Source organism: Luteirhabdus pelagi, assembly GCF_016827595.1.
In the GTDB taxonomy this organism is placed as follows: domain Bacteria; phylum Bacteroidota; class Bacteroidia; order Flavobacteriales; family Flavobacteriaceae; genus Luteirhabdus; species Luteirhabdus pelagi.
Genome location: NZ_JAECMS010000005.1, coordinates 184,291 through 299,633, shown reverse-complemented (window position 1 = coordinate 299,633; position 115,343 = coordinate 184,291). Strand labels below are relative to the sequence as shown.

The 115,343-nt window shown below is 40.5% G+C and carries 94 protein-coding genes and 3 tRNA genes (2 of these 97 only partly in view); 51 read left to right on the top strand and 46 right to left on the bottom strand.

Features of this window, described 5'->3' with window-relative positions; genetic code table 11:
• Positions 1 to 121, bottom strand: the start of a protein-coding gene (locus I4Q58_RS13755; RefSeq protein ID WP_203296471.1) for a C1q-like domain-containing protein. It extends 548 nt beyond the left edge of the window; the window shows 121 of its 669 coding nt (coding positions 1-121); the start codon lies at positions 119 to 121; its stop codon lies beyond the left edge, outside the window.
• Between the two features lie 166 nt (positions 122 to 287).
• Here I4Q58_RS13755 and I4Q58_RS13750 point away from each other — a divergent pair, with 166 nt between their 5' ends.
• Positions 288 to 848: a TlpA family protein disulfide reductase gene (locus I4Q58_RS13750; RefSeq protein WP_203296470.1), complete on the top strand. Its 561-nt coding sequence runs from the start codon at positions 288 to 290 to the stop codon at positions 846 to 848.
• A 1-nt stretch (position 849) separates the two neighbouring features.
• Here the strand turns inward: I4Q58_RS13750 and I4Q58_RS13745 are convergent, their stop codons facing one another.
• From I4Q58_RS13745 to I4Q58_RS13715, 7 genes are all read right to left on the bottom strand, one after another.
• Positions 850 to 1,542: a lycopene cyclase domain-containing protein gene (locus I4Q58_RS13745; RefSeq protein ID WP_203296469.1), complete on the bottom strand. Its 693-nt coding sequence runs from the start codon at positions 1,540 to 1,542 to the stop codon at positions 850 to 852.
• Complete coding sequence (locus tag I4Q58_RS13740) at positions 1,543 to 1,995, bottom strand: sterol desaturase family protein (protein ID WP_203296468.1); 453 nt, start codon at positions 1,993 to 1,995, stop codon at positions 1,543 to 1,545. It abuts the gene before it with no gap.
• Positions 1,996 to 1,999: 4 nt separating this feature from the next.
• Positions 2,000 to 2,842, bottom strand: a complete 843-nt coding sequence (locus I4Q58_RS13735; RefSeq protein ID WP_203296467.1) for a phytoene/squalene synthase family protein — start codon at positions 2,840 to 2,842, stop codon at positions 2,000 to 2,002.
• Positions 2,839 to 4,302: a phytoene desaturase family protein gene (locus tag I4Q58_RS13730; RefSeq protein WP_203296466.1), complete on the bottom strand. Its 1,464-nt coding sequence runs from the start codon at positions 4,300 to 4,302 to the stop codon at positions 2,839 to 2,841. The genes I4Q58_RS13735 and I4Q58_RS13730 overlap by 4 nt, the downstream gene beginning before the upstream one ends.
• A gap of 56 nt (positions 4,303 to 4,358) precedes the next feature.
• On the bottom strand, positions 4,359 to 5,267 hold the full coding sequence (locus I4Q58_RS13725) for a MerR family transcriptional regulator (protein ID WP_203296465.1): 909 nt from the start codon (positions 5,265 to 5,267) through the stop codon (positions 4,359 to 4,361).
• Positions 5,268 to 5,451: 184 nt separating this feature from the next.
• A tRNA-Leu gene (locus tag I4Q58_RS13720) sits at positions 5,452 to 5,535 on the bottom strand.
• A 148-nt stretch (positions 5,536 to 5,683) separates the two neighbouring features.
• Positions 5,684 to 5,756 (bottom strand) — tRNA-Lys (locus I4Q58_RS13715).
• Between the two features lie 154 nt (positions 5,757 to 5,910).
• Here I4Q58_RS13715 and I4Q58_RS13710 point away from each other — a divergent pair.
• Entirely contained in the window at positions 5,911 to 6,429 is a 519-nt protein-coding gene (locus tag I4Q58_RS13710) for a shikimate kinase (RefSeq protein ID WP_203296464.1), read from the top strand.
• Here the strand turns inward: I4Q58_RS13710 and I4Q58_RS13705 are convergent.
• The gene (locus I4Q58_RS13705; protein WP_203296463.1) at positions 6,421 to 6,918 is read right to left on the bottom strand and encodes a phosphoribosyltransferase family protein; all 498 of its coding nucleotides are present in this window, start codon (positions 6,916 to 6,918) and stop codon (positions 6,421 to 6,423) included. The two genes, I4Q58_RS13710 and I4Q58_RS13705, sit on opposite strands and share 9 nt — an antisense overlap.
• 2 nt (positions 6,919 to 6,920) lie before the next feature.
• On the bottom strand, positions 6,921 to 7,295 hold the full coding sequence (locus I4Q58_RS13700) for an RNA-binding S4 domain-containing protein (protein WP_203296462.1): 375 nt from the start codon (positions 7,293 to 7,295) through the stop codon (positions 6,921 to 6,923).
• A gap of 82 nt (positions 7,296 to 7,377) precedes the next feature.
• On the opposite strand from I4Q58_RS13700, the gene I4Q58_RS13695 reads away from it, so the two are divergent.
• The 12 genes from I4Q58_RS13695 (at position 7,378) to I4Q58_RS13640 (ending at position 21,952) form a co-directional block, all read left to right on the top strand.
• Positions 7,378 to 8,286, top strand: coding sequence for an FKBP-type peptidyl-prolyl cis-trans isomerase (locus I4Q58_RS13695; RefSeq protein WP_203296461.1), 909 nt, complete (start codon positions 7,378 to 7,380; stop codon positions 8,284 to 8,286).
• A 421-nt stretch (positions 8,287 to 8,707) separates the two neighbouring features.
• Complete coding sequence (locus I4Q58_RS13690) at positions 8,708 to 9,823, top strand: MraY family glycosyltransferase (RefSeq protein ID WP_203296460.1); 1,116 nt, start codon at positions 8,708 to 8,710, stop codon at positions 9,821 to 9,823.
• Between the two features lie 104 nt (positions 9,824 to 9,927).
• The gene (locus tag I4Q58_RS13685) at positions 9,928 to 11,214 is read left to right on the top strand and encodes a lipopolysaccharide biosynthesis protein (protein WP_236002934.1); all 1,287 of its coding nucleotides are present in this window, start codon (positions 9,928 to 9,930) and stop codon (positions 11,212 to 11,214) included.
• Entirely contained in the window at positions 11,207 to 12,448 is a 1,242-nt protein-coding gene (locus I4Q58_RS13680) for an O-antigen ligase family protein (protein ID WP_203296459.1), read from the top strand. Before I4Q58_RS13685 ends, I4Q58_RS13680 begins: the two co-directional genes overlap by 8 nt.
• Positions 12,445 to 13,338 carry a glycosyltransferase gene (locus I4Q58_RS13675; RefSeq protein WP_203296458.1) on the top strand — a complete coding sequence of 298 codons (894 nt, stop codon included), beginning with the start codon at positions 12,445 to 12,447 and terminating at the stop codon, positions 13,336 to 13,338. The genes I4Q58_RS13680 and I4Q58_RS13675 overlap by 4 nt, the downstream gene beginning before the upstream one ends.
• Before the next feature lie 255 nt (positions 13,339 to 13,593).
• On the top strand, positions 13,594 to 14,682 hold the full coding sequence (locus I4Q58_RS13670) for a glycosyltransferase family 4 protein (RefSeq protein ID WP_203296457.1): 1,089 nt from the start codon (positions 13,594 to 13,596) through the stop codon (positions 14,680 to 14,682).
• Between the two features lie 6 nt (positions 14,683 to 14,688).
• Complete coding sequence (locus I4Q58_RS13665; protein ID WP_203296456.1) at positions 14,689 to 15,456, top strand: WecB/TagA/CpsF family glycosyltransferase; 768 nt, start codon at positions 14,689 to 14,691, stop codon at positions 15,454 to 15,456.
• A gap of 8 nt (positions 15,457 to 15,464) precedes the next feature.
• Positions 15,465 to 16,484, top strand: coding sequence for a Gfo/Idh/MocA family protein (locus tag I4Q58_RS13660; RefSeq protein ID WP_203296455.1), 1,020 nt, complete (start codon positions 15,465 to 15,467; stop codon positions 16,482 to 16,484).
• The gene (locus I4Q58_RS13655; RefSeq protein ID WP_203296454.1) at positions 16,484 to 17,338 is read left to right on the top strand and encodes a hypothetical protein; all 855 of its coding nucleotides are present in this window, start codon (positions 16,484 to 16,486) and stop codon (positions 17,336 to 17,338) included. The genes I4Q58_RS13660 and I4Q58_RS13655 overlap by 1 nt, the downstream gene beginning before the upstream one ends.
• Positions 17,339 to 17,404: 66 nt before the next feature.
• The gene (locus I4Q58_RS13650; RefSeq protein ID WP_203296453.1) at positions 17,405 to 18,172 is read left to right on the top strand and encodes a polysaccharide biosynthesis/export family protein; all 768 of its coding nucleotides are present in this window, start codon (positions 17,405 to 17,407) and stop codon (positions 18,170 to 18,172) included.
• Position 18,173: 1 nt separating this feature from the next.
• Entirely contained in the window at positions 18,174 to 20,504 is a 2,331-nt protein-coding gene (locus I4Q58_RS13645) for a GumC family protein (RefSeq protein ID WP_203296452.1), read from the top strand.
• A gap of 77 nt (positions 20,505 to 20,581) precedes the next feature.
• A complete protein-coding gene (locus tag I4Q58_RS13640) occupies positions 20,582 to 21,952 on the top strand; it encodes a capsule assembly Wzi family protein (protein ID WP_203296451.1) in 1,371 nt (456 codons plus the stop codon).
• Here the strand turns inward: I4Q58_RS13640 and I4Q58_RS13635 are convergent.
• On the bottom strand, positions 21,946 to 22,725 hold the full coding sequence (locus I4Q58_RS13635) for a sulfotransferase family 2 domain-containing protein (protein WP_203296450.1): 780 nt from the start codon (positions 22,723 to 22,725) through the stop codon (positions 21,946 to 21,948). The genes I4Q58_RS13640 and I4Q58_RS13635 overlap by 7 nt on opposite strands.
• A gap of 191 nt (positions 22,726 to 22,916) precedes the next feature.
• Between I4Q58_RS13635 and I4Q58_RS13630 the strand changes: the two genes are divergently transcribed.
• Positions 22,917 to 23,915 carry a DUF4397 domain-containing protein gene (locus I4Q58_RS13630; protein ID WP_203296449.1) on the top strand — a complete coding sequence of 333 codons (999 nt, stop codon included), beginning with the start codon at positions 22,917 to 22,919 and terminating at the stop codon, positions 23,913 to 23,915.
• A gap of 264 nt (positions 23,916 to 24,179) precedes the next feature.
• The gene (locus I4Q58_RS13625) at positions 24,180 to 24,704 is read left to right on the top strand and encodes a DUF421 domain-containing protein (protein WP_203296448.1); all 525 of its coding nucleotides are present in this window, start codon (positions 24,180 to 24,182) and stop codon (positions 24,702 to 24,704) included.
• A gap of 12 nt (positions 24,705 to 24,716) precedes the next feature.
• On the opposite strand, the gene I4Q58_RS13620 is transcribed toward I4Q58_RS13625, so the two are convergent.
• A complete protein-coding gene (locus tag I4Q58_RS13620) occupies positions 24,717 to 25,160 on the bottom strand; it encodes a hypothetical protein (protein WP_203296447.1) in 444 nt (147 codons plus the stop codon).
• Positions 25,161 to 25,212: 52 nt separating this feature from the next.
• Between I4Q58_RS13620 and I4Q58_RS13615 the strand changes: the two genes are divergently transcribed.
• The 9 genes from I4Q58_RS13615 to I4Q58_RS13575 all read left to right on the top strand — a co-directional run bounded on the left by I4Q58_RS13615 (position 25,213) and on the right by I4Q58_RS13575 (position 33,399).
• Entirely contained in the window at positions 25,213 to 25,764 is a 552-nt protein-coding gene (locus tag I4Q58_RS13615; RefSeq protein WP_203296446.1) for a hypothetical protein, read from the top strand.
• Positions 25,765 to 25,860: 96 nt separating this feature from the next.
• Positions 25,861 to 26,877, top strand: a complete 1,017-nt coding sequence (locus I4Q58_RS13610) for a helix-turn-helix domain-containing protein (protein WP_203296445.1) — start codon at positions 25,861 to 25,863, stop codon at positions 26,875 to 26,877.
• A gap of 143 nt (positions 26,878 to 27,020) precedes the next feature.
• Positions 27,021 to 28,484: a glycosyltransferase family 2 protein gene (locus I4Q58_RS13605; RefSeq protein ID WP_203296444.1), complete on the top strand. Its 1,464-nt coding sequence runs from the start codon at positions 27,021 to 27,023 to the stop codon at positions 28,482 to 28,484.
• Positions 28,481 to 29,572, top strand: a complete 1,092-nt coding sequence (locus I4Q58_RS13600; protein ID WP_203296443.1) for a glycosyltransferase — start codon at positions 28,481 to 28,483, stop codon at positions 29,570 to 29,572. The genes I4Q58_RS13605 and I4Q58_RS13600 overlap by 4 nt, the downstream gene beginning before the upstream one ends.
• Positions 29,569 to 30,645 carry a hypothetical protein gene (locus I4Q58_RS13595; protein WP_203296442.1) on the top strand — a complete coding sequence of 359 codons (1,077 nt, stop codon included), beginning with the start codon at positions 29,569 to 29,571 and terminating at the stop codon, positions 30,643 to 30,645. The genes I4Q58_RS13600 and I4Q58_RS13595 overlap by 4 nt, the downstream gene beginning before the upstream one ends.
• Positions 30,636 to 31,496: a glycosyltransferase family 2 protein gene (locus I4Q58_RS13590; protein ID WP_203296441.1), complete on the top strand. Its 861-nt coding sequence runs from the start codon at positions 30,636 to 30,638 to the stop codon at positions 31,494 to 31,496. The genes I4Q58_RS13595 and I4Q58_RS13590 overlap by 10 nt, the downstream gene beginning before the upstream one ends.
• Positions 31,497 to 32,171: a guanitoxin biosynthesis heme-dependent pre-guanitoxin N-hydroxylase GntA gene (gene gntA / locus I4Q58_RS13585; RefSeq protein ID WP_203296440.1), complete on the top strand. Its 675-nt coding sequence runs from the start codon at positions 31,497 to 31,499 to the stop codon at positions 32,169 to 32,171. It begins immediately after the preceding gene.
• Positions 32,172 to 32,213: 42 nt separating this feature from the next.
• Complete coding sequence (locus tag I4Q58_RS13580) at positions 32,214 to 32,837, top strand: FMN-binding negative transcriptional regulator (protein WP_203296439.1); 624 nt, start codon at positions 32,214 to 32,216, stop codon at positions 32,835 to 32,837.
• A complete protein-coding gene (locus tag I4Q58_RS13575; RefSeq protein ID WP_203296438.1) occupies positions 32,818 to 33,399 on the top strand; it encodes a DUF1989 domain-containing protein in 582 nt (193 codons plus the stop codon). The genes I4Q58_RS13580 and I4Q58_RS13575 overlap by 20 nt, the downstream gene beginning before the upstream one ends.
• Positions 33,400 to 34,126: 727 nt before the next feature.
• Here the strand turns inward: I4Q58_RS13575 and I4Q58_RS13570 are convergent.
• The 10 genes from I4Q58_RS13570 to I4Q58_RS13525 all read right to left on the bottom strand — a co-directional run bounded on the left by I4Q58_RS13570 (position 34,127) and on the right by I4Q58_RS13525 (position 45,070).
• On the bottom strand, positions 34,127 to 34,453 hold the full coding sequence (locus I4Q58_RS13570) for a phosphotyrosine protein phosphatase (RefSeq protein ID WP_203296437.1): 327 nt from the start codon (positions 34,451 to 34,453) through the stop codon (positions 34,127 to 34,129).
• Positions 34,454 to 34,474: 21 nt separating this feature from the next.
• Positions 34,475 to 37,168: a restriction endonuclease gene (locus tag I4Q58_RS13565; protein WP_203296436.1), complete on the bottom strand. Its 2,694-nt coding sequence runs from the start codon at positions 37,166 to 37,168 to the stop codon at positions 34,475 to 34,477.
• Entirely contained in the window at positions 37,165 to 37,827 is a 663-nt protein-coding gene (locus tag I4Q58_RS13560; RefSeq protein ID WP_203296435.1) for a DUF4276 family protein, read from the bottom strand. Before I4Q58_RS13560 ends, I4Q58_RS13565 begins: the two co-directional genes overlap by 4 nt.
• Positions 37,824 to 38,891, bottom strand: a complete 1,068-nt coding sequence (locus I4Q58_RS13555) for an AAA family ATPase (protein WP_203296434.1) — start codon at positions 38,889 to 38,891, stop codon at positions 37,824 to 37,826. The genes I4Q58_RS13560 and I4Q58_RS13555 overlap by 4 nt, the downstream gene beginning before the upstream one ends.
• Before the next feature lie 22 nt (positions 38,892 to 38,913).
• Positions 38,914 to 40,875 (bottom strand): site-specific DNA-methyltransferase, encoded by a 1,962-nt coding sequence (locus I4Q58_RS13550; protein WP_203296433.1) that lies wholly within the window; start codon positions 40,873 to 40,875, stop codon positions 38,914 to 38,916.
• A 3-nt stretch (positions 40,876 to 40,878) separates the two neighbouring features.
• Positions 40,879 to 41,079, bottom strand: a complete 201-nt coding sequence (locus I4Q58_RS13545; RefSeq protein ID WP_203296432.1) for a helix-turn-helix domain-containing protein — start codon at positions 41,077 to 41,079, stop codon at positions 40,879 to 40,881.
• Between the two features lie 170 nt (positions 41,080 to 41,249).
• Positions 41,250 to 42,071 (bottom strand): hypothetical protein, encoded by an 822-nt coding sequence (locus I4Q58_RS13540; RefSeq protein WP_203296431.1) that lies wholly within the window; start codon positions 42,069 to 42,071, stop codon positions 41,250 to 41,252.
• Positions 42,072 to 42,074: 3 nt separating this feature from the next.
• Positions 42,075 to 42,926, bottom strand: coding sequence for a DUF488 domain-containing protein (locus I4Q58_RS13535; protein ID WP_236002933.1), 852 nt, complete (start codon positions 42,924 to 42,926; stop codon positions 42,075 to 42,077).
• 946 nt (positions 42,927 to 43,872) lie between these two features.
• A complete protein-coding gene (locus tag I4Q58_RS13530) occupies positions 43,873 to 44,235 on the bottom strand; it encodes a hypothetical protein (RefSeq protein ID WP_203296429.1) in 363 nt (120 codons plus the stop codon).
• A complete protein-coding gene (locus tag I4Q58_RS13525) occupies positions 44,222 to 45,070 on the bottom strand; it encodes a hypothetical protein (RefSeq protein ID WP_203296428.1) in 849 nt (282 codons plus the stop codon). The genes I4Q58_RS13530 and I4Q58_RS13525 overlap by 14 nt, the downstream gene beginning before the upstream one ends.
• Positions 45,071 to 45,216: 146 nt before the next feature.
• Here I4Q58_RS13525 and I4Q58_RS13520 point away from each other — a divergent pair, with 146 nt between their 5' ends.
• From I4Q58_RS13520 to I4Q58_RS13505, 4 genes are all read left to right on the top strand, one after another.
• Positions 45,217 to 45,603, top strand: a complete 387-nt coding sequence (locus I4Q58_RS13520; RefSeq protein WP_203296427.1) for a helix-turn-helix domain-containing protein — start codon at positions 45,217 to 45,219, stop codon at positions 45,601 to 45,603.
• 205 nt (positions 45,604 to 45,808) lie between these two features.
• Entirely contained in the window at positions 45,809 to 47,632 is a 1,824-nt protein-coding gene (locus tag I4Q58_RS13515) for an ATP-binding protein (RefSeq protein ID WP_203296426.1), read from the top strand.
• 15 nt (positions 47,633 to 47,647) lie between these two features.
• On the top strand, positions 47,648 to 50,065 hold the full coding sequence (locus tag I4Q58_RS13510; protein ID WP_203296425.1) for an HD domain-containing protein: 2,418 nt from the start codon (positions 47,648 to 47,650) through the stop codon (positions 50,063 to 50,065).
• An 80-nt stretch (positions 50,066 to 50,145) separates the two neighbouring features.
• Positions 50,146 to 50,748, top strand: coding sequence for a hypothetical protein (locus I4Q58_RS13505; protein WP_203296424.1), 603 nt, complete (start codon positions 50,146 to 50,148; stop codon positions 50,746 to 50,748).
• Between the two features lie 142 nt (positions 50,749 to 50,890).
• Here the strand turns inward: I4Q58_RS13505 and I4Q58_RS13500 are convergent, their stop codons facing one another.
• Complete coding sequence (locus tag I4Q58_RS13500; protein WP_203296423.1) at positions 50,891 to 52,102, bottom strand: site-specific integrase; 1,212 nt, start codon at positions 52,100 to 52,102, stop codon at positions 50,891 to 50,893.
• 240 nt (positions 52,103 to 52,342) lie between these two features.
• Positions 52,343 to 52,427: transfer RNA gene (locus I4Q58_RS13495), tRNA-Ser, on the bottom strand.
• Between the two features lie 225 nt (positions 52,428 to 52,652).
• Between I4Q58_RS13495 and I4Q58_RS13490 the strand changes: the two genes are divergently transcribed.
• The 3 genes from I4Q58_RS13490 (at position 52,653) to I4Q58_RS13480 (ending at position 58,331) form a co-directional block, all read left to right on the top strand.
• Positions 52,653 to 53,285 carry a nitroreductase family protein gene (locus I4Q58_RS13490; RefSeq protein ID WP_203296422.1) on the top strand — a complete coding sequence of 211 codons (633 nt, stop codon included), beginning with the start codon at positions 52,653 to 52,655 and terminating at the stop codon, positions 53,283 to 53,285.
• Positions 53,286 to 53,321: 36 nt separating this feature from the next.
• The gene (locus tag I4Q58_RS13485; RefSeq protein WP_203296421.1) at positions 53,322 to 54,506 is read left to right on the top strand and encodes a DegT/DnrJ/EryC1/StrS family aminotransferase; all 1,185 of its coding nucleotides are present in this window, start codon (positions 53,322 to 53,324) and stop codon (positions 54,504 to 54,506) included.
• A gap of 78 nt (positions 54,507 to 54,584) precedes the next feature.
• Entirely contained in the window at positions 54,585 to 58,331 is a 3,747-nt protein-coding gene (locus I4Q58_RS13480; RefSeq protein WP_203296420.1) for a transglutaminase domain-containing protein, read from the top strand.
• Between the two features lie 50 nt (positions 58,332 to 58,381).
• On the opposite strand, the gene ribB is transcribed toward I4Q58_RS13480, so the two are convergent.
• The 9 genes from ribB to tpx all read right to left on the bottom strand — a co-directional run bounded on the left by ribB (position 58,382) and on the right by tpx (position 68,751).
• Positions 58,382 to 59,530, bottom strand: a complete 1,149-nt coding sequence (gene ribB / locus I4Q58_RS13475) for a 3,4-dihydroxy-2-butanone-4-phosphate synthase (RefSeq protein ID WP_203296419.1) — start codon at positions 59,528 to 59,530, stop codon at positions 58,382 to 58,384.
• A 37-nt stretch (positions 59,531 to 59,567) separates the two neighbouring features.
• Complete coding sequence (locus I4Q58_RS13470) at positions 59,568 to 61,589, bottom strand: LptF/LptG family permease (RefSeq protein ID WP_203296418.1); 2,022 nt, start codon at positions 61,587 to 61,589, stop codon at positions 59,568 to 59,570.
• 18 nt (positions 61,590 to 61,607) lie between these two features.
• Positions 61,608 to 62,255, bottom strand: coding sequence for a LolA family protein (locus I4Q58_RS13465; protein ID WP_203296417.1), 648 nt, complete (start codon positions 62,253 to 62,255; stop codon positions 61,608 to 61,610).
• A gap of 4 nt (positions 62,256 to 62,259) precedes the next feature.
• Complete coding sequence (locus I4Q58_RS13460) at positions 62,260 to 64,647, bottom strand: FtsK/SpoIIIE family DNA translocase (protein WP_203296416.1); 2,388 nt, start codon at positions 64,645 to 64,647, stop codon at positions 62,260 to 62,262.
• A gap of 104 nt (positions 64,648 to 64,751) precedes the next feature.
• A complete protein-coding gene (locus I4Q58_RS13455) occupies positions 64,752 to 65,744 on the bottom strand; it encodes a hypothetical protein (protein ID WP_203296415.1) in 993 nt (330 codons plus the stop codon).
• Position 65,745: 1 nt separating this feature from the next.
• Complete coding sequence (locus tag I4Q58_RS13450) at positions 65,746 to 66,387, bottom strand: hypothetical protein (RefSeq protein ID WP_203296414.1); 642 nt, start codon at positions 66,385 to 66,387, stop codon at positions 65,746 to 65,748.
• A gap of 2 nt (positions 66,388 to 66,389) precedes the next feature.
• The gene (locus I4Q58_RS13445) at positions 66,390 to 67,781 is read right to left on the bottom strand and encodes a vWA domain-containing protein (RefSeq protein ID WP_203296413.1); all 1,392 of its coding nucleotides are present in this window, start codon (positions 67,779 to 67,781) and stop codon (positions 66,390 to 66,392) included.
• A gap of 110 nt (positions 67,782 to 67,891) precedes the next feature.
• Positions 67,892 to 68,251 carry a diacylglycerol kinase family protein gene (locus I4Q58_RS13440; protein ID WP_203296412.1) on the bottom strand — a complete coding sequence of 120 codons (360 nt, stop codon included), beginning with the start codon at positions 68,249 to 68,251 and terminating at the stop codon, positions 67,892 to 67,894.
• Positions 68,251 to 68,751: a thiol peroxidase gene (tpx, locus tag I4Q58_RS13435; protein WP_203296411.1), complete on the bottom strand. Its 501-nt coding sequence runs from the start codon at positions 68,749 to 68,751 to the stop codon at positions 68,251 to 68,253. Before tpx ends, I4Q58_RS13440 begins: the two co-directional genes overlap by 1 nt.
• Before the next feature lie 171 nt (positions 68,752 to 68,922).
• Here tpx and I4Q58_RS13430 point away from each other — a divergent pair, with 171 nt between their 5' ends.
• Positions 68,923 to 69,738, top strand: coding sequence for a hypothetical protein (locus I4Q58_RS13430; RefSeq protein ID WP_203296410.1), 816 nt, complete (start codon positions 68,923 to 68,925; stop codon positions 69,736 to 69,738).
• Between the two features lie 28 nt (positions 69,739 to 69,766).
• Here I4Q58_RS13430 and I4Q58_RS13425 read toward each other — a convergent pair whose 3' ends face one another.
• The 6 genes from I4Q58_RS13425 to nhaC form a co-directional block, all read right to left on the bottom strand.
• Complete coding sequence (locus I4Q58_RS13425; protein WP_203296409.1) at positions 69,767 to 70,399, bottom strand: response regulator transcription factor; 633 nt, start codon at positions 70,397 to 70,399, stop codon at positions 69,767 to 69,769.
• A gap of 32 nt (positions 70,400 to 70,431) precedes the next feature.
• Positions 70,432 to 73,578 (bottom strand): sensor histidine kinase, encoded by a 3,147-nt coding sequence (locus I4Q58_RS13420; RefSeq protein WP_203296408.1) that lies wholly within the window; start codon positions 73,576 to 73,578, stop codon positions 70,432 to 70,434.
• 188 nt (positions 73,579 to 73,766) lie between these two features.
• Entirely contained in the window at positions 73,767 to 74,015 is a 249-nt protein-coding gene (locus tag I4Q58_RS13415) for a DUF6952 family protein (RefSeq protein ID WP_203296407.1), read from the bottom strand.
• Positions 73,996 to 74,310, bottom strand: a complete 315-nt coding sequence (locus tag I4Q58_RS13410; protein WP_203296406.1) for a thioredoxin family protein — start codon at positions 74,308 to 74,310, stop codon at positions 73,996 to 73,998. The genes I4Q58_RS13415 and I4Q58_RS13410 overlap by 20 nt, the downstream gene beginning before the upstream one ends.
• 6 nt (positions 74,311 to 74,316) lie before the next feature.
• Positions 74,317 to 74,952 carry a peroxiredoxin gene (locus I4Q58_RS13405; protein ID WP_203296405.1) on the bottom strand — a complete coding sequence of 212 codons (636 nt, stop codon included), beginning with the start codon at positions 74,950 to 74,952 and terminating at the stop codon, positions 74,317 to 74,319.
• Positions 74,953 to 75,104: 152 nt separating this feature from the next.
• Entirely contained in the window at positions 75,105 to 76,592 is a 1,488-nt protein-coding gene (gene nhaC, locus I4Q58_RS13400) for a Na+/H+ antiporter NhaC (RefSeq protein WP_203296404.1), read from the bottom strand.
• Between the two features lie 288 nt (positions 76,593 to 76,880).
• Between nhaC and I4Q58_RS13395 the strand changes: the two genes are divergently transcribed.
• Positions 76,881 to 78,365, top strand: a complete 1,485-nt coding sequence (locus I4Q58_RS13395; protein WP_203296403.1) for a hypothetical protein — start codon at positions 76,881 to 76,883, stop codon at positions 78,363 to 78,365.
• Positions 78,366 to 78,486: 121 nt separating this feature from the next.
• On the top strand, positions 78,487 to 80,499 hold the full coding sequence (locus tag I4Q58_RS13390; protein ID WP_203296402.1) for a hypothetical protein: 2,013 nt from the start codon (positions 78,487 to 78,489) through the stop codon (positions 80,497 to 80,499).
• 2 nt (positions 80,500 to 80,501) lie between these two features.
• Here the strand turns inward: I4Q58_RS13390 and I4Q58_RS13385 are convergent, their stop codons facing one another.
• Complete coding sequence (locus I4Q58_RS13385; protein WP_203296401.1) at positions 80,502 to 81,701, bottom strand: aminotransferase class I/II-fold pyridoxal phosphate-dependent enzyme; 1,200 nt, start codon at positions 81,699 to 81,701, stop codon at positions 80,502 to 80,504.
• Positions 81,702 to 81,855: 154 nt separating this feature from the next.
• Here I4Q58_RS13385 and I4Q58_RS13380 point away from each other — a divergent pair, with 154 nt between their 5' ends.
• The gene (locus I4Q58_RS13380; RefSeq protein ID WP_203296400.1) at positions 81,856 to 82,326 is read left to right on the top strand and encodes an Lrp/AsnC family transcriptional regulator; all 471 of its coding nucleotides are present in this window, start codon (positions 81,856 to 81,858) and stop codon (positions 82,324 to 82,326) included.
• A 92-nt stretch (positions 82,327 to 82,418) separates the two neighbouring features.
• A complete protein-coding gene (gene lpdA, locus I4Q58_RS13375) occupies positions 82,419 to 83,825 on the top strand; it encodes a dihydrolipoyl dehydrogenase (protein ID WP_203296399.1) in 1,407 nt (468 codons plus the stop codon).
• Positions 83,826 to 83,897: 72 nt separating this feature from the next.
• Here the strand turns inward: lpdA and I4Q58_RS13370 are convergent, their stop codons facing one another.
• The gene (locus I4Q58_RS13370; RefSeq protein WP_203296398.1) at positions 83,898 to 85,073 is read right to left on the bottom strand and encodes a hypothetical protein; all 1,176 of its coding nucleotides are present in this window, start codon (positions 85,071 to 85,073) and stop codon (positions 83,898 to 83,900) included.
• A gap of 187 nt (positions 85,074 to 85,260) precedes the next feature.
• On the opposite strand from I4Q58_RS13370, the gene I4Q58_RS13365 reads away from it, so the two are divergent.
• From I4Q58_RS13365 to I4Q58_RS13335, 7 genes are all read left to right on the top strand, one after another.
• On the top strand, positions 85,261 to 85,797 hold the full coding sequence (locus I4Q58_RS13365) for an NADPH-dependent FMN reductase (RefSeq protein WP_203296397.1): 537 nt from the start codon (positions 85,261 to 85,263) through the stop codon (positions 85,795 to 85,797).
• Position 85,798: 1 nt separating this feature from the next.
• The gene (locus I4Q58_RS13360; RefSeq protein ID WP_203296396.1) at positions 85,799 to 87,109 is read left to right on the top strand and encodes an anthranilate synthase component I family protein; all 1,311 of its coding nucleotides are present in this window, start codon (positions 85,799 to 85,801) and stop codon (positions 87,107 to 87,109) included.
• A 109-nt stretch (positions 87,110 to 87,218) separates the two neighbouring features.
• Positions 87,219 to 87,902: a fumarate hydratase gene (locus I4Q58_RS13355; RefSeq protein ID WP_203296395.1), complete on the top strand. Its 684-nt coding sequence runs from the start codon at positions 87,219 to 87,221 to the stop codon at positions 87,900 to 87,902.
• A gap of 1 nt (position 87,903) precedes the next feature.
• Positions 87,904 to 88,599: a DUF3307 domain-containing protein gene (locus I4Q58_RS13350; protein ID WP_203296394.1), complete on the top strand. Its 696-nt coding sequence runs from the start codon at positions 87,904 to 87,906 to the stop codon at positions 88,597 to 88,599.
• Position 88,600: 1 nt separating this feature from the next.
• Positions 88,601 to 89,932, top strand: a complete 1,332-nt coding sequence (tilS, locus tag I4Q58_RS13345; RefSeq protein WP_203296393.1) for a tRNA lysidine(34) synthetase TilS — start codon at positions 88,601 to 88,603, stop codon at positions 89,930 to 89,932.
• Positions 89,929 to 91,944, top strand: coding sequence for a protein-disulfide reductase DsbD family protein (locus tag I4Q58_RS13340; RefSeq protein ID WP_203296392.1), 2,016 nt, complete (start codon positions 89,929 to 89,931; stop codon positions 91,942 to 91,944). Before tilS ends, I4Q58_RS13340 begins: the two co-directional genes overlap by 4 nt.
• 2 nt (positions 91,945 to 91,946) lie before the next feature.
• On the top strand, positions 91,947 to 93,794 hold the full coding sequence (locus I4Q58_RS13335) for a CocE/NonD family hydrolase (RefSeq protein WP_203296391.1): 1,848 nt from the start codon (positions 91,947 to 91,949) through the stop codon (positions 93,792 to 93,794).
• A gap of 183 nt (positions 93,795 to 93,977) precedes the next feature.
• Here the strand turns inward: I4Q58_RS13335 and I4Q58_RS13330 are convergent, their stop codons facing one another.
• The 4 genes from I4Q58_RS13330 to I4Q58_RS13315 all read right to left on the bottom strand — a co-directional run bounded on the left by I4Q58_RS13330 (position 93,978) and on the right by I4Q58_RS13315 (position 102,823).
• A complete protein-coding gene (locus I4Q58_RS13330) occupies positions 93,978 to 96,791 on the bottom strand; it encodes an alpha-amylase family glycosyl hydrolase (RefSeq protein ID WP_203296390.1) in 2,814 nt (937 codons plus the stop codon).
• Positions 96,792 to 96,892: 101 nt separating this feature from the next.
• Complete coding sequence (locus I4Q58_RS13325; protein WP_203296389.1) at positions 96,893 to 98,263, bottom strand: SusE domain-containing protein; 1,371 nt, start codon at positions 98,261 to 98,263, stop codon at positions 96,893 to 96,895.
• Positions 98,264 to 98,287: 24 nt separating this feature from the next.
• Complete coding sequence (locus tag I4Q58_RS13320) at positions 98,288 to 99,886, bottom strand: RagB/SusD family nutrient uptake outer membrane protein (RefSeq protein WP_203296388.1); 1,599 nt, start codon at positions 99,884 to 99,886, stop codon at positions 98,288 to 98,290.
• Positions 99,887 to 99,901: 15 nt separating this feature from the next.
• Complete coding sequence (locus tag I4Q58_RS13315; protein ID WP_203296387.1) at positions 99,902 to 102,823, bottom strand: SusC/RagA family TonB-linked outer membrane protein; 2,922 nt, start codon at positions 102,821 to 102,823, stop codon at positions 99,902 to 99,904.
• Positions 102,824 to 103,072: 249 nt separating this feature from the next.
• On the opposite strand from I4Q58_RS13315, the gene I4Q58_RS13310 reads away from it, so the two are divergent.
• The 7 genes from I4Q58_RS13310 (at position 103,073) to I4Q58_RS13280 (ending at position 114,363) form a co-directional block, all read left to right on the top strand.
• Positions 103,073 to 104,110, top strand: a complete 1,038-nt coding sequence (locus tag I4Q58_RS13310; protein ID WP_203296386.1) for a LacI family DNA-binding transcriptional regulator — start codon at positions 103,073 to 103,075, stop codon at positions 104,108 to 104,110.
• A gap of 149 nt (positions 104,111 to 104,259) precedes the next feature.
• A complete protein-coding gene (locus I4Q58_RS13305; protein ID WP_203296385.1) occupies positions 104,260 to 105,780 on the top strand; it encodes an MFS transporter in 1,521 nt (506 codons plus the stop codon).
• Complete coding sequence (pgmB, locus tag I4Q58_RS13300; protein ID WP_203296384.1) at positions 105,770 to 106,429, top strand: beta-phosphoglucomutase; 660 nt, start codon at positions 105,770 to 105,772, stop codon at positions 106,427 to 106,429. Before I4Q58_RS13305 ends, pgmB begins: the two co-directional genes overlap by 11 nt.
• Positions 106,430 to 106,463: 34 nt before the next feature.
• Positions 106,464 to 108,770 (top strand): glycoside hydrolase family 65 protein, encoded by a 2,307-nt coding sequence (locus I4Q58_RS13295; protein WP_203296383.1) that lies wholly within the window; start codon positions 106,464 to 106,466, stop codon positions 108,768 to 108,770.
• The gene (locus tag I4Q58_RS13290) at positions 108,767 to 110,611 is read left to right on the top strand and encodes a glycoside hydrolase family 13 protein (RefSeq protein ID WP_203296382.1); all 1,845 of its coding nucleotides are present in this window, start codon (positions 108,767 to 108,769) and stop codon (positions 110,609 to 110,611) included. The genes I4Q58_RS13295 and I4Q58_RS13290 overlap by 4 nt, the downstream gene beginning before the upstream one ends.
• 11 nt (positions 110,612 to 110,622) lie before the next feature.
• Positions 110,623 to 112,896 (top strand): alpha-amylase family glycosyl hydrolase, encoded by a 2,274-nt coding sequence (locus I4Q58_RS13285; protein WP_203296381.1) that lies wholly within the window; start codon positions 110,623 to 110,625, stop codon positions 112,894 to 112,896.
• 18 nt (positions 112,897 to 112,914) lie between these two features.
• Complete coding sequence (locus I4Q58_RS13280) at positions 112,915 to 114,363, top strand: alpha-amylase family glycosyl hydrolase (protein WP_203296380.1); 1,449 nt, start codon at positions 112,915 to 112,917, stop codon at positions 114,361 to 114,363.
• 76 nt (positions 114,364 to 114,439) lie between these two features.
• Here the strand turns inward: I4Q58_RS13280 and I4Q58_RS13275 are convergent, their stop codons facing one another.
• Positions 114,440 to 115,343, bottom strand: the 3' portion of a protein-coding gene (locus tag I4Q58_RS13275) for an AMP-dependent synthetase/ligase (RefSeq protein WP_203296379.1). It continues 881 nt past the right edge of the window; 904 of the gene's 1,785 nt are visible here — the last part of the coding sequence; its start codon lies off the right edge, out of view; its stop codon occupies positions 114,440 to 114,442.

The window sequence follows — 115,343 nt, the reverse complement described above, 5'->3', positions numbered from 1 at the left end:
CGGTTCGAATCCGAACGTTGCCGTTAACATCCAAACTAGCGGTCGGACTGTTAGTGTTGATCCCAACCTGCGCACAAGCGGGAATAAAAAATAATAGAAGAATGAGTTGTACCAATTTCATAATGTAGGTATTTTGGGTAGCGTAGAATTGGGGATACTACATCTGCGATTGGAATACGTAAAGTAGTTAACAGTTCTCAATATGTCAATTTATTAACATAAAATTAAGATTATTTGGTTGAAATATTTCACTTTCAATTTTGGTATCAACGCAATAATATTGTGATATGAAGTTTATACGTAAAAACTGGGGAAACATATTATTTGTCATAGTGCTAGCATTATTACTGATTCCTCAGACTAGAATGCTAATACAGGTTCCCATTCAGCGACTGCTGTCTTTTAGTCCCTCTGAACTCTCAGAGGAAGAGCGAACAACAGTTGAAGAATATCGCTGGCAGCTTGAGGATAGTAAAGGTTCCCATGTTCAGTTTGAAGAGGCAAAAGGTGAGGTGGTAGTGCTCAATTTTTGGGCTACTTGGTGTCCTCCCTGTGTGGCAGAGATGCCCTCCTTTCAATCGCTGTACGATACCTATGGAAGTAGGGTGAAATTTTATTTTGTGACCTCGGAGGAGCCTGAAGTGGTGGCAAAATTTATGGATAGCAATAAATACAATCTTCCAATATATTTTCAAAAGTATCAGGCGCCAAAGCCGTTACAGGTTACATCGCTTCCTACGACATTCATTATTTCAAAAGAAGGAACTATTGTGGTAAACAAAACTGGCGCAGCCGATTGGAATAGCGATCGTACCCATGAAATAGTAAAGCAATTGCTTAAAGATTAGTTCAACTATTCTGATGTCGCTTTTCCAGTTTTTCAGTAAAGAATAAAACTGTCAATAGCATCCCTAGATTATAGATTACGTCTTCAATTGGAATTGTAATCATTCGTATTCCTAAGTTTTCGGTATTGTTATACCATACAACAGGCTCGGGGAGCCCGGTACCGGTAAGGATGCCATTCACCAAAAAAAAGGGAATTTGAATAATCAAAAAGAAAGGTAGAAAGCGTTGCAGTAAGCGCCTATCATAATTGTACACCCAACCCAGCACAAGCATCCCATATATAAAATTCACAAGCGTGTACCAACGATCGTAGAAGTACCATAGGGTGACTATTAATACCGAAAATAAGCTAACACAAATAATTGACGTAATTCGTTCTGAAAACATCAACTGTGGTAGAAGCTCCTGTAGGGCGTAGTAGGTAAAAATACAGGCATACGGAATACAGATAAAGAAGAGCCATTCTTCAATTGGTAAGCCTACTACATGGAGGCCCGTAATATAGTCTTCATTAAAGCCCCAAAAGACTTCAGCAGTAAATATGATATCCCATGGTATAAAGACCAGCATCATAATGATTACCGCAGGGAAAAACGACCGCCACTTTTTATGGAATTGTAACCTAGGGTGAAAACTGAACAGAAAAGGAATCAGAAAAGAACCGAGGTTCAATCCGAGATAGAGATACTCCATTTATTTTTTGTTGAAGAATCGAAACGGAGGTACTAGCATTCCGAAGCATTCCCCATCTTCCTTTCCGATATGTTTATGATGGATTTTGTGTGCTCTTCGAATGCCTTTTGCATACCAATTGTTCGCATTGCGAAAAAGCTTGAAGCGTTGGTGGATAAAGATGTCATGTACCATAAAATAGGTAACACCATAAGCGAAAATACCAAGTCCAATCGGTAACCCTGCCCAAAAACCATAATATTGCCACCCAACAAAACAACCAATGCTAACGGCAGCGTAAAAAAGAAAGAAAAAATCGTTTCGTTCCCACCAACTGTTGTGATCCTTTATATGATGATCTTTATGTAGACTCCATAAAAACCCATGCATGATATATTTATGGGTAAACCACGCCATAAATTCCATGATACAGAAAGTGGTGAGAAAAATTAAAATCCACAAGACTACGTCCATATTCCTATCGCACTAATTTTAATTGATATTTTACGTAACAGCGTGTCAAAAGTCCGAATTTTTCATAATTCGGCACACGGATACGACTGTTTTTTATTTCCATGGCTGGTGTTCGGTGTAGTTTTTTCAGTAATCTTCGGTAATAGCGATATGCCATATACACCCCGAATTTGGCTTCAGCAGGAAGATGAAGAATTCCTTTATATCCTTCCTTAAAGTCGTTTTCAATCTCCGCAATTATCTCAGCCTTAGAAACTTCATCCAAGGCATCGAGATTGGTGTTTGGAAAGTAGGTGCGATCCAAACCATCGTGATCTGCCTTTAAATCGCGAAGGAAGTTTACCTTTTGAAAAGCGGAACCGAGATGCTTAGCCGATTCCTTCAACGCTTCATATTTTTCAGTATCACCCTTCACAAAAACCCGTAAGCACATCAAACCCACGACATCGGCAGAACCGTAGATATAGTCTTCAAACTCTTGCTGCGAAGTATACTCTTTCTTCGTAAGATCGAGCCGCATGCTATTCATAAAGGCGTCGATTAGGTGACGCTCGATATTGTACTCGTGAACCGTATGCTGAAAGGAGTTTAAAATTGGGTTCAGGCTTATTCTTTCAGAAAGGGCGTTGTCTAGATCCTGTTCAAATCGGTCGAAGAGAACTTCTTTATCGTACCCATGAAATGAGTCAACGATTTCATCGGCAAAGCGAACAAAGCCATAAATATTGTAGATGTGCTGCCGAATAGAGGGCGCAAGCATCTTGGTAGCCAAAGAGAACGAGGTACTATAAGTGTTCGTTACCTTGCGGCTGCAAATTTGGGATACGTTGTCGAATAATGCTTTCACGATGCAATTTCTTTTTGTACAAGACCTGCCGACAGTTTTCCGGAAATGAGGGAAGGTGGAACACCTGGCCCCGGTACTGTTAACTGACCAGTAAAAAATAAGTTCTTTACTTTCTTGCTTTTTAAACTCGGCCGCAAGAATGCAGTTTGCATTAATGTATTGGCCAGTCCGTAGGCATTGCCTTTGTACGAATTATAATCTTGAATGAAATCGTTCACACAATAGGACTTCTTAAATATAACATTATTTTTTACGTCTTGTTGGGTTATGGTTTCAAATCTAGCGATGATTTTGTTGAAATATTCTTCTCGTAATTCCTCTGTATCCTCCAATCCAGGCGCCAATGGAATAAGAAAAATTCCTGCCTCTTTCCCATCAGGAGCCGCACTGGCATCAGTCTTGGAAGGAAAACTGGCATAGAATAAGGGTTTATCTGGCCATTTTGGCGTATCGTAGATGGCCTTCGCATGCGCTTCAAAATCGACATCGAAGAATAGCGTATGGTGATCCACATTTTCAAGCTTCTTGTCGAAACCAACATAAAATAATAGGGAAGAGGGAGCGAAGGTTTTTTTCTCCCAATAGGATTCCGAATACTGTCGAAATTCGGTGGGGAGTAGGGTCTCGGTATGATGGTAATCGGCACCACTTAAAATTATATCGGCGTGTATCTCTGTTCCATTCACGGTAATTCCGGTAGCAGTTTTATCAGTAATTACGATGTTTTCAACCGTTTGGTTTGTTTTGATGGTAACCCCAAGTTCGTGAGCTAGTTGGGCCATTCCTTTAATAACGGAATACATCCCGTCCTTTGGATGAAAGGTTCCTAGTCCGAAATCGGCATAATTCATAAAGCTGTAAAAAGCGGGGGTATTGGACGGTTTAGCGCCTAAAAATAATACTGGAAACTCTAAGATTGAGATAAGTTTAGAATTTGAAAATTCTTTACGAACCGTTTTGCTGATGGTACTGAAAAACTGTCCTATTTTTTTCATGGTAACCGGAGTGACCAACTCGAACGGTGACAACCCTGGACGATAGACCAAATCCTTGATGGCCACATCGTAATTATTTTGGGCCTCGTCCATGAATTTTTTAAGAGGTTTAGAGCTTCCTGCTTGCTCGTCTTCAAATGCCTTATAAATTCCAGATAAGGAGCCTGGAATCGTGATGGCATCCTGAGCGCCGAAATAAACTGAATAGGCGGGATCTAACTTCGATAGCGTATAATACGCTTCTGGCGTTTTTCCGAAGTCTTCAAAAAACCGTTCGAATACATCGGGCATCCAATACCAGGTTGGACCCATATCGAAAGTAAATCCTTGGTGATTATACTGTCTGGCACGTCCGCCGATGGTTTCGTTTTTCTCATAAATGGATACTGAATGTCCTTCGGAAGCGAGGTAGCATGATGCGGCTAATGATGAGAAGCCTGAGCCTATGATTGCAATATCTTTCATATGTTGTTTAACAAATCTATTAAAAAATTAAACAACGTTGAGTAGTGGTTGAAAAATTATGATTTTTTTAATGTTTGAAGCAGTTTTTTCAGTGCTTGAAAGGATTCGATTTTCTTCACGGAAGCAGGTAGTTGTTTTTTGGAAAGTTTCACTGTCTTTGCACCCATGATATAAAGAGGATAGGAGCTTCCATTACAAACCTCTTTGCAATACGTTTGAAAATACTCCTCGATGTCCTTATCCTCGGGATGAACGGTAAGATACGATAAAAAGTGAAGATTGTCGTAGTGGTGAAATAAATGCTTTAGATTGTCCAACGGGATATTTTGCCCGAGATATATTGTTTTAAAGCCTGCTACCAGCAGTTGATATTTCACGTATAGCAATCCAATTTCATGAATTTCTCCATAGGGAAGAAATAAGCAAAATACCTTATCTGAAGTGGAAGGTCGCACAGTTAGCTTTTCAATATTCAGAATCATTTTTTGTTTAATCAATTCTGAAATAAAGCGTTCATGTGCTGGATCGATAGTGCCGGTTTGCCAAAGGGTTCCGATTTCTGTTAATACAGGAATAAAGATTTTCTCAAAGAGGTCTGTAAATGATTTTTCTTCCGATAAACGCGTGTAAGTGGTATTGAAACGGTCCATATCGAAGCTGAACATCGCTTTCTTGATCTCCATAATCGCTTGCGCATCCTCATTGCTCTCGCCCAATTGATTTATAAGAGCCTTCATTTCGGCCGGAGGCATATCGGCTATGTGTGAAATTTTATAACCACCGTTATATAGGTAGGTAACGTTTAAGAGCTTTTTCAGTTGGGTGAGGTCATATTCGCGAATATTGGTCTCAGTGCGTTGCGGTTCCAGTAAATTGTAACGCTTTTCCCATATACGAATGGTGTGCGCCTTTATACCGCTTAGATTCTCTAGATCTTTAATGCTGAATTGCGTCTTAACGTGCATATAGTAAGAAAATGGCAACTGCCAATACTGCTGAAATGTTTAAAAATAATAGACTAAAGATAAACAAAATTATAAGATTTGGTAGTGAAAGCAATATAATTTAAGGAAAGATTAAACTTACTACTTATATTGAAACGATACGAGATGGCGATAAAAAAAACGTCACAGTAGTTGTGACGTTTAGTACCGGGAATGGGAGTCGAACCCACACGCCCTAATGGACACATGGCCCTCAACCATGCCTGTCTACCAATTCCAGCATCCCGGTAGAAATGTAAATGTACTGTAAAAAAGAAAAGTACCGTAAGAACGATACTTTGTTTTGTGACCTGGCTGGGGCTCGCTTCGACTGCGCTCAGCGTAAACCCTGCCTGCGGCAGGCAAGTTCTCGCCGAATCGATTCTCAGCAAATCTTGTGACCTGGCTGGGGCTCGAACCCAGGACCCTCTCCTTAAAAGGGAGATGCTCTACCAACTGAGCTACCAGGTCGTCATTAAAATTAAAAGCCATCGGCTGCTTATGGGCTGCCGTGCTAGGCGGGTGCAAATATACTATCATTATTATTATTTCTCCAAGCGTTTTTCAATTAAATTTGTGAATAATTTTAAAGGCCGTGAGTATCAATGAAAATAGTAGAAAAAGCATGAAAATAATCCTTCTTGGATACATGGGAAGTGGGAAGTCGAGCGTGGGAAAACTCTTAGCAAATAAACTGAAATATTCCTTTATCGATTTAGACAGTCAGATTGAAAATAATATTGAGATGTCGATTGCCGAGATTTTTCAAGTTAAAGGTGAAATTTGGTTCCGTAACTATGAGAAACAGGTGTTGGATGAATTATTGGAAAGGGATGAAGCCATGGTGATATCGCTAGGAGGAGGAACTCCCTGTTATGGAACGGTCATGGAAGAACTACTTCAACATCCAAACAATATAACCGTATATTTAAAAACAGACTTGGATATTTTGACCGATCGTTTGTGGCCAGAGATGGCATCGCGCCCAATTATCAGTCACCTTCAAACCAAAGAAGGCTTGAAAGATTTCATCAGGAAGCATCTATTTGAGCGATTTCCGTATTATTCCCAGGCGAAGTTTACGGTTGAAAACAACGCTGATGTTGCTTCAACTGTGGAAAAAATAGTAAGTCGATTATTCTAATACCGCACGGTCCTTTCCTTCTTCAAACCGAACGGAAACATTTTCATTTAAAGAGGTAGATAGTGAAATACCTTTAAAATCTGCTTTTACCGGATATTTTTTGTGGTTTCTATCTACTAAAACGGCTGTTTTAAACTGTGATAGCGGAACATCTAAAAAATGTTTCACGCCATACACCAGTGTAGTTCCTGAGTGCAATACATCGTCGATCAACACCACCGATTTGTTTTGATATTCCGATGTATTTAGGGAGGTTGAAATAGCGCTCCGCGGATTCTTCTTATCGATGTGCACTTCGCACAAAACCACCTTCAGGGGAGAGATATCCTCTAATACCGATTTTATCTTTCGAGCCAGCGTGTACCCGTTATCCATTATACCTGCTAGCACCACTTCTTTTTCATCGATGTTTGTTTCAAATACTTGATACGCCATTCTTAGAATTTTATGTCGGATTTCCTTTTCGTTTAAAATGATGGTGTTTTCCATTGCTAAATGTCGTTATCGTTCGTAAAATCTTCAAGATCGCGTCGGTCCTTTTTGGTAGGGCGGCCCATGCCTTTTTTGCGATAGTATTTTTTTGAATACTGAAGCAGCTCCTGATGTTCAAATGCATCCTTCGGTGTAGTGTCCTTGCGATAAATATCTACCAATTTCGCACCGAGACGACTATTGGGTAGATCTAATACTTCTAGCTGGTAATTGATTTGATTTTTTCTGCATTCCACCGAATCGCCCGGATAGACATCCCGCGCCGGTTTTACAGACTCTCCATTTACCTTTACACTACCTTTCTTGCAGGCCCTAGTAGCCAGACTTCTCGTTTTATAATATCGAAGGCACCATAAATACTTATCCACTCGCATACAAATCGCCTAAATTATACGTTAATCCAATACACAAAAATAACTTAAAATCGTATCTTGCACGCCCAAAATACAAAGGATAATGAAAGTATTGAAATATATTGGAGTAGCACTTCTTTTTTTGGTAGCTATAATTTCATGTAAGAATGATGATGGTGGGGCGAACACTGTTGAACTGCGTGATAGAGCTGAGGAAGCGGTAGCGGCACAGGATGAAATCGAATTGTTCTTGGAAACGCATTTCTATAACTATGAAGCGTTCGAAAACCCAGCAGAAGGTTTTGATTATCAAATAGTATTTGATACGATTGCGGAAGAAAATGCCGATAAAATACCATTGATAGAGCAGGTTGAAAGCAAGACGGTACAAGATCGATTAGAGGAAGGGGTGGAATACACGCTTTACTACCTGAATGTAAGACAAGGGGGTGGAGAATCCCCTAACTTCCCAGATATTGTATTGAATTCCTATAGAGGCCAACTAATTAATGATGATAACGCGTTACAGTTATTCGATGAATCGGTGGTGCCTCTTAGATTCGATTTAACCAGTGTCGTAAATGGGTATCAAGATGCGATTATAGAATTCAATGGTGCTGAATCCTTCACAGAGAATCAAGATGGTTCCATTACCTTTAATGACTATGGGGTAGGAGCGGTATTCATACCCTCTGGATTAGGCTATTTTGCAACTACACAACCGGGCATTCCCTCTTATTCACAATTGATTTTTACATTTCGATTATATACAGTTCAAGAAGGTGATCAAGATGGAGATGGCATTCCTTCTATAATTGAGGATTTAAACGGAAATGGAATTGAGGAGGACGATGATACAGATAATGATGGAACTCCAAATTTTATTGATACCGACGATGATGGCGACGGTATTCCCACCGCTAATGAAATCATTATTGAGGATGATGGCTCCATAACTTTTCCGGATAGCGATAATGACGGTACACCTAACTATTTGGACTCGGATAGTTAAACATTATAATCTTACTCCCTTAAAAAAAGCTCTTGCGAAATTAAGAGCTTTTTTTATACGCATTCTCAAAATTCCAAAGCGTATTTGGGATTGGAAAGGATATCAAATTATAAAAACTTAGAATTGAGTGGGAGCATATTTCCACATCCCACGATTGACGTCTAGGGGCGAAGAAATTTCTTACAAATAATAACCCAAATTCACGTAATTATTCGTTAGTCATCGAAATATAGAGCGATTGATAGAGTTGCGCCGTTAAACTAGGCCAATTAACGTTTCCTTAGTTTAAAAGCTACCACTTGCGACCTATCTTGAAAATTGTCTTGAAAAAGCTATACAAGAATATAGCACTATGTAAGCATTTGGAGGATGCATTAGTAGACGGAAGCATTAATATTAAATCGAGATACCATACAACCTAATGAGTAATATTTACCTCCTTGCATCAAATCCTCTAGTATACTGTACACTTGCTTTACTTTTAGCATATATTTTATCAATACATATATATCCAGTTATAAATTTTCTCTCAAGGAAGAAAAATTTGATGGATGAGCCTGAAGAAAGAAGTTCGCATGTTAAAAAAACCTCCAATCTAGGAGGCATCGGTATTTTCATAACCTTTTCAGTGTGTCTACTAGTATTTGCAGGAATTGTTGGTTTTAGTAAAGTATTGTTAAGTCAATTATTGGTTGTAATGGCTTCCATAAGCATATTGTTTTTTTTAGGAGTAAAAGATGATCTAATAGGATTATCGCCATTAAAAAAAATAGTAGGTCAGTTGGCCGCAGCCATCTTAGTTATTGTAGTATCGGGAATTCGAATTGAAGGTCTAGAAGGACTACTAGGCATTGAATCGATTCCTTATTTCGTATCGGTATTACTTACCTCTTTGGTTTTTGTGTTTATGGTTAACGCATTTAATCTCATAGATGGGATTGATGGATTATCGGGAACATTAGGCATGATTGCAAGTGCTATATTTGGAATTTTCTTCCTTATCGAGGGCCGCTACCTAATGGCATTGCTTTCGCTTACACTAATTGGATCCTTAGCGGCATTTCTTCGCTTTAATCTTTCCAAAACTAAAAAACTCTTTATGGGTGATTCAGGATCGCTGTTTATTGGATTTATTTTAGCGTATCAAGCAATCGTATTTATGAATATGGATTTAGCTGTTGCGCAATCCGTACTTTTACCAAACAAAATTGTAATTGTATTGGCTATTTTAGCGTACCCTATTCTCGATACACTTCGCATTTTCACGGTTCGGGTAATGCAAGGAAAAAGTCCTTTCGCTGCAGATCGTAATCACATCCATCACCGTATTCTACAACTAGGTTTTTCACATAGACTCGCAACCTTGACTATTGCCTTAACCCAACTGAATATTATTATGACAGCTCTCTTAATCGGTGCTTTCAACATTCATATACAGCTTATAATACTTGTATCAATAGTTACCCTAATGGGATTGTTGCCTTGCATCCTGAAGCGCAAAAGGAATCATATTGTATGGAACTCAACAGATGTTTAAGCTTGCGCTATCCGTAAGGTTAGAAAAAACTTGGTTGTGACATGTTTTTTCGAAATGTACTTTTATAGGTATCTTATAAACTTACCTAGCAGTAAAGAATTATCGTGATACAGAAACTTCAAGCTTTATTTAATTCCGATTCGGAAGAAGCGCCAAAACTTCTTAGCGTACTAATCGACCAGGTGTTCATGAGCTTGACAACCTTGTTAACTACCGTCATCTTGGCCCGAACCTACGATAAATTGGTCTATGCCGATTATGTGTTGTTGCTTTCGATAACACTTTTTACCTTAGGACTGCAAAGCTCCTTTATTTCAAAGCCGTACGCGATAAATTTAAGCGATTTTAAAGAGAAAAATTCCTTCGACTTTTACAACTTTAATATATCCCTCAAATATGTATTTACGCTATTCATATTATTGGTATTCCCATTAGCATACTATTTTCTTTTCGATAATTGGGATACCAGTGCACTGTTGCATTATCTGTTCTATATCGTTGCCTACACTTTTTATTTTTTTGTAAGGGAAACATTACTAAGCGAAAGAAAAACCAGACAGAATTTATATTATGGTCTGGGGTGTTCACTTGGACTTTTAACCTTATTGGGGATTATTTATTTTAATGAGATCGCTCAATTGGAATTCTTCTTAAAGTATGCCTCTCTAATCTACCTTGGAGTAACCGCTATTTATCTTATTCGAAACTCCCACTCGGTCTTTAAATTCAGGGAACGGTACCGATCTTTTTTCCATACCAATTGGAAGGTAGGACGATGGTTGGTAGGATCTAACTTTCTATTTCACTTAAGCTCGAACATATATCCTTGGTTGCTACTGCTGCTTTCCAATAAAAGCAATGTAGCGGTTTTAGGCGTTCTGATGAGCATTGGAAGCTTGATTAGTCCGTTACTAACGGCACTTAATTCATATTTATTACCGCTCTTTGTTAAGTTGAAATTGAACTATTCCCGCATTCACGCCTTGGTGCGAAGATGGCTTGTAATCTTTGGAGGATTGGCCCTGTTGTTGGTAACGGTGGGGTACTTTTTAGGACAGGACATAATGGTATTGGTTTTCGGTGAAAAATATGCCGATCTTGGACTATTAGTACTGTATCCGTTTATCGTACAGGCCATAAATGTTGCTTTTCAACCCTTTAAAATTGCATTGGATGCAGTAAAGCGAACCGATGTGAACTTCTGGATTCTTATCCCGAGAAGTCTCATTGCAGTTGGGTTGGGATATTTCTTAATTCATCAGTACGGACTGGTAGGAGCCTTTTATACCATGATCATTGAAAACTTACTGTATCGGCTCTTACATTTTTTCATCTATACCCGAATTATCAATCGAAAGGGCAAAAAAACAATAGTTTCTCAACATGAGTAGTATTTTTCGATTTAAAAATATCATCCATGCGTTGCTTTTCTGCTTCGTTACATTGGTCATTTTAAATTCCATCAAGCCCTTCATAGTGGTAACCTTGATAGGGAGTATTGGAAAATTTGCCGTAGCCATTCTGGGCTGCATTGCGCTCGTACTGTTTTTAAGTAGAAATAGATTTAACACGCAGTTCAGCCTATGGATTCCCTATGCCATTGTAGGATTTTTAATCATGCTGTTTGCAGCGCTTTTTTCCCTATCAAATAACACCAACGAAAACTTACTTTACAACGCATCCGTAATAATCTATTTGCTATTCTACTTTTGGCTCGTAAAAGCGGCTACGGGGCTCAATTTTGAAACTTTTGGTTTTGAAAGTTTTGAAATCACTAAAATCAGGTTGCTCAAAACCTTTCGCTGGGCGCTGTCGCTAAACGTTTTGGTATGGTTTACTGTCGCATTTGCGACCGGAATTGATATGACCGATATGGATGGTTTTGGAGGATTTTTTCAAGATAAAATCCATTTCGGGCTTTTGGCAGCCTGTGGCTTTTTATTGGGTTTTTACCTATGGCGCCATCCATTGAGTCGCGATACCTCTATCTGGAACTATCTACAGATGCTTATTTATCTAGCGCTTGCGGTAGTTACTTCTCGGAATGCAGTTATCATTGCCATTACGGCAGTCGTTTTTTATTTTTTAATTGCTCGAATTAGGACTCGTCTTTATGCAGTTATCTTATTAATCGCTCCGATATTCTTGTTTTATGTGAATGATTTATTCTCCATTTTCCCTACAGAACGATTGAACAAACTATCTACCGGAAGGTTCGAAATATGGCGTTTAGCATGGGAAGGTATCTATGATAAGGGATTGCTTTTGGGAAGCGGTATCTTTAATCTGAACGATAGCGTACTACAGGAAAATGTTGGGACCGGTTTTTATTATTTGGATACATTGGATTTTTTGTATTTCCATTCCTCCTACCTTGAAATAGTTGCGGCTGGTGGTATTATTGTCTTATTGCTATTTCTTTACATCCTATGGAAATCCTTACAGAGCATGTCGCGAATCGATAAATCGGTAATCGTAGCTATTGCCATTGGTGGTTTAGTTGAAAGCTACCTAGTACAACCTTTTATGCTTATTTCAATTCTGTTTTACCTGCTACTGTTTGCAAACACTTTAAAGTTGAAAGTTAAAAAACAAACCGATAACAACCTGGAAAAAAAGACATGATGAAACTAGCACCTATTTGCTTATTTACATACAATCGGTTGGATGAAACCCAGCAGACAATCAATCATCTTAAGGATAATCACCTAGCGGAACAAAGTGAACTATTTCTTTTTTCCGATGGTCCGAAAAACGAGGTCGCAAAACCTAAAGTTGAAGCCGTTAGGTCTTATTTGAAAACGGTAACTGGCTTCAAAAAGATTCACGTGAAGGAATCGGAAGTGAATAAAGGGCTCGCTTCCTCTATAATTTCTGGCGTTTCGGAAGTAATTGAAGCATATGGTCGGGTCATCGTAATGGAGGATGACCTTCTTACAGCACCCAATTTCCTAGATTTTATGAATCAGGGATTAGACATTTATAAAAATGACTCCGAAATACTATCTATGTCTGGGTATACCATGGATTTACCGAGTCTGCCAGGCGAAAAGGATTTTTATTTCGGATATCGCGCTTCTTCCTGGGGCTGGGCCACCTGGATCGATCGTTGGCAAAAAATAGATTGGGAGGTTACGGATTACGACCAATTTCTCAATGATAGAAAGAGGAAGCGTTCTTTTAATAGGGGTGGTTCAGATCTTTCGCGTATGTTGAAACTTCAAATGGCAGGTGAACTGGATTCGTGGGCCATTCGATTTTGCTATCATCAGTTTAAGCACGATTTGAAAACCGTTTATCCCACACGTTCGAAATTAATAAATATTGGCTTTGGTGAAGATGCTACGCATACGGCTGGCACTAAACGCTTCAGAACTGATATGGATACTACGAATCAGCGCGATTTTCATTTTGAGAAATTTGACAAAATGGATGCAACTTTGGTGAGGGAATTTGCTCAAAAGTTTTCGATTTTCAATCGTGCGCTTGATAAGATTCGACAATTGATCAGCTAGATCAAAATTGTTACGCTGACATACCCATCGTTTCAGCAGTAATTGATAAGTATTACTTCTAAAAATTTTCCCAAAATCTATTCGCTTAAAGCGTAATAATAGGGTTGAAAGGTAACTCCTTAACATCCTGCGTTAAAGTTATACGAAACACACTTACAAAGGCCCATTAAACCTGTAACTTTTAGCATATTGAGCGAAAGTTTTGGAGCGCGAATTCCTTTAAAATCAGCATCAATTATAGTAATTGCATATGAAGTGAAAAAGATACTATTCATTTTACATCTTCCCCCGCCGATGCATGGCGCTGCCATGGTTGGAAAGCATATACATGATAGTGCGCAAATCAACCATCGTTTTCAATGTAGGTATATCGATTTAGGAACATCATCTTCAGTTGACGAAAGCGGCAAAAAACCTTTGAAAAAAGTGGGACGCTACTGTAAAATAATGGCAACATCTATCAAACAGTTATTATCCTTCAACCCTAACATTACATATCTCACCCTAACCGCTCAAGGCATGGGATTCTATAAAGATGCCATCATTGCATTGTGGGCTAAAATCTTAGGCGGTCAAACCGTTTATCACTTTCACAATAAAGGGGTGAAAACAAAGCAACATCGCTGGTTCGATAATTTGTTGTATAGAATCATCTTTAAGAATGCTAAAGTAATCTTGCTTTCCCCTAGCTTGTACGAAGATGTTCAGAAATATGTGAAGGAAGAGGATGTATACTATTGCGAAAACGGGATTCCTGAACTCCCTGAAACAAATGCATCAAAAGAAAAAAACAACGAAACAGTTGAAATTCTTTTCCTATCAAACCTAATTGAAACTAAAGGGGTTTATGATTTGTTGGAAGCCTGCGCGCATTTGAAGGATAGAGATATTCCTTTCGATTGCATTTTTGTTGGAAAAGAGGGCGATATATCTGAAATGGAATTCAATAAAACCGTACACGAAAAAGGTATTGAAAATTTCGTGACCTACGTAGGGCCAAAATACGGCGAAGAGAAATATGAAGCTTTTCGCTCGGCCGATATTTTCGTACTGTATTCCTATTTAGACTGCTTTCCGCTCGTAGTACTAGAGGCAATGCAATTTGGACTACCGGTAGTGGCTTCCCCTGAGGGCGGAATTCCGGATATGGTTACGGAGGGAAAAACTGGCTATTTGGTCCCACACCACGCCCCTGAAAAGCTGGCGGATAGCTTACAAACACTAATCGAAAACAAAAACCTGAGAAAAAAACTAGGCGAAAAGGGTCGAGAGCGCTTTTCGGAAAAATTTACCATGAACGCTTTTGAGAACCGATTTGCGGATATCATGGATAGAATAGACTAACAAAAAATGGAAAAACTAAACAGCAAGCACGGAAAGAAAATGATCAGTGGGATTCCCCTGCACACGTATCCCAAGGAATACATTTTGCAAAAGATGGATGAGAATATCAAAGGAGAGCGTGCACCAGAACATATCTGTATTACCAATACGGAATCTATGTATTATGCAGAGAAATATAAGGACCATAAAGAATTTATCGGAACAGCCGCTTTTTCGTTATGCGATGGTATCGGCTCTGCTATTGCTGCAAACTTGCAGGGGAACTATATGCGTCGCTTTAACGGACCGGATTTTCTCTTAGAGGCAAGTCGGTATGGGCAGGACAAAGGGTGGCGTCATTTCTTCTGTGGTGGAAAGGAAGGGGTTGCCGATTTGTTAGCGGAAAACTTAAAGGAAAAGTATCCGGCTATGGAAATCGCTGGAACCTTTTGCCCTCCTTTCCGGGAGCTTACCGAAACTGAAGAAAATGAAATGATTGCCAAAATAAAGGATTCGAAGGCCGATGTGCTGTGGGTAGGTTTAGGCTTATTGAAACAGGAACGATGGATTTCAAAATATAAAGAACAAGTAGATGTACCATGGTCCGTTGGCGTGGGAGCAGCTTTCGATTTCTATGCCGGTACCGTGAAAAGAGCTCCAAAGTTCTTTCGCGACCTAGGTTTGGAATGGTTATTTCGGCTATCTAGGGAACGAAGAATGATTCAACGAAATATTAACAGCTACAAGTTTATGTCGAAGTCAATAGCCGACGGAATTCTTCAAAAATTAAAATAAATAGTTAGATGAAAAGAATTGGAATCATAGGAATTGGAAAAATGGGAATGTCGCACCTTGCGATAGCGAATCAGACACCCGGTCTGAAGGTAGCTGCCGTATGCGATACCTCGAAAGCATTTCTTAGGGTTATTCGGAAAAACACCGACTTCAACTGCTTTACCGATTATAAAAAGATGTTGGATGAAGTAGAAATCGATGGGGTGATGGTGTTGGTGCCAAATTCGTTGCATTTCGACATTGTTTCTCACTGTATAGAAAAAGGATTACATGTTTTTGTAGAGAAACCCCTAACGCTATCCTTTAAAGAAAGTAAACAGCTCGTAGCGCTTTCAAAGGAAAAATCAATTAAAGGACAAGTGGGATATGTAAACCGATTTAATGCGGTGTTCCAACGTGTTCGTAAACTATTGGATGATAGTGTATTGGGAAAGATAACCCATTATGAAAACCATATGCGAGGTGGTGTAGTATTGAAGGAAAATAGCAGCGGCTGGCGAAATAACCATGAAGAAGGGGGAGGCTGCCTATTCGATTATGGCCCACACTGTTTGGATCTTGCCACGTATTTATTTGGAACCGATGTAAGTGTTCAAGGAGCTATGCTGAAGAAGGTTTTTTCGAGTGAAGTGGAGGATGTAGCCTATGTAAACCTATTGCATGATGGAGAAATTATGGGAACCAATAGTATTAATTGGTCCGACAGCTCGGTTCGTAAGGCAACCAATTTCGTAGAGGTAATGGGTACTAAGGGCAAATTGAAAGCGAATAAACAGGAGTTGAGTATTTATTTAAATGAAGCAAACGAAACCCTGAATTTAAGGGAAGGTTGGAATAAATCTTATATCACCGATGAAGAAACGGCCGTACCGTACTATTTAAGAGGAGAAGATTTCTCACGACAGTTACTGGAGTTTTCCGATCTCATGAACGGAAAGATAGTAACCTCGATTGCCTCACTCGAAACGGCCAGTATTACCGATAAAATTATTGAAGAAGTAAAAATCAAAAATGGAAAGTTGCTATAATGGATAAAGTATTATTTGGAGATAATCAGTTTTTCGGGGTGAACCACATGTCGGAAGAGAAAGCGATTAAACAAGCACAACGATTTCGCACACCGGAAGATATTTTCAATACCCTGCGCATTGTGAATGAGATGGGTATTAAAAGTTTTGTGTTCACCACCCATAGTCAGTTGGAACCCGTCATGGATATGATTCGAAAGGATACTGCATTTGACGATTTCAAACTGTATCCGTGTATGCCATATGCGCATAAATATGCGAATGCTTTGGCGGAAATGGGACCATTCGATGCTATCAAAAAGTTTACGCCAGGTAACGCACTGGTTTCCGGTGTTAAGGGCTTGGGCTCGCTTATAAGTGCCAATCCGGTACCCGTAATGCAATTGTTGGTCGATTCTGAAATGAAGCTTCTCAAGGATATGAACGTTAAGGGAATTTTTCTGTTGAACATCATTACCGATTTATTGTTAGGCCTAGGCATGTATGATATTCTGAAGGAATATTCAGATTATGTGGAAAGCAAATATGGAGTGAAAGCGGGATTCTTCACTATGAATTATACGCTATTACATGAAGTATTGGTCCACAAACTTGGGATTGAAAACCCGATTATCGTAAGCAATATCAACAAAATTGGTTTCCGAATGAATCCTTCCCAACAAAAAGTTGAAGAAGTCCTGAAACGTAAGGATTCCACGAATATAGCGATGTCTATTTTGGCCTCGGGTGCAGTTCCTCCAAAAGAGGCTGTAGAGTACATCGGAAAGCAGAAAGGAGTACAGTCCGTTTTGTTTGGTGCTTCCACCCCGCAACACATCGAAGAAACCAGCAACATGATCCGCGAAATTTTGTGAAATAATTATAATAAAGCGGTTGCGTTTTTTGTACCATTCAAATGCGTAACAATCTAAAAATCAACTATGAAGAAGTTACCTATAGTATTATTATTGATTGCGGTTTGGATGCTTCAATCCTGTGCCAGCAAGAAGGATATTTTGTATTTCCAAGATGCCGATTCGTATTCAAAAGAAGCAATCGATTATGAAAATTCAAAAGTACAACCGAACGATATTCTGAATATTTCGGTTAGTGCTTTGGTGCCCGAAACGGCCATTCCCTACAATATGCAGCTACCGGGAAATAATGTAAATATGGATCTCGATGTTTTGAAACTGCAAGGGTATTTGGTTTCTACAAAAGGGAAAATCGTTTTTCCTGTTTTAGGGCGAATGGATGTGGCAGGTCTTACCACCGAGGAAATCGAACAAATGTTAGAATTGAAGTTGGAAGAAGGTGGGCATCTTAATGAACCAACGGTAAGTGTACGGCTACTCAATGCGAAAGTTACGGTTTTGGGTGAAGTAAAAATGCCAGGCACCTATACCTTCACCGAACAAAATATTACGCTTCCACAAGCTTTGGGATATGCAGGAGATCTTACTATAAATGGTGAGCGTGAAGACATTTTATTGATTCGCGATGAACAAGGGACGCGAAAAATCATGCATGTCGATTTAACCGAAACCGATTGGTTCGATTCCGATCGATACTATGTTCAGCCAAACGATGTCATAATTGTGAATCCAAACGATGCCAAGGTAAAGTCTGCTGGGTTTATCGGCAATGCAGGAACTGTTTTGACCTTAGCTTCCCTTGTCCTAACCTCAATAGTTTTAATTACACGATAGCATGAAGAACTCGCAATATGTACTTGACGTAAAGGAAGAAGAGCAAGCCTTTGATGTAAAGGAAACCCTTCGACGATACCTTCAATATTGGCCTTGGTTTTTAGTTGCAATCTTAGTGGCGCTAGCAATTGGATACGTCTATATTCAATATGCGCCAGATACTTATGCGACAGAAGCTAGAGTGAAGATTAAGGATGATAGTAAAGAATTGGAAATTGCACAAGATCCAATGGCGTTGTTGGAGGGCGGACCAAAAATCAACTTAGAGGATGAAATTGAAATCTTAAAATCCTACAGGATTCTTAGTCAGGTCGTTGAAGAATTGAATTTAGATGTAGTGTATTACGAAGAGCAGTCCTTCACAGAAGCTGAAATTCTTCAACCACCATTCAACTTAACAAAAGAATTTATAAACGATAGCTTACAAGAAGCCATATCGTTTCAAGTAGTATTGACGAACAATTCGGCGGAGGTAAGAGGTTTAGAAGAAACGCCTTATTCCAATTTAGAAGATATTGGAGTACAAATGACCCTTACCGATAGTATTGCTGAAAGTGAAAATCGACAGGAATCTTATATGGTAAAACTTCTTCCGCATAAGGAAACCGTGTTGCAGTTACGTGAAAACATTGTTACAGAACCGGCTGGAGATGATAGCCAGATTATTTCACTTCAAATTAAGGGGGAAAGTCCTAAAAAAAATGAAGCAATTTTAAATACCCTCATTGAAAAGTTCGACAGAGATGGTATTCGCGATCGTCAGTTGGTCAATAAACGTACCGTCGATTTTATCGATGAACGCTTTGTGTTTTTGTCAGGGGAACTTGACTCTATTGAAGGTAATAAAGAGGATTTCAAACAGTCTAATGATCTTTCAAATATTCAGGCCGATACCGAAATAACCCTTCAAAAGAAAACGAGGGCAGAGCAAGAGGTGTTTACCATTCAAACACAAATATCACTAGCAAACTTATTACGTGAATCCTTAGAGCAAGAAAGCGATTTCAGTCTTTTGCCAGCAGATATTGGCTTGGAAAACAGTAGTATTAATTCCTTGGTAAGCACCTATAACGAAAAGGTCTTGGAACGCAATCGGCTAATGGCGAGTGCTGGACGTAATAATCCAACCGTTCAAGTATTGTCGAATCAGTTGCGTGAAACGCGACAAAACATTCTACAATCGGTACGAGTGTATATCGATCAGTTGCAAGTATCATTAAATCAATTAAACCAACAGCGTTATCAAGCAGGTAGTAATTTTTCTGAACTACCACAGAAAGAAAAAATGTTGCGCGCTATCGAACGACAGCAAACGATTAAAGAGAATTTATATATTCTATTACTGGAAAAGCGTGAAGAGGCGGCGATCAACCTAGCCGTCACTGCACCTACTATTAAGGTGGTAGATTATGCGCTTACCGATACCGAACCGGTGTCGCCCGATGAAAAAATCGTTTACGGAGCATCATTGCTTGGCGGAATCCTGCTGCCATTTTTAATATTGTTCATTCGTTTTTCACTAAATACAAAAGTGAACGATAGAACCGATTTAGAACGAATTGCCCCGACAATTCCTGTATTGGCAGAACTTCCAACGTTCAAAAAAGAAAAAATCTTCACGAAAGCTGGATCTCATTCCTTATTGGCAGAATCGTTTAGAATCGCAAGTACCAATGTCGATTATTTACTTCCTTTGGAGGAATCTGACAAAGGGAAAGTAGTATACGTAACCTCTACCGTAAATGAAGAAGGAAAGAGTCTTACCTCCCTTAATCTTGCAATGGCCTATGCCAGTATGAAGAAAAAAGTACTGTTGGTCGATGCCGATTTACGGAAGCCAAAGTTAAATTCAAAGCTAGGGGTTTCTAGAGATGTTAAAGGACTTTCAAATTATCTTCATCAAACAGATCAGGATTGGGAGCCTTGTATTCAGAAAGGATTTGATGAAAACGACTGTCTAGATATAGTGTTTAGTGGTGTAATTCCACCGAACGCCCCTAGACTGCTATCGAATCCAGCGTTCAAAAAATTTATCGAAAAAGCAAAGCAGCAGTACGATTACATTATTGTAGACACAGCACCTACACTGCTTGTAACCGATACCTTGTTAATCTCGCGGTATGCAGATGCCACAGTGTATGTGGTAAGAGCTTCTCAAACGGAAAAACGTTTATTGGGCTATGCCAAGGAGTTGAAAGAGTCTGGTAAGCTTCAAAATATGGCATTTGTGCTAAACGATGTCGACATATCATCTGGCGGTGGCTATAACTATGGTTATTTATATGGTTATGCCAACGAGAAGGCCGATAAACCGTGGTGGAAACGGATCTAATCAACTATTTATTCATTCACTTTAAAAACAACCTAATTATCCCCGCATCCAAAATTCGAAATATAACCAAATCATGTATGATCAAGCGAAACCATTGGCTTTGTTTGCTCATCATTTTATTGGCTAATGTAAGTTATGCCCAAAACTTTAGTGCTGATGTCCGGGTGAAGGGAATTATTAGCGATTCACTCAATTCCTTTTGGACCTACAGCAACACCAATGGCCTTGTTTCGCCACACACGCGGCTGATAGGGAAAGTTTCTCCATTGTATGAATATGAGTTTCGAAATGAAGATTCTTTGGCAATTGGCGGAAGTTTCTTCTATGCCTATAATGCGAATAGGGAAGACGATTGGGCTCCAAACGAATACTTTGTTACGTATAGAAAGAATAAACTTGAGGGAATCATCGGTGCGAAGGAACGCGAACGAAAATACTTAGGTCTATCGGCTGTCGGAGGCGATATTTTGTGGAGTGGAAACGCACGCCCCGCTCCAGGGTTGTGGGTTGGTACCGCCGAACCGATTAGGCTGTTGCGCGGCATTAGTTTGGAAGCCGCCTTAGCGCATTATTTTTTATTAGACGATCGTGCTGTCGATCAAGCCTACATTCACTTTAAAAAAGTGATGGTGAACTTTGAAGTAAATCCTTCCTCAACTTTGGCAATGGGCGTCCATCATTATGCACAGTGGGGTGGTGTAAGTGAAACGTTTGGCGAGCAACCTTCGGGACTTTCAGCCTTGGGGAACATCTTTATCGGACAAGGAATTGAAGCGAATCCCAATAATGAAAATCCTGTAAATGCATTGGGAAATCACCTAGCGTCGTATCGCGTGAAGTTTACCAAAAGGTTTCCTGCTTCCCGCCTAGAATTTTATCACCAATCCCTTTTTGAAGATCTTCCAGGTGCTCGTTTAGCAAATTTTCCGGATGGTGTTTGGGGCGCTTTCTTAAAAGTGGATAATCGTTCAATCCTTCGTGGGATTTTATATGAATATGTTCAAACTACGGCAAGAAGCGGAGGAGATCCTTCCTTGGGGTTCGATAATTATTTCAACAATACTACCTATAAAAGCGGGTGGACCCATTATGGAAATACGATTGGGATGCCCTTCATCACGCCGAGGGGCGATGGTATGGGAATTTCAAACAATGTGTTGAAAGCACACCATTTTGGAATAATGGGACGCTACCTGAATTTTACGGCTCGGTTTAAAGGTAGTTATGTACAGGATTTTGGGTTGAATGAGAATCCCGATAGTATCGACGAAGAGCATTTGTATACCTACGTAAACGTGCGGTATAATTCAGATTATTACGGAACATTTGGTATCAGCATTGGATACGATAACAATAGCATACAGGACGATGCCATATCGGTGGGATTAGAATATAGCTATAGTTTTAAAACGCGATCTGGTATTCGTAGTTGCGATTGCAGCTATTGAGTTTCCTTTTTGAAACGTTCCAACAATTCATATTCGGGTTGCATTACATTGCGGAGTTTTTGTAAATCTTCATTGCTGATTTCCTCTTTGTAGCCATATTTTTTTTGATTTGAAATAGGGAGCGTCCAACCCGTATCTTCCTCTAACTTCTGAAGACCTTCCGAAAGCGATTCCGTGAATATCACTCGATTTAAGGAGTGAAGTTTTGTAAGCGCTTCTTCTACTGAAAAAGTGGATGAAAACATATACAGCTGATTCAAAAGGTGCTTTTTTGGAACCTTCTCTAAAAAATCAGTAAAGGAATTACCAAGCCATTTCCCTTCTACTTTCATAAACGTCCGATCGTTATTCGTTCGTTGATAATGCCGCAACATATTATAATGTGAAAGCACCCTTTTTACGGGGTCGCGTAAACACGTGAAGGTGTAGGTATTCTCCGGTAATTGTAATTCATGCAACGGAAAATGAGAGAATGCGTAATGATACTTTCCATCGTTGATTGCCATCCGATCCCAACCTAGAAAAACGTTGCCATTCTCGATAACGCGGCGTGTTTGCTTTGCCGCCATTCGTTCGTAAAGCGCTTCCACATCAGCTACATTGGCATTCGATAGAAAAGCAAAATTAATGGTCGTCCCGGCTGTTTTTCGGATATGGATATGGTAAATAGGAACGGTATCTTCAGATAGGTTCTCTTTAACCTTCAAATCCTCTCCATAAAATAGGACTCGATTCTTATAGTACCATAAATGTCGTTTTGCGTTTGTTAGCATTAGCTTCTCTTTAATTGAAAAGAATAAGATAGTCAAAATTTTATCGGTTTATAGACTTTTGAAGCGTAAAATATAGTTTCAGTAAGTTGCTTGAATTCAAGTGTTTATAGTTAAAAAAATATTAAACACTACTTCCAAATTGAAGAAATGTTTAATTTTATTATATAAATGTTAAACAAAAACGTATGGCTATGAAAAAACTACTTTTAATTGTAATGATTTGTTTGATCTCTTCTGCGGTAGTTGCGCAGACAGCACGAGTGCAGGTAATCCATAATTCAGCAGATGCTGCTGCAACTGAAGTGGATGTCTACATAGACACCGATTTAGCACTGGATGATTTTGAATTCCGCACCGCTACTGAATTTTTAGACCTTCCAGCGGAGGTAGAAATTGAATTATCGGTTGCACCTGGAAACAGTACGGATGTTGGAGATGCCTTGCTAACTGTTCCAGTCACACTCGCAGATGGCGAAACGTATATTGTGGTCGCCGATGGAATCGTAAGCGGTTCTGGATACAATCCTGCACCACCATTAACATTACAAGTGTATCCAATGGGACGTGAAGCAGCCACCAACGGATCGAATACAGATGTTTTGGTACATCATGGATCTACCGATGCACCCACAGTAGATGTGGTTGAAACGGGCGTCGGCGCAGGGACCATTGTCGATGATATTTCATACTCAGAATTCCAAGGATATTTGGAACTGCCAACCGACGACTATGTTGTTGAAGTAAGAGATGAAACAGGAACGACCGGAGTGGCAGCGTACAGTGCACCTCTGGCCACTTTGAACTTAGATGGTGCAGCACTAACGGTGTTGGCTTCTGGATTCTTAGATCCTTCGGAAAACTCCGATGGACCCGCTTTTGGGTTGTTCGCTGCAACTGCAGCTGGCGGACCACTTTTAGCGTTACCATCAGCTCCTTTAAATATCGAGAGTTTTGTTGCTGCTAATCTTGAAATGTATCCAAATCCCGCAACGAATTATATTACGATCGCAAATGTGCAGCGTCCTTTAAAATATGCTATTATAGATATGCAAGGACGTATGCTACAAGAGCAAGCAATTCTCAATTCCAATCAAGAAATTGATATTGCGCGATTGTCACAAGGCGTGTATCAAATCTTGTTCTATGATAATACAGATTTGATTGGATCTAAGAAGTTTATCAAGCAATAGTAAACTGTATATCGACTAATTAGCCCGCAGCGCTTTCGTTGCGGGCTTTTTTATTGCGTTTTTTCTTCTGAAACGTATGTAAAATTTTATACTCTGAGAATAACTTCTGCAGTTCCAGCATGAATTTCTAATGGCGAGTTATTTTTAATTCCTGCTCAACACACTCTTAGTTAATGAAATACAAAACTTGTTAAACCTTCTTTAATTTCTGAATTTGCATTCCATTCCTTTATAATTTTCCTTCAACAACAAAATCAATGGAAAATGGAAAAATGGTTTACTTCTTCAATCACAACCTTACTTGCTATCGTTCTATCAACTCTGGGAATATATATAGCTGTAATAGTGTACACACGAATTTTTGGAAAGCGGAGCTTTTCTAAGATGTCAAGTTTTGACTTTGCTATGACGGTGGCAGTGGGTTCCGTTATTGCTACTACACTTTTAAGTTCATCAGTAAGCCTTTTGGAAGGACTAGTGGGGCTCTTTTCCATCTATGTCTTTCAATTAACGGCAGCACGATTACGTAGCTTCAAATTGTTTCAAAATGCAATCGACAATACGCCCTTATTACTGATGGATGGTGAAAAGATTCTTTATGAAAACTTAAAAAAAGGGCGCGTTACTATTTCGGATTTACGTTCGAAATTAAGAGAGGCGAATGTAATCCGTTTAGATGAAGTAAGAGCAGTAGTTTTTGAAACCACCGGAGATATTGTGGTGCTTCATACGGCGGAGAACAATAAAGCGTTAGAGGATTGGCTGTTAAAGGATGTGGCTAAAGAATAAAACGAGTGGGAATCAGAAAGGATTCTTCAACAAAAGTATCGCTACCGAAAGTCCAAATAGTATATGGGCAACGACCAACTGTAAATAATATTCAGTTTTAGGAATAGCGGGCGGATTTCGATGGGCTCTAAACATCAAATACCAACCTATTACACCAATCAACCCAGCGAAGAACCCATATAGAATTCCCAACCACACAGAATGTGTTAAGCCGAGTAAGGTTCTAAATAATTGATAACCATAATAAAACAGTATCCCTAAAATATAATGGAGTAACCAACCTACCCAAATGCCTAGTGTAGTTCTATTGTTGCTAGGTCTGGCTGTATTAATTAAATACTGTAGCAAGTACGGTTGACCAAAATTTATATTTCGGGCAAGTGAATATAGATACGTAAAAACAGTCATAACCCCAACCGCTATAAAGTTGATAAGTAGAACTTTAAGTATATCCATATAATCATTGATTCAGACTATAAGATAATTACTATAATTAAAACGAAGTACTATGGAAGGATTTTTTATTAAAAACAAACGATCGCTGTACGGCGGCGCAATAGCATTTGTATTTACGGGAGCCGGAGTATTTATTTTGGGAAACGTATCGGGATACGAGGCGAAACAATTGATTTCTACTTCACTTTCAGGTATTAATATGCTATGTAATACCATTATTTTGGCATCTGCAACGATTTTGGCGCTATTACTAACACTTTTAGGAATAAGTACCGGTACCGAATCGAAGTTGAAAAGTGCCCATTACAAGCAAGTGCTTAATATTGCGAGCTTCGACACCATTTTATTTGTGGGGGCCTTGATCATGTTTCAGTTATTCAATATTCCTATAACAGAAGCCGACAATGTGCAGACTTCGTGGTACACTGCTATCTATTGGGCAACGCTTTTTACCTCTTCATTTTTAAGTGGAATGATGATTACCGTAATCCTAATGCTTTATAGTACGGTTACTAACATTATTAAAATCGTTGGGTTAGGACAAGATCATTATCTCATTTCAGAGGAAGAGATTGAAGAAGAACAGGAAAAGAAGAATGAATAGTAATCTTAGATTTTTTTAAGAAATAATTTTAAATAGTGGTTAAAAATTTGATTTTCAGACCTGAGCGTTTTTATTTTTAACTAAAACCCATCCATTATGAATACCATAAATGTTGTTTCCCTTCCGTTAAAGGATGTCATTAGGGATTTTGCTAAAGCATTTAACACTACCTATTCTGAAAATTGCCACGAATATACCGTCACACTTCCCCAAGAGTGGGGGGAAGGCCAGATCAAGGGAATCAACTTTAAGGAAGGGTTAGGGATTATACAGTACGATTGCACGTTTAAGGAGGATATATCCATACATTTTACCGTTCGAAAAGTACACCCCTTAAAATTTCTATATTGTGTAAACGGTCGCTTTGAGCATATTTTTGAAGAAGGCGATGACATTCACGAGGTGCAACAGTATCAAGGTTGTATTGTAGCCAGTCAAAACCATCTCGGCCATATCTTACGGTTTAAAGGAGGTGAGCATATCATGCTGGGAAGTCTCGAAATTGTACGAAACGATTTTCGCAGTCAGATGAAATGTGAATTCCAAGATATCGATCCCGCTTTGGATTCTATTTTCAAAGATAGGGAAGGAGAAAAATCGTTCTTCTATAAAGGCTATTTTTCACTTGAAATATCGAACATATTTCAGGAGATACGTGATTTTGAAAATAACGATCTCATCAAAAAGATATATCTCGAAGGAAAAGCCTATAATATTTTGGCCCAACAGATCATTGAATATCATGATGATGTGAACGGTGCTAAGCACTATAGTATAGCAAGACAAAAGGATGTCGATACCATTTATAAGACGGCACGCTATATCAAGGAACATTTGTATTCTTCTCTGGAAGTGAAGGATCTATCGGAAACCTTTCAGATTTCAGAGAAACGGTTGCAAAATGGATTCAAAGTACTGTATGGGAAAACGGTGAATGAGTATGTTCAAAGTGAACGACTGGATTCTGCACGTTTGCTATTAGCAGATTCAGAATTGAATATTTCCGAGGTGGGACATAAAATAGGGATTACAAACCGAAGCTATTTCTCTAAAATGTTTAGAGATAAATATGGTATGACTCCAAGCGAATTTTTGAAGAATCATCGCAAATAGCTGAGTTTATTAACAAATTATTAGTAAAAACGCCTAACTATCATAAAGTTTTGAAAACGATAGCGTATATGTTAGTATTGGTTGCGTATACGTTACTACTATTGTGAGTGTTGGTCTACTTTTAAAAGAAGTAAACCAATAGCATGAATTTTAAACTACTCTTTACTGGATTAACCTTGGCAGCTATAGTACTATTGCTTGTCAATTTTCCTTCCCTCATATGGCTAATAGCATTGCTTAATGCAATGTTATTAATGCTGCTTGGAACTGGTAGGTTACTATTATTACTGTCGAAAAATACAGAAGATATTCCTGCGCAGGGTATGGAATCATATCCTATGGTTAGCATTCATATTCCAATATGCAGTGAGCCGCCTGAAGTTGTGATCGAAACCTTAACGGCCGCATCGCATCTCGACTATCCGAATTACGAAATTATCGTACTTTCCAATAATACCCCTCAGGAAGCGTATTGGAAACCAATTGAAAACTTCTGTAAATCGAGAAACATTCGTTTCTACCATTATCCGAAAATTGAAGGATATAAAGCTGGAGCGCTTAATGAATGCTTAGCATTGATGGATGCTTCAACTGAATATATTTTTACTGTCGATGCCGACTATAAACTGCAAAAGGATGCACTGTCAATTGCCGTTAAAAGAATCACAGATTCAAAAGTCGATGTACTTCAGTTTCCGCAGCATTATTTCAACTCCAATTATGAAAGCATTGGAATTCGAGCCGATTTCAACCACTATTTCAATTATTATTCCGAAAGTGCGAATGAGTTTTCCGCACCATTACCGACGGGAACATTATCGTTGATTGCTGCAGAAGCGTTACGACAGGTAGGCGGCTGGCCCACCGAATCGATTACCGAAGATGCGCAGCTCGGGATCAAACTTCTTTCCAAAGGGTTCAAGACTTCTTATTGCAATCGTAGAATTGGAAGGGGCATGATGCCTACCAGTAGCGTAGAATTAAGGGTCCAAAGGAGTCGGTGGATTTTTGGAAACTTTCAAAGCCTCATGCATCTGCTACGGGCAAACCTAGGATGTTTTGGCAAAAAAGGTATGGCAATTTTGCAGCTAACGGCTTGGATTAATTTATTGGGAATACCACTCCTTATTGTGTTATCCTTCAATTTTATGCAAGTTTTTGGGTTTTCAAACGAAATGCTTTTCCCCTACAAAATAGCGGTGATCTCCATACTGATTCATTATTGTATTCAATTTTTCATTATCGGAAAATCGACCCAATACTCTATCCACCAACACATAATGGGATTTCTTGGGAATACGAGTTTAGGAATATTGGGAGCATTTAAGTGGTGGGAATACGCTATAACACCCAGTCAGCCATTCAAAAGGACAGATAAATTTGGATTACACCGTCCTTATTCCGTTCGTTCGTTCTTTTGGCCGCTATTGCTGATATCGTCCGGTTTTTTACTACTCGTAACTGAGCCCTCAAATTTTGGGTTTGGCTATTTCTCGGTGCTACTCGGATTATTCCTTTTCCTGGCAAAATTCTTCGAAAATTATCAGATGGTGAAGTCTACCCAAGCGCAAAAAGTTTCCATGAACCCTAATATTGAAAAGCTATGAGAATCGCCATCATCGCACATTCGCTATATCCGATTAAAGAACCCTATGCCGGAGGCTTAGAAATGATTACCCATTTGCTGTGCAAAGCCCTCAAAAACAGAGGTCATGATATCGATTTATATGCACATCGCGACTCGACCAAGGAGGTCAATTTGATTCCGATAGATATAGATTTTTCGTCTTCTTTGGATGGTAAGAGGGGCAACGATTTAGATAATGACAAAAACACCTATATCAATTACACCAAATTATTGTTTCATCTGAGGGAAATGCCCTATGATATTATTCACAATCATTCGCTGCATCATCAACCTATAATATTAGGGAACTTGATGGATAAACCCTTTATTACCTCCTTTCATACCCCTCCCTTTCCGAACCTGAAAATGGCATTGATGGCCATGCGTTATAATCAACATCAACAATTCACCTTTGTTAGTGAAAGCCTTCAAAAGAATTGGAATACCCTTGTTGAAGATTCGGAAGTCATCTATAATGGCATAAACCTGCAAGATTGGCCCTATTCAGATTCATCCAACAACTATTTATTCTGGTATGGAAGAATCTGCCCGGAAAAGGCACCTCATCTTGCAATGAAAGCCGCCATTGAAGCTGACGAAACACTTTATATGGCCGGACCTATTAGCAATCAGGAATATTATGATGATGAAGTAGAACAGCTTTTACAGCATGAAAAAATTGAATACAAAGGACATCTTTCCCAGCGTGAAATCTCGTCCGTATTGCGAAAAGCAAAAGCGATGATTTGTACGAGCACCTGGGAAGAACCCTATGGCCTCATTTATAGTGAATCGTTAGCATCTGGAACTCCTGTGATATCGCACGATGTGGGGGCCGCAAGTGAAATCTTGACTTCCCAAACAAGTATTCTTACGTCCCCCGGAAATACTGCCGAGCTTGTTGAAGCCATAACAAAAAGCAAGCGGTTGAAACGTGGTGCATGTCGTAAAAGGGCAGAAGCGTTCTGTTCGTATACAATTATGGTAGACGGATATGAACAACTGTATGAAAAGCTTTTGAAAGCTCCCGCCAAAACGAAAAAACAATTTAAAGGAGAACCTATATGATAGCCTATTATGCACATAGCCATGGAAATGGGCATTGTAATTACGCCCAACTGTTTGCCCAAAAGCAACCTTCAAAATCGGTGATATTGACGGATTCCGATTTTGATTTCGATGATAATCTAAATGTTACTCGATTAGAAAATGAAAACCTAAATAATGAAGCATGGAGTGAAGAGCATTATTCCAAACCCGATTATATGCATTACGCACCTTTGGGAATGCAAAAGATTTCAAGACGGAATGAAGCTATTCTTCATGAAATAAACAAGCATAAGATTCAGTTCGTAATTGTCGATGTTAGCGTTGAGGTTGCAACGCTTCTTCGCGTCAGCTCCATTCCGTACGCCTACGTGCGAATGTTTGGCAACAGAAATGATATGGGGCATCTGCAAGCCTACCACGCTGCTTCTTTTTTGCTTGCCTATTATCCAAAAGAGTTGGAGCCAAAGGAGACGCCCGATTGGGTAGTTGAAAAAACGGTTTATCTAGGGTTTGTTAGTGCTACTTCAAAAACACCCATCCCGACATATCCAAATCCAATAGCAAAAAAGTATATCCTGCTTCTTCAAGGAATGGGTGGGAATGATATGAATAGCACATTGCTTCAAAAACTGGTTTCGTTCTTTTATCCTGTTCCCATAGTAGTAGTTGGGAAAAACAGCTTACCACAAATGGAAAATGTGATAAATGGCGGTATCGTAGTAAATACCGCACCCTATATTCAACATGCCGACATGGTTATTGCGGGCTGTGGTATGAATACTGTTTCGGAAGTGCTTTCCTATGGAAAACCCTTTATAGGAAAGCCAGAGGAGCGACCCTTCGAAGAACAAAAGTGGTTGTTAAAGGCACTTGTTGAAAATAATCTAGCCGTCCTCTTACAACCCGATGCCTTGGATAGAACGGTAGCACAGTATACTGCCATAAATACGTTGGGTGAAGAAGCAATGGATAGGAGCGATTTTTCAGAATTATGGGATTTATTTGAACGTTACGGGTTTGATTTCGAGAAGGTTTCAAGTAATGTCTCAATAACGAATAATAGAAAAGAACAATCAGATATATGCAATTAGTTAGTTTAATAACCATACATTACAAAAGAGAAAAGCATCTCTGTAATCTCTTACGTGGCCTTGCAAGAAATACGGAAAAACCCGATGAGGTGATTATCGTTTCCATTGGCAAGAAAGCTACGATTGAAACATCGTATCCATTCGAAATACGGAATGTAGTGGTTCCATGGAGCGATACCGACACCCTTCCTATCGCGGAAGCACGTAATATTGGAGCAGAGAAAGCCAAAGGGAAGAAATTAATTTTTTTGGACGTCGATTGCATTCCAGAACGAGATTTCATTAAGAAAATCAAGAAATATGAAGAAAATTATGGTGGCTTAGTAATGGGAAACCCCTATTATTTAACGAGAAAATTATCGGAGACTTTTTCTGACTATGACTTGGAAAAGTTCAGTATTGCACACCCTAGTCGACCGCAACCAAAAAGCATCAATCAAGAATTAAACTATATGTTGTTTTGGAGTCTCTGCTTCGCCATAGAAAAAAAGCAATTCAATATTATTGGTGGCTTCGATACCGCCTTTACGGGCTATGGGGGAGAGGATACCGATTTTGCCCTTAGGGCGAAAGAACTGAATTGTCCCTTTTATTTATGCGATGCGATAGTATACCATCAACAACATCATATATACATGCCACCCTTGAATCAATTTGAGAATATTGTAAATAATGCGAATCTATTTTTTAGAAAGTGGGAACTATGGCCTATGGAAAATCATTTGAGTGAATTTACGGAATTGGAACTGATTGAGTGGAGTGAAGAAAGTACGAAGCCTATTGAAATTCTTCATCATCCCAATAATGATATGGTAACCAATTCACTCGTCGAAAATAAACCCTTTAGATAAATGATTATGCAACCAAAGAATATACATAAGGAATCTAAGATTGCTGAAAGGTTGGAAGACTTTATTCTAGGAAATGATCATCCCTGTATCATGGCACAAACCGTTTTTAAGATGAAGGAAACCACTATCAAACGGTATCCTACGTTAGGGACGGAAGCCTCGGCAATCGAAATCTATAATGACATAAAATCGTACCTAACTAGTTATGATTTTGATTCAAATGAATTTCAGACATTCATCGCTACCTTTCCTGAGAATTCTGTAGCGAATGAACAAGAATTTGAGAAATTGTTATGGAAGCAATTACAAGCCATTCATGAAGTAGATGCCGATCCATGGGATGCCTCGGTAAGCAGCAATCCAGACGATAGTAAGTTTAGCTTTAGTATTGGGGGTGAAGCATTTTTTATAGTAGGGATGCACCCCCAAAGCTCACGTAAAGCGCGTCGAACTCCTTTCCCCGTAATTGTTTTCAATTTGCACTGGCAATTTGAAAAGCTTCGCAAAATGGGAGCCTATGAACGGGTTCGGAATACGATTAGAAATCGTGATAAGGCGCTACAAGGCACTATAAATCCGGTGTTGAAAGACTATGGCGACGATACGGAAACAAAGCAGTATAGTGGACGTGCGGTAGAAGATGATTGGAAATGTCCGTTTCATCCTTCAGATTAAGAAATCCTTCATACCTTACCACTTCAAATAATTTGTTTCGATATGTATCTTCCATCTAAATACTCGGTTAAAGATCAAGCGGAAATATTTCAGTTTATTACCGAACATCCATTTGCAACATTCGTGATCAATGGCGACTCGCTTTTGGCGACACACATTCCCATCATTACCAAAGGAAATGCTGGAGATTTTAAGCTGCATTCCCATATTGCGAATCATAATCCGCAAAAGGCGTATCTACAAGATGGACTGGAAGGGTTGCTAATATTTTTGGGACCAAACAGCTATATTTCTTCCTCTTGGTACGATTATCCGGATATCAGCACCTGGGATTATAGCGCGGTTCATATTAATGTTAAGCTAGAAGTGCAGACCGATCGAGAATTGGAAACTTCGCTTCAAGAGTTAGTCTATCGATTCGAAAAGGATCAGGAAAACCCCATTTATTATAACGATTTACCCGAGACCATGATTCGGGAACATATTACGCGAATTACTGGGTTTTGGATGAAGCCAACGAAGGTTGAAGCTATTAAAAAATTACATCAGGGCTTTAGCAGCGACAATATTCACACTATAACAAATCACCTTCGTCAGAAAGAGGAAGGTCAGGCACATGAGCTTGCAAAAAATATCGAAAAAGAAAATGGTACAGACAATTCCTAAGCAGTCAGGAGCAGCGTTTACATTGAAAAAAGGCCAGCAGTTGAAGGTTATCGATCCCAATGGAGAACAGGTTTCCGATATGGTGTTGTATAATGCCAACGATTTCCGTGAAAAGATTTCTTCCGGGAAAACACTCGATTTCGAGGAATCGCTTCTAATTTCTAAGAACAACTACCTTTGGAGTAATAGAAGCAATAAGATGATGAGAATTTTAGAAGATACGAACGCACGAAATGATTTCCTTTTGGCCCCTTGCAGTCCTGAAACGTTTAAGATCATGTATGGGAATAAGGATTATCATCCGAGTTGCTTTGAAAATTTGGCTGATAATCTCAGACCCTATGGAATAGATCCCGATGATATTCCAACAGCCTTCAATATTTTTATGAATGTTCAGTTTGCTGAAGACGGTAAGCTAAGGGTAGAGCCACCGTTAAGCCGCGCAGGCGATTATGTGTTGTTCGAAGCACAAATAGACCTTATTGTTGGTTTGACGGCTTGTTCTGCGGAAGATAGTAACAATGGCACGTTCAAGCCCATTTTATATGAAATTATCGGATAATTGACGCCGTTTGTTAGAAAATACTATTCAAAATTTTGGAAACAAAAAACCCACAACTTTCGTCGTGGGTTTCTTTTTGCGGAGAAAGAGGGATTTTGTTCCAATCTCCCTCTTCAGGCATTTTGCAAATGCCAAAACCTTGAAAAGAAAAAAACCGCTAGAGTAAACTCTGCGGTTTTTTGATTTCCAAGCCTTGCGCTTGTTTGCGGAGAAAGAGGGATTACTCGCTACGCTCATGATCCCAATAGGTTATCCAATACAATTATAGAAACCAGAACCACCAGATGGTGGTTTCGCTTTTCGTTTTTCTTCACAAATCAAAACAAGTTTCGTTTGTTCCAAAAAACAAAAAACCCACAACTTTTCGCTGTGGGTTTCTTTCGGCGGAGAAAGAGGAACTATCCAAATTCTCATTTTTATAGCATTTGTAGGGCTTAAAACGACCCTCAAAATTTAGTGACACCGAATTCGCCCCTTTTTAACAAAAAATTGTGAGTTTTGAAATGTTTATGCGAACTGAGTGCTCAAATTCATATAAATGAGTTCAAATAAAATTTTAAGAGTAGATTATAGTAAACTTTCGAGAAAAGTACCGATTTTTAATACTTTTCTCGAAAGTTTACTAAGATAGGTCGTTTAATTACCTCAAATTGAAGGAGTGTAAAAAGACCATTATGATGGTAATTTTGATATTTTTTAGAGTGATTTCACCACTATATTGGTAGTTTCAGAAAGATACTTTCTCTTCCAAAATCTTGATCAAACCGGCATCATAATATTTGTAGATATCAGGTATATCCAACACGTTGATTTTTGAGTAGTATTTTAAGCCTGTATGCTTCTTGATTTGGTCGAGATGTTTCTTTTCCATCACAAATGCCTTATCTGCCCACGCTAACAAATCTTCAGTCAGCACAGTAGCTCCTTCTTTTCTGCAAATTTTAATATTTGTTCCTGCGCTTAGAAATTCGTGCTCTGGATATTTTTGAGAAAAGAAGTCTTCAGCTGTCTTTGAGCGTTGTTTGTTGGTGGAGCAGATGAATAGGTGGTTCATTTTAAAAGTTGGACTTTGATTTTATCCTATCAATTGACCAACGGTTCTTACGACCTCATAAGAAACATTGTCCAGTTCCTTAAAGTGTGCCTTGCCACACCTTATCTTGAGTTGCTCGTCTAAGTGGAGTTTAGTTAAATCTACTTCGTTGGTACCTGTATCTTTCGTTTCAGCTACGAAATAGATCTTAGTGTCATTTTGTAGTACCACCGCCCAATCTGGATTGTAGGTTCCAATAGGTGTGGGGATTTTGAACCAAGAAGGCAATTTGAAGTAGAACTGTACATTCTCGCTGGATTCGCAATCTGCTGCAAACTGGCTCTCTACTTTGGAGTCTAATGGAATATACTCTTCATAGATTGTTTTACTCTCATCGTTTACTGCATAGGTAAAGTCATTGATGTAAACTTCCAGTTCTTGCGCTTCAAAACGGCGCATTTCATACACGCTGCCTGCAATCTTCTCATACTTTATTCCCTTGATCATTAATTCGTACAAGGTGCGCCTTATAGCCTGTGTGCTCAGGTCAAGAAAAAGTTGAGGGTTGATTGATATCTCATTCATTCGACCTGATTTTTTAAGAATGGCAGCTATTGTGGATCTCGTGAGATCTGTTCTATCCTGTATATATTCATAAACATCTGGTATGGGCCAATTTTTCAGATCATAACTTTGAAAGCCTTCACTGGCGTACATCGTATCTACACCAGTAGCATCCATCGTTATACCGACCTTAACTGACCTTATGGAAGGTGCTTTTAGTTCTGGTAGCTCCTTCAACGCTTCGGCAGCTTTTTCAATTAATTTATCGGTGTCGTAATTTACGCGATAGGTAGTGTGCTGCTTGATTTTTTCCCAAAGTGTCAAGAATTTAGGGTCTGCTTCAAATCCCTTTCTGTACTTGATTGGGGTGCGTTGCCGTTTGTTCTTGATTCTTCCAGAAAAGGAAACGCCGCACTCGTCCTCTATTTCTTTTTGTAACGCTTTCGCGAAATCTTCATAACTCTCATTTGCTATAATGGTAAGCCTATTGATGTTTTTGTCCTTGTTTCTTATACCACGATCATTGACTGCCAATCTTAAACCACGACCTATTTCCTGTCGTTTCTTAATTTCAGATTTGGTTTCATTTAATGTGCAGATCTGAAATACATTAGGATTATCCCAACCTTCTCGTAGGGCGGAATGTGAGAAGATAAATCGCAATGGATTTTCTATATCCAGTAAGCGCTCTTTGTCTTTCATAATAAGGTTGTAAGTGTCTGCTGCATCAGCACTTTCTTTTGATCTTGTGTTGTCTGCTGTATCCTTCCATTTGCCTTTTTTGTCGCTTGCAAAGTAGCCATTATGGATGTCATTGATATTAAAGCGATCCAAATCTTCGAAAATCTTTTTTGCGACAAGCTCCTTATAAATTTCTTCAAACCACAAGGCAAACTTTCCCTTTGTGGCATTAGAGTTTGCATCATAGCTCCTGTAGTTGGCCACTTTATCAATAAAGAATAAGGAGAGCACCTTTATCTTTTCAGGATTACCATTCTCGTCCTTCAATTTTAGAAGTTTTTTTTCTTTCTTGAGATGTTCTTCAATAGTCTTGCGCATTTGGAATTTCATCAATTCCTCATTAAGAACGCCTTGTGACGCGCCCTTATAGATTATATTCCCGTTGGACAATGAAATGCAATTATTAGCTGCATCAATTTCTTCTATGATGAACCCATCGTTATAAATCTCGCGGTTGTTGGAAAGTTTATAGAGATCACTTCCCGTTTTAACGGTAACGGTTTTCTCTTTAACTCCGTTATCTGTATTGGTCATTATAGCGACTTTAGCAGAGACACCTCTTTTTGCTGCGACAATGGATTTGACCGCTACATAAGCCGCATTATCTGCATTTTCTTCCATCACGCTGTCTACTTCAATCTGCTTTACCAAACCAAGGTCATACGCCTTTACTGGGTTTAAATTGTAGACGAGATTATACGTATTTCTATGTGTGGCAGAATAGCGAAGTGTACAGAGTGGATTCAAATTTGCAATCGCTTCCCGACGTTTGTCAGTTTCCATATTTTGCGGTTCATCCACAATCACTATGGGATTTGTGCTCTTGATGTACTCTACTGGTTTTAATCCATTGGTTTTATAGTGTGGTTGATTAATAATATTGTCATCTTTCGCGAAAGCGTCAATGTTCATAACCATTATTTCGATCGTATTGCCGTTTGCAAAACCCTTGAGGCTGCTTACATTCTTGCTCTCATATACCTGAAAGTGAATGGGTTCCTTTTCATAAATATTCTGAAAGTGGTCGTGCGTTATTTCCAAGTTTTTCAATACACCCTCACGTATGGCCACCGATGGTACCACGATAACAAACTTTTTAAAACCATACTGTTCGTTAAGGTCATAAATCGTGCGCAGATAGACGTAGGTTTTTCCCGTACCGGTTTCCATCTCGATTGAAAAATTCATACCGTCCAGCTTTTTTGAGACTTCTATCTCATTGCGTTCTTGTATGGCATTTAGGTTTTTAAGCAGTTGCTCTTCAGACAAGATGAGATTATTTCTCACACCAACAATGAGTGATTGCTGATTGCCATGATAGACCTTATTGTTAACCGCTGCATCTTCTTTGGGCTGGCCTTCAAATAAATCGATCACGCTTTTGCGCGCATCGTTTTGGTAGGGTAAAGATGCTTCAAATTCTAATTTCATAAGCTTGCTCTACGTTCTAATTCATTCAGCCACCAGCGGAAGCGAGGACATTTTTCTATAATTGTTGGAAGGCCTATTTCATTTAAGATCAATACGCCGTCCACAATTTTGTTATAACCGCTTATCAAGTTCAATAATCTTTTTGAAGGTGCCGTTGCTGGACTATCATTAATATCTTCTGGCGAATTGTGACTATTAATGACGGTTCTTATCTGTGTCATATTTGCCTCATCTTCTTCAAATAGTGCCTGAATTCCTGTGATAGATGAAAACACCAAGGCTTCAAACTCGTGCAGCTGGATATATGGGAATAGGTGCGCAAATGATGCTCCTTTCGTTTGTTCAATATCCTCGCGGATTGCATTTTCAAGAAATAACAATCTGTCACTCTTATTTACAATAGCTGTTGCTTCATCATATCGCGGAAAATCTTTTGGTAAGGCATAAAAATCTATGAGACTGGATATGACCACGTTTTTTTCATAGACCGTTTTGATAATGTCCTTTTTGAAATGCGCATATTTAGTCAAACCACCTTTAGTGTGTTTGATCTTGAAGCAAGTCACGACGATGCCCTTGTGTATAAAATAGGGTTGCAGCATCGTGTTTACAAAAGCCTCTTCTGTATCGCCCTCTACAATGATTACTATTCTTCTCATTGTGGCTGGCCTTTGATAATGCTCTTGGTCCACAGTTCTCCCATAGAATAGTCGTCCAGCCATCTGTCCAGATCATTGTCGTCCAAACGATCAAAGCTGGATTGATTATCCACCTTGTCCACCGTTATGATATTCTCCGGTTCAAAATTGTTTAACAAGTTGACTGATTGGGTAGAGACAATGACCTGACAACCCTTTGCAGCCGCACTTTTAATCAATCCAGCGAGTTTATTGACTGCTACTGGATGCAAGCCCAATTCAGGTTCGTCGATGATGATAATGCGTGGCAGCTCTGGTTGTAGTAACAAGGTGGTAAGCGCCATAAAGCGCAAGCTACCATCAGATAAATGGCTGGCATCAAAATAGGTGTCTGGTTGATCGACCTCGTTCCAAATCAATTTTATACGTGTTTCGTCCAGTCTATCCGGTTCCAGATTAAAGCGTTCAAAAAATGGAGCGATACTGGCAATGGTTTTTTCAATACGTTTAAAACTTTTAGGGTGCTTTTCCTGTAGATAATATAAATAGGCTGCAAGATTATCGCCGTTTTCCTTTAATATTCTGTTATCATTAATATTTGCTGGCGTTCGTAATGGGGCGCTTGGACTGGTATCGTGGAAGTGGTAGATCTTAAACGTACTTAAGTGATATCTCAGATAATCATTTCTTTTTGTACTACTATTTTTAATCCAACTTTCTTGAAGGTTGAACTCATCAAAATAGGTGTTGTTTCTTGCTGGATAATAATAGCTTTTTTCAGTAGCAATAAATAGACTTCCATTTTCGCTTGGCTCTAAGATCACTTCATAAGCATTGTCTCCAAAACCTAAATATCCTTTTATTTGATCCGTATTTTTTCTGCCATAATACAAAAGATTATCTGCTCCTTGAGTCAACGCATATTTTTGCAATCTCAATTCATAAATATTATTGATGAATTTGAAAAATGAAATGAAGTTACTTTTACCAACACCATTGCTCCCTATAAGCAAATTGATCATACCCAGATCGAGATCCAACCTCCTGATAGACTTGTAGCCTTCTATTTTGATGTTTTTCAACATAATTTCTGAATTAGATTCATCCTTATATGGTTTTAAATTCAATACCTGCATCCTTCATTTGTAGGGCAGTATTTGTCTTTAACTGGTCATTGCCTTTAAACAACCTATCCAATGCAATTACTTTGATAGGTTTGAGATTGATGGCTGTCTTTACCGTTTCTTCTGTGGCCTGCTCCAGCATCAGAACCATCTCATTGTCATTAATGATATACAGACTATCCTTGTGGTTTATTTTACTGTTGAGGTCCTTACCTGACTTGAGCAGTAACTCGTACACCATATTTTCTATCACGGCATTTTCACTAACCGGATCCACAAACATATCCAGCTGTTTTTCCAGAGCCTTTTCATCCTTGACATCCAACTGGCGCCATTGTTTGAAGTTACTGTCTGATAGTTTTAAGACTTTAAAACCAAGGTCACCTTTGTAGTCTGGGTTTTCTTCTTTAATATTCTGTGATGACAGTTTAATTCTTTCCTTCGCCACATCAGAAAGATTTTTATATCCAGCCTTAGCTGCTGCGCTATTTTTATCTGTTTTTTCAGCGAGCTGAACGCAAATAAATTTCCTATTATAATTATTTTCTGAGTTTGACTTAAGAACCGAATGTGCTGAGGTTGCTGACCCTGCAAAGAAATCTAATATTATTTCTCCATCTTCAACTGGACTGATGGAGTTGACCAACATTTTAATAATTGAAGTAGGTTTTGGATAAGAGAAATAGCTTTTACCATCAAAAAGTTTTTCAACTTCAATACCGCCATCACTTTTAAGGGAAAGTATAGATCGTAATAGTAAACTATCAACGACATCCAAGTATAAGACAGAACTTGGCTGGGTGTTTTCATCTTTGTCAAACCAAATTCTTCCGCATAATACGGAGCCATTTGGAAGAATCTCAATATTATCAACATCTAATGCTTCTTCAAATGTGTCTTTTTTCCAGCGCCAACCTCTATCAGGTATGTTAACGGGCTTTTTAGTAAGTGGATGTAAAACTTCGTAGGTTGGACCAAATGTATTTGAATTTGGCCAACTCATATTAATTTTCCCCCATAAACGATAGTCTTTGTCGAGATTATTGTAAAGTGTAATACCTCTATCGTATCCTTTCTTTTCGTATAGTTTTCGAATTTGTTTTTCAGCTTCACTTATTGAAACACCTTTTCTTTTTAATTTTTTTCTCAATTCATTGATCTCATCCAGCCCTTCTTTTGGCATTTTAAATTCGTGTTTGAGATTTGAATTCTTTGCGTATATAAAAATATACTCGTGAATATTTCCTATTCCTTTGTCATTCTTCGGGACACGCTTATTCCAAGTAATACATTCTATGAAATTTTCCTCTCCAAAGATCTCATTCATTAAAAGTTTGAGATTATGCACCTCATGATCGTCAATTGATACGAAAATCACGCCGTCATCCTTTAAGAGGTTTTTTGCGAGAAACAAGCGTGGGTACATCATATTGAGCCAGTTGCTGTGGTACTGGCCGTTTTCCTTGCTGTTTTTGTGATAGAGGCCTTCCTTAGTCATATAACCGTCCTCATCCTTATCGCCCACACGTTTTTGATAATCTTCTTTTGTCTCGCTAAATTTATCTGGATAGATAAAACTATCGTTACCCGTATTGTAAGGTGGGTCTATATAGATCATCTTGACCTTATTGAAATAGCTACGTTGCAGAACCTTGAGCACCTCAAGGTTCTCGCCTTCGATAAAAATATTCTCGGTCTCGTCAAAGTTGATACTTTCTTCCTTGAGAGGTATGAGCGTTTGCGTGGCCGGTGTTTGCAATGCTCTAAAGGCATCGCTCTTTCCTGCCCAGTTGAGCACGTAGCGCTCATTGCGCAGGTCAATGTCCCTGCCCAGCGTGAGCTGCAGCTTTTCCCAGTCTATCTTTCCCTCGCTAAAGGCTTCAGGCAGCAGCTCCTTGAGTTGCTGTAGTTTTATTTCCTGTGGTGTAAGGCTTGTACCGTCCATCTCTTATTGTTGCTCTTTAGGGGTAATTAATAGTTCTTTAGGATCAATATCTAGTATCCGTGCGATTTCATAAAGTACTTCCAGACTGGGCTGTGCGCGATTCTGCACATAGCCGTTGACCACATTGTAGCTCTTGCCCAGCTTTTCTGCCAGCCATACTTGTTTAATGCCCTTGTTCTCGAGGATCTCCTTTATCCGGTTCATCGTTCCATTTTAGAAACGATAAATATATAAGATTTGTGGTTAAAATACACTGTTTTTTAGTGTATTGTGGAAAGGTGGTATTTATAGCAATGGCTTGAGGTAGCCATACAGGAATTGTGTGTGATGATGTTTGTTGGGTTTTCGCTTTAGCGAAAGCGTAAGGAATAGGATTAAAATAAACTGGTTTGTATGTCTATTTTAGGAGTGAAGGTTCCAATTATCATAAATGGATTTTTGGAACGATAATGAAAGCTTTTTGTAGTGCCTAAAAACAAATGCAAATCTTTTGTTTTAGCAAAGTCATCAAAGTACTTCTCCTTCACTTTTTCTACCGCGATTGCCTCATTACCTTCCGCGGCGGCAAGTGTATTTCTATAGAGTTGACCTATTTCCCAGTCTTCAATCATCATCGTGCTGGAAACACCTTTGTCATCTTCTATTTCATAAGAAAACTTGTAGGGAAGTTTTTCTGCAAGCTCAAATTTAAGATCTTCCATTTCGAATAGATTCTGCTGGTCATAAAGCGCTTGTAATTGATCCAATTTCTTTTTATCGTATTCGCCATCAATCTTTTGAACTTTAAAATTCTTTACACCAGTTGGTTTGAAAACAGCAAGTGACTTGCAATGATTTTTATCGTGAGCCTGAGATATCAATTGCTTCATATCAGTATGCACTTCATTCAATACTATTTGCTTTCTTAGAAACCAATTGTTTTTCGTATCAATTCTATCAAGCAACTTTATAGGTGTGTCTATCGTGGCTGGTCTAAAACTTTCCGGTCTAAAATCTTTATCGTTTTTAACAATATCCAACTCTATCCATTGATACTTTTTATACTGTTCGTTCGTCTTGAGCTTTCTAAATGGTATGGGATACAATCTAATCCAACTACCATCTTCTAAAAATCCAGCGGTACAAACCAACTCACCATAGGTAGATGAAAATGTGGGGTAAGTTTTTACAGTTATCAAAACTTTGGTAAGCGCCATAATTTAAATGTGCATTAATGGATATTTAAAATTAGGGGAATTCTTGAGTTTTTCTGCAAGATGGGTACGATGGCACTGACAGGTTTCAGCTTCAAAACAGGTAAGCGCAATTCGCTTGTACTGTTCAAGTAAGGCGACAATTCGATTTTGAGTTTCTGTTGTTTCAACTAAAACAGTATTGCGATACTCTGCAAATAATTCAGCATAATCAGATTGATCATTAAGCTCCCTGCGTTTGCTCGAATCGATACCTACTTCTGGGATATGAATGTAGTCAATACCGAGATTCCCACAATATCTTGTCAATGAGGATTTGCTGAACCCGTATTTTTGACTTAACGGATTCTTGCGAACGTCTACCAGTAGTTTTACGCTATTTTTGATCAATCGATTTAAATACTCTTCCAACGAAATCCCTTCGTAACCTATCGTAAATAATGCTACACTATCATCTTTAGGGCGTGCGTCAACTACTTTTTTAAGGTAGGTTTCTGGTAGTAATCTTTCAGCGATTGTACTGTTAGTTGCGTAATATGGAAAATTGAGATAGGTATGTCTTGTAATGGCATCAGTTGTCATATCGCCGTAACGCGCAATAGTTTCAACTACCAATTTTTGATCTTTAGGGGTAAGCTCTTTGAAATACTTTTTTTTGGTTTGTGTTTGATAGGTTTTTTCGTTTTCAGAAATCCAATCTCGCTTTACCATTGCCTGAAGATCAGCTTTTAAGGAATAGGAATAACATCCATATTTGTAAGGCACAAAGTCGTAATTAGCTTCTTTCTGCATTTGAGTGAGTAAGAAAACCATTTTCTGCAAACGTGTACTTTCCAGACCATCTACAAAATTCTCCAATAAAGCGAATACAATTTTCCTTCTATAAAACATTTTGCAAAGCTATTAATTATAATATACCACGAGCAATATTTAAAAATTTAATCACCTCAAAAAAACAAAAATATGAGCCGAATATCATTCTTAATCAGCTCATAATATCAAATCGGCATAGTACTTTCAAACCCGTTCCACCCCATTCCCTTCGTTCCGCAAGACTCCACTATTGGGAATGCGGTTCACTAAATTCTCTTGAACCCAGTCGCTGAAACAGCGACAGCGTTCGCTTGGCAAACAGATCCCCTGCAACCTATCCTTCACAAAGTTTAAAATGCTGATCGAGACGAACTGCATAACCGTTCGCCCTCCCTTCGATAAAGTTTATTTTGATCTATGTAGTAATGGGCGGGCTTCTCTTTTATAAGTTCTTACTCTTCCAGCATTTTTGTTTCGGTTCCGAAAAGGTAATAGCGACGGCACTATGGGAAGTAAGTGATTGAAATTAATTGGCAGTCCACTGTATCATTTTGCTGAGGTTCTAAATGGATTGTATAGATTTCCGAATCCAATATATTTTGAAAAGGAAAACGCTCTGGATATAATAAGTAAGTGGTTGGAAAGGTGATGGGGTTGGATTGTTGATCTATTTTTTTGTGATGCGTAAAGAAAATACATCGTAAATAGGTTTAATTTTTTAATCTGTTTTTTTGGATGTGTAAAATTTACCGGCGTCCCACCGTTCGAAATTTTCACACGTGAGTGTGGAATTTGAGTAGCAAGAGGGTAACACGCTACGCGGTGTTACAGTCACTCAAATTATCGTCCCATGGCAGGTACTCAAAGGGATAGAGTAGTTTTACCATTTTTAGCGATTTTAGCCCAAACTGTTCCTTTTTAACGTAAATGCGTTGCCAGCCCAGTAAAACCGTCCCGTATTTGACGTAAAAATCAATTTCTGCCAGCCAGCCTAGCCGTTTTTCTCCGTTTTTGCTTCTTTGGGTTTTTCCTCCCTTTCCGTTACCAAGAGCTCTAAAACCTCGTCAACAAATCGGTGCTCTTCGATGGGAATGATCGAAAGGGCATGGAGCAGAACTTCCTGTACGTTGTGGACCGGATCGGGGATATCCCTGCCGATGGGTCCCTCGGCCCGGTCGAGGGCGCAGATGCATACCTTTATCAGGTTGGTGACAAGGAACATCAGCCGTAGGTGACTATCCACCGCAAACGTTACCTCATAGTGCTTTCCGTTTTTGTCCTGCTTTGGTGCCAGGAAGGTCAGGTTCCGCTCGCGGATGGTCTCCAGTGCCCGTAACAGTCTATCGTTTTCCATTGCCCTTAGTTTTTGTAGTGGATAGGAGGGGAGCAAGGTACTCCAACAGGGATTGGCAGTAGCGGTTCAACACGCCAATATCCTCCATGCTGTATAGGTCGGTACCACGGTAGCGCAGCTCACTGTGGCTGGCGCTGAGGATGGCACCATACCTTTGGTGGTCGAACAGTAGTTCGAGGAACACTTCATTAGGTATCGCCACGGCAAAATTAGAAAGGTGGTAGAGGTACCGCAGATTGAAATGGTCGGGACGGAAATGCAGCTTTCCATAAAGGAGACCAAGGAATAGCTGTTCCATAGCCAGGCGCAGGAGGTGGGAACCAAAGAGGGCACAGCCATTCTCGCCAACCCTTGATAGACAGTCCCTGGCAACGTCCAGCCTGGCACTGGTATAGCTATCGATACTCTCCCCATCCACATCGGGAATGTCCAACAACCTTAGTTCCTCCAATGAAGGCGACTTGCCGTCCACTAGCCATCCCGATTCCAATATCCCCTTGAAGAAATGCCGGTGGCCATCGTTGGTACTGGTGACCTGCTTTACACTCTGTAGGATGGCGGTCACCGAGTGCCGCCCATCACTACTCTTCTCGACCAGGTCCATGATATCGGCAAGGGCATTGTTTCGGTACCGCTCGGCCAGGACCAGTAGGTAGAAACGGCAGTGCAAGTGGTGCCGGTCCCGACCGCTCTGGGTGAGGTCAAGGAAGGAAGATGCGTCGTGTACGACCCCAAAGCAATGGATGCTGATGGCCTCTATATATTCGTTGATGGTGGAGGCTATGGCGGTGAGTGCCACCTCCATGTTCCGTTTTGTGTGTTCGCTTGTTTCCATGGGCCTATTCTTTTGTTGCCATGAAGTTTGGAAAAGAAGGGGAGGTACCCCACCAAAAAAAGTAGTAAATTACCACTGGCGGATTGTTTTTTACCCCAGAGGGTGAGCCGGACGCATAAATTGAAAAAAATACGTACTTTTGGGATATGAGCACAACAGCAAAGACCAACCATATCGGAAGAAAGATCAGCCGCATCCGCGAGCTGCGTGGTATGAAACAAGAGACCCTTGCCGAGGAATTGGGCATTAGCCAACAGGGTGTTTCTAAGATTGAAAAGAACGAAACGATTGATGATGAAATGCTAAGCAAAGTTGCTGAGGTTTTGAAAGTCTCTCCTGAAGCTATTAAGCATTTCAGCGAGGAAGCGGTTTTTAATATTATGGATAATACCTTTAAAGATAATAGTGCAAATAATAACAACTATTTCTGTACAATCAATCCGATTGAAAAAATCGTTGAACTTTATGAACGTCTAGTTGAGGCTGAGAAAGATAAGGTGAAGTACTTGGAAGACCTTTTAAAGAAAAAATAAGCGTTGCCCCTGCGCACTAATACATGTTAGCCCTATCCCCAATAATGGTCTGGATAGGGCTTTTTTACTGGTCACCCTAAGGGAAGGGACGGTAGGTGTGGTAAATTTAGAGCCGATTAGCTGGAAAGCTGGCTTTGAGGGATGGGAAATAGTAACTTTAATTGGCATGTAACTGGTTGTGCTTCATGCTGAAAAAACTGAATCTATGAATCTAAAATCGCTTACAATAAGAAATTTCAGAGCTTATCAATCTGAAACAAAAATTGAATTTGACCAACTAACGACTATTATTGGAAAAAATGATATCGGGAAATCTACAATTCTTGAAGCGTTAGAAATATTCTTCAACAACCAAACAGTTAAGATTGACTCCTCAGATGCTAATATTCATTCCACTTCAAAAATCGTTGAGATTACTTGTGAGTTTACCGATTATCCATCGGAAATGTCAATTGACACCTCCTCTCCGACTAACCTGAAAGATGAATTCCTATTATCAATTGATGAGACACTTGTTATTAAGAAAAAATTCGATTGTGGAAAGAAAACACCAAGTGTAGATATTTTTATTGTCGCTAACCACCCGACTAAAAAAGAAGTATCTAATCTTTTAGAGCTAAAAGAAAAGGAGCTCCAGGCAATAATTAAATCGAAATCCTTGGATTCCAAATTAAAAGGAAACCCGACAATGCGTAAGGCAATTTGGGAATCGGTCGACGACCTAAAACTTCAAATAATTGAAATTCCTGTTTCAAAACCCAAAGAAGATGCTAAAAGGATTTGGGAACAGATAGACGGGTATCTTCCAATATTTGCCTTATTCCAAAGCGACAGAAGTAGCAGTGATTCTGACAATGAAGTTCAAGACCCAATGAAAGCAGCGATTGCTACTGCAATATCAGAAGTTCAAAAAGAAATAAATGACATTCAAAAAAAGGTTAAAGAAAAAGCTGAGGAAATAGCTACAAACACTCACAATGCTCTAAAAGATATTGATGAAACCTTAGCCAGCAAATTAGACCCCAAGTTTAATCCACCAACTCCTGCTAAATGGAATGGATTGTTTTCCATTCAATTAGATACAGATGATGGAATTCCTTTAAATAAAAGGGGAAGCGGAGTAAGGAGAATGATTCTCGTAAGTTTTTTTAAAGCAGAAGCAGAAAGACGCTTAAAATCATCTTCAAAGCAGAATATCATTTATGCAATTGAAGAGCCTGAAACAGCCCAACATCCAAATAATCAAAGGGTGTTAGTAGAGTCGTTTAAATCTTTAGCTAATGAAAGTGAATGTCAAATTATTCTTACCACACACAGTCCAGGTTTGGCTTCAGAATTACCAATTGAGAGTCTAAGATTTGTATATCATGATTCGCGCAATCTAAAAATTCAACATGGAGAAGGTGTTTTTCCAAAAATTGCCCAGACTTTGGGAGTGACTCCTGACAGTAGAGTTAAGGTCTTATTTTGCGTTGAAGGTCCCACTGATGTTGAGGCGCTTTGCTCTTTAAGTAAAGCAATGAATAAGAAGTATTCCGAACTGCCTGACTTAACAACTGATCATAGAGTTGCATTTATTTTAATGGGCGGCTCTACTCTTAAGCATTGGGTAGATCAAAACTATTTGAAAGAGCTTGGAAAACCTGAGTTTCACTTGTACGATAATGACGTTAACGCATACCAGCAATCAATCGACCAAGTAAATAATAGAGCCGATAGTTCTTGTGGACAACTTACTCAGAAACTTGAAATAGAAAGCTATTTACATAAGGATGCGATTATTGCAGGATTCGATATTGAAATCGAAATACCTGACCAACTATCTGATGATGGAAAAGCGACACCAAGAATTTTTGCAGAAGCTTATTCACAAAAATTTGGTCTTCAAAATCCTATTAGAGATACAAGAGCGAAGAAGTTTTTAGCAAAACGGGCATTTCCAAATATGACAGCTGAAATGATTGAAGAGAGAGACGCGGTGGGGGAAGTCAAAGGTTGGTTTGAAAAAATAAACGAGCTATTAAGTTAAAAAACACTCTATTAAATGAATGATGATTATAAAGACGAGTTTTTACCTAGACTCCATAAAAGTGAATTATTTAGAGTTCTAAATAAAAAATGTTCAGATAAAGACACTGCTGCAATATCATTAGTAGAAGATTGTGCTTCATATGCTTTTCAAAGGACCAAGACAATTGTAAGACACATGGGGGAATTTACCCTTCATGATGGCGACCATCTTTTTAGAGTTTTAAACTTAATGGAGCGATTGGTTCCTAAAGAATCAATTAATGAACTCACTAGTCCTGAGTTATTATTACTCATTATCAGTGCATTTTTTCATGACATTGGAATGGCTCCTGATGAAAAAGAGGTTTTGGTGTGGAAGAAAGTTTGGGATATCGAACCGATAATAGAAGAGAATGAGCAAAACACATTTAATGATTTCAAAAGATTTTTCAATTCTAGACCAGAAGATGGAAAAAGATTAAAAGATTTAATATCTAAAGGAAATCTTTCACAAGCAGACACGATAAAATCATATCTCATTACTGAATATATCCGTCAAACCCATGCCGAAAGAGCAAGAGATATAATTGAGAAAGATTGGTCGGAGAAAATTAGATTTAGAGATACTGACTTAACCGTTGAATTAGCCCAAATATGCTACAGCCACAATGAAGACGCGTTAAATCTATTGGATTTAGACAAAAACCTACTTTGTGGTTCAGGAATTTATGCTTGTTTACCACTTGTCGGTGTGATTTTAAGGTTAGCTGATATTATAGATTTCGATGGAAAACGAACTCCTTCAGTTCTTTTCTCACATTTATATGTTAGAGATCCTATTTCAATTAAAGAATGGAACAAACATAGAGCAATAGAAGCTTGGGATATTAATCCTGATTTAATTCAATTTAGTGCTAAATGTACGCATCCAGTTGTGGAGTCATCGATACATGAATTCTGTTCTATGATTGACCATGAACTAAGTTTGGCAAATAACATCATCTCCACACTAAACGAGTTTCATGCAACACAAGATAGAAACCTACAAATCAGGTTGCCTCTCAAAGTAAATAGGGAAAAAATAAGAACAAAAACAGATATCAAAAACAGACCGGTTTACATCTATAAAGACACTAAATTCAATTTAAGCAAGACTCAAGTAATTGAACTTTTAATGGGTACAAAACTTTATGGAAATCCTGAAGTCGCATTAAGAGAACTGTTGCAAAACTCAATTGATGCCTGCTTACTTCGTAAAGCACAAGAGGAAAAATGGGGTAATTTATATGAGCCCAGAATTATTGTCAAATATTACACTGAAAATGAGGAAGATATTCTTGAAGTAATAGACAACGGAACAGGAATGGATGAGTACATTATAGATAATTATTATTCCAAAATTGGCTCATCGTTTTATAAGTCTAAAGATTTTTACAGTCTAAAAGCTGAATCCAATGCGGCATTTTCACCCACATCTAGATTTGGTATAGGCATTCTCTCATCCTTCATGATTTCAGATGTTTTAATTGTAGACACGAAAAGAGTATATGGGCCTCACAAATCAAGCGACGCATTGAACATTACTGTTGAAGGCCAAGAAAGTATATTTTGGATAAAATCTGGAACACGTGAAATACCAGGAACATCAACTCGATTAATCCTGCGAAAAAGTCATAATCCATGGGAAAGAATGACAGAAAATGAGTTTATTGAGAATGTTGAAAATGTTATCCCAAATCCACCATTTCAAATAAGCATTGAAACGCAATCTCATAGCAAGAAAAGAGACGAAAATAGCTTTAAGGAAATAACTTCATACTCTCTTAAAGATTATACTTGGCAAGGAAATGAGAATATTAAATTTATAGATATTCCTATTGATAGAAATGATATAGGTTTGGTAGGATCTGCAACTGTTGCTATTTTAGAAAGTAAAAATAAGCCTGTTGAAAGAATTGAATTGAACTCTAGAGATGTTGAAATAGAAGGAGAATCTTATACCTTAGAACGAGAACTTAAAATTGATGTTAACTCTATAAAAGAATCATCCAAGACAATCACAATTAGTGATAATGGAGATATTCGAACAGATGATTCGTACAGTAAATTGGCAAGTTCAAATTCTAAAATTTCTTTACATGGCATTGAAATTCCTTCAAGTCTATTTCCAGAAAGATGGAGAATGAAAAACAATCAAGTGAAAATTAATTGGCCATTTCCGCTAATAATCGTAATCGATGTTTGCGGGAATCGAGACTTAGACTTGAACTCTCCAAGAACAGAAATAATAATAAGTGAGAAATGGACTGATTTTGAGGAGCAATTAGCACATATTGTTTGTCAACATATTAAGGATTCCGTTGAAATAGAATATTGGAACAAGCTATTTGAAATATTCAATAGCTCAAACAGTAGCGAAAATTTCAAAAGAGCTCTAAATGAATTGAAATAAAACACGATAACATAACAATACCTATAAGCTATGCCCTGCGGAACACTGCGCATAGCCAACCGGTAATAATTTTAATCTTAATGGAAAACAATATAAAATACATAGCCAAAGCATTTATTAGTTGTAGCTTGAGAAGAGAGGATGAAAAATTCGTTGATTTTGTGTCGAATATTCTTCATTATCATCAAATCTTGCCTTTTGGTACAGTTGGTTTACACGATGCTTCAACTGACAATCCAGTGACTTTAATGAAAGATAATATTGAAAAATCTGATTTTGTTGTAGTTATTGCAACTCCACGTTACTTTTCAAGAGATAACAATAATGGAAAATCATCAAATACAATTTCAGAAATGATCCATACAGAGACTGGAATGGCATTTGCAAATTCGAAACCAGTAGTAGTATTTGTTCAAGAAGGAACTAATGTAGGAACTTTTATACCCTCAATTACTCAGTATATATCACTTGACGGAACACAGAGAAACTTAGACAGTCAACTTAATCTCATTAGATCTTTGCTAAATAATGCTTATCAAAAAGCAGAGGAGATTAAACGTCAAAATAGTTGGAGAGATTTAGGAAGAATTGCGATAGGAGCTCTTGCAATATATGGGGGGCTTAAATTCTTTGAATATGATGGCTATTATGAAAGTGAGTATCATGGAGAACAGAGTGAATGATATCTTTTATATCGTTTATATGATCCAAAGCATTGAAGAGATAACTTATATGAATTCATTCAGACGGTGAAGAATAAAATAAGCGAAAACTTTTATTTGGTTACATTTTCTATTAGAGTTATTGGAAATCAAGATTGACTAATTATTTAAATTTCGACTTTAAAATTGCCATATCGCGTCCTACCTTCATATCCAAAATTTTTGCGTAATGTTGGGTCGTTTTTAAGTTGGTATGCCCAAGCATTTTGCTTACCGATTCTATAGGTACGCCGTTGCTCAAGGTTACAGTAGTAGCGAAGGTATGTCGCGCGAGATGGAAGGTTAGGTTCTTCATTATTCCTGCCCGATCCGCAATCTCCTTTATATAAGAGTTCATTTTTTGGTTGCTCAATACAGGAAGCACCAAGTTTTTTTCCTTCAACTGCTCACTATCCTTGTACTTATCCATTATCATTTTAGCGATAGGAAGTATTGGGATATTACTCCGCGTATCGGTTTTAGTCCGTTTGGTTTTTATCCATTCTTCACCATCCATTCCAACAACAATATCATTGTAGGAGAGCTTTTTTACATCGGCATAGGCCAATCCAGTAAAGCAGCAGAATATGAAGATATCCCTCACGTATTCAAGCCGCTGTACGCGAAAATTAAGATCAATAATTTTCTGGATTTCCGCTTCCGTTAAAAATTCACGTTCCACGGTTTTGAGCTTCGCTTTCCAGTGAAGGAAAGGATCTTTGTCAATCCAATCGTTCGCATGTGCAATGCGAATAATTTTCTTAAAGTTGGTAATATATTTTATAGCAGAGTTGTGGGCGCACTTTCGAGTGGTTTTGAGGTAGTATTCCAAACCTGTAATAAATTTATGGTCTACATCCTTAACGGGAATATCATTTTTGTTGTACTCCTTTTTTATAAAGCCTGCCACGTGGTTTTTACAGGTACGATAACGTTCAGCGGTTCCGGCGGCGAAATCCTTTCCTACCAGACTATCTACTTTATCATTATGTTCCTGGAAAAGCTCTAGAAGCATTTTGTTGGATTTATCATTTCCGAGTAAAACATCTCGTAAATCTTGTGCAGAATACGATGCGCGTTCCCTTTCAAAATTTTGTTGAATGGAATAAACATTATTTTTCAACACACTTAGATGCTTATTGATTTCTTCAATTTCTTGAGATCTTCCAACTGCCTGTTGGGTTTTGGAGTTCCATTCATTTACATGGATTTTTCGATGAATGCTAAACTCTGTACGTTTTCCACCAAGCGTGATTCTTAGGTAGATGTTGGTCTTTCCGTTACGATCCGCTTTACTTTTTTTGATATAGAATAGGAGTGATAATGCAAGTGACATAATAATTGGTGATTAAAGTTCCACCAATGTACTAAAAAAACAGTACATCAAAATAAACTCAAAATACTTATATTCAAATAGTTATATACTTCTGGTGGAACTTTTATGGAACCCTGAAGTGACACCGAATTTGCCCCTTTTAGAATGATATTATTTAATATCAAATGAAATCAAAAAAAATAAAAAACCCTGTAAATCAATTGATTACAGGGTTTTTAGCGCCTTTTGTAGGACTTTCCGCGGAGAAAGAGGGATTCGAACCCCCGGAGGTGTGACCCTCAACAGTTTTCAAGACTGCCGCATTCGACCACTCTGCCATTTCTCCTTTAAGTTGCCTTTGCAGGCTTGTACGCCGAAACAATGGATACATTGCGTAGGCGGGTGCAAATATACAAGCCTTTTTTAATTTGTGAAAGCCTTTTTTAAGTATTTATCCTCATTTTTAATTCTGACATTTAATAGACATAACCTATAGATACATAACCGAATTGGAAGGGTGTAAGCTGATGTTTTCCATTGCTACGCCCTACCTTTGCAGAAAATCGTACACATGTCAGATATTCTGAAACAACTCAAATGGCGCTACGCAACCAAAAAATTTGATTCGACCCGGAAACTGGAAGCAAAAAAGTTGGATACGCTAAAGCATGCTTTTAACCTTACCGCTACCAGCTATGGGCTTCAACCCTTAAAGCTTATTGTTATAAGTGAACAGGAAACAAAAGAATCCTTGGTGTCCCATACGATGAACCAAGAACAAGTACGTGATGCTTCTCATGTGCTGGTGCTGTGTGTTGAAGAAAAAATCGATTCGTCTTATATCCGCTCCTATTTCAAAAAAGTACAGGAAGTACGTGATACTCCTTCAGAAATTCTGCATCCCTTTGAAAGCTTTTTAGTGGAAAGTTTTTCCGAAAAACCTTCCGAAGAGATCAAAATATGGATGGAAAAACAGGCCTATCTCGCTCTTGGTAATCTACTTACCGTCTGTGCTATGGAAGAGATTGATGCCTGTCCTATTGAAGGTTTCGAGCCCAAGAAATACGATGCTTTCCTAGAACTCGAAAAAGAAGGCTTGCGCTCGGTATTGGTGATGGCAGTAGGTTATCGAGCAGAGGACGATATGTTCGCTAGTTTGAAAAAGGTTAGAAGAGGTGTCGATTCGGTAGTGATTGAACGCTAAACTTCCTATTTTTGTTCAAACCCTCAAAAATTTTATATGCCCGGATTTGAACAGTTTGGCGACGAAGAGCGCACACAGGTAAATGATGTATTAGATAGTGGAATTCTTATGCGATATGGTTTCGACAATCTTCGAAATGGCCATTGGAAAGCAAAGGAATTTGAACAAACATTTGCACACAAAATGAAAGCTGATTACTGTCAGCTCGTTTCAAGTGGCACCGCTGCTTTAACCGTTGCACTCGCTTCAGCAGGAATTGGAGCCGGCGATGAGGTTATTATGCCAACCTTCACCTTTGTAGCGAGTTTTGAATCCATTCTTCAAATTGGTGCCATCCCGGTCTTAGTCGATATCGACGATACGCTAACCCTGGATCCTGAAGCGGTGAAAGCGGCTATCACACCAAAAACAAAGTGTGTCATGCCAGTCCACATGTGTGGTTCTATGGCAGATCTTCGTTCGTTAAAAGCAATCTGCGAAAAACATAATCTTATTTTATTAGAGGATGCCTGTCAAGCGATTGGTGGTTCCTTCGAGGGTGTCCCATTGGGGAGTTATGGCGATTTAGGATGCTTTTCCTTCGATTTTGTAAAAACCATTACCTGTGGTGAAGGCGGCGCTGTTGTTACGAATACAAAAAAGTTTGCCGAAAATGCAGATCGTTATCAAGATCATGGTCACGACCACATTGGATCTGATCGTGGTGCGGAAACCCATCCGCACTTGGGTTATAATTATCGTATTTCAGAACTGCATGCCGCAGTAGGACTCGGACAGTTAGGAAAACTGGAACATTTTGTTTCGCTTCAGAAACGAAATTACCAAATACTTCGAGAGACGCTTTTAGAAATTGAAGGTGTAAGCTTTCGTACTGTTCCGGAAGGTGGTGTGGAGAATTATTCATTTCTTACGTTTTATCTTCCTACAGCAAGTGCTGCCGAAAATGCGCACCGTGCTTTGGTTGAAGGGGGTATCGATGCATGTTTCTATTGGTTTTCCAACAATTGGCACTATGTAAGAGGTTGGGAACATCTATTGGAACAGAAAAGCTTAGGAAAGTTGCCTGCTGAGGTAAAAGATAGGCTGAAAGAAGTTTGCCAGAAAGATTTTTCACAAAGCGATGCATATATGGGAAGAGCTATTTCAATGCTTATCAAGTTGAATTGGGACGAAGAAACCATGCGCTCTCGAGCGAATACGATAAAGAATATTTTGAAATAAGTATAAATTTGGTTTCTTTGTTTCTACTCAATGAAAACCAAATTTTATTCTACTTCAATGAATCTCATATTTTTGGGCATGAAACGCCTATCTTTCGCTCTAATAGTTTTTAATCTATTCCACACCTGCTTATACGCTCAGAATCAAGATGAAATATGGCAGGAACTGCTGTCCAATAACCGGGAAAAGGCATTAGAACTGGTAATGACACCAGGCTTCGAAAAAGATGTTGAAACCGCTATTCTAAAACAGATTGTCCGTATGGAAAACGGCCATTTGATGTCTGAGAAAGACTTTTTAACACGCTTTCAGCAATATCCTAATTACGAGCACTACTTGTTTGCCCATTGGAATAATCCCTACATTTTTGAAGATTACCTGGGCTCAGGGTTTAGCAAAACGCTAAGCGATGCTATTACGAATATGGATAGCGATCGTATTGAATCGCAAGGGCTAAAGAATTCATTAATTTATCTGCAAGCGATAGCAAAGCGATACGAAAACGATTGGGAGCGTTACGAGCAATTAAGTAGGTCTATTCCTGCCCTGGATACATGGGAATATTGCGGTGCCTTCGAGAACCTGAATGAAAGCGGATTGGTAACACCTTACCCACCAGAGGAGAAAGCGGTTTCAGAAAAACCGTTCTATGCGCGAAGTAATGGGTATGTATCGTGGTATACACCTGAAGACAATCCGGAACCTTATCAGTTTTTCAGCAACCACGATGAATATGGAGCGGGTATTAGCTATGCCCAAACCTTTTTACAATCCGATTCGGCTCAACGAGCCTATTTGCGATTGGGAAAATCCGGAATTATTCGTGTTTGGTTGAATGATGTGTTAATATTTGAAGATACCGAGGATGTAGTTACCGAAATGGATGCTCACACCATAGCCGTAAACCTTTCAAAAGGGAACAATCGCATCTTAGTAAAAATTGCATCATCTGCTACAACCCCAAATTTTATCCTTAGGGTTACCGATGAAAAAGGATATCCACTATCCGGAATACAATCGTCCATAAAAAATAAAAATTACAAGCAGTCTACCGAGGCTGCAATTGATGTAGCTATAAAAAGGCATCCGCATATCGCTTATTTTGAGGATGCTCCAAGAAATACCAAAGCCGAGCGCTATATGGCCGACATAAGCCTGTTTATGGCCTATATGCGAAATATGGAGAGCGACAAGGCAAAGCGTATAATTTTGAATTGGCTTGAGGAATATCCAAAAAGCACGTTGCTGCGTTCCGCTTTAGCAACAGCTTATTCAACTAGTGGCGATGAGGTAAGAAGGGCTGAGATTTCGGAAAATATCGTTAACGACGATCCAAATTATTATGCTTCACTAATGAATAAATTTCAAGATTTCGAAGAGTTGATGAAACTCGACATCGAAACATATGAATCGACTCTTCATAATATTGCCGAAGCCATCGATTACCCCTACATCCAAGATGCAACTGAATTGTTTATCGCGCTTAGAAGAAACAATTTACAGGAAGTGGAAAAATCCTTGGATGAAATGATTTCACACGAGGCACTACCTTCTAGCATAATCCCTACCTTCGCCGATTTCTATTCAAATATCCTTAGCGATGAGGCCAAGTCTATAACAACCTTGGAAAAAACGTTGAATGAAAGCTTTAACTTCGAGGCGCTTACCTATCTTATCTATTATTATAAGAAACAAGATAGAAAAGACGATGCCATTGCGTTGTATCAAACACCATTGAAGAAACTGGGGTACGATAACGATATACTCTATCGGTATATACAACTGCTTCACGAGTTTAACCAGTACGAAAAGTCACTTGCTTATATAGATAAGGCACTTCAAAACTTCCCTGACTCTTTTGTTTTTCAAAAACTGAAGGGCGAGGCACTTCAGCAATTGGATCGTAACGAGGAGGCAGTTACATGCTTCGAAAAAGCTATTCTTCGAAATAGTGGCGATACAGGGTTGCGCAAGCGAATTTTGGACCTTAAAAAAATGAAGGATCCGCTGGAAAAATTGAAAAAAGACGATTATTACGAGTATGCCAAAAAGGCTCGAAATAAGATTACTACCAATAATTACGGTTTAAACGTTCTGTTGCACCAAATCCATTTGTTGCAATATGAAAATGGTGGTGGCCGTTACCGACAGTATGAAATGTTTGAAGTAACGTCCCAAAAGGGAATCGAGAACATCAAAGAATATAATCTCGGACTGTATGGCGATTATACCATTTTTAAATCTGAAATTATCAAAGAAGATGGTTCGCTGGTGCCAGCCGAAAGGAGCGGGTCTAGCTTGGTGTTCAACGGCTTGTCGATAGGAGATGTGGTCTATGTTACTTATGAAACGAATTTTGTAAAAACGGGACGTTGGTTTAAGGAGTTTATAGATGTTCATTCCTTCGGAAGCTATCATCCTGTGGTTGAAGAAGAGTATATATTGTTAAGTCCAAATAAAAATCTTCCGTTCACTTTTACGAATGAAGAAGTACCGTTGGAGCGGTTTAAACAGGATGGACTACATGGCTATAAATGGACCTACAGCAATGATACCGGGTTCGAAGTATATGAAGACTTTATGCCACAATTTACCGATGTGGCACCGCATGTGAACATCAGTACTATCGGCTCCTGGAATGATATCGCAAATTGGTACTCCGATTTGGTTCGCATTCAAGTGGAATACGATGAAACGGTCGAAGCCGCTTTCGATGAAATTTTCCCGAACGGTGTATCTGGTTTGAGTGAGGAGGAAAAAGCAAAACGTATCTACAAATACGTTACCGACGATTTTTCGTATAGCTATGTAAGCTTTAAGCAAAGCGGGTTCGTGCCTCAAAAGCCAGCCAAGACAATTCGCACCAAACTGGGAGATTGTAAGGACTTTTCAACTTTGTACCTAACACTCGCGAGACAAGCAGAACTGGATGCAAACTTGGTGCTTATCCTTACCTCCGATAATGGGGAAAATGCATTAGTAGTGCCAAGTACCGATTTTAATCACTGTATTATTAAAGTTACTATCGATGGAAAGCCACAATATCTGGAATTAACCGATAAGTACATGCCATATGCGGCGTTACCAGTTACCCTGCGTCACGCCATTGCATTGGAAATTCCATACGACGCGGATCCAAATGGTAAAAGCGATCTATTCTTTTTGGATGATGTGGCGCGAAAGTCTGCTGTTATGAAGACCAAAAGTACGATGCTTGTAACCGATGAAGAAACCGACATATCCTTGCATACATCAACGAGCGGACACCTTAGCACCTATTACATTCAAATGTTTGAAGAACAAAATGAAGAGGTGTTGAAAGAAGACGTATTTGAGGAACTAAAGACCAGAAATGATCAAGATTATTCGCTTCAGGATATTAAGGATGTTACGATTGAAGAAGATGGAACCGTTGGTTATACCACTGATATAAAATGGAACGAGAAACCACATAGTATCGGTTCCTTTAAAACCTTTCAGATTCCTCATTTTACGACTCCCTACACACAATCTATTGTTTCATTGGAAGAGCGTCAGTATCCTATCGACTATAAGCAATATGAAACAGCCGATGGCTATGAAGAGACCTTCATGATCTCACTTGAAGAGGGCAAGTCCTTCATCGAAATCCCAGAGAATAAGTCGCTGACATTTAAGGATCATTCCTATTCGGTCAATTATAAAAAGGTAGCCGACAATAAATTGGAAGTGAAAATTAAGATAGTCCCCGGCGGTTCCAATATTGAACCCAGCGAATATCCAGGATTCAAGGAATATGTAAAAGAAGTGCTAGAATCTCGAAAACAATTCTTAGCCTATAAATAAGAACAAAAAAAGCGGAGTGTAGAAACTCCGCTTTTTTTTTACTAGCTTTTTTAATAGGATACGTATTCCAATATTTCCAATCCATAACCGATCATTCCGACCCGCTTGGTTTGCTTGCTATTGGATACCAATCTAATTTTATGAATCCCCAGATCGTGAAGGATTTGTGCACCTATTCCAAAGTCCTTTGCATCCATCGAAATGCGAGGTGCTTTCGTTACTTCTCCAGGCTGCTGATTCGCCTCAAGTTCTTTCAGTCGGTTTAACAAATTGAGGGACTGACTTTGCTGATTGATGAATACAATCGCACCGGCACCTTCCTCATTAACAACTCGAAACATATCGTCTAACTTCTGTTCGGCATTGTTGGTTAGCGTTCCTAGAATATCATGATTTACCAAAGTACTGTTAACCCGAACCAATACAGGGTCGTTTGCCTTCCAGTGTCCTCTGGTTAGTGCAATGTGAACTTGATCATTTGTAGTTTGCTTATAAGCACGCAATCGGTAAGTTCCGAACTTGGTTTCAATATCGAAATCCTGTTTCTTTTCAATTAAAGAGTCATGCTCCATACGATAGGCCACCAAATCTTCAATAGAAACCAGTTTCAAATCGAATTTCTTGGCCACTTCCATGAGTTGCGGTAAGCGCGCCATGGAACCGTCCTCGTTCATGATTTCAACAATTACACCAGCTGGTTGTAATCCTGCCAAGCGAGCAAAATCGATGGCAGCTTCGGTATGTCCAGTTCTTCTTAGAACGCCCCCTTCCTTCGCCTTTAGGGGAAAAATATGCCCTGGGCGACTTAAATCGTGTGGTTTAGTCTTCGAATCGATAAGCGCTTGTATCGTCTTTGCGCGATCGGAGGCTGAAATACCTGTAGTTACGCCATTTCCCTTTAAATCGACAGAAATGGTGAAGGCCGTTTCCATAGGATCCGTATTGTTTCCTACCATCATTTCCAGCTGTAAATCCTTACAACGCGATTCCGTTAAGGGAGCACAGATAAGGCCTCTTCCGTGCTTCGCCATAAAGTTTACGATTTCAGGAGTAATATTGTCTGCAGCCGCGAGGAAATCACCTTCATTTTCACGATCCTTATCGTCTACAACGATAATTACCTTTCCATTCTTAATATCTTCAATGGCTTCTTCAATGGTATTTAGCTGTACGGCAGTATCTTTTTCTTGTGTAATCATAGCGGTAAGAAATTGGTACAAAGATACAGAAACTTAATCAGCGGATGGTTTCTAACTCTTCCTTCATTTTATTTTTAAGTGAAAAATGAAGTATTACATATACTAGAAGTCCTGCAACAAATACCAAAAGCCAAATGCCGATTTCATCCTTTTTCGCCACCAACTTTTGAAAGGAAGTATAATTTATAACCGATTTAATTGCGAAATAATAGAAGATTAATGTTGAAATTATAAAAATAGCTTGTCCAGCAATTAGACCGGTCTCAGCCATTGAAATGTTTGCGTAGTCGAAATAAGTAGACCCCACAACACCCAACAAAACAAAAGTGTAAGCTAGCAACGCGTTTTTAGAATTTTTACAGAATCCATCATAAAAGCTCTTTGCTTCCGTATAATTCCGATTTTCAAAATCGCCCGTAGCTTTCAGCTCCATTTCGGAAACATTCATTTCCTTTAACTTCATCAGGACAGCGGCCCTTAGTTCCTCCGAATAACCATACTGACGATAATTTTTGAAAATGTCTTTTAGCTGTGAAATGTTTCGCCCTTTCAGTATCGACTTCTCATGTTGTGTTAAAATGAGTGGCGCCTTTTCAATGACAGCCGCTGCATCCTCCTCCTCCTTTTTTCCAAATAATTTTGCAATACGCTGGAAGAAGGCATCAATATCAATAATTCCTTGATCGGTGGTGGCGCGATAGGTAAGCCAAATACTCAGGGGAAGCATAATAGCAGTACTCAACCATGTTGCGATAAACGGGTGCATGGTACCATCCTCGGCGCTGTTCTTGGCGAAAATTCCAATAAAATGATACGTTAGAAATAGCAAAACGGCCACTACCATCGGCAAGCCCATTCCTCCTTTCCGAATGATTGCTCCCAATGGAGCGCCTACGAAAAATAAGATTATACATGCAGCGGCCAACGCAAACTTTTCGTGTAGGGCAATTTCAAATTTATTTAAACGCTTGGTTTTGTTTTTGAACTCGTTTTGTTTGGCTGCGATAGACTGTAACGTACCATTTGCATTGTTCAGCGCTAAATCTATCAGCCGCTGTTTTTTTATGGATTCGTCAAAGAGGTCTACAATCGATGGCACAGTATCCATGTCGACTGTAAGGGTATCGTCTGCACTTTCGGTATAGTTGTATTTATTGATACCACTACGGAAGTACATGTTTTTCGAGAATGCTTCAATATCGTTTGTATAACTTCTAGAAAGCGAATCGATTTCAAAATTCAATTCACCTACATTATACATGTTCTGATTATTGTAGTTATTGTCCTTATCGAAATCAGCACTGTTGAATTCGGTTAAATCGATATTGATGGTCGACTTCACGAATTCGCTTTTCGCAAAAGGCCTGCGCCGCTGTTGTTTTAGGTCGTTTACCTGAACATCCTCGTAGTAATTTCCGTTATTCAGAATAAGGGAAAGTGTATTGCTGTTTTCTTCACCTACCAATTCACCATCCTCAGCAATAATTACCGTGTAATTTCCATTGGGTCGGTCTGGATTTTTCTTATGAATTACAACGTTCTTCAAAAACTGATCGCGATCCCCAGATTTTTCTTCAACCTTTATATTGAAAGCGTCACCTACCTGACTGAATTGCCCTTCGGTAATCGCCATCGAAGGTTTCAATTGTGCAATATTCCGCCGAAGGTTTTGCCATTTGTATTCAGAATAGGGAATAACGTTGTTGGCAAAGAAAAAAGCTGTAATAGAAAGAATCCCGATAAAAACCATAAGACCACGCATCGCCCGTTGAAGCGAAATACCCGTACTCTTCATGGCGGCGAACTCATATTTTTCAGCAAAGTTTCCAAACACCATTAAGGAGGTTACCAAAATGGTAAGTGGTAATACCAACGGCATCAATCGTGGTGAAACGTACCACAGGAATTTCAATACGATCCATATATCCAAATCCTTTCCTGCCAATTCCGAAATGTAGAGCCAGATGGTCTGTAAGACGAAAATAAACATCAAAATAATGAAGACGCTGATGAACGTCTTCAAATAGGAAACCAGGATATAGCGATCCAGTATTTTCACGAAATTCGGCTATTTTGCTTAGTCGAGTTTATTGATGTAGTATCCTTCACTTTCATATTTTCCTTCATCAAAAACAAAAAGGTTTTTCGAAAGGGGTTGATCGGTCTTAAAGGAATTTACCGTAATGGTGTATTTCGTGCCATTATCATCGGTTTGAATCAACTTATATATATGCTTCGTTTGAACATCGATCCCTAGAAGGATATCCTTAATTTCAGCATTTGAATCGATAGGAATCAATTTTACATATTGAATTTTTCGACCCTTCACGTTTTGTGTGATATCCATCTTATAGCGATATCCGTTTTCATAAAATGTCAACATCTTCGAAGGGGTAATCTGCTTATCTTGACTAGAATCGTAGGTCGAAATCGTCACTTCTTCATCCTCCGGCACGATCGTATATATTTTCTTTCCATCGAACATGGTCGTGGTTCCTAACATATGAAGCACATACTTCTCTCCATCGATAGTAACATCGCCACGTGTATCCTGATTTACATTTTCCTTGGTATTGCTAAGATTGTATTTGAAGTCAATTTCAATATTATCGTAGCTTCGAGCCTTTTGGGAGACTTCATTTAACAGGCTTTTGGCTTCCTGCGCCGAAACGGATAGTATGCTTCCGAAAAACAGTAATACCGTTACTAGGGCTATCTTTTTCATGGGTTTAATCGTTTTGATTATGTTCGTTTTCTAAATGTTCGTTTAACGCTTCAATGGTTGGGACCAATACTTGTCGTGCTTTACTTCCTTCAAACGGGCCTACAATGCCTGCGGCTTCCAATTGATCGATAATTCTTCCGGCACGATTGTACCCTAATTTCAGTTTTCGCTGTAGGAGGGAGGTCGAACCTTGTTGGGCCGTCACCAATACCTCCGCAGCTTCTCGAAACAGTTTATCCCTTTCCTCGATAATATCATCAAGAGTTGTGCCACCTTCATCGCTTACATACTCTGGCAGGAGATGGGCATCTGGGTAGGCTTTTTGCGATCCAATATAGTCGGTAATATCGCCCACTTCAGGCGTATCTACAAAGGCACATTGCAATCGGGTAAGGTCGTTTCCTTGGGTGTACAACATATCGCCACGACCGATCAACTGATCGGCGCCGCTGTTATCCAAAATGGTGCGCGAATCGATCTTGCTGGTCACTCGAAAAGCTATACGCGCCGGGAAATTCGCCTTTATGATACCCGTAATAACATTTACCGAAGGTCGTTGGGTAGCGATAATCAAGTGAATTCCAATCGCCCGTGCCAACTGTGCCAAGCGTGCGATAGGGGTTTCTACCTCCTTTCCGGCCGTCATGATCAGGTCGGCGAATTCGTCAATAACTAGAACGATGTAGGGGAGGTAGCGGTGACCGTCATTTGGATTCAGTTTTCGTTTTTTGAACTTTACGTTGTACTCTTTGATATTTCGGCACATGGCGTCTTTCAACAAATCGTAGCGTTCGTCCATTTCAATACAAAGCGAATTCAGGGTATTAATCACTTTGTTGGTATCGGTAATAATGGCTTCCTCGGTATCGGGAAGCTTCGCTAAATAATGGCGTTCAATTTTATTGAAAAGCGTCAGCTCCACTTTTTTAGGGTCGACCAATACAAATTTTACTTCTGCAGGATGTTTTTTATAGAGAAGTGAGGTAAGAATAGCGTTCAAGCCAACCGATTTACCCTGTCCTGTAGCACCTGCCATTAACAAGTGGGGCATTTTTGCTAAATCGACCACAAAGGTTTCATTGCTGATGGTTTTCCCCATTGCCAACGGCAATTCCATCTCCGCTTTCTGGAACTTAGGCGAAGCGATTACCGAACGCATCGATACGATGCGCGCATCCTTGTTAGGAACTTCAATTCCGATAGTACCACGACCCGGAATTGGTGCTATGATTCGAATGCCTAATGCCGAAAGCGAAAGTGCAATATCGTCTTCCAGATTTTTGATTTTTGAAATTCGAATTCCGGCTTCTGGAACAATTTCATATAAGGTCACCGTTGGACCAACCGTCGCTTTTATATTTTGAATCCCAATTTTATAGTTGCTCAGGGTTTCAACAATTCGGTTTTTATATTCCTCTAGCTCTTCTTGGTTGATGGTGATGCCCTTTCCACCAGTGTAGTCTTTCAACAAATCGATGGGAGGGAGTTTATAGTTGCTCAGTTCAAGGGTGGGGTCGAATTCACCAAAGTCAGCTACCAGTTTGTTGCTGATGTTATCTTCATCCGTTTCCTCCTCTTCGGCCTGCTCCACTTCCATTTGTACATCGTCCTCCACTTTTTTGGTTTCAGAATTGTCCGATTTCAGCGTGGGTTCGATATCTTCCTCTTCCGTTTCGTTGATATCCATCGCAACCGTTGCCGTTTCAGGAGTGGTAACAGCATCAACTACCGTTTTTTCGTAATCACTTTGTTCAAGATCTTCGTATGCTTCTTCAGCATTGAAATCGGCTGCAATCTCTTTTTTCGTTTTACTGAAGAAACTTCCGACCACTTCAGGAGTTACTTTCAATCGTATCACAAAATAGACAATAGCTAAAAATGCCATCACTAAAATAGCACCTGCTAAACCGATGTAGTCTTGCATCCAATCGTTTACTTCATATCCAACCACACCGCTGAAAAGCGTATGTTTTTCAACAAAAAATCCTAAAAATACGGCCAACCATAGCATTACCAATAAGCCCCAAAACCAAAACTTTTGTAAGGGTTTCTTGTTATAGTTGAAGAACAGATACACACCGGAAAGCGTGATAAGAAAGGCGAGGATAAAGGCTGCGATTCCGAAGCCATCGTACACGAAAAAGTGTCCGACATTACTACCGAATTTGTTTAACCAATTCTCGGTTTGAAGTTCGCGTTCGGCGAGCATGCCGACTTCACTCTGGTCGGCTTGCCAAGTGAAGAAATAGGAAACAAACGAAAGCAATAGTGCCAACCCTAGAAAAAACAAAAATCCGCCCAAAACAATTTGCTGTTGTTTGGAAAGCGAAAGCGAAATCTTTTTCCTTGGGGTCTTGGATTTTTTTGAAGTTTTCTTCTTTTTTCGCGCCATGCGGAATCGGTAGGTTTTTCAGCAAAAGTACAATAATGTAACGGTACAAGCTACATAATTATTTTGAAAACGCAATTCCTCTAAATGGTGAATTTTAAGTGTTTTTAGTGTGAAATGGAATAGTCGATTAACAGTTTTTGATCCTTTCGCCATCGAAGCCATCCAGTAGCGACGGTCTGGTTTTTTTCGTTTTTCAGCGCTACCTGAAGCCAATCGCCTTCAACAGTCAGCGGACGTAAGGATTTGAAATCCTGCGCAACGGTTCCGGCATGAGCTAAGGGTTTTATGCGAATGGGCTGCGAATGCTCTTCAACCATCGAAACCGTATTCAATTGAAGGAGAAAGGAAGGCCAATACAGCAATTCGCCAGCATTTTTGTCGACATAGACTTTTTGTTGGGTTTTGGTATTCACTTCCACCGTTATGAAATCGTAACCAACGGCAAAAACCTTAAAATAGAATTCACCATATTCGGTGTTATGGTATGCTGGCCAAAGATAGGGAGGCGCACTTCTTAGGTCGAAACCTCCAGTCTGATTTTGTTGTAGTGAGATACTATCTTGGGGTAAATGTTCCGCAAAACCTTTTTCCCAGTTGATGTTTCCATAGAAATACAGCGTGGAATACTCATAAAAATTTGGTTTGAAGAAGCCGAGGCCTATTGCTGAAGAAGAATCGGTATTGAGTATATCTCTTTTTATTGAAGTTTTAAGCGACCGAGACCTACTTGCGGTTGTTGACAGGAAAGAAATGGGTTCGGTGGTTTTGACTGGAGGAGTGGTTTGCACAGGAGCTTTATCCTTTTTATTTTGAAGGAATCGGTAATGGGTGATACCGTATGTCATGGCTAATATAACCAATACTATCCAGTTGCAGCGAACAATCCATTTATGTGCTACATGATAAGCGATAAAGAAGGAACCTATAAACGCGAGTCCGCCAAATAGAACACCATACCCCAAGACGATTGCTCCTCCTGCCAATCCTTGATTCTTGCCGGCTCCTATAAAACCAGCGAAGTACAATCCGATGATAAAAAAAACCAGTGCGATTAATATATAAAACGCAATACTTGCCGGTTTGATAAGCTTTTTCATATCAAGAGAGTAAGTTATATCGAATTAATAATTTGCCATCCTTTCGCCAGCGAATCCAACCAGTTTTTCCAGTCGCTCGAAAATCATTATCGAGAATTTCAACCTCCATCCAATCGCCTTCCATATACTTCGGTCGGAAGAAAGTATTCCGATCGTACACCCTTCCAGCCGACTTTACCATCCAATGATCATAGACTTTTTGACCTTCGGTATCGAATTCCACCGAATGCATCGATAACAAAAACTCTTCCCAAGAAACAAACTCTCCTGCATGCCGCTTCATATAAATGGTTTTTCCAGTTTCTTCATTGGCAATTACCTCTACATATTCTGAGCCCAGTCGTTTCACACCAATATAGAAAATACCATAGTCCAATTTGTTGAACACAGGTTCGAACCACGAGGGTGCGTAATCAATTACCATGTTATACCCGAGCTTTTTAAACGTGAGGCTATCGATTGGTTTTTCCAGCCCTGATATTTTCGTTTTCGTTTCTTCTAGGTTAAAAAGATAGATAGTATGACCTTCTGAAAATTCTGGAGCGAAAAAACCGATGGGCATCACCTCATTCTGACCAGCGGAAGGTGTAGCGGCCAACAATCCTATTGCAAGAATGATAAGCGAATTTCTGAGTGCTTTCATCTTTAGTAGTTAACGGTTTCAGTATGGGTTTCACCCTGTTTCAAGGAATATGAAAACTTCTTTTTAGGAAGGTGCTTATAAATGCTTATTGGCGTAACGGTGACTTCATAGTTGCCTGGATTCATGATAAAGTCGACACCCCGATTATAGGTACGGCCGCCGACCACGCTTTTATCGGTATCGACATCCACAATTTGCACCATCGAGTCTACGTGCTCCCCGTTCACCATTACATGAACTTTGAAATTCCCAGAAGTAAAATCGTAGGTGACGGGTGTCGTTTCCCCACTTTTAATAACCACATCCTCCAATATTGTATTGGTATGCATTCCCTTAATTTGCAAGGCTTGCAAGTGTATATCGTAGGTGCCTGGATTAACTTCAATCTCTTTAATTCGGGTGTAGGTACGTCCGCCAGCTACGCGTTTCCCTTCTTTGTTTACGATTGAAACAGTACAATCCCAATTTTCGCCATTGTTAGTAGGATTGATGGCAACTTTCCCACCATCGAAGCTAATGGTTCGCTCCGTTTTTTGATCTTCCAGGCTTTTTTCACCTGGAAATTTTATGGCTTCCACGCTGCTACCTAGTGGGTACGCAACTAAATCGTACGTTCCTTCGGGAAGATACATATACCGTGTTTCACCATAGGTACGAAGGGAATTAACGCTTTCTTCGGTTCCTGCTTTATACGCCGTTACATAGGCATCAATAGCCTGACCGTTTTTGATTGCATACACCCCAAAATTACCCTCTTTTTTGTCGATTGTTTCCGCCACCGCTTCATTCATCACTTCACTTAAGCCACCCGCATCGGCGGCATCGTAATAGTTGCCATCCCCAGCTTCGGCAGCGCATTTCAACTGACCGGTTTCGCTATCTTTAAGACCGAAGCCTACGATATGAAGTTTGAAGTCGATGCCTTCTTTTTTAGCGGCTTTCACCACATCGCAGATGTTGCCGTTACAAGATTCGATTCCATCGGTAATCAAGATAATCGTTGCGGGGTTTTTTGCTTTTCGCAATTGGTCGATGACCATTTCAGCAGAATAGGCAAGTGGAGTTTTTCCCAACGGCTTAATGCCTTTAATGGCTGAGGTTACTGATGCTTTTGAAGCATTGTCGAGCGTTACCAAGGTCTCAACATCCTTACAATTACCTTTTTCGCGGTGGCCATAGGCGACCAAGCCGACTTTTTGATTCTCCGGTAGTTTATCCACCGATTCCGAAAGCACTTCCGAAGCGATTTCCATTTTGGTCTTTCCACTCATTTGGCCCCACATCGAGCCACTGGCATCGTAGATAAACATGATGGGAGCGGGCGCATCATTGCTTTGTGACATCGCTGAATAGGCGAAACATAGCAACAATAGAGAAAGTATTGCTTTTTTCATAATTGACATATTTGGTTGTTCTAAGGTATGAAATAATTCAGAACAAACTTACTGTCAATGAGTTGCGAAGTCAATTACCCGATTGGGTGATTTAAAAGAAAAGATACTTTTTAAAATTTTGGAATGTAGATGATACAGGCAACTACAACCGCAGCGATGGCCGCAAAAAATACCGCTCCAGCAGCAACATCCTTGATGTATCCTATTTTATTGTGAAAGTCGGGGTGAATAAAATCCGCAATTTCCTCGGCTGCCGTGTTCACGCCTTCAATTCCCATTACGAGACCGATGGCCAATACCTGAAGCATCCATTCGGTTGAAGAAATGTCGAAGTAAAATCCAGCGATGGTTACTAAAACGGCAATAACCGCCTGTACTTGAATACTATGCTCATAGCGTAACAATTTGATGGCACCAATCGTAGCATAGCGGAATCCTTTCAAACGTTTACCCAGGTACGAGTCCCACATTATAACAAGGTTTTTAAAGCGGAGAGATAGTCAGGTTCGTCGGCAATCTCGGGTACTTGTTGTGAATGAATAACGTTTCCTTCTTCATCCAATACTACCACGGCTCTGGAATGAAACCCTTCCATTGCACCGCTAGTCATGGTAACACCATAGGTTTTTCCGAAACTACCGTCAATTACATCGGAAAGGTTAATGACCTTGTCGGTACCTTCATCATCGGCGAAGCGTTTTTGCGCAAAGGGAGTGTCTCGGGATATGCACAATACTTTAGTATTCTCGAGGTCTGTTGCCTTTTCATTAAACTTCCGAACCGAAGTAGCACAAACGTTGGTATCGATACTTGGGAAAATATTTAGGATTACCCTAGATCCTTTAAAGTCGCTAAGCGATTTTGTAGATAAGTCCTGTGCCTTCAATTTAAAATCAGGTGCTTTTTCGCCTTCTTTGGGAAGCTGTCCCGAAGTACTTATTTCATTTCCTCCTAAAGTGATTGTTGCCATGATGCTCTTTTTTTGAAACACAAAAATAACAATTCGATAGCAGTTTCTTGTTGAAAGTATTCGAATCTATTTTGTATGGCACTGTTAAAAATTACCCAATCGGGTGATTGATAAGGGGTTATGATTGTAATAGCTTTGAAATCGTATAATAACCAGATAAAAATCAATAAAATGAAACTACTTCAACTAGCACTATTGTTTATAGCTACTTCCCATCTCTTTGCGCAGGATTGTGTAATTCCCAACGGAAATTTTGAAGACTGGAGTGGCGACGATCCAACCAATTGGATGAGTACCAACATCGCAGGGGTCGATGGTGGTGCGAATGCCCAAACCGGATATGAATGGCGCAATGTTTTTATGGCACCCGGCAAAGTTGGCTTTGGCTTACATCTAAAAAATGCATCGGTATTGGATTTTATAAAGGAGAAGAAACCACAAGAGTTTGCCAGACTCCCAGAATATGTGAAGGAACAGCTGCGAAAAAGTTCTTTTAGTGCGAGTATTCAGAGTTGTCAGGGCGATTGCGATGCAGCGGTGATGGCGCAAAATGAAGTGTTTATGCGGCAGAATATTTTCTTCGATTTACCTGAGATACCAAAGGCACTTTGTGGTTATTATAAAGCGAACCTTAAGGAAGGCGATAAGCTTTGGGTCTTTCCGTATATGGCGATGGAAAACGATATGCCTGCCGGAGGGGTAAAACCGAGCGAAACCGCTTCCGTTATTTTTGAAAACACAACCGATTGGAAACCGTTTCGAATTCCATTGTCCACAATTGAAGACCGACAACCATCCAAAATGTTATTGTATATTCAAATGGTCGGGGCTGGATTTCCAGTAACACCGCCCTATGGTATGGATGCCATAACCTTGGCACAGCAATTTCCGAGTACCGATGGAAGCGAAATTTTTATCGATGAGCTTTGCTTCTGTGAAGGTGAAGCAGTTATAAATGAAGATACCACTGCGGGAACAGGTCAGTAGAAGTAGTATAAATATGATATAAGGGCTTTTAAATAAGCCCTTTTTTTATGGCTTTTGTCACCGCTTCGGCACGGGAATGCACATGCAGTTTCTTGTAGATATTTTTGATATGGGCTTTTATGGTATTTGTAGAGACAAACAAATCTTCTGCGATTTGCTTGTTGTTGGTGCCATTGCTGAGTTTTTCGAGCACTTCAACTTCACGATCGGTAAGGACGGTTTCGGTTTTAGGGGCGAAAGAAGCTATGACGGCACGCGCAATACTCGGACTCATCGGTGCGCCGCCTTCAATAACTTCTGAAATGCCCTGCAACAGATATTTGGAGGTGCTACCTTTTACTAAATAGCCTACCGCACCTTTTCGCAAAGCGGCAAACACCAATTCTGATTCATCGTGAACGGTAAGCATGACGATATTTAATTCCGGCTGTAGTTTCTTCAACCTAGGAATGGCTTCAATACCACTTATTCCAGGTAAGTCGATATCGAGCAACAGTACATCGGGATGATGCTCCTTTAAGTTTTCCAACGCGGCTTCAGCAGAAAAAAACGTTCCCGTTACCGCATAGCCCTCGGCTTGGTTTAAGACCATTTGGAGCGATTTAAGGATGAGGGCATCGTCCTCTACGATACATATTTTTATGATTCGATTTTGGGTCATCGACAGCAAGGTACAATCTAAAAGGCTAATAATCAATTACCCAAGCGGGTGGTTTGTAATACTAGCTTTAGGGAAGTTCCTTCTTTTGAAGAAGAAATATCCAATGTGCCTCCAAGCGCATCGGCACGTTCCTTCATGTTTTTCAACCCATTGCCATTCGTATTTTTTTCGGTAGCAAATCCCGATCCATTATCCGTCAGCGTTACACCAAGTAAACCCGGTTTTGAAGTTACTTGAAAACGAATGACACTTGGTTTTGCGTGTTTGACACTATTGTTCAATGCTTCTTTTAAAATGAGGAGCACATGGCGGCGTTCCGACATATTGAGTTCTTTCGTCTTTAACTTTTCTGAAATCGGGTCGCTTTTAAACTGTATGCCGGCACACTCGCAAAAGGAACTTGCAAATTCCGTAAATCTGTTCAAGGTATCAAAAGCATTGTCTTTACTAGGATCGAGTGTCCAAATGAAATCGCGCATACCATTGTTTAACTCTTGAAGGTTGCCTTCAATCTGCGAGAGGTATTCTTCCAGTTTTTCATTCGACTGACTTTCCAATTTTGCCAATTCGGTGATGAGCGCAATTCTTGTAATTCGAGTGCCGGCTTCATCGTGAAAGTCGCGAGAGCTTCGCTTTCGAAACATATCCCGTTCCTGTGCTCGTGCCAATGCCACCCTTCGTTCCTGAAGTACCCGTAGTTTCAGCAAAAAATACACGAATCCAATTCCGAATAGTAGGAAAAGCAGATACGCCCACCAGGAGCGATACCAGGGAGGTAAGATTTCGATGGCAAGCGAAATGGGAGCGCTCCAAACACCATCATTGTTAGCAGCTTTCGCTATAAGTTTATAGTTGCCGGGATCCAAATTGGAACGCGTAATTAATGGGTCTTTAGTGTAGGTCCATTGCTCATCAAAACCATCCAACTTATAGGCATAGTGGGTTTCCGTGGGTAGGGTGTGATTGACGTTAGCTATTTTAATCGAAAATATTTTATGTTTCGGTTTTAGGGTAAGCTTTTGTTGAAAGCGAAGTGATGTTGGAAGGGTGAATTCCTTTTCCTTACTTTCTGAAATAGGAACCGGAACATTCAAAATTCGTAAGTCTTCGAAATAGACTTTCGGGGCTACAGCATTGGCATAAATTGTTTCAGGGTTGAATGAGAGTACCCCTGAAGACCCGAAGTACAAACGACCGTTCCCTGATAGACAGGCGGCACCTTGATTGAAGTCCATTTTATTGTTTCCAAAAATCGTAGTATATGGCGTAAAGGTATTTGTTTTGGTATTCCATCGTGTTAGCCCATTTCCAGTACTGATCCAATAATGAACACTGTCTGTTTTCACCAGTGCATAGGTAATATTGTCGCTTAGGCCATCCTTTTTGGTGTAGCGGGAATATCGAACATCTGTATTTTTAAAAAGTTCTTCCTTGTCATAAAAGTGAAAGATCCCTGCCCCCGTGGTCATGATCAGCTCCTTTTCACCTTTGGTATAAATGCCGTGCACACCATGTTGACTAATGATGCTATTTCCCGGGATACGCTTAAAATGATCTTGGTTTTCTTCATCTTCAACCATCGCAAATCCTAAAACGGTGGTGCCGAGCCAAATTCTTCCCTTTTCATCAATTTTCATCGAAAGGATAATGTTTTCGGTAATACCTGTAGGCTTTTCATTAAAACTGAACTGCCGTACCGATTCATCTTCTTCAATTCTTAGTAAGCCTGCCCCATGGGTTCCCACCCACATCACCCCATCGCTATCTTTTTTTACAAAGTAGTTGTACCGAGAAAGATGTGGATTGTTCGGAATAGCGCTTAGATCAAGTTGTGAAATATTGAAATCGTCAGTCGCTCTATCGGGCCAATCGATGATGTTGATACCGTTAAAGGTTGCCAACCAAATTCGACCGTTATCGTCTTCCTCGATACCTAAGACTTGCGGGCTGGATAGATTTTTGTTTCCTTCACCATGTTGAATATGTAAAAACTCCTTTTCTGAACCTTTTGGTGGAAGAACGGTTAGTCCGTTTTCATAATTTCCCACCCAAAGAAACCCTTTGGAGTCTTCAAAAACTGAAAATGTCTTATCGCTTGCTAAGCTCTTTCCTTCTCCTTGTTTGGAGGTCATTAATTGAAATTGATTTAAATATGGATCGTAAACGTTCAAGCCCGAAATGGTGGAAAGCCACATTCTATTATGGGCATCTTTTTCTATATCGAATACTTGGTTTGAGCTTAAGGACGCTTCATCTTCAGGATTATGAAAAAGGTACTCGAACGTTTCCGTTTTTGGGTTGAATAAGGTTACACCGTTAAAGGTTGCCATCCATAGCATTCCGCTGTCATCTTCAGTAATCTCATAAATGAAACCATGCGAAGGACCTTCCCCTAAAATTGGCGGATAGTGCTTAAAGCTTGGACTGTCCCAACTTCCCGTAAGTTTTAAGAGGCCTTTTGTTTCACAGCCAATCCAATAGGTATTGTTGCTATCTCTGTAAATAGATTGCAATTTGTCTTCTGGTAGCCCGTCGGTTGTAGTAATATGTGTGAAGGTTTCATTTTTTGGGTTGAAGAGTGAAATGCCCACTTGCGAGAGGATCAGTAACCTGCCATCATCCAATATATCCATTTCACGAATGGCCGTTCGCTTTGGCCCGTTCACTTTGCCTTCAACATAAGGCCAAGAATCTATTTGATAGGAGGTTTTATGAATCCGGGACAAACCACCCACCGTTCCTATGTATATGAAATCGTCGTACTCTTTCAGAAAGGAAATAGCGGGATGGATGATACAGTTTGCACAGTTGCCCGTTTCTTTAAAATTGGTAAATGTTTCGGTTTTCGGATCGTATCGAGATAATCCTTGACGGGTTCCCATCCAGATGACGCTATCGGAATCTTCAAGAATATGACCGACTTCATTAAATATCAAGCCTATTTCAGTAGTGTCGATAGGCTGTTGAAACGACATAAATGAGCTGCCATTAAACCGGTTCACCCCATTGTCGCTAGCAATCCAAACATGGCCATCTTTATCGATTTCCAGATCGCGTAGGCTTACTTGCGACAGGCCTTCGTTTATCCCATAGCGTTGAAATCGATAGGAAGTTTGCTGTCCCCAAACATGTCCATTCAGAAATAACAATGTCAATATAGGAAAAATCCAATATCGCATGCGGCATTGATTTAATTGGTTGATTTAAAGCTACAAAATTGTATCGACTCGTCGAAAATTTGCCAAAGTCGCACTTGTAATGCTACCATTAATCATGCTGCCATACCATTACCCAGATGGGTGATTTGGACATAAAAAAATCCCTTGAACCCAAGGCTCAAGGGATTTTCAACTATACTTTCTACGTGCTACCGGTCGATACTACCGAGTACCTTTTGTGCAAAGGCATTGGCGGCGTCGCGTTCCGGCATTCCGTCTGCGATCATTTCGTGAACCTCTACGGCTCCACAAAGGTTTGTGATAAGTTCTCCCACAACATCTAGTTCGTCATCGCTAATACGGTTGTATTCGCTGAACGATTCCAACACTTCAATACAATTTTGTAACTGTGCAGAACTGTTATTGCGTTGGAGATGTCTAATTACTGGTAACTTCATCGATCAATTCCTTAAGTGGGTCCATTTTATTGGTCTGGACCTGGTTCACAAATTTTCCATCCTTAAAGGTCGCGAAGGTAGGAAGGTTATCGACTGTCGCCATTTTTCGGCTCTCTGGGTTTTTCTCTGCGTCGATCATCACAAATCTGAAGTTTTCGGTTTCACCCGATAGCTTCTTAAACTTGGGCTTCATCAAACGACAGTTTCCACACCAGGAAGCGGAAAATTGAACGACTACATCTTTTTCCTCTTCGACATATTCCTTTAGTACGTCTTCTTTAAGTTCTAAAAACATAGGTGCTTAATTTTGAAGATATGTTGCTACACCTTCACGGGTTGCCAACATCGCGTCTTTTCCTTCTTCCCAGTTTGCCGGACACACTTCACCTTTCTGCTGAACGTGCGTATAGGCATCGATTAGTCGAAGGTATTCACTTACATTTCGACCCAATGGCATATCGTTTACACTCTCGTGAAAGATTTTACCATCCTCGTCGATTAAATAAGTCGCACGGTAGGTTACATTTGAACCGCGAAGAGTTATTAGATCTTGTTCTTCATCATACTCTTCACCTTCAATATCAAGAATTCCTAGTGCGTTGGCAAGGTTTCGGTTCGTATCGGCCAATAGAGGATAGGTTACCCCTTCAATTCCGCCGTTGTCCTTAGTAGTATTCAACCAAGCGAAGTGTACTTCAGGAGTATCGCAAGAAGCACCGATTACGATAGTGTTCTTGTCTTGAAATTTTGATAACGCTTGTTGAAAAGAATGAATTTCAGTAGGACATACATAAGTGAAGTCCTTTGGGTACCAAAATAAAATTACTTTCTTATTGTTTTTTTTCGCCTCTTCCAGAACGTTGATTTTAAGGGTGTCGCCCATTTCGTCCATGGCGTCTACAGTAATGTTCGGAAATTGTTTTCCAACTAATGACATATAATTTCTCTTTTTTAAGTTTATAATTTAAGTGGATGCTTTCCATCCTGAATTCGTCGGCAAAAATAACAGCCAACTCCACCTTTCTAAAGAGAAAAAAACTGTAAAACTTTATCAAAGAATAGAAAAAACCAATACTTCAAAGAGTTGGATTATTTCGATTCTCGTAATTGTCTGATTTTAATGCTAAAAGCAGCAAACAATAGGGTCATGAACGGACTGAGCCAATTGAAAATGGCGTAGAAAAAGTAATCGGCTACCGATACGCCCAGCACACCGCTTTGGTACGCTCCACAGGTATTCCAAGGAACCAAAACCGATGTTACCGTACCGCTATCTTCCAAGGTTCGCGAAAGATTTTCAGGAGCAAGTCCCTTTTCGCGATACGCCTTCGCATACATTTTTCCAGGTACAACAATGGCAAGGTATTGATCTGAAGCCGTAACGTTCAGTGCCAAACAACTAGCTACCGTACTAGCAAACAAGCCAAAGGTTGTATGGAAAAGCTTAAGCAATGCCTTACTAATAGCAGAAAGCGCTCCAATGGCATCCATCACACCTCCAAAAACCATGGCACAGATGATTAGCCAAATGGTACCGAGCATTCCTGACATTCCACCAGCAGAGAAAAGATCGCTCAATGCTTCATTATCAGTGGCTACTGAGGTATCGACGGTTATAGCGTTCATGATTCCTTTATAAGCGGTTTTGAAATCCAAGGTTTCACCGCCACCTATGGTTTGTACGATCTCCGGTTGAAAAATAAGTGCAGCCGCACCTCCTAAAAGTGTTCCGACTAGGAGTGCTACAAGCGGAGGTGTTTTTTTGATAATCATCAAGATGACGATAACTGGAACAAGGAATAACCACGGACTAATATTGAAGGATCCTTCAATAGAATTTAGAATAGAAGCCGTATCCGCAACTCCTTCCGGTTCCAATCCGAGACCGATAATTATAAATACAATAAGCGCGACAGATATGGTTGGAACTGTAGTGAGCGTCATATATCGAATATGGGTGAAAAGGTCCGTTCCTGCCATTGCGGGTGCCAGGTTTGTAGTGTCGCTTAAAGGGGAAAGTTTATCACCAAAATAGGCGCCAGAAAGCACTGCTCCTGCCGTCATACCGAGTGAAATTCCGAGCGCATCTGCAATTCCTATTAATGCGATACCTACGGTAGCAGAGGTTGTCCAACTACTTCCGGTAGCAATGGAAATAATAGCACAGATGACGACACAGGAAGCCAAAAATATGGTTGGGTTGAGGACTTGCATGCCATAGTAAATCATGGTGGGAATAATGCCGCTAATCATCCAAGTTCCCGCTAAGGATCCCACCATTAGTAGGATGAGAATCGCTCCAGTGGTACTTTGTACATTTTCGGCAACTTCCGATAGCATTTGCTCGAATCCTACCTTATTAAATACACCAACTATAGCAGCCACTGCAGCGCCAAGAAGTAATATAAACTGGTTGCTACCACTGAGGGCATCATCACCAAAAGCATAAAATACGTTATAAAAGAGCATGATCACCACGGCGAACACCGGTATCAAGGCTTCCCAGATGTTTAGTTCCTTATTCTCTACGATATGTTCATCCTGTGGTTCCCTTGGGTCTATGTCTTGACTTTGCATTCGGTGGCTACGTTAGATTAGAAAATGTAATGTTACGATTTTGTAAAGCATCGTCCAAATGGAATCGTTCGCATTACCAATTATTGAGTGGTGCTACAACCGGTATATTAAGTATAATAAAACCTATCATTTTAGTAGGAAAATACTACAAATCATGTATTTAATCGATTTTTTGATTTAAAATAGTGCATTTCATCGATGATTTTATGTTGTTGTCGAAAACTTCTCCATCCTTCATGAAATAGAATTATGGTGACATACATTTGTCATCCCAAATTAAACTTACTTATGAAATCTAAACTGCTCCTCAGTCTACTATTACTATCTTTTTATATGGGTGTTGCCCAAGTGGGTATAAATACCAATACACCCGATCCTTCCAGTATTTTGGATATTCAGGCTACTAATAAGGGAATGTTAATCCCTCGTGTTGCCTTAATAAGTACAACCGACGTTATTACGATTGAAAATCCTGCCGAAGGATTGATGGTCTATAATACCACCGAAGACATTGGCATTTCGCCTGGGTTTTATTTCTGGGATGGTGCCGATTGGGTCGTTTTTAATACTGGAAATGGAGGTTCAGGAAACACTGGCGGTGGTTCTGACGAAAAATGGTCAAAAGGCGGCGACAATTTAACAGGAAACGAGTTTCTGGGTAGCACCAATTATCAATCCCTTCAATTTCGTGTGAATAATAATGAGATGGGATTGCTACACCCCAATGGTGGTGTAGCTTTTGGTGCTAACGCAGAAGCAAATCCAAATAATTCGGTAGCTGTGGGAACTGACGCCAATGCCTCTACGAGTAATGAAGCGGTAGCTATAGGGCCTTCTACTTCAGCAACAGGTTTCCGATCAACGGCCATCGGATATAACGCAAATGCTAGTAACGGAAATAGTACTGTTGCTTTGGGTGACTCTGCTTCAGCTACAAGTTTTCAATCGGTTGCGATTGGTAAAAATGCTTCCACAAGCGGTAATAATAATGCAATGGCTTTAGGTACGAATAGTACTGCTACTGGCGAAAATAGTACGGCACTAGGAACATCCTCATCGGCTAGTGGGCAATATTCCATGGCGTTGGGATACGGTGCAGAAGCCACACAACCGAATACTATTATTCTTGGGAACGATATCTCGGATGCATCGCAATGGGCCGCAACGAAAGTGGGAATTGGAACTGCCAACCCTACAGAGAAGTTGGAGGTACACGGAAATATTCGGATCGCGCAAGGAAAATTGAAAATGGAAAACAGTACGCTTCAATTGGCCGATGGTACACATGGTGAAGGAAAGGTATTGGTTTCTGATGCGAATGGAAATACTTCTTGGGCCGATATGAGTGCTACTTCACAACAGGCATATGCAGATATCTACTCTAATAGCAATCAGAATTTAGTGTCGTGGAATCCTGTAAATTTTGGGAGCACGATTGCTTCGGAGAATGTTAACGTAAATAACAACAATTTTCAGATTACCGTCGCTGGTACGTATCGTGTTACCTATGCGGTTGCGGTTCAACGCAGCTCGGGAAGTGATACAAATGTGCGCTTCCGCTTGGCAAAAGGTTGGAACTCTAACTTCATTCCAGGAACAAGTGGTTATTCCTATGTTGGAAATGGTGATACGCAGACGGTGCAAGTCTCAAAAATACTTCAATTAAACGCTTGGGATCAACTCTATGTTTGTACCGATGCCTCTAACAGCGATAATATGGTAGCACTTGCAGATGGAACCTTTTTCAATATTGAATTGATAAAAGCAGATTAAAAGGGATTACCCCTTTGTTAAACAGTTAATTAACGCTTTTTTGAATGGGTGGCTTACTATATCTTTAGGATCGCTACCCATTCTTGCTTTCGACCTCGCCTGCTGTTAATTTCTGTTTATCATGAAGAAGATTTTATCTTTTCTCACGCTTATTGTATTTACTAACGTTTTCCATGCGCAAGTCGGAATCGGAACTACATCACCAGATCCATCTGCACAGCTAGATATAACTGCAACCGACAAAGGAGTATTAATTCCAAGGTTATCTTTGAGCGATGTTTCCGATACTTCATTGGATGGAACCACTACAGCGGCCACAGGACTATTGATTTTTAATACTAACGCCACCGTAACCGGGGGGTCTGGCACAGGATATTATTATTTCGACGGAACCGTGTGGGAACGATTGTCTACCTCAACCTCTGGCACCGACCACGATTTTTATGAAGAGGGCACTACTACAAGCCCCGATGATATAAGTGACGATATTTATACGCTGGGTAATGTGGGTATAGGTCAATCTTCAGTCTTTTATCCGTTGGACATTAACTTTGAATCAGACCGTGCTATAAATATATTTAAAACTACAGCTAGCGTTGGTACCTCACACGGCATGTATGTCACGATAGCAAATGATGGAGTTAATTATGGATCTAGAATGGAATTATCTAATTTTGATCCCACTGGGCTTAGCTACGGAAACTATGCTACTGTATTTAGTGGGGATGGAACTGCGTATGGTTTCTACTCAGAACTAAACTGTATTGGCGGAGTGAATGGTAATGGGTATGGTACCTATAATCATCTTACTGGAAACCTGACAAATATCTACGGGGTCTATAACCTAATACAACCTACGGTTGGTTCGATTGCCTATGGAAATTATAATGATTTCTATGACATTATTATGGGCTACGGACTATATAATAGATTCAGAAATGCTTCTCAAGATCTATATGGGGTATATAATAGTTTTGGCAGTAGTACTGCACTCTCTGGAAACAATTATAGCATTTATACCACTATGCAAGGAGTAGAATCGGGAAACCTATACGGAGCGTACACGTTGATTGGGAATGGAGGTGATGGTGATCACTATGGTGGTTATCATTTATTGAACGGGTCCGGCGACGGAAATCAGTACGGGTTATATCAAGAATTTGCTTCTCCTCCTGTTGCTCCGAGCGCTCTTACCTATGGTGTGTATAATAATTTTGTGGGTTCTAAGGGTTCATTTCAATATGGCGTATACAATGAATTTCAATCGCCAAACAATCTAGAATTATATGGCATGAATAATGAGTTTCTTGCAAGTGGAAATGGAATCCATAGAGGTATTAGCAATCTACTTGGCGGCTCCGGTTCGGGACAGCATATAGGCATAGATAATGTTATTTCTGGCGTTGGTACCGGTGAGAAAGTAGGCACGCGAAATTATCTTGACGGCGCGGGATTTATGAAATTTGGTAGTAAAAATCTTATTGCAGATACCGCTAGTGGCGAACTGTACGGTGTTTACGCTGAAGTTTTGAGAAGTACAGGTGTAAGTTATGCGGGATATTTTTTAGGAAAAGTGGCCATAGGCGATAGTCAAACCACCAATTATATCTTACCACTTACAAGAGGCAGCAATGGCCAGATTATGCAAACCGATGGTGCTGGAAATGTAAGTTGGGTAGCACCGACAGGCCTTGGCGAGAAAGCCATCATTAAAATGGGCATTTCGAGTAGTACATCAGGCACTGATGAAGTGGAGTCCAACTTAATACTAAATACGGTTTCTTATAATTATGGCGGGGGAAGCCACGATCCCGCTACTGGAACGTATACCATTCCTTATGATGGTGTTTACGAAATTACTGCCAACCTGAACTATTTATTTTCTGCATCTCCACTAAACTCCGCAGTATGTGTTTTTCGAGTGTATGTTAACGGTTTTCTAGCAGGACAAATAAGCAGTCAGAAAACGACCGTTAATGCCTCTAGGGCCATTAACTATACGTACAGTTTAGACCTTGAATTTTCTGCTGGTGACGATATAACCTTTCGGTTTTTGCCAGATTATGGGCCTGGAAGTCCGTTACCTTCTATCGTGAATACTGATACCTCTGTGGTTGTAAAAAAAGTTTATTAGAATTATAAAATCCCCACTTTCCTCATACAATCCTTCATCATTCGGTAAGTACGCTCGATATCATTATCCAAACCGATGCTGAAACGAATCAGTCCGTCGCTCAATCCCATTTCTTTCTGTTCTTCCTCTGGAATTTCAGAAGAAGTGGATGAGCCAGGTGCACTGAACAAGGTTTTGTAGAACCCTAAGCTTACGGCAAGGTAGCCAAGGTTTCTTTCTTGCATGAGTTCCATCAGTTCGTTGGCCTTGTCGAGTGAGCCCACATCTACCGTTAGCATACCCCCGAAGCCATATTCCTCATTCATCATTTTTTTGAACAGTTCATGACTAGGATGTGAAGGCAAGCCCGGATAGACGGTTTTCAGTCCATCCTCTTCAAACTTTTTAGCCAAGAACATCGCATTGCGGCTATGCTGTTTCACCCGAATGTGAAGCGTTCGTAAATTCTTTAAAATGGAAGCGGCGCGCATGCTGTCCATGGAAGCACCCATCAACATACTGGCGCCGTCGTTCACATTTCGCAATTCATCGATATATTCTTGGGTACCGCACATCACGCCTCCCATAGTATCGCTACTTCCATTGATAAACTTGGTCAAACTGTGAAGCACCACATCGGCACCCAACTTGGCTGGAGAGATGGAAAGAGGTGAAAAAGTATTGTCGACCAATAATTTCAATCCATGTTTTTTGGCTAGCTTCGATAAGCCTTCGATATCGGCGACCTCCAGCAAAGGATTACTTACGCTCTCACAATATAATACCTTGGTTTCGGGAGTGATGGCCGCTTCCACCTGATCTAGCTTTGTGATGTCTACAAAGGAGGTTGTAATATTCAATCTAGGTGCAAAATTTTTCAGAAATGCATACGTCCCTCCGTAAATAGTTCTACTGGAAACAATATGGTCGCCCGCTTGGCACAGTTGCATCAAGGCCGGTACGATAGCGCCCATACCTGTTGCTGCTACGTTGGCGGTTTCGGTTCCTTCCATGGCAGCCAAAGCTTCCCCTAGATATAGGTTGGAAGGAGAGGAGTGACGCGAATATAGATAACACCCTTCAGCATTTCCCTCAAAGGTGTCGAACATGGTCTTCGCAGAAAGGAAGGTGTAGGTTGACGAATCGGATATGGAAGGATTCACCCCTCCAAATTCACCGAAATATTGTAAATCTTGAATCTTGTCTGCTGGATTGAAACTCATAATATGTGTATTTAGATTTCCAAAACTAAGGTAAGGTTTGCTAAATTTCAATGATATGGATTATTCTTAGACTATTTTTATGCATTTAATTATTATGATAGATTGTAATTTTATAAATTGAAGATTATATAGTATAACTTAGAAAATTTTTCAAATGAAATTGGATGCTATCGATACTCAATTGTTGCAATTGCTTCAGCAGGATTCAAAACAGACCAACAAACAATTGTCGCTTCAACTGAATTTGTCTGTTACCGCAGTCTATGAGCGCATCAAAAAATTGGAGCGGGAAGGCATCATTACCAACTATGTGGCATTGTTGAATAAAGAAAAAGTGAATAAAGGCTTTACTGTTTTTTGTCATATTAAGTTGGTCCAGCATTCCCAAGAATACCTAACGAAGTTCGAAAATGAAATTGCACAGTTGCCGGAAGTGTTGGAATGTTTTCATGTAAGTGGCGACTATGATTACCTCCTGAAGGTATTGGTGAAGGATATCAAGCAGTTTCGCTCGTTTATGGTGAACAAACTGACCACTTTGAAACATATCGGAAGTACCCAAAGTAGCTTTAGCATCAATGAGGTGAAAAATACTACTACCTTGCCATTACATGCGGTTCAATAGAAATTGTCTGTTGCCGATTAGTATCGTACCTTTGCATCTAAATTTCTGAAAGCTATTTTCAGGATCGTTCTATAACCCAAAACTTTCACTACATGTCAAAATACGATGTCGCCGTTATCGGTTCGGGCCCAGGAGGCTACGTAGCGGCCATACGATGTGCCCAATTGGGCATGAAAACCGCCATCATTGAAAAATATAACACCCTCGGAGGAACCTGCCTTAACGTAGGCTGTATTCCAAGTAAGGCACTTTTGGACTCTTCCCACCACTACGAGGACGCCATCAAGCATTTCGAGGAACACGGAATTGAACTTCCCGGAAAAGTGAAGCTGAACTTCAAAAAAATGATCGAGCGAAAAGCATCGGTAGTAGAACAAACCACCAAGGGAATTAATTTCTTGATGGATAAGAACAGCATCGATGTTATTACGGGAGTAGGATCCTTCAAAGATGAAACCCACATCGTGGTTTCCACGGAAGGAGAAGACGACAAAACTATAGAAGCCAAAAACATCATCATCGCGACAGGAAGCAAGCCGGCAACGCTTCCGTTTATCGAATTGGATAAGGAGCGGATCATTACGTCGACGGAAGCCTTAAGCTTAAAGGAAATTCCGAAACATATGATCGTTATTGGAGGAGGTGTCATCGGACTGGAATTAGGTCAGGTGTATCGCCGATTGGGAGCTGAGGTTACGGTTATCGAATACATGGACCGAATTATTCCAACTATGGATGCCGCTCAAAGTAAGGAATTGATGAAGGTGATGAAGAAGCAGGGTGTGAAATTCAATCTTTCGCATAAGGTTTCAAAAGTAGAACGAAAGAAGAATGAGGTTACCATTACCGCAACCGATAAAAAGGATAAGGAAGTAACCTTCACTGGCGATTATTGTTTGGTTTCCGTTGGAAGAAGACCGTTTACCGACGGTTTGAAAGCTGAAAATGCAGGTGTAAAAGTGAACGAACGCGGACAGATCGAAGTAAATGAGCACTTACAGACCAATGTAAAGAACATTTACGCAATCGGTGATGTGGTTCGTGGTGCCATGCTCGCGCATAAGGCCGAAGAAGAAGGCGTTTTTGTTGCTGAAACCTTGGCCGACCAAAAACCTCATATCAATTATAACTTGATTCCAGGTGTCGTATACACTTGGCCGGAAGTAGCTTCCGTAGGAAAAACGGAAGAGCAGTTGAAGGAAGATAATGTAGAGTACAAAAGCGGACAATTTCCGATGCGTGCCTTAGGCCGAAGTAGAGCGAGTGGTGATACCGATGGGTTTATTAAAATCCTTTCCGATAAGGAAACCGATGAGGTACTGGGCGTTCATATGGTCGGTGCTCGAGCTGCCGATCTTATTGCAGAGGCAGTAGCGGCGATGGAATTCCGTGCTAGTGCGGAAGATATTGCTCGTATGAGCCATGCACACCCAACCTATGCAGAAGCGGTGAAGGAAGCAGCGTTGGCAGCGACCGATAATCGTGCCTTGCATATGTAATAGAAATTATAACTAGTAAAAAAGGCTCACAATTTTGTGAGCCTTTTTTGGTTTCAATAAAGGTGTTACTACTTATTTGAAAACTGTTACATTCCAAGTACGAGGGGCCGGATTTATCGATGCGTTTCGAACATTGGATACTCTTATGGTTACCGTGTTCGCCGCCGAAACAAAGCAATTCCAGCTAACTCCTGTTTCAATAGCTCCTTGAGGAGAGCAATTACAAGAATCGCCCAGCGCGGCTCCACTAACCGTAATATTTTGATCAGAAGCGCTATTGATTGGGATAGAAGGGAAGTCGATTGAAGTACTTCCTTTAAGTCCTCTCATTACTACCTGTCGCATGCTTCCTGGCGTAAAGTATAGTTCTGTGCCATCATATTCCATAGCTCCTGCTTCTGGAGTTGTAAGTCGTGTACCTGCGGTAAATTTTAAGGGAGCAGAATTTGCCGATGCGGTACCTCTTCGAAGGTGAAGCGTTGCGGTTGGGTTCGATTCGCTTAATCCGGTGTTACCGTTTTCACGAATGATAAGGCGTTCAACCTGTGATGTAGAACCGTTCGGGGTGTTGCTAATGGTAAAACGCGAGGGTAGGCTCCCCGTGGTTGGGGTTCCATCCATATAGAAACGGAATCCTCCAATTTCACGAACACCGGCACCATCATGGGTTTTAATCACCAACGAACCAACCTCCTGATTTGTTCCTAGCAGAGCGGGGGCTGCTAGCGTACCTCCTGTGTTGTATAGTATAAAGTTGGGTGGATTGGTATTAGCACTTGTAATTTGTAAATCATTATCGCCGGGGCCTTTAAACTCAAAACGTTCTATAGGGTCGTCTGTTCCAAATCCGATACGACCGTCATCCGTAACCACAACATCGGTTCCGCTGAGGCGGGCTTGTGTTGCATATACATAATCGTCGCCTGAACCATTCACGCCATCTTTCCATTCTTCGGCACCAATAGAGCGCCAACGAAACACCGAATGATCCCAATAGTAGAAACCGCGATCGTCGGTACCGACAGGTGAATTTAAAAATATCATCATTCCATCCTGTGCTGCTCCCGGATCGGTGTCTGGGAATGCATCGAGCCTTGGAATTAAAATACCATCGGTAATAGTAGGTGATGCCGGATTGGATGCTGGAATGTCCAACATACTGTTCGGATTCGTAGTGCCTATGCCAACTTGTGCATATAAGTAGGGGGATATGCATAGAACAAAGAATACTGTAATAATCTTGTTCATAGGTAGTCAATTTGGGGTTAACTGCTGCAAGTATAGGTATGAAAATCAAGCTACTAAAGTATTTGTAAGAAAATTCTTTAATTTTTCGTTGATTCGTATGTTAGAATCGATGAAATGCATTTTTTTCGTAAAATCGTATATGAAAAATTGAAATGGACTTACTATTTGGTTCCGTATATTTGGTGATATGAAAGATATTCTTGCCTTTGCCGGTAGTAATAGTAAGAACTCCATCAACCACAAACTGGTTGAAACAGCGGTCTCTAAATTAGAGAAATCGTCAAGTGAATTGATACGGTTAACGGATTATGAACTTCCGCTATTTGGAGTTGACTTGGAAACAGCGACTGGATATCCCCAAATACTCCATACATTATTGGAGAAAATACGTAAAGCAGACGGATTGATTATTTCGGTAAACGAGCATAACGGTGGGCCCTCAGTGTTTTATAAGAATACCATGGACTGGCTTTCGCGCCTGGAGTATAAATTTCTCGAAGACAAAAAGATTTTATTAATGAGTACTTCAACAGGAAGACGTGGTGCGCTTTCCTCCTTTCAATATAGCGAATCGGTATTGCCGCGGTATGGCGGAACGATAACGGCAAGCTTTCGCTTACCTTCTTTCAATGATAATTTTGACGAAGAAAAATCGGAGATTACTAATACTGAGCTGAAAGGCGATTTCGAAAAGGCTATACTTCAATTTGAAAATAGCTTATAATATGAACCGAGCAGTCAGGTCTTTTTCATTTTCCGAGGCAGAATCTTTGAAGAAGAAAATACTTCGTTGGGCACAACAGTTTGAAGAGGTTGTTTGGTTAGACTCCAATTCCTACGATTGGGAGCATGGTCGATATGAAGCCATTCTGGCGGTCGATGCCCTAACCGCCTTACGAAGCGATACCCAAAATGCCTTCGACCAATTAGAGGAATATCAAAACACAACCGATGATTGGATCTTTGGCTATCTCAGCTATGATCTAAAAAATGATGTAGAAGATCTGGAGTCAAGGAATTTCGATGGACTGAATTTTCCGGCGCTGTATTTTTTTCAACCTAAGCGAGTTTTTCTTTTTTCAAAAGAAGAGGTTAGTCTTCACTATCTGCCGATGGTGGAAGATGAAATGCAGGACGATTGGAAAGACATTCATGAAGTATCAGAAGTAGAGCCTACGGTGGTGAAGGAGGCCGCACCCAAAATAAAACTTCGTACCTCGAAGGATAGCTATTATGATAAGCTTCACCAAATGCTTCACCATATAGAACGTGGTGATATTTACGAGGCTAATTTCTGTCAGGAATTTTATGCGGAAGACGTATCCATCGATCCGTTGCACACCTTTCTTCACCTAAATGAAATATCGAAACCACCCTTTGCCTCCTTCCTAAAGCTTGAACATTATTGTGCGCTTTGCGCTTCACCGGAACGCTATATCCGAAAAATAGGAAATACGGTGCTTTCACAACCCATTAAAGGAACAGCAAAGCGATCCACCGATAAAGACGAGGATGCTTCGCTGCGACAAGCACTTCAAAACGACTCTAAAGAGCGCAGCGAGAATATCATGATTACCGACCTGGTTAGAAACGATCTGTCGCGCTTTGCGTCAAAAGGAAGTGTTATCGTAAAAGAACTCTGTGTGCCGTATACCTTTCAACAGGTTCATCAATTAATTTCCACGATTCAATGTGAAATAGAAGAAACCATAACACCTATTTCAATTTTGAAACATACCTTTCCGATGGGTAGTATGACGGGGGCTCCAAAGGTCTCCGCTATGAAGATCATCGAGCAACTTGAAGATACCAAGCGTGGTTTGTACAGTGGGGCGATAGGTTATATCGATCCAAATGGCGATTTCGACTTTAATGTGGTTATTCGAAGTATTCTTTATAATTCAGAGAAAAAATATGTTAGTTTTTCGGTAGGAGGGGCCATCACCGCCGCATCCGTTGCTGAAAACGAGTATGAGGAATGTCTGCTAAAGGCGAAAGCCATGCGGGAGGCACTTGAAGTCGCAGCAATAGGATAGGAAGTGTTATAGGTTTAAACACCGATAAGTATATTTTATAGGCTTAAAAACCTATAAATGTTAATTATAGGCTTAAATACCTATATTTTAGTATATTTGATAAAAAAATATGTATAGCGTTATATCAGGAGATATCGTTTCGTCCACAAGCTTATCCCAAAAGGATCGTGAAAAGCTAGAGTACGCCTTGGCAACTGTATTGAAAGAGCTTGAGGCTGAGTATAGCACATTTGGCCGTATCATTAAAGGCGATTATGTAGAATGTGTAGTGCCGGATGCTTCAAAAGGCTTGCGTGTGGCATTGGCTATCAAGTCCTATGTGAAAACCATCGATATCGATATAAGCGAATATACGGATACCAAAAGCCTTGCAAAACTGTTTAAGCAAATCGGAATTCGATTAGCAATTGGCTATGGCGAGCTGAAACGTTTCGAGCCTGAAAAGGGCATTGTCGACGGACCAGCCATTTATCGTTCGGGACGTGCTATCAGCGGTAAATCGAATCATGACAAGGAACGGGTGGTCATTAAAAATACCCTGTTTTTTATTTCTGAAAATGAGGCCTTAGACGCCACTTTTAAAGCTATTTTTGAATTGTTGGATGTACTTTTAAACAAGGCAACGGCACGTCAGTGTGAAGTGGTCTTTCACAAGCTTCTAGGAAAAAATGAAGACGCCATCGCATCGCTGTTGGGTATTAACCAATCGGTGGTAAATCAGCATTCCACCAGTGTTGGATGGAATGCAATTGAAACCGCCGTAAATTATTTTGAAAGCACCCTAAAAGCATAATATGGAACTATTCACCTTGCTGGTACTACAGCTCTTAGCGCATGTTCTGGCCGATTACTTTTTGCAGACCAAAAAGATGGCACGCAAAAAGGACAAAAAGGGATTTCGAACCATGCTATTGGTATGGCACACCATTATCGTGTTTTCACTTTCATGGTTATTGTCCTTCGATTGGGCGTTCGTAACAGCTGGGGGAATTATTGCGGTAACGCATTACTTGGTAGATGGCTGTAAACGATTTGTACTAAAGTCAGTTTTGGCACCCTATGCTTTCTTTATCGACCAAGCAGTTCATGTAATTATTTTGGTATTGGTAACCTGGGGGTTCTATCATTATATAGGATGGCATCCGTATTGGAGACCACCTTTTCAAACATTGGCTATCGTCACAGCATACTTGATGTGTATAAAACCGGCAAACATCGTAATCCGGGAAGTGCTTTCCGCCACAAATATTGAAGTCAGTTCCGACAACGAACTTCCAAACGCTGGAAAATTGATCGGAATCTTGGAACGTCTTTTAACGCTAACCTTTATCTTGGTTTCACAGTATGAAGCCGTTGGCTTTTTAATTGCCGCAAAATCGATTCTTCGCTATCGCGATGAAGAAACCTTAAAAACGGAATATGTCCTTATCGGTACCATGCTGAGCTTCGGAATTGCCGTAGCATTGGGAATTATGGTAACGAGTATTTAATATGGAGAAGAAATTTGAACGTCATATCGACGCCAAGTTCCCAGAACTGAAGTCGAAAAAAATAGTGCTAGCATGTAGTGGGGGCGTGGATAGTATTGCTTTATCGCATCTGTTGAAACGTATTGGCTGCGATTTCGCCTTGGCACATTGTAATTTTTCCCTTCGTGGGGAAGAAAGTGATGAAGATGAGACCTTTGTAATCGATTGGGCCGACCGCTTATCGGTAGCAGTTTTCACCGAAACCTTCGACACAAAGGCTTATGCCAAGGAACAGAAGGTTTCAACGCAAATGGCTGCGCGTGATCTTCGATATGAGTGGTTTTCACAATTGATGGTCGATACGCACTATGAAGTATTGGTCACTGCCCATCATGCCGACGATGCCTTGGAAACGATTCTGATCAATCTCTCCAGAGGTACGGGGCTTAGGGGATTGTCGGGTATTCCCGATAAAGAGGTAACAATTATGCGCCCGTTATTGGCATTCACCAAGGACGAAGTGCTTACGTATGCCAAAAAGGAAAACTTGTATTGGCGAGAGGATAGTAGTAATGCTTCCGATGATTATCTGCGGAATGAAATCCGAAATCAGGTAATTCAGCCACTTAAAAAAGCGGCAAAAGGAGATCTGCTTCAAGCGGTGCAGCGAACACAATCGCATTTACGTCAGAGTCAGGCCTTGATCGAAGACTATATGGCTTTGGTGTATAACTTGGCAGTTACGGAGAATTTTGATGGCTATACCCTTCACATCGATAAGCTTCAGGAGTTACCGAATACCAAAGCGATTTTATATGAATTGTTGCATCCGTTTGGATTTACAGCTTGGGAAGATATTTCAGAGCTACTTACCGCCCAATCGGGCAAACAGATTTTTTCAGATTCGTTTCGGTTGCTGAAGGATAGAAATGTGATTTTACTTACGGAACGTGATGAAAATGACGATGAAACCGATGCTAGAGATACTTTTTTAGTTGAAAAAGGGGTGAAGCAGATAACCCATCCGATTGCTTTGAAGTTTTCTCCTATCGGAAAAATAGGAAATCCCACCACTACTGAAATCGTCGTCGATGCCGACCTGTTGAAGTACCCATTAGAGGTTCGGAAATGGCGTGAAGGCGATGTGTTTCAGCCCTTCGGGATGTCAGGAAAAAAGAAATTGAGTAAGTATTTTAAGGATGAAAAGTTATCTTTGTTAGCCAAGGAAAAAATCTGGGTGCTTACCAGTAACGATACGATAGTTTGGGTCATTGGCCATCGTGCCGACGACCGCTTTAAGGTAACCCCCAAAACAAAACAGAAACTTCAGATTACATATACGCCTTCCGTATGAGAAAATTGTTTTTTACCCTTTTAGTAGTATTCGCGGCCATAGGTTCACTTTCTGCTCAGGAATTTTTAGATCCTGTAAAGTGGGATGTTTCCGTTAAACAAGAAAATGGCGAGCGATATAATATTTTAATGACCGCTACCATCGATGAAGGATGGCACTTATATAGCCAAAAGCAGTTTGGAGAAGAATTTGAAGGTCCAATCCCTACCGAATTCGCTTATAATAACACTCCCGAAACCTATACGTTGGTCGGCGAAACACAAGAACCGGATGTGACGCCCATTCACGATCCTGTATTCGATTTGGATGTTATCTTTTTTGAAGATAAAGCGACATTCATTCAACCCATCGAAGTTGTCAATCCCGACGGACTCGAAATTGAAGTGGAAATCTATTATTCGGTATGCGACGATGAAAAGTGCTTACCACCAGATACCAAGACCTTCAAGTTGAACCTTGCTTCCGGTCAGGCAAAGAAAGCTTCAGCAGAAATTACCCAAGAAGATTTGGAGAAATCGGCCGCCCTTACCATCGATATTAAGGGGAAAGATCAATTTAAGTCAGATGCCGAAGAATCGGAAAAAGATTTTCTAACCTTATTCCTTTTAGGCTTTGTAGGAGGTTTAATCGCCTTATTAACGCCATGCGTGTTTCCTATGATACCATTAACAGTATCCTTCTTCACCAAAGGATCGCAAGATCGGAAGAAGGGAATGTTCAATGCAGTGCTTTATGGCTTTTTCATCTTTGTGATTTACGTGCTGCTTAGTTTGCCGTTTCACTTATTGGATTCGGTCGACCCCGAAATCCTCAATAATATTTCAACCAACGTTACGCTGAACATCATTTTCTTTATCATTTTTATGGTGTTTGCATTTTCGTTTTTTGGTTACTACGAAATTACGCTGCCACAATCGTGGAGTGCCAAAATGGATAGCAAAGCGAATAGCATCGGTGGGTTTGTCGGTATTTTCTTTATGGCCTTGACACTTGCTATCGTATCATTCTCCTGTACGGGACCTATTCTCGGTTCATTGTTGGGAGGCTCGTTAACTAGCGATGGAGGTGCCATGCAGCTCAGTATGGGAATGGCAGGCTTCGGATTGGCACTAGCGTTGCCTTTTGCCCTATTCGCCATGTTCCCAAATTGGTTGAACTCCCTTCCAAAAAGTGGCGGTTGGCTTAATACGGTAAAGGTGGTGCTCGGGTTTGCCGAGGTGGCCTTAGCCTTCAAGTTTTTATCGAATGCCGATTTAGTAGAGCATTGGGGTATTTTAAAGCGTGAAATCTTTATCGCTATCTGGATTCTGTGTGCCCTTGGATTAGCCTTGTATTTATTCGGCTTTATTCGCTTTCCGCATGATGGACCGAAAAAGAAAAAATTGCCAGTAGGTAATATCTTGGTAGGTGCACTAAGTGTAGTATTCTTACTTTATTTGTTGCCCGGACTTACCAATACTAGCTATGCTAATCTGAAATTACTAAGTGGTTTCCCACCGCCTTTATTCTACAGTATTTATGATAAGGATACGGAGGCACCGCTCGGTTTGGAAGCTTATAAGGATTTCGATAAGGGAATGGAGGCAGCAAAGGCTTCCGGTAAACCGGTTATGATCGATTTTACGGGTTGGGCCTGTGTAAACTGCCGTAAGATGGAGGAACAGGTGTGGAGTGAACCGGAGATACACAAAACCCTATCGGAAGAATATATTCTGATTTCACTTTATGTAGACGATAAAGAAGAAATGGCTGAGGAAGATCAATTTAATTTCTTGAAACCAACAGGCGGCACAAAACGTATCCGAACTATAGGCGACAAATGGGCGACGTTCCAAACGATCAACTTCAAAAACAATTCGCAACCCTATTATATCTTGATGGATACCGAGATGAACCTGCTCAATAAACCCGTTGGGTACACACCAGATTCAGAGGAGTATCATCAGTGGTTGCTTCAGGGCTTGGAGCGCTTTAATGAAGAAGCGAAAACTGCCATCACCAACAGAAACTAAGTATGAAAAAAAGAATTTTATGGATAGTGCTTGTCGTGTTTGTTCATACGATTTGGGCACAGGATGAGGATTATGTTCGCGATAATTACGACAAAACTGAAACCTACATCACCATGCGCGATGGGGTTAGGCTCTTCACTACTATTTATGCGCCTAAGGATACTTCCAAGGAATATCCCATCATTATGCAACGAACGCCGTATAGCTGTAAACCATATGGTGAAGACCAATTCCGTTCGAAGATTGGTCCGAACGAGTTTATGATGAAAGATGGCTATATCGTAGTATACCAGGATGTTCGCGGCCGATGGATGAGTGAAGGTGTGTACGATAACATGCGCGCTTATATTCCGAATAAAACGGGCGATCAAACCGATGAAGCAAGCGATACCTATGATACAATTGATTGGTTGGTTGAAAACGTGCCGAACAATAATGGTAAGGTGGGAACCTGGGGAATATCGTACCCAGGGTTTTATGCCACTTATTCCTTATTGGATGCGCATCCAGCACTGAAGGCTTCGTCGCCTCAGGCGTGTATCGGCGATTTCTATTTTGATGATTTTCATCATAATGGTTCGTATTTATTGAGCTATTGGCGTGCAACGGCTGTTTTCGGATATGATAAAACGGAACCTACCAAGGACGCTTGGTACGACTTCCCTGAATTGGGTACCGAAGATCAATATCAGTTCTTTTTGGATGTAGGACCCTTATCGAATTTGGACAAGTATTATGACGAATCGAATGTATTTTGGCAACAGCTAAAAGAGCATCCAAATTATGACGAATTTTGGCGTTCGAGAGGAATTATTCAGCATTTGGAAGACATCAAGCCAGCGGTAATGGTGGTTGGCGGTTTGTTCGATGCTGAAGACTTATACGGTCCTTTTGAAACGTATGAGAACATCGAAAATCGAAGCGATAATTATAATACAGTTGTTTTCGGCCCGTGGAGCCATGGCGATTGGGCACGCACGAAGAAGCGCCAAGCTATCGGAAATGTATTTTTTGGTGAAGATATCTCGCTTCATTTTCAACGCGATATTGAAACCCCATTTTTCAACCACTTTTTAAAAGGATCTGGATCGAACACTACCGACTTTCCCGAAGCGTACATGTATGATACCGGCGCTCGAGAGTGGAAGAAATATACCGAATGGCCACCGAAAGCTGTTCAAAACAAAACCTTTTGGTTGGGAGGGAATCAGGATCTGATTTCTGAAAAACCAGCAAATGGCTCAGAAAGCTTTATCAGCGATCCAAAAAAACCAGTTCCCTATTCTGAAGATATTAAGATGGTATTTACGCCACGAAAGTTTATGACCGACGATCAACGCTTCGCTGCCCGTAGAACCGATGTGTTAGTTTATGAAACGGAGGTATTGGACGATGACATGACGCTGGCAGGCGATATCATGGCAAAATTACAAGTAGCCACTACGGGAACGGCAGCCGACTGGGCGATAAAGTTGATTGATGTGTATCCACCCGATGCGGAAGACTATCCCGAGACGCAAGAATATTTAAAAATGGGCAATTACCATATGATGGTTAGGAGTGAAGTCATGCGCGGTCGGTTTCGAAATGACTTTAGTAAACCGGAACCATTCGAACCCAACAAGAAAACCTCGGTTACCGTAAAACTTCAGGATGTGCACCACACCTTCAAAAAAGGGCATAAAATTCAAATACAGGTGCAGAGTACGATGTTTCCATATGTCGATATCAATCCGCAAACCTATGTTCCAAACATTTTTGAAGCTTCTGAAGACGATTTCAAAAAACAGACACATACGGTGTACCACGATTCTAAAATCGAGTTTTCAATTCTTCCACAGAAAAATTAGCACACAAAAAAAGCGTCTCTGGAAAGAGACGCTTTAGTAACAAACCTAACTAGTAAATTTTTAAAGAGTAACGTTCAAAATTCTTTATCCCCACAAAAAATCCTGAGGCGTTACCTATTCACTAATACACCTTCAAATATAGGGCAACAAATGAGGCTACACCATACGTACATACACGTATTTTTATTTCTTTAAGATTTTAAAAGATTCTAATCCGTTATTAGTTAACGCCTTAGCGAAATAAAGTCCGATGGGTAATCCTGAAAGATCTATTGGTGAATTTGCATTATAACTGTATTGAACAAATAGCGTTTTACCCTGCGCATCAAAAATCATAATCTCAGTGGCATTTTCAGTGAAATATACACTATCTGCGGTAGGGTTAGGGTACATTTCAATTGTGCTATACGATACATTTGAGGTATTCAATACAGATTCTTCATTGGCATAAATGAAATATTCTCCCGGCGCTAGCGTAATGGGTTCGTTAGTGTTGTTTACGGTAATTACACTACCATCCATCATATTGTACCATGTACCCGTTTCCTGAAACTCGGGATTGAAGGTTTGTTCGAACACGCTAAAATTCCCAACAATCGTTACAAATCGAATCTCGTCACCCGTTGCTGAAGGGTCTTCCAAATGAATCTTTTTGACCCCATCCGCATTTCCAACATCTAAACTAAACGTATCGGTGTGAAAAATTGGATTCTGCTGGCGAAGTCCGATAAAAGTTCGAAACGCATGGTAGAGATCGTTTCGATCTTGCTGGGTGTTATATCCAAGCGGCCAGGGTAGCGGTTTTGGATCTACCCGACATGCGTTATTGATGCTCCCATCTTCACAATAATTGATGCTAAAATCATATCCCAATTCGCCAAACTGCCATATCAGTTTTGGCCCAGGGATGGTGAAAAAGAAAGCCCCCGCCATTTCTACACGGTCCGTAGCCGTTGCCAATTCGGTTACATCGTAGCTTCCTTCGCTGTTACCGAATTCCAAATTCTTATACATCAAGCGTTCCTCATCATGACTTTCCATATACGCGATATTTGAAGGGGTGTCCCAACCTCTGTTTTGATAGTTAATCCAAGAGAAGTCACTATTGCTATTATAGCCCATTGTGGCTTCATTATAGTGGAAGTTATGATTGCTCCAGACCATCATTCCCGGTTCATCGGGATTCGATGTCGCTTGATATTCAATCAGTTCGGTTTCTTCTTCGTTTGGAGCGAAATGTTCTAAAATCACATAGGCAGAAGGGTCAACACTTCTAATTTCATCATACATCCGTTGCAAAAGCGCAATTCGCGATGCATCATAAGCACCGCCATCGCCTGGTGTGTTCGTGAACCCTTTGGTAAAATCGAATCGATAGCCATCGATATTGTATTCTTCTAGCCAAAACTTGTTTAAGCGATCGACATAATACTGCGTCTCCACAGATTCGTGGTCGATATCGTTAAAGAAGGAGAATGTGGAATTCGGATCCTCAACATTGAAAATTGGATTTTCAGCCGTTGCCTGTCCGCCATAACAACCATTACAATCGTTATACATTCGGAAGTAGGGATTTTGACCCGTAGCATGGTTGTATACCACATCTAAAATAACGGCGATACCGCGTTCGTGACAAGCATCTACAAAGGCCTTAAAGGAGTTTTTGTTACCATAATATTTGTCCAATGCCATATGAAAACTCGGATTATAGCCCCAACTGATATTGCCATCGAATTCACTGACTGGCATCAGTTCAATAGCATTCACACCCAAATTGTCCAGATATTCCAGTCGATCGATAAGCGATTCAAAACTATGGTCCGCATCGAAGTCACGAATGAGTAGTTCGTACACCACTAGTTCCGATTGTTCCGGTCGTTCAAAATCCGTTACTTGCCAATTGTAGGGTTCAGGGTTGGTTTCGAACCAGGTAACGGCATGATTGGTTTTTCCGTTAGGATATTCAGGAATGTCTTGAAAGGTATCTGCTTCAATAAAAGCATCGTTGAATTCATCCAAAATATAGGTAGCATAAGGGTCTGCCACACGGATATCGGCCTCAATGACATATTGGAACAAAAAATCGTCTGGTGCTTCATCCAAGTTATTTAGCGTAATCCAAAATCGATTAGTACTCGTATCCTTATTCAAAAGATAGTCATTGGAGAGTTGCCATTCGTTAGCGCTAAAATTTCCAACCAGGTGAACGAAATCTTTATTCGGGGCGAAAAGTACAAAGGTTGCGGTATTGGGATTATTGGCATCCCAATTGATGCCGTCTTCCATTCCTGCGGGTACAGGAAGGTTTTGAGTGTTTGGAGTTAGAATTACATTGAAGGCGGCCGTCTTTTGGTTACCACTGCTAACCTCCGTTGCAACGAGTTCGAAATAGGTGTCCTCATTGATGGTATAATTGTTTGAATAGTTAGTGCTGTTGGTTTCGTTATCGATACTGTTTCCATTTGCAAATACTTCAAAATTTGCCAATTCTGAAGTATTCGCTTCAATTGAAAAATTGGTGCCCGTGGGTACAATGCTGATCTCGGTTGAAGGTTGCGTAACGACCAATTCGAAACCGCCCACTTCAACAAGATGATCCTGTGTTTTCCGTTCTCCATTGCCCATATCGCTGGCATCTTTGGCTTTTGCGAGTATTCCAATACGTCCGATATCTGAAGTTCCATAGAGAACAGAAGGAGTGAAGGTGTAAGAATAGGAACCATCGCCATTATCGGTAAACTTCTGACTCTCATCGCTGTTGGTCCAAGAACCATTGGTAGGCGAATCGCCAGCATTATTGTCATCAAGATCGAAGTACCAAGCCCAAAGGTAAATATCGGAAACGCCCCATATACTTGGGTCGATATCGGTTACGGTGACCGTAATTTCTTCGGTAGCTTCGAATGTCGGTGGATCTACGCTAAATGTAGCGGTTTGAATCTGTGCCGAAAGGCTAAGACAGCATAGTAGCGTTAGTATTGTAAATAATCGTTTCATATTTTTCTTTTTCGGTATAAAACAAAAGGAGGGTTTTGAATGGCCCTCCTTCTGTCAACAAAATTAATCAGTGGAATGTACTAGTAACTAAATAGTGTTTTCTAACGAATGATATAGGTAGGCGTCCCAGAACTGAAGTCGATTTCGAAAGAATATACTCCAGCAGTAGCCATAAGATTATCGCCATCGGCTTCCAGGGTACCATCGGCGCCAGTATCACCTAGGTTGTTTGCCCAGTCTTCATTGATTCGGAATTTATATTCACCGTCCATTAACGTAATACCAGAGATTACCCAAATATCAGGATTAACTTCAGTTAAGTTTGCATCGGGACCGGCATTCCCCCAGTCGTTCCATGCAGAACCTACGATTCCCCAAAGTTCAGCTTCTTCGATAGTGTAAGTAAGGTTTTCTAGGTCGAAACTCAACATATAGAATCCAGCAGTAACTACGATATTGTCGCCTCCAGCATCTAATGTACCGTCTGCACCAGTATCGCCATAGTCTTGATTCCATTCGTTGTTAAAACGGATTTTCATTTCTCCGTCCAACAATTTCACGCCTACCTTAAAGGTATTGGTGGTATAGTCGTAGTATGTTTTTGCATCGGGTCCGTTTCCGCCCCAATCGTTATAGGCAGATCCTACTATACCCCATGAGAATGGCTCGATTGTATAAGTATTGTCGTTCAAATTCAACGTTACTTTATAATCGCCCTGGGTAGTAACGATGTTGTCTCCGTCCAATTCAATTGTGCCATCGGCGCCAGTATCGCCATAATTCACAGCCCAATCGTTGTTTTCACGAAACTTCATTTCACCATCCTTCAAGAAAACATACGCTACAAAGACGTTGCTTTCGCTTGTGGTGTACATGGGAGCATCGGGACCGGCATTTCCCCAATCGTTATAGGCGGAACCTACAATTCCCCATGGAGAAACTTCAACACCAGAACTTCCACCATCATCTGTAATTTCAATGATTCGAATGGAAAGTGCCATGGTTTCAGAAGTTGAGATCACCTCTGACCCGGTATCCCCAACGAAGGCATTCACTCTAAAGTAAACTGTGCCCTCGTTATTTGGGTTGCCATCGTCGCCATTGGTATTTGGATCGTTATCCAATCCAAGTAATTCGGCCATAGCATATAAGTCGCCAACCTTCACAGCATGGTTTGTTTCCGTAATGGTATTCGAGCTGTAATCTACCGACTCGAAATCGCTAGAAATAGAGCCTTGAACCTCGTAGCTAATAGGAGTTTGAACATTTAAGGCAGGTTCGTTCCATACAAATCGCTCTGCAAGGTTATCGGATGTTTCCTGGGTTAACGCATATTCGCTTGCAGGAGTGTTCGTAAAGACTATATCCTCAGAAGGTTCCTGTACTACAAAAACCACATCGTCTTCTGTTTCACAAGCGGAGAATGAGAGTACCGCTACACAGGCGAGGAAAAATATTGATAGTTTTTTCATTTTCTGAAATTTTGATGATTATGTTTAGTATCCTGGATTTTGAACGAGATTGGTATTAACACCTAAGTCGGTTGAAGGTATTGGCATCAGATCTCGGAATGGTTCGGTAGTAGTACCTTGAGGTACATTCCCCTTAAAAGGCCAGATTCCTTGATCGGAGAATTGTCCGAATCGAATTAAGTCGGTTCTTCGGTGACATTCCCAATGCAATTCGCGTGAGCGCTCATCCAGAATAAAATCTAAGTTTAAGTCGCCACTCGTTATATTTCCGCTTGTATCGCCATAGGCACGTTCGCGTAATTCATTGATATACGCCACTGCGGTTGCAGCGCTTCCTCCGCCTCCGCGTAGATGTGCTTCAGCATACATCAAGTAAACATCAGCCAATCGGAACATTGGAAAATCGGTATCGGGATGGTCATCTGGATCGGACCCAGGATTACCATTTACGTCAACATTTCGGTATTTGATTACCGCAAATCCATCGGTAAATGTTGCGATATTCTGAATTTCTTTCGTTTGACCGTCGGTGTAGAAATTGGCTCTATCGTCGGCAGAATTTTCTTCATTTGGAAACTGCTCTACAAAGTTTGAAGTCGTTCTGATTCCAGACCATCCTCCATTAATTCCGAAGAAAGAAGGATCCATGCTACCTCCAACAGGCGCGTGTACCATAAAGGTCATACCTCCAAACGATTGCGTATTCAAGCCGTCGAAAGGAACAGGGAAGATAGTTTCAACCTGTGACCCATTACTATCGTTGTCGGCTAAGAATAAGTATCCGTAAGGCACGTCAGCAATACTGTAGTTGCCAGAATTGATGATATTGTTACAATATGTAATTACATCGCCATATCGCGCAGTTCCTGTATATACTTCAGCATTCAGGTATAGTTTTGCCAATAATGACCAAACAGCGGCTCTATCTGCACGACCATACTCGTTATTGCCAGCCTCGATGATATTTGATTCCACTTCTAGCAACTCACTTTCAACATAGTTAAACAATTCGGTACGCTGTATTTGTGGTGGTAAGAAGGCACCAATTGGATCTTCCTCTGTTACAAAAGGTGGGTTGCCAAACAGATCCATCATATGCCAATAGCTTAACGCTCTCATAAACCGAGCTTCTGCTCTGTAATCTTGAATGTCTTCACGAAGTTGACCGCTAACACCTCTGGAATCGAGTACGTCTGAAGTGGTCTGCCGTAAGAATTCATTACAAAGAGCTACTTGGTACATGATTCGAGTATACATGGTTCTGATAAACTCATTGCCTGAGGTCCAGGTTTGCCCATGTAAATCGCGAATCGTTCCGTCATTCCAACCGATAACTGCTTCATCGGTGGTAAGTTGCTGCATTTTCCAATACAGTCGCAAATAGTTTGAAAAGCCTTCGTCCAAACCAATAAGGTCGGGATTACCCGCAGGGCCTATTTGGCCGCTGAGGGAGAGACCCGCATAAATCTTTGCAAGAAATGCGCGGTAAGCAGCAGGATCTTCAAACGCGACGTTCGATGTATTTCTGTCATCTTCTGGAAGCAATTCCAAGTCGCTTTCACAAGCAACAAAGGTCATGCTAAGCAAGAAAAGAAATAGGTACTTGGTTACATTTTTATACATAGCGTTTCTTTATTATTAATAAGTAAAGTTTAGTCCAAAGATGAAGCCTCGAGGTCTCGGATAGAAATTATCGTCGATACCGCCAAAGATCTCAGGGTCTAGTCCGTCGTACTCTGTAATGGTCAGTAAGTTTGTGCCAGTAACACTTGCCGTCATGGTAAGCGTTTCGAACGGAATTCTGTACGAGAGGGAAATGTTGTCAAGTTTCACAAAATCAGCTCTTCTAATATAATAATCTGAAAAGAATTGTGCCGACTGAAAGTTCGTATTTAACACATCTGGGCTACCGTTTCGTAGGTATCCATCGCCATTTGGTGTTAGAAGTTCTTGATAGAAACCTGTTGCCGAACTTACATTATCATAAATATAGTTTCCAAAGTTGCCCCTAAACGTAAAGCTTAGGTTGAAATTCTTATAACTCATATTACTTGTAAGTCCCATATACACATCGGGAGTAGCCTTTTTATATGGCTGTCTGTCTTCTTCTGTAATCGCATTGTCGCCATTCACATCAACGTAGGCACCTTCAATAGGATTTCCGGCATCGTCGTAGACTTGTCGCAATACAAAGAAGGTAGTGGGATCGTACCCCGGCTTCCACAATTGAACCGTATTTCCTACACCACCAGAAATTCCACCCTGAGGGATAAAGAATTCTTCATCGTCGCTCAGGTTTAAGCTTTGGATTTCAACTTCCTGTAAAGTGGCATTTGTATTTATTGTCCAACTAAAATTTTCAGTATTGAAGATATTGGCGGTAACACCCAATTCCAATCCACGGCTCGTAGTAGATCCAACATTTGTAACCAATTGATCCGAAAGGTTCGAACCAGCTGGTACTGGAACCGTTGCTAGTAGGTCATCGGTTTCACGATAGTAACCATCGAAGGAAATATTTAAATTATTGTTTAGGAAACCAATATCAATACCAGCGTTATATTGTGTGGTCTCCTCCCATTTCAAATTTTCATCAAATTCTTCGGGACGAAGGGTATTCACAAAAGTATTTCCAAACTGAACACTAGCGGTTTGTTGTCCAGGAGAATACACCCCTAGATATCCATAATTCTGACCAATTTCTTGGTTACCGGTAACGCCATAACCACCGCGAATTTTCAAATTTGAAATGGCATTGAAATCTTCCAAGAAAGGTTCATTCTTAACTTTCCAACCTACTGATGCCGCTGGGAAGTTACCCCAACGATTGTCTTCACTAAAACGGGAAGAACCATCTCGTCGGAAACTAGCGGAAAGCAAGTATTTGTCTGCGATGTCTAAACTAACGCGCCCAAAATAGGACTCTAAAGCATTTCTGTCAATGGTTGTAGGTCGCGTTACCAAGACCCCATTTTCAGTCACCTGAAGATCAGACTCAACATAGAATTCCTGATAGGAGTGTCCCACAGTGGCATCAACATCAGTATTGATGGCAGTTACATTGCTGTTATAATTGAGGAATAAATCTAAATTTTGATTTCTATTGAAGCCGGTATAGAAGTTTTGATAAAGACCATCCTGTTGGGTGGCAGATTCTGCCAAAATAAACTGCTTTCCGTCAATTTCAGAATAATCATATCCAGCATTCGTGGTAAACTTTAACGCTGGCAAAAAGTGAAAACGGTATTCTGCCTTTAGGTTTGTAATGTTTCGTTTGTTACGGGCCTTGTTATCGTTTTGCTCCAACAGTGCTACCGGGTTTCGAGGCGCAAGTGTATTTACACCACCATCTGGATTGGTATATTCAAAATATCCTCCAAACTGATTGCCGGGTTGAAATATCGGTTGTGTAGGATCGAATCGCACTGCATTCGAAATCGCACCCTCATCGGCGTAATAATTATCGTCGAAACTTCCGATAGACGTTAGGTATAACTTCAGGTTGTCATCGAACAAACTTCCGGTTAGGTTTAGATTAATCGCGTTCCTTCTATACAGGTCGCGACGAAGAATTCCTTCCTTGTTCGTATTGTTGTAGTTAACACGGTAGGTGAAATTTTCGAATCCTTGCGAGAAGGTAATATCGTGAATCCCGCCGGTAGCTGTTTTATAAATCTCTTCCTGCCAATCGGTGTTCGCATTTCCAAGTAGTGTAACATCAGCTACATCGCTATTGTTTTCTACTAACTCGCGGAATTCTGAAGCCGAGAACACATCTACTTTGTCTATTTTCTCTTCAACAGAGAACTGGAAATTGTAATCTATGGTGAAGGGTGTTCCTTTCTTCGCCTTTTTGGTGGTGATAAGGATTACCCCATTGGAAGCTCGAGAACCGTAAATGGCGGTAGCCGAAGCATCCTTTAAGATGGTGAACTCTTCAATCTCATTAGGGTTGATACTGTTTAATTGGTTCCGCACTCCTTGCACACCGCGTTGGTCTAATGGAATACCATCTACCACGATCAGAGGACTATTATTTGCAGATAAGGAAGAACCGCCACGAATACGAATTTCCGACCCACTACCAGGAGCACCACCCGCAGAGGTAATGCTAACACCGGCTGTTTTTCCCGCTAATAACTGTTCTGGTGAAACAATGGCGCCTTCGTTAAATTCTTCACTTGAAACACTGGAAACAGCTCCTGTGGCATCTTGCTTGGTCGTAGAACCATATCCAATAAGGAGTACTTCGTCTAATACCGAACTATCTTCGCTTAGTTCTGCAGAGATAGAAGATTGTCCCGTATAGGCAATTTCCTGTTTCGTATACCCCACATATGAAAAAACCAACACAGCATCATCGCTTACGTTGGTCAATGTATAGTTTCCTTCAAAGTCGGTAGTGGTTCCATTGGTGGTGCCTTTTTCGACAATATTCACCCCTGGAAGGGGAATACCGCTTGAAGCTTCTGTAACAGTTCCCGAAACTGTCGATTGGGCCCAAGCTATTGCCGGAACCATCAAAAGTAGGAACAGTAAATTATCAAGGAGTTTTTTCATATTTAATCAATTAGTTTACAATGGTTTGCAAAGACTATCTGCTTACTTCCTCGACCAAATGTAAATGATTTTTTATTACATTTTTAACAATTCCTTAATACAGCATGTCACGAAAACGTTTTCGTGTTGATAAGTTTTAAAACTTTAACATTTTCTCATTTTAGCCCTGTAATATTGAGGTTTCCACACTTTATTATTTTGAAAGTGATAATTCTTTAACTACTTTAGAAGAAAATTGCTGAAATTCCCATGCAGAAATTGACCCTCAAGAAAATTGCCCAGGAATTGGATGTGTCTATATCTACAGTCTCAAAGGCGCTTCGCGATAGTCCTGAAATAAGCGACGATACCCGTCAGAAGGTGAAAGCCTTCGCAACCCTCTATAATTATAGGCCGAATAAGATTGCGCTTAGCCTTAAGAATCGCAAGACAAAGACCATTGGGGTCATCATTCCTGAAATCGTTCACCATTTCTTCACATTGGTCGTCAGCGGGATTGAAGAAGTAGCGAATTCACGTGGATATAACGTCATTATCGGACTTTCAAATGAATCGTTTTCGAAGGAAGTGACCGGTATGGAAACGCTGGCGAATGGCAGTATCGATGGCTTTATCATGTCAGTCGCCCGTGAAACCCAACTAAAAAAGGATTATCATCACCTTAATGAAACCATCGACCAAGGCATGCCAATCGTAATGTTCGACCGTGCAATCGATTCCGTGGCTTGTGATAAGGTAATTGTCGATGACGTAGAAGGAGCCCGAAAAGCAGTAGCAAAATTGCTCTCGCTTCAATGTAAGAATGTCGGGATTCTCACTACCGAAGACCATGTAAATGTTGGGAAGCTCCGAACCAAAGGCTACCGAAAGGCGATGAAGGAAGCGAACCTGGAAATTCGTGAAGATCATATCCTGAAATTAGCCGACGATTTAAATCGTGAAGAAAACCTATCGCAGTTAAAAGAGGTTATTAAGACCTATTTAATGGAAAATGCTGCTATTGATGGGCTGTTCGCCGTAAATGAAATCTATGCCCTTACTGCCATGAAAGCGGCCATGCAGCTCGGAAAGGATATTCCAAAGGATTTTAAGGTAATTGGTTTTACGGATGGTGTCCTTTCAAAATACGCAACCCCAAGCTTAACAACTGTTAGTCAACACGGAAAACAATTAGGGCAAAAAGCTGCCGCCCTGTTAATTGACCGATTAGAAAAGGATAATTTTGACCCGCCATTTGAAACAGTCGTTATCGAAACGGAACTGGTCGAACGCAAGTCCACTTCCTAATTTTAACATAGTCAAACCCAAAATTTACCTATCTTTACCGCCTAGACGCATCAAAGATTGTGTGCTTACTTCCTACCTAACACGTCTTGATACGTCGCAAATGCACAGCATTTCTGCGCTTTCGAGGCTTTATTGTTAAAGCAATCGATATGCAAAAACCACGTCTTTCCTTTTGGGAAATATGGAACATGAGTTTCGGCTTTTTGGGCATCCAATTCGGATTTGCACTACAAAATGCCAATACCTCTCGTATTTTCGAAACCCTCGGTGCGAATGTGGAGGATATTCCAATCCTTTGGATCGCAGCTCCGGTTACAGGACTCATCGTTCAACCTATTATAGGTTATTTTAGTGATCGGACCTGGAACCGGCTCGGACGACGCCGTCCGTACTTTTTGGTTGGAGCCATTCTTTCATCTATCGCTCTCTTCATTATGCCGAATTCCCCAACCTTATGGGTAGCGGCGGGAACCCTTTGGATTATGGATGCTTCTATTAATATATCCATGGAACCCTTCCGTGCTTTCGTAGGTGACAACCTTCCAGACCGTCAGCGTACGCTTGGATTTGCTATGCAAAGTTTCTTTATCGGAATAGGTGCCGTCGTAGGATCCTTATTACCCTATATTTTTACCAATTGGATCGGACTCGATAATACCGCGCCGGAGGGAATTATTCCGCAATCGGTGAAGTGGTCGTTCTATGTGGGCGGAATTGTCTTTTTGTTGGCAGTGCTATGGACGGTCTTCCGTTCTAAAGAATATTCACCTGAACAATTACAAGCTTTCGAAAAAGCCAAGGTGGAACGTTCCCCTAATTTTCGGCCAGCTACCATCGATCGCGAGAAAAACATTAAAAAACAACAATGGGCAGGCATTCTCATGATGCTGTTCGGAGGTGCAATCACCTATTATATCTATTCCAAGTCGCTTACTAAAGAGTTATATATACTATTTGTTGGCTTAATTGCGGTAGGATTAATGTTCCTTACAGTTGCCTTACTACGTAAGAAAAACACTCGAAACGGCTTCACGATTATCATTACCGATATGTTGAACATGCCCAAAACCATGAAACAATTGGCATGGGTGCAGTTCTTCTCCTGGTTCGCCCTTTTTAGTATGTGGATCTATACCACTCAGGCTGTAACCGGACATGTTTTTGAAACCAGCGATACGACTTCAAAGTTATATAACGATGCAGCCGATTGGGTGAATGTAATGTTTACCGTTTACAACGGTGTTGCAGCCGCTGTTGCATTCCTATTGCCCGTGCTGGCGAAACGGACCAGTAATAAGTTTACGCACTTCTTGGCCTTGGGTATGGGGGGTATCGGATTGATTTCTATCTATTTCCTAAGTGATAAAGTGGGACTTTTGCTTGCGATGGTCGGCGTGGGAGTAGCCTGGGCAAGTATTTTGTCTATTCCATATGCCATGCTTTCAGGCTCGCTGCCAGCAGCCAAAATGGGCTATTTTATGGGTGTTTTTAACTTCTTTATCGTAATACCGCAGATTGTAGCAGCTACGATTTTAGGGTTTTTGGTGAAGGAGTTTTTCAATAACGAACCTATTTACGCCTTAATTATAGGAGGATGTGCCATGATATTATCGGGAATACTAACGCTTCGCGTTACCACTGTGAAAAAAATGAACATAGATGCAACATAAGAAAGGTTTCATATTCGATTTGGATGGCGTGATTGTCGATACGGCAAAATACCACTTCCTAGCTTGGCAGAAATTGGCCGCAGGAATCGGTATCTCTTTTACTGAAAAAGAAAATGAACAATTGAAAGGTGTAAGTCGCGTCCGTTCCCTAGAAAAGATATTGGAATGGGGAAATACAACCCTTTCGGAAGAACGGTTCCAAGAGCTGATGGATTCAAAAAACACCGATTACCTATCGCATATCGATACCATGAGTGAAACGGAGATATTACCCGATGTAGAACGAGTGTTGCGATTTTTAGAAGATAATGAACAACCGATGGCCCTAGGTTCTGCCAGTAAGAATGCTAGAACTATTCTTCAAAAAGTGAAGCTGATACATCGTTTTCAAACTATTGTGGATGGAACTGATGTTAGCAAGGCAAAGCCGAATCCGGAAGTGTTTTTAAAGGCTGCGGAAAGATTGGATATCGCTCCGATGGACTGCATCGTTTTTGAAGATTCGGTCGCAGGAATCGAAGCGGCCAATACCGCAGGAATGGTCAGTATTGGCATTGGCGATCCCAGCGTTTTGAATACGGCCGACCACGTGTTTTCCGATTTTACGCAAATGAATAACGAATTTTTGAATAAGCTGATACAGCAATAAAATAGGTCGACTGAGTTCGACAATGATAGATAACATGAATCAAGATTATATACAACCTGACGCATGGTCGATTATTGAAGAAGGCTTCGAGCCGGGCCGTGTGAAATCGTCAGAAAGCTTGTTTAGCCTTGGTAATGGTGCCATGGGCCAACGGGCCAACTTTGAAGAGGGCTATAGCGGTCCGACCTTTCAGGGAAGCTATATCGCCGGAGTGTATTATCCCGACAAAACCCGTGTGGGTTGGTGGAAAAATGGATATCCTGAATATTTCGCCAAAGTATTGAACGCTCCTAACTGGATTGGAATCAAGGTTACCATAAATGGTGAAATACTTGACCTAAATACCTGTAAAGAGATTCGCGATTTCAAAAGAGAACTGAATATGAAGGAAGGTTGGTACCAACGATCGTTTGTGGCCTTGCTTCCAAACGATATTGAAGTAGAGGTTGTCAGTACACGTTTTCTTCACCTAGATAAGGATGAATTAGGCTGCATCAACTATGCTGTTACACCGCTGAACCAGTCTGCTGAAGTTTCATTCACGCCATATTTGGATGGTGGTATTACGAATGAAGATAGCAACTGGGATGATAAGTTCTGGGATGTTTCTGAGGTAGCATCTGAAGAAAATCAAGCTTTTATTCACTCTCGAACCATGAAGACCGATTTTCATGTGTGTACCTATATGGAAGCACAACTTTTTCAAAATGGAAGGCATCTTCAGCAAACGCCGGAAACAAAAACGACCGACCGTGCTGTTCGCCATACTTACACAACTACTGTCGAGGAAGGAGAAACGGCAACCTTGTTTAAATACGCTGGCTACGCGGTTTCATTGAACCATACCCCTTCAACACTTAAAAGCGCGGCTAAAAGCGTTTTGAGGGAAGCTACTGATATCGGTTTCGATACCCTGCTTCAACAACAGAAAGAAGCTTGGTCAAAAATTTGGGAAATGGCCGACATCACCATCGATGGCGACGTAAAGGCACAACAGGGAATCCGATTTAATATCTTTCAACTAAACCAAACCTATCTTGGGAAAGATGCGCGACTAAATATTGGTCCCAAAGGATTCACCGGTGAAAAATATGGCGGAAGTACCTATTGGGATACCGAAGCCTACTGCTTGCCTTTTTATATGGCCACCAAAAATGATGAAGTAGCGAGAAACCTACTCGTCTATCGCTATAACCACCTTGAAAAAGCAATTGAAAACGCCGAAAAGCTTGGCTTTACGAATGGAGCAGCCTTGTATCCGATGGTGACGATGAATGGAGAGGAAAGCCATAACGAATGGGAAATTACCTTCGAGGAAATCCATCGAAACGCTGCCATTGCTTTTGCGATTTATAACTATACGCGATACACTGGCGATACCAGCTATGTTCCCGAAAAAGGACTGGAAGTGTTGATTGCTATTGCACGATTCTGGCACCAACGGGCGAATTTCTCTACGGCCAAGAACAAGTATGTGATTTTGGGCGTAACGGGTCCGAACGAGTACGAAAACAATATCAACAACAATTGGTATACGAATTACTGTGCAAAGTGGTGTATCGAGTATGCCACCGAAATGTTGGAAGGGGTTGAACAGCACCATACAAAGGATTATGAGCGCATTACTTCAAAAGCGAACCTTTCGAAAACGGAGGTAAGCGATTGGAATAAGGTAGCCTCGAACCTTCACTTTCCCTATTCAGAAGAATTAGGCGTATACCTTCAACAGGATGGGTTTTTAGATAAGGAATTGGTGCCCGTTTCGCAATTAGATGAAGCGCAGCGACCGATTAATCAGAAGTGGTCTTGGGACCGAATCCTTCGTTCAGCCTACATTAAACAAGCCGATGTCTTACAGGGCTTCTACTTTTTTGAAGATCACTTTTCAGAAGAAGCATTGCAGAAACACTTCGATTTCTACGAACCGCTTACCGTACATGAATCATCGCTTTCGCCCTGTGTACACAGTATTCAGGCGGCGAAGTTAGGGCGCATGGAACAGGCCTATGAGTTTTACCTACGAACTTCTAGACTTGATTTGGACGACTATAATAAAGAGGTCGATGAAGGGTGCCATATTACAAGTATGGCGGGAACATGGATGAGTATCGTAGAAGGTTTTGCTGGCATGCGTGTTCGTGATGGAAAGCTTCACTTTTCACCTCAAATTCCGAAGAAATGGAAGGAATATTCGTTTAAGATCAATTTCCGGGGAACAATCGTTACGGTGAAGGTAGGGCAGGAGCACCACTGTTTTTGTGTGAAAGGTAAAAAGGAGCTTGAGATTAATGTGAATGGAGAGGCGATGAAGCTCTCTCCCAATACCGAAGTAACGATATGAAGCAGCTATCATTTTTAGTATTTCTATTCAGTTTTTCACTTTTTGCACAGTTGGAACGAGTGGAACCACCGTTTTGGTGGAGCGATATGCATACTTCACAAATCGATATTTTGCTGTATGGTGAAAATATTTCAACCTATGAAGTCAGTATCGATGGTATGCCGATTTCAGAAGTCAAGAAAGTTGAAAATCCCAATTACCTGTTCGTAACGGTTGAAACTAACGGACTGGATGCTGGAACTTATCCTATTCAACTTACAAAAAAGGGTGCTTCAACAGTAAATTACGAGTATGAGTTGAAGGCTAGAAAACAAAATTCCGCTACTCGTGAAGGCTTCAGCTCCAGCGATGCCATCTACCTTTTGATGCCAGACCGATTCGCGAATGGTAATCCAAACAACGATAGCACCGATGACACCGTAGAAAAGGTAAACCGAAGTTTTGATGGGGGTCGCCATGGAGGCGATATCCAAGGCATTATCAATCATTTAGACTATATAGATAACCTTGGCTTTACCGCCATTTGGAGCACGCCACTTCTCGAAGACAATGAGCCGGTGTATAGCTATCATACTTATGCCCAGAGCGATTACTACAAGATCGATCCGCGCTACGGTACTAATGAGGATTATGCTCGTTTAGCTGCTGAAATGAGAAAGCGTGATATGCATCTAATTATGGATTATGTAACCAATCACTGGGGAAGCAAACACTGGATGATTGAGGATTTGCCGATGAAGGATTGGATTCATTATTGGCCAGAAGGGGAAAATGGCTTTAAGCGAAGCAATTACCGAATGACCACACAGTTCGACCCCAATGCATCTGAAATTGATGCCGAAGGCTGTATGGAAGGCTGGTTCGATACTACCATGCCCGATATGAACCAAGAGAATCCGTTGCTATTGCAATACATGATTCAAAACGCGATTTGGTGGATCGAATATGCAGATTTAGGGGGCTTCCGAGTCGATACCTATTCGTATAACGATAAGGAACCTATTGCGAAATGGACGAAAGCTATCATGGACGAATATCCAAATTTCACTATTATTGGAGAGGTTTGGATGCACGATCAAGCGCAGATTTCATATTGGCAAGGTGATAGTAAGATTGGGGCGTTGCAAGGGTTTAACTCACATCTTCCCGCAGTGATGGATTTCACTTTACATGATGCCATCAATGTAATGTTTACCGAAACAGAAGGCTGGGACAAGGGCATGATTCGCGCCTATGATAATTTTGCCAACGATTTCCTATATCCCGATGTCAATAATCTGATGGTTTTTGCCAGCAACCATGATACGACTCGTATTAACGACTTGTATGATGGCGATTTTGATGTGTTTAAACAGATCATGACTTTGGTCTTTACCGTTCGAGGGATTCCTCAGTTTTACTATGGTGACGAAATTGGCATGATGGGGAATAAGGAAGAAAAAGGCGATGGCGATATTCGTCGCGACTTCCCTGGTGGTTGGCCTGGCGATACGCAGAATGCATTTACGGAAGCAGGTCGAAATGAAACCCAACAGCAATATCACAACTTGGTGTCGACAATTCTGAATTGGCGAAAGGAGAATGCTGCGATTCATGCTGGTGAAACATTGCAGTATATTCCCATGGATCAGGTGTATGTGTATTTCCGCTATACCGATGCTGATAGGGTGATGGTGGTGTTGAACAATTCGGAAGAAGATAAAAATATTGAGCTTTCGCGTTTTGTTGAAGGTCTTAACGGTGCTAAAAATGGAACGGAGATTATTTCTGGTGAAGCGTGGAACTACACCGACGCGATGACAGTTCCGGCGAGGGCCGCCATGATTATCGATTTAAATTAAAATTGAAAAATATGAAAAACGGGTTCGTTTTAAGTCTGCTTATCATTTTGGTGTCATGTGGTGAAACCAAGCAGGAAGAAGAAGCGATGGAAGCATCGCTGATCAAGGGAACGGCAACTCCGGTTTGGTTAGATGCTGAAGAGGGTGAAATACTACTATCAGATTATTTTTTGGATACTTCCCTAATCGATTCCTTGGGAACGCCACATGGATTTGAAGCCGAGTTAAGAGAAAACAATACGAAGGCTTATTTCAAAATGTCGGATGAAACGCCATATATCGTCAACCTACGCGTATGGAGCGATGGCATTGCGAACGATATTCCGCTTTTCAAAAGCAATAAGGAAAACAGGACCATTACGTTGAACGACCCAAACAAGCAATATGAATTTGTTGGGATTAAAGGTCAGTTTAGCAATTGGGAAACAAGTGACATGAACTATGAGAATGGCAATTGGAGTTCCGATGTTCGGGTGGTACCTGGCGATCATCAATATGTGTTGATAGCCGATGGAACCGAGATGCCCAATCCCGATGAACCCATAACGACTGGAAATGGTATGGGCGGCACCAATTCGGTGTTACGGGTTCCGGTGAATGCGGAAAAGCAACCTTTCCTTCAAACCGAGTCGATTACTGACGATGGGTTTACGTTAGTTTCAAGTCAGCCAGCTACTTCAGTGCTTGCCTATCTCGATAATCAATTAATTTCTTCAGAAAACATCAAAAGTGAAGGCAACACTATTTCAATTGCCCTTCCCGATTCAGATAGTGAGCGCTCCTACGTTCGCGTCTATGCTGCCAACGAATTCGGTCGATCGAACGATGTCTTGCTTCCTTTGGAAAACGGCGCCATTGTTACCGATGCATCACAATTAAAGCGAACCGATTTTCATACCCAGATTATGTATTTCTTGATGGTCGATCGCTTTCTCGATGGCAATCCGAAAAACACCAAAAAAGTGGATAATGATAGTATTTCACCGAAGGCCAATTACTACGGTGGCGATTTGGAGGGTGTGTTGGCGAAAATAAACGATGGCTATTTTACCGACATGGGTATCAATACCATTTGGCTGTCGCCGATTACACAAAACCCCGAAGGTGCCTACGGCTTATGGCCTGAGCCACTGACGAAGTTCTCTGGTTATCATGGCTATTGGCCTGTAAGTAATACGAAAATCGATTATCGCTTCGGGAATGAGCAGGTGTTTCGGGATTTGATTGCTGCTGCTCATGAAAAAGATATCAACGTTATTTTGGATTATGTAGCGAACCATGTGCACGAATTACACCCCTTGTATAAAGAGCATTCCGATTGGGCAACCAATCTTTATTTAGAGGATGGCTCGTTGAATACCGAGCGTTGGGACGATCACCGACTAACAACATGGTTCGACACCTTTATGCCGACCTTGGATTTTAGCAAGCCTGAGGTGGTCGAAAAAATGACCGATAGCGCTGCCTATTGGGTTACCAATTACGATTTGGATGGGTTCCGACATGATGCCACCAAGCATATTCAACTAAAATTTTGGCGAACACTAACGGAAAAAGTGAAGAAGCGGGTAGAGCGACCTGTGTTTCAGATAGGGGAAACCTATGGAAGTCCAGACTTGATACGAAGTTATATCAGTACTGGGATGTTGGATTCGCAGTTTGATTTCAATCTTTACGACGCAAGTGTTCAAACCTTTGGGACCGATATTTCCTTCGAGCGTTTGGCGAAGCAATTGCAGCAAGGCTTAGATTATTATGGTTATCACCATTTAATGGGAAATATCTCTGGAAATCAGGACCGCGCGCGTTTTATAAGCTATGCTTCTGGCGATGTTCGCTTTGATGAGGATGCGAAGAAAGCGGGTTGGACGCGAACCATTGGTATGAGCGATACCACTGCCTATAACAAATTAGGAATGCTTCAGGCGTTCAATCTGACGACACCTGGAATCCCTTGCATTTATTATGGTGATGAATATGGAAGCATCGGAGGGAACGATCCCGATAACCGAAAGATGATGAAGTTCGAGGACCTTGATGTAAACGAGCTACAACTGAAGCGAAGGGTTCAGGAATTGGTGAAGCTACGGCGCAATTCTATGGCATTGCAGTATGGTTCAACCAAGATTCTCGCGGCAGATGATACTAAATTCGTCATTCAACGGCAGTATTTTGATGAAGTGGTAACGGTGGTCTTCAACAAAGGGACGGAGGCCATTCAATATGATGGGGAGGAAATTCCGGCAAACGATTTTAAAATAATTCAGAAAACAATTCAATCTTAATTCAACAAAAACGAAGCTATGAAAACGCAACTAGCGCTTTGGTCATTAGTAGTAATCACAGTTCTATTCGGCTGTAAGGAGGAAAAGAAAGAGGTAGTAACTTCCGAAGCAACACAAGAAGAAAAAACGGAATTAGCGCCTATTAACGATGACGTATTGGAAACGGCTGTTATTTATGAAGCCAATATCCGCCAGTATTCGCCAGAGGGAACGTTTCAGGAATTTACCAATGATATTCCGAAACTGAAGGAGTTGGGGGTGAAGGTTATTTGGCTGATGCCGGTGTATCCTATCTCCATGGAAAAAAGAAAGGCAACTGGCGATTTGATGGTTAGCGATATCGAAGATCCCGAAGAGCGTAAAAAATATCTGGGCAGTTATTATGCCGTAGCCGATTATACGGCCATCAATCCTGAATTTGGTACGATGGACGATTTCCGAAGCTTGGTGGATACCGCTCACGATAATGGAATGTACGTTATTTTGGATTGGGTGCCAAACCATACGGGTTGGGACCATGAATGGATAACGGAGCATCCTGAATTTTACACAAAGAATGCAGAAGGGGAGATTACAGATCCATTAAACGAGGATGGAGAACCAGTGGGTTGGGCCGATGTAGCCGATCTGGATTATAGTAATGAAAAATTACAACGTGCGATGATCGATGAAATGAAGTTTTGGATTACCGAAGAGAATGTGGATGGTTTTAGATGTGATGTAGCCGGTTCTGTTCCTACTGAATTTTGGCAGAAGGCGATCCCTGAATTACGGGAAGCAAAGGATATTTTTATGCTGGCGGAAGCGTGGGAGCCTGAGTTGTTGAAGGAGAATTTATTTGAAATGGCCTATGCGTGGGAAGGACATCATTTGCTAAACCAAATTGCCAAGGGGGAAATGAACGGCACCGATTTCGATACATATATGAAGAAGATGGATACCGACTATGAAGACAATGACATTTTGATGAATTTCATTACAAACCATGATGAGAACTCATGGAATGGTACCATTGAAGAACGTATGGGCGATGCTGCTGAAGCCATGTTAGCACTAAGCTATGCGATGCCCGGAATGCCCTTAATTTATAGCGGACAGGAGTACGATATGAATCACCGATTGAAATTCTTTGAAAAGGATACCATTCCCAAGGAAAAAAGAAAAATGTGGCCAAAGTTACAGCGATTGGGAGAACTGAAAAATTCCGTTCCTGCCTTGAACGGAGGAAAGGATGCGGCTTCCTATGAGCGTATTCAGACGAATGATAATGCGAAGATTATCGCTTTTTCACGAAAGAAAGGCGATAGCGAGGTGGTGTTGGTCATAAATGCAAGCGATGCCACAACAAGTGCGGCACTGGAGATTGAAGGCGATTACGTAGATGCCTTTAGCGATGAAAATATCTTTCTTTCGCCATCACAGTCTAGAGAAATGGGCCCTTGGGAGTATTGGTTGTTGGTTAAGTAAGAACTGAAATAAAGTAGCCACTGTCCTTAAGATGCTGAATCAAGTTCAGCATGTATAAAAGGCAAGTGGCTATTTTTTATTGATTCGGATGTTCGTAAATCCGGTTGTAAAGGTCTAAATATTTCTCTTTGATAACCTTACGCTTCATTTTCATGGTAGGGGTAAGGTGACCTTCCTCAATGCTCCAGACATCGGGCGTTAACTCAAATTTCTTTACCTTTTCCCATTTGCCAAAGCGTTCGTTGTAGAAATCGACTTCCTTTTGAATGCGTTTGATCAAATCTTCATTTTTGACCAACTCCTTATGGTCGCTTGGAAGATTTCGATTCTTTTTATTGCCCCATTCCTTCACAAACTCAAAATCGGGCTGAATTAGTGCTGCAGGCATTTTTTCGCCTTCACCAACCACCATAATCTGTTCGATAAAGCGAGATTGTTTCATTACGTTCTCGATAAGCTGTGGCGCCACATACTTTCCACCGCTCGTTTTAAACATTTCCTTTTTACGGTCTGTAATTTTCAGGAAGCCATCCTTGTCTATTTCGCCGATATCACCTGTATGGAAATAACCATTTTTCAATACTTCATCGGTTTTTTCTTGGTCTTTATAATAACCGCACATTACCTGTGGTCCTTTTACCAAGATTTCACCATCATCGGCAATTTTAACTTCTGTATCACGAATTGGTTTTCCAACGGTTCCAACACGGAAGCCACCGTCACGAATATCGTTTACGGCAACCACTGGGCTTGTTTCCGTAAGTCCGTACCCTTCCATCACCGGAATACCGGCCGCGTTAAAGACACGTGCCAATCTTGGTTGCAATGCAGCACTACCGGAGGCTATTGCCTTCAGGTTTCCACCGAGGGCTTCTTGCCACTTGCTAAAGATCAGTTTTCGTGCAACTTTCAACTTTGTTTCATACCACCAACCATTTTGGCCGTAAGGTTCCCACTCTAATCCAAGGTCGATGGCCCAA

Bases quoted from the DNA above. Each gene is read 5' to 3' on its own strand.
- I4Q58_RS13750 (WP_203296470.1), top strand. From the start codon at position 288: ATGAAGTTTATACGTAAAAACTGGGGAAACATATTATTTGTCATAGTG.
- I4Q58_RS13745 (WP_203296469.1), bottom strand. From the start codon at position 1,542: ATGGAGTATCTCTATCTCGGATTGAACCTCGGTTCTTTTCTGATTCCT.
- I4Q58_RS13740 (WP_203296468.1), bottom strand. From the start codon at position 1,995: ATGGACGTAGTCTTGTGGATTTTAATTTTTCTCACCACTTTCTGTATC.
- I4Q58_RS13730 (WP_203296466.1), bottom strand. From the start codon at position 4,302: ATGAAAGATATTGCAATCATAGGCTCAGGCTTCTCATCATTAGCCGCA.
- I4Q58_RS13725 (WP_203296465.1), bottom strand. From the start codon at position 5,267: ATGCACGTTAAGACGCAATTCAGCATTAAAGATCTAGAGAATCTAAGC.
- I4Q58_RS13710 (WP_203296464.1), top strand. From the start codon at position 5,911: ATGAAAATAATCCTTCTTGGATACATGGGAAGTGGGAAGTCGAGCGTG.
- I4Q58_RS13705 (WP_203296463.1), bottom strand. From the start codon at position 6,918: ATGGAAAACACCATCATTTTAAACGAAAAGGAAATCCGACATAAAATT.
- I4Q58_RS13700 (WP_203296462.1), bottom strand. From the start codon at position 7,295: ATGCGAGTGGATAAGTATTTATGGTGCCTTCGATATTATAAAACGAGA.
- I4Q58_RS13695 (WP_203296461.1), top strand. From the start codon at position 7,378: ATGAAAGTATTGAAATATATTGGAGTAGCACTTCTTTTTTTGGTAGCT.
- I4Q58_RS13690 (WP_203296460.1), top strand. From the start codon at position 8,708: ATGAGTAATATTTACCTCCTTGCATCAAATCCTCTAGTATACTGTACA.
- I4Q58_RS13680 (WP_203296459.1), top strand. From the start codon at position 11,207: ATGAGTAGTATTTTTCGATTTAAAAATATCATCCATGCGTTGCTTTTC.
- I4Q58_RS13675 (WP_203296458.1), top strand. From the start codon at position 12,445: ATGATGAAACTAGCACCTATTTGCTTATTTACATACAATCGGTTGGAT.
- I4Q58_RS13665 (WP_203296456.1), top strand. From the start codon at position 14,689: ATGGAAAAACTAAACAGCAAGCACGGAAAGAAAATGATCAGTGGGATT.
- I4Q58_RS13660 (WP_203296455.1), top strand. From the start codon at position 15,465: ATGAAAAGAATTGGAATCATAGGAATTGGAAAAATGGGAATGTCGCAC.
- I4Q58_RS13655 (WP_203296454.1), top strand. From the start codon at position 16,484: ATGGATAAAGTATTATTTGGAGATAATCAGTTTTTCGGGGTGAACCAC.
- I4Q58_RS13650 (WP_203296453.1), top strand. From the start codon at position 17,405: ATGAAGAAGTTACCTATAGTATTATTATTGATTGCGGTTTGGATGCTT.
- I4Q58_RS13645 (WP_203296452.1), top strand. From the start codon at position 18,174: ATGAAGAACTCGCAATATGTACTTGACGTAAAGGAAGAAGAGCAAGCC.
- I4Q58_RS13640 (WP_203296451.1), top strand. From the start codon at position 20,582: ATGATCAAGCGAAACCATTGGCTTTGTTTGCTCATCATTTTATTGGCT.
- I4Q58_RS13635 (WP_203296450.1), bottom strand. From the start codon at position 22,725: ATGCTAACAAACGCAAAACGACATTTATGGTACTATAAGAATCGAGTC.
- I4Q58_RS13630 (WP_203296449.1), top strand. From the start codon at position 22,917: ATGAAAAAACTACTTTTAATTGTAATGATTTGTTTGATCTCTTCTGCG.
- I4Q58_RS13625 (WP_203296448.1), top strand. From the start codon at position 24,180: ATGGAAAAATGGTTTACTTCTTCAATCACAACCTTACTTGCTATCGTT.
- I4Q58_RS13620 (WP_203296447.1), bottom strand. From the start codon at position 25,160: ATGGATATACTTAAAGTTCTACTTATCAACTTTATAGCGGTTGGGGTT.
- I4Q58_RS13615 (WP_203296446.1), top strand. From the start codon at position 25,213: ATGGAAGGATTTTTTATTAAAAACAAACGATCGCTGTACGGCGGCGCA.
- I4Q58_RS13610 (WP_203296445.1), top strand. From the start codon at position 25,861: ATGAATACCATAAATGTTGTTTCCCTTCCGTTAAAGGATGTCATTAGG.
- I4Q58_RS13605 (WP_203296444.1), top strand. From the start codon at position 27,021: ATGAATTTTAAACTACTCTTTACTGGATTAACCTTGGCAGCTATAGTA.
- I4Q58_RS13600 (WP_203296443.1), top strand. From the start codon at position 28,481: ATGAGAATCGCCATCATCGCACATTCGCTATATCCGATTAAAGAACCC.
- I4Q58_RS13595 (WP_203296442.1), top strand. From the start codon at position 29,569: ATGATAGCCTATTATGCACATAGCCATGGAAATGGGCATTGTAATTAC.
- I4Q58_RS13590 (WP_203296441.1), top strand. From the start codon at position 30,636: ATGCAATTAGTTAGTTTAATAACCATACATTACAAAAGAGAAAAGCAT.
- gntA (WP_203296440.1), top strand. From the start codon at position 31,497: ATGATTATGCAACCAAAGAATATACATAAGGAATCTAAGATTGCTGAA.
- I4Q58_RS13580 (WP_203296439.1), top strand. From the start codon at position 32,214: ATGTATCTTCCATCTAAATACTCGGTTAAAGATCAAGCGGAAATATTT.
- I4Q58_RS13575 (WP_203296438.1), top strand. From the start codon at position 32,818: ATGGTACAGACAATTCCTAAGCAGTCAGGAGCAGCGTTTACATTGAAA.
- I4Q58_RS13570 (WP_203296437.1), bottom strand. From the start codon at position 34,453: ATGAACCACCTATTCATCTGCTCCACCAACAAACAACGCTCAAAGACA.
- I4Q58_RS13565 (WP_203296436.1), bottom strand. From the start codon at position 37,168: ATGAAATTAGAATTTGAAGCATCTTTACCCTACCAAAACGATGCGCGC.
- I4Q58_RS13560 (WP_203296435.1), bottom strand. From the start codon at position 37,827: ATGAGAAGAATAGTAATCATTGTAGAGGGCGATACAGAAGAGGCTTTT.
- I4Q58_RS13555 (WP_203296434.1), bottom strand. From the start codon at position 38,891: ATGTTGAAAAACATCAAAATAGAAGGCTACAAGTCTATCAGGAGGTTG.
- I4Q58_RS13550 (WP_203296433.1), bottom strand. From the start codon at position 40,875: ATGGACGGTACAAGCCTTACACCACAGGAAATAAAACTACAGCAACTC.
- I4Q58_RS13545 (WP_203296432.1), bottom strand. From the start codon at position 41,079: ATGAACCGGATAAAGGAGATCCTCGAGAACAAGGGCATTAAACAAGTA.
- I4Q58_RS13540 (WP_203296431.1), bottom strand. From the start codon at position 42,071: ATGGCGCTTACCAAAGTTTTGATAACTGTAAAAACTTACCCCACATTT.
- I4Q58_RS13530 (WP_203296429.1), bottom strand. From the start codon at position 44,235: ATGGAAAACGATAGACTGTTACGGGCACTGGAGACCATCCGCGAGCGG.
- I4Q58_RS13525 (WP_203296428.1), bottom strand. From the start codon at position 45,070: ATGGAAACAAGCGAACACACAAAACGGAACATGGAGGTGGCACTCACC.
- I4Q58_RS13520 (WP_203296427.1), top strand. From the start codon at position 45,217: ATGAGCACAACAGCAAAGACCAACCATATCGGAAGAAAGATCAGCCGC.
- I4Q58_RS13515 (WP_203296426.1), top strand. From the start codon at position 45,809: ATGAATCTAAAATCGCTTACAATAAGAAATTTCAGAGCTTATCAATCT.
- I4Q58_RS13510 (WP_203296425.1), top strand. From the start codon at position 47,648: ATGAATGATGATTATAAAGACGAGTTTTTACCTAGACTCCATAAAAGT.
- I4Q58_RS13505 (WP_203296424.1), top strand. From the start codon at position 50,146: ATGGAAAACAATATAAAATACATAGCCAAAGCATTTATTAGTTGTAGC.
- I4Q58_RS13500 (WP_203296423.1), bottom strand. From the start codon at position 52,102: ATGTCACTTGCATTATCACTCCTATTCTATATCAAAAAAAGTAAAGCG.
- I4Q58_RS13490 (WP_203296422.1), top strand. From the start codon at position 52,653: ATGTCAGATATTCTGAAACAACTCAAATGGCGCTACGCAACCAAAAAA.
- I4Q58_RS13485 (WP_203296421.1), top strand. From the start codon at position 53,322: ATGCCCGGATTTGAACAGTTTGGCGACGAAGAGCGCACACAGGTAAAT.
- I4Q58_RS13480 (WP_203296420.1), top strand. From the start codon at position 54,585: ATGAAACGCCTATCTTTCGCTCTAATAGTTTTTAATCTATTCCACACC.
- ribB (WP_203296419.1), bottom strand. From the start codon at position 59,530: ATGATTACACAAGAAAAAGATACTGCCGTACAGCTAAATACCATTGAA.
- I4Q58_RS13465 (WP_203296417.1), bottom strand. From the start codon at position 62,255: ATGAAAAAGATAGCCCTAGTAACGGTATTACTGTTTTTCGGAAGCATA.
- I4Q58_RS13460 (WP_203296416.1), bottom strand. From the start codon at position 64,647: ATGGCGCGAAAAAAGAAGAAAACTTCAAAAAAATCCAAGACCCCAAGG.
- I4Q58_RS13455 (WP_203296415.1), bottom strand. From the start codon at position 65,744: ATGAAAAAGCTTATCAAACCGGCAAGTATTGCGTTTTATATATTAATC.
- I4Q58_RS13450 (WP_203296414.1), bottom strand. From the start codon at position 66,387: ATGAAAGCACTCAGAAATTCGCTTATCATTCTTGCAATAGGATTGTTG.
- I4Q58_RS13445 (WP_203296413.1), bottom strand. From the start codon at position 67,781: ATGAAAAAAGCAATACTTTCTCTATTGTTGCTATGTTTCGCCTATTCA.
- I4Q58_RS13440 (WP_203296412.1), bottom strand. From the start codon at position 68,251: ATGTGGGACTCGTACCTGGGTAAACGTTTGAAAGGATTCCGCTATGCT.
- tpx (WP_203296411.1), bottom strand. From the start codon at position 68,751: ATGGCAACAATCACTTTAGGAGGAAATGAAATAAGTACTTCGGGACAG.
- I4Q58_RS13430 (WP_203296410.1), top strand. From the start codon at position 68,923: ATGAAACTACTTCAACTAGCACTATTGTTTATAGCTACTTCCCATCTC.
- I4Q58_RS13425 (WP_203296409.1), bottom strand. From the start codon at position 70,399: ATGACCCAAAATCGAATCATAAAAATATGTATCGTAGAGGACGATGCC.
- I4Q58_RS13420 (WP_203296408.1), bottom strand. From the start codon at position 73,578: ATGCGATATTGGATTTTTCCTATATTGACATTGTTATTTCTGAATGGA.
- I4Q58_RS13415 (WP_203296407.1), bottom strand. From the start codon at position 74,015: ATGAAGTTACCAGTAATTAGACATCTCCAACGCAATAACAGTTCTGCA.
- I4Q58_RS13410 (WP_203296406.1), bottom strand. From the start codon at position 74,310: ATGTTTTTAGAACTTAAAGAAGACGTACTAAAGGAATATGTCGAAGAG.
- I4Q58_RS13405 (WP_203296405.1), bottom strand. From the start codon at position 74,952: ATGTCATTAGTTGGAAAACAATTTCCGAACATTACTGTAGACGCCATG.
- nhaC (WP_203296404.1), bottom strand. From the start codon at position 76,592: ATGCAAAGTCAAGACATAGACCCAAGGGAACCACAGGATGAACATATC.
- I4Q58_RS13395 (WP_203296403.1), top strand. From the start codon at position 76,881: ATGAAATCTAAACTGCTCCTCAGTCTACTATTACTATCTTTTTATATG.
- I4Q58_RS13390 (WP_203296402.1), top strand. From the start codon at position 78,487: ATGAAGAAGATTTTATCTTTTCTCACGCTTATTGTATTTACTAACGTT.
- I4Q58_RS13385 (WP_203296401.1), bottom strand. From the start codon at position 81,701: ATGAGTTTCAATCCAGCAGACAAGATTCAAGATTTACAATATTTCGGT.
- I4Q58_RS13380 (WP_203296400.1), top strand. From the start codon at position 81,856: ATGAAATTGGATGCTATCGATACTCAATTGTTGCAATTGCTTCAGCAG.
- lpdA (WP_203296399.1), top strand. From the start codon at position 82,419: ATGTCAAAATACGATGTCGCCGTTATCGGTTCGGGCCCAGGAGGCTAC.
- I4Q58_RS13370 (WP_203296398.1), bottom strand. From the start codon at position 85,073: ATGAACAAGATTATTACAGTATTCTTTGTTCTATGCATATCCCCCTAC.
- I4Q58_RS13365 (WP_203296397.1), top strand. From the start codon at position 85,261: ATGAAAGATATTCTTGCCTTTGCCGGTAGTAATAGTAAGAACTCCATC.
- I4Q58_RS13360 (WP_203296396.1), top strand. From the start codon at position 85,799: ATGAACCGAGCAGTCAGGTCTTTTTCATTTTCCGAGGCAGAATCTTTG.
- I4Q58_RS13355 (WP_203296395.1), top strand. From the start codon at position 87,219: ATGTATAGCGTTATATCAGGAGATATCGTTTCGTCCACAAGCTTATCC.
- I4Q58_RS13350 (WP_203296394.1), top strand. From the start codon at position 87,904: ATGGAACTATTCACCTTGCTGGTACTACAGCTCTTAGCGCATGTTCTG.
- tilS (WP_203296393.1), top strand. From the start codon at position 88,601: ATGGAGAAGAAATTTGAACGTCATATCGACGCCAAGTTCCCAGAACTG.
- I4Q58_RS13340 (WP_203296392.1), top strand. From the start codon at position 89,929: ATGAGAAAATTGTTTTTTACCCTTTTAGTAGTATTCGCGGCCATAGGT.
- I4Q58_RS13335 (WP_203296391.1), top strand. From the start codon at position 91,947: ATGAAAAAAAGAATTTTATGGATAGTGCTTGTCGTGTTTGTTCATACG.
- I4Q58_RS13330 (WP_203296390.1), bottom strand. From the start codon at position 96,791: ATGAAACGATTATTTACAATACTAACGCTACTATGCTGTCTTAGCCTT.
- I4Q58_RS13325 (WP_203296389.1), bottom strand. From the start codon at position 98,263: ATGAAAAAACTATCAATATTTTTCCTCGCCTGTGTAGCGGTACTCTCA.
- I4Q58_RS13320 (WP_203296388.1), bottom strand. From the start codon at position 99,886: ATGTATAAAAATGTAACCAAGTACCTATTTCTTTTCTTGCTTAGCATG.
- I4Q58_RS13315 (WP_203296387.1), bottom strand. From the start codon at position 102,823: ATGAAAAAACTCCTTGATAATTTACTGTTCCTACTTTTGATGGTTCCG.
- I4Q58_RS13310 (WP_203296386.1), top strand. From the start codon at position 103,073: ATGCAGAAATTGACCCTCAAGAAAATTGCCCAGGAATTGGATGTGTCT.
- I4Q58_RS13305 (WP_203296385.1), top strand. From the start codon at position 104,260: ATGCAAAAACCACGTCTTTCCTTTTGGGAAATATGGAACATGAGTTTC.
- pgmB (WP_203296384.1), top strand. From the start codon at position 105,770: ATGCAACATAAGAAAGGTTTCATATTCGATTTGGATGGCGTGATTGTC.
- I4Q58_RS13295 (WP_203296383.1), top strand. From the start codon at position 106,464: ATGAATCAAGATTATATACAACCTGACGCATGGTCGATTATTGAAGAA.
- I4Q58_RS13290 (WP_203296382.1), top strand. From the start codon at position 108,767: ATGAAGCAGCTATCATTTTTAGTATTTCTATTCAGTTTTTCACTTTTT.
- I4Q58_RS13285 (WP_203296381.1), top strand. From the start codon at position 110,623: ATGAAAAACGGGTTCGTTTTAAGTCTGCTTATCATTTTGGTGTCATGT.
- I4Q58_RS13280 (WP_203296380.1), top strand. From the start codon at position 112,915: ATGAAAACGCAACTAGCGCTTTGGTCATTAGTAGTAATCACAGTTCTA.